Annotated in this window: 112 protein-coding genes, 2 other RNA genes, 1 riboswitch and 1 other annotated feature (2 of these 116 running past the window's edge); of the genes, 87 read left to right on the forward strand and 27 right to left on the reverse strand. The window is 68.6% G+C overall.

Features of this window, described 5'->3' with window-relative positions; genetic code table 11:
- The 14 genes from pheT to BLQ76_RS01115 form a co-directional block, all read left to right on the forward strand.
- Positions 1-959: the final stretch of a phenylalanine--tRNA ligase subunit beta gene (gene pheT / locus BLQ76_RS01050; RefSeq protein WP_090667626.1), read on the forward strand. The gene continues 1465 nt to the left of window position 1, outside the view; the window shows 959 of its 2424 coding nt (coding positions 1466-2424); its start codon lies off the left edge, out of view; the stop codon is at positions 957-959.
- A gap of 29 nt (positions 960-988) precedes the next feature.
- Complete coding sequence (locus BLQ76_RS01055) at positions 989-1975, forward strand: Gfo/Idh/MocA family protein (RefSeq protein WP_090667631.1); 987 nt, start codon at positions 989-991, stop codon at positions 1973-1975.
- Positions 1976-2075: 100 nt separating this feature from the next.
- Positions 2076-3095: a penicillin-insensitive murein endopeptidase gene (mepA, locus tag BLQ76_RS01060; RefSeq protein WP_090669424.1), complete on the forward strand. Its 1020-nt coding sequence runs from the start codon at positions 2076-2078 to the stop codon at positions 3093-3095.
- A 76-nt stretch (positions 3096-3171) separates the two neighbouring features.
- Positions 3172-4200 (forward strand): glucokinase, encoded by a 1029-nt coding sequence (locus BLQ76_RS01065; protein WP_090667634.1) that lies wholly within the window; start codon positions 3172-3174, stop codon positions 4198-4200.
- A gap of 96 nt (positions 4201-4296) precedes the next feature.
- On the forward strand, positions 4297-6114 hold the full coding sequence (locus BLQ76_RS01070) for an ABC transporter ATP-binding protein (RefSeq protein ID WP_090667637.1): 1818 nt from the start codon (positions 4297-4299) through the stop codon (positions 6112-6114).
- Positions 6111-6929 (forward strand): 4-hydroxy-tetrahydrodipicolinate reductase, encoded by an 819-nt coding sequence (gene dapB / locus BLQ76_RS01075; RefSeq protein ID WP_090667639.1) that lies wholly within the window; start codon positions 6111-6113, stop codon positions 6927-6929. Before BLQ76_RS01070 ends, dapB begins: the two co-directional genes overlap by 4 nt.
- A gap of 27 nt (positions 6930-6956) precedes the next feature.
- A complete protein-coding gene (locus BLQ76_RS01080; RefSeq protein ID WP_090667641.1) occupies positions 6957-7589 on the forward strand; it encodes a 2,3-bisphosphoglycerate-dependent phosphoglycerate mutase in 633 nt (210 codons plus the stop codon).
- 49 nt (positions 7590-7638) lie between these two features.
- Positions 7639-7750, forward strand: a riboswitch (TPP riboswitch).
- A 48-nt stretch (positions 7751-7798) separates the two neighbouring features.
- The gene (locus BLQ76_RS01085; protein WP_090669427.1) at positions 7799-8761 is read left to right on the forward strand and encodes an FAD-dependent oxidoreductase; all 963 of its coding nucleotides are present in this window, start codon (positions 7799-7801) and stop codon (positions 8759-8761) included.
- Positions 8758-8955, forward strand: a complete 198-nt coding sequence (gene thiS, locus BLQ76_RS01090) for a sulfur carrier protein ThiS (protein ID WP_090667644.1) — start codon at positions 8758-8760, stop codon at positions 8953-8955. The genes BLQ76_RS01085 and thiS overlap by 4 nt, the downstream gene beginning before the upstream one ends.
- Before the next feature lie 4 nt (positions 8956-8959).
- Positions 8960-9736 carry a thiazole synthase gene (locus BLQ76_RS01095; protein ID WP_090667647.1) on the forward strand — a complete coding sequence of 259 codons (777 nt, stop codon included), beginning with the start codon at positions 8960-8962 and terminating at the stop codon, positions 9734-9736.
- Positions 9737-9744: 8 nt separating this feature from the next.
- On the forward strand, positions 9745-10383 hold the full coding sequence (locus BLQ76_RS01100; RefSeq protein ID WP_090669431.1) for a thiamine phosphate synthase: 639 nt from the start codon (positions 9745-9747) through the stop codon (positions 10381-10383).
- 64 nt (positions 10384-10447) lie between these two features.
- Entirely contained in the window at positions 10448-11164 is a 717-nt protein-coding gene (locus BLQ76_RS01105) for a GntR family transcriptional regulator (protein WP_090667650.1), read from the forward strand.
- Positions 11165-11254: 90 nt separating this feature from the next.
- The gene (locus BLQ76_RS01110; RefSeq protein WP_210184128.1) at positions 11255-12553 is read left to right on the forward strand and encodes a hypothetical protein; all 1299 of its coding nucleotides are present in this window, start codon (positions 11255-11257) and stop codon (positions 12551-12553) included.
- A 3-nt stretch (positions 12554-12556) separates the two neighbouring features.
- Complete coding sequence (locus BLQ76_RS01115; protein ID WP_090667652.1) at positions 12557-13411, forward strand: COG3904 family protein; 855 nt, start codon at positions 12557-12559, stop codon at positions 13409-13411.
- Positions 13412-13415: 4 nt separating this feature from the next.
- Here BLQ76_RS01115 and BLQ76_RS01120 read toward each other — a convergent pair whose 3' ends face one another.
- A complete protein-coding gene (locus BLQ76_RS01120; protein ID WP_090667655.1) occupies positions 13416-14369 on the reverse strand; it encodes an alpha/beta fold hydrolase in 954 nt (317 codons plus the stop codon).
- Positions 14370-14407: 38 nt separating this feature from the next.
- Here BLQ76_RS01120 and BLQ76_RS01125 point away from each other — a divergent pair, with 38 nt between their 5' ends.
- The 6 genes from BLQ76_RS01125 to BLQ76_RS01150 all read left to right on the forward strand — a co-directional run bounded on the left by BLQ76_RS01125 (position 14408) and on the right by BLQ76_RS01150 (position 20540).
- Positions 14408-15445: a ribonuclease T2 family protein gene (locus tag BLQ76_RS01125; protein ID WP_244519430.1), complete on the forward strand. Its 1038-nt coding sequence runs from the start codon at positions 14408-14410 to the stop codon at positions 15443-15445.
- A gap of 114 nt (positions 15446-15559) precedes the next feature.
- A complete protein-coding gene (gene ettA / locus BLQ76_RS01130) occupies positions 15560-17209 on the forward strand; it encodes an energy-dependent translational throttle protein EttA (protein ID WP_090667657.1) in 1650 nt (549 codons plus the stop codon).
- A 135-nt stretch (positions 17210-17344) separates the two neighbouring features.
- A complete protein-coding gene (locus BLQ76_RS01135) occupies positions 17345-18823 on the forward strand; it encodes a sensor histidine kinase (RefSeq protein ID WP_090667661.1) in 1479 nt (492 codons plus the stop codon).
- The gene (locus BLQ76_RS01140) at positions 18798-19223 is read left to right on the forward strand and encodes a response regulator (RefSeq protein WP_244519431.1); all 426 of its coding nucleotides are present in this window, start codon (positions 18798-18800) and stop codon (positions 19221-19223) included. The genes BLQ76_RS01135 and BLQ76_RS01140 overlap by 26 nt, the downstream gene beginning before the upstream one ends.
- 80 nt (positions 19224-19303) lie before the next feature.
- On the forward strand, positions 19304-19954 hold the full coding sequence (locus BLQ76_RS01145) for a DedA family protein (RefSeq protein ID WP_090667666.1): 651 nt from the start codon (positions 19304-19306) through the stop codon (positions 19952-19954).
- Positions 19947-20540, forward strand: a complete 594-nt coding sequence (locus BLQ76_RS01150) for an MOSC domain-containing protein (protein WP_090667669.1) — start codon at positions 19947-19949, stop codon at positions 20538-20540. Before BLQ76_RS01145 ends, BLQ76_RS01150 begins: the two co-directional genes overlap by 8 nt.
- Here the strand turns inward: BLQ76_RS01150 and BLQ76_RS01155 are convergent.
- Both BLQ76_RS01155 and BLQ76_RS01160 read right to left on the reverse strand, forming a co-directional pair.
- Positions 20528-20860 (reverse strand): DUF2293 domain-containing protein, encoded by a 333-nt coding sequence (locus tag BLQ76_RS01155; RefSeq protein ID WP_090667672.1) that lies wholly within the window; start codon positions 20858-20860, stop codon positions 20528-20530. The two genes, BLQ76_RS01150 and BLQ76_RS01155, sit on opposite strands and share 13 nt — an antisense overlap.
- A complete protein-coding gene (locus BLQ76_RS01160) occupies positions 20857-21354 on the reverse strand; it encodes an SAM-dependent methyltransferase (RefSeq protein ID WP_090667674.1) in 498 nt (165 codons plus the stop codon). Before BLQ76_RS01160 ends, BLQ76_RS01155 begins: the two co-directional genes overlap by 4 nt.
- Before the next feature lie 117 nt (positions 21355-21471).
- Here BLQ76_RS01160 and BLQ76_RS01165 point away from each other — a divergent pair, with 117 nt between their 5' ends.
- The 3 genes from BLQ76_RS01165 (at position 21472) to BLQ76_RS01175 (ending at position 25028) form a co-directional block, all read left to right on the forward strand.
- A complete protein-coding gene (locus BLQ76_RS01165; protein ID WP_090667680.1) occupies positions 21472-22473 on the forward strand; it encodes an ArsR/SmtB family transcription factor in 1002 nt (333 codons plus the stop codon).
- A 6-nt stretch (positions 22474-22479) separates the two neighbouring features.
- Positions 22480-23373, forward strand: coding sequence for a methylenetetrahydrofolate reductase [NAD(P)H] (metF, locus tag BLQ76_RS01170; RefSeq protein ID WP_090667684.1), 894 nt, complete (start codon positions 22480-22482; stop codon positions 23371-23373).
- Between the two features lie 434 nt (positions 23374-23807).
- Positions 23808-25028: an alanine racemase gene (locus BLQ76_RS01175; protein WP_090669441.1), complete on the forward strand. Its 1221-nt coding sequence runs from the start codon at positions 23808-23810 to the stop codon at positions 25026-25028.
- Positions 25029-25087: 59 nt separating this feature from the next.
- Here BLQ76_RS01175 and BLQ76_RS01180 read toward each other — a convergent pair whose 3' ends face one another.
- The 3 genes from BLQ76_RS01180 to BLQ76_RS01190 all read right to left on the reverse strand — a co-directional run bounded on the left by BLQ76_RS01180 (position 25088) and on the right by BLQ76_RS01190 (position 27036).
- On the reverse strand, positions 25088-25510 hold the full coding sequence (locus BLQ76_RS01180; protein WP_090669444.1) for a DUF4112 domain-containing protein: 423 nt from the start codon (positions 25508-25510) through the stop codon (positions 25088-25090).
- Between the two features lie 85 nt (positions 25511-25595).
- Positions 25596-26645, reverse strand: coding sequence for an aldo/keto reductase (locus BLQ76_RS01185; RefSeq protein ID WP_090667687.1), 1050 nt, complete (start codon positions 26643-26645; stop codon positions 25596-25598).
- A gap of 31 nt (positions 26646-26676) precedes the next feature.
- On the reverse strand, positions 26677-27036 hold the full coding sequence (locus BLQ76_RS01190) for a winged helix-turn-helix transcriptional regulator (protein ID WP_244519432.1): 360 nt from the start codon (positions 27034-27036) through the stop codon (positions 26677-26679).
- Between the two features lie 98 nt (positions 27037-27134).
- On the opposite strand from BLQ76_RS01190, the gene BLQ76_RS01195 reads away from it, so the two are divergent.
- Positions 27135-27746, forward strand: a complete 612-nt coding sequence (locus tag BLQ76_RS01195) for an NAD(P)-dependent oxidoreductase (protein ID WP_090669447.1) — start codon at positions 27135-27137, stop codon at positions 27744-27746.
- On the opposite strand, the gene BLQ76_RS01200 is transcribed toward BLQ76_RS01195, so the two are convergent.
- Together BLQ76_RS01200 and BLQ76_RS01205 are read right to left on the reverse strand one after the other, a co-directional pair.
- A complete protein-coding gene (locus tag BLQ76_RS01200) occupies positions 27743-28942 on the reverse strand; it encodes a lytic murein transglycosylase (RefSeq protein ID WP_090667692.1) in 1200 nt (399 codons plus the stop codon). The two genes, BLQ76_RS01195 and BLQ76_RS01200, sit on opposite strands and share 4 nt — an antisense overlap.
- An 80-nt stretch (positions 28943-29022) precedes the next feature.
- Positions 29023-29826, reverse strand: coding sequence for a glycoside hydrolase family 25 protein (locus BLQ76_RS01205; protein ID WP_090669450.1), 804 nt, complete (start codon positions 29824-29826; stop codon positions 29023-29025).
- Between the two features lie 225 nt (positions 29827-30051).
- Here BLQ76_RS01205 and BLQ76_RS01210 point away from each other — a divergent pair, with 225 nt between their 5' ends.
- From BLQ76_RS01210 to ftsW, 14 genes are all read left to right on the forward strand, one after another.
- Positions 30052-30276: a hypothetical protein gene (locus tag BLQ76_RS01210; RefSeq protein ID WP_090667695.1), complete on the forward strand. Its 225-nt coding sequence runs from the start codon at positions 30052-30054 to the stop codon at positions 30274-30276.
- A gap of 149 nt (positions 30277-30425) precedes the next feature.
- Complete coding sequence (locus tag BLQ76_RS01215) at positions 30426-31154, forward strand: J domain-containing protein (protein WP_090667698.1); 729 nt, start codon at positions 30426-30428, stop codon at positions 31152-31154.
- On the forward strand, positions 31121-31924 hold the full coding sequence (locus tag BLQ76_RS01220; protein ID WP_090667700.1) for a peptidoglycan recognition protein family protein: 804 nt from the start codon (positions 31121-31123) through the stop codon (positions 31922-31924). The genes BLQ76_RS01215 and BLQ76_RS01220 overlap by 34 nt, the downstream gene beginning before the upstream one ends.
- 206 nt (positions 31925-32130) lie before the next feature.
- Positions 32131-32709, forward strand: coding sequence for a lytic transglycosylase domain-containing protein (locus tag BLQ76_RS01225; RefSeq protein ID WP_090667703.1), 579 nt, complete (start codon positions 32131-32133; stop codon positions 32707-32709).
- Between the two features lie 47 nt (positions 32710-32756).
- Positions 32757-33157: RNase P RNA component class A (gene rnpB, locus BLQ76_RS01230), an RNA gene on the forward strand.
- A gap of 487 nt (positions 33158-33644) precedes the next feature.
- Positions 33645-34124, forward strand: coding sequence for a division/cell wall cluster transcriptional repressor MraZ (mraZ, locus tag BLQ76_RS01235; RefSeq protein WP_244519433.1), 480 nt, complete (start codon positions 33645-33647; stop codon positions 34122-34124).
- Positions 34124-35155, forward strand: a complete 1032-nt coding sequence (rsmH, locus tag BLQ76_RS01240) for a 16S rRNA (cytosine(1402)-N(4))-methyltransferase RsmH (RefSeq protein WP_170842465.1) — start codon at positions 34124-34126, stop codon at positions 35153-35155. Before mraZ ends, rsmH begins: the two co-directional genes overlap by 1 nt.
- A 7-nt stretch (positions 35156-35162) precedes the next feature.
- Positions 35163-35519: a cell division protein FtsL gene (ftsL, locus tag BLQ76_RS01245; RefSeq protein ID WP_090667709.1), complete on the forward strand. Its 357-nt coding sequence runs from the start codon at positions 35163-35165 to the stop codon at positions 35517-35519.
- On the forward strand, positions 35516-37255 hold the full coding sequence (locus tag BLQ76_RS01250; protein WP_090667712.1) for a peptidoglycan D,D-transpeptidase FtsI family protein: 1740 nt from the start codon (positions 35516-35518) through the stop codon (positions 37253-37255). The genes ftsL and BLQ76_RS01250 overlap by 4 nt, the downstream gene beginning before the upstream one ends.
- A 138-nt stretch (positions 37256-37393) precedes the next feature.
- On the forward strand, positions 37394-38845 hold the full coding sequence (locus BLQ76_RS01255) for a UDP-N-acetylmuramoyl-L-alanyl-D-glutamate--2,6-diaminopimelate ligase (RefSeq protein WP_090669458.1): 1452 nt from the start codon (positions 37394-37396) through the stop codon (positions 38843-38845).
- The gene (locus tag BLQ76_RS01260; RefSeq protein ID WP_090667715.1) at positions 38842-40311 is read left to right on the forward strand and encodes a UDP-N-acetylmuramoylalanyl-D-glutamyl-2,6-diaminopimelate--D-alanyl-D-alanine ligase; all 1470 of its coding nucleotides are present in this window, start codon (positions 38842-38844) and stop codon (positions 40309-40311) included. Before BLQ76_RS01255 ends, BLQ76_RS01260 begins: the two co-directional genes overlap by 4 nt.
- Before the next feature lie 7 nt (positions 40312-40318).
- A complete protein-coding gene (gene mraY / locus BLQ76_RS01265; RefSeq protein WP_090667718.1) occupies positions 40319-41401 on the forward strand; it encodes a phospho-N-acetylmuramoyl-pentapeptide-transferase in 1083 nt (360 codons plus the stop codon).
- 13 nt (positions 41402-41414) lie between these two features.
- Positions 41415-42809, forward strand: coding sequence for a UDP-N-acetylmuramoyl-L-alanine--D-glutamate ligase (gene murD, locus BLQ76_RS01270; protein WP_090667722.1), 1395 nt, complete (start codon positions 41415-41417; stop codon positions 42807-42809).
- A 5-nt stretch (positions 42810-42814) separates the two neighbouring features.
- Complete coding sequence (gene ftsW / locus BLQ76_RS01275) at positions 42815-43972, forward strand: putative lipid II flippase FtsW (RefSeq protein ID WP_090669461.1); 1158 nt, start codon at positions 42815-42817, stop codon at positions 43970-43972.
- A gap of 49 nt (positions 43973-44021) precedes the next feature.
- On the opposite strand, the gene BLQ76_RS01280 is transcribed toward ftsW, so the two are convergent.
- Positions 44022-45338 carry a hypothetical protein gene (locus BLQ76_RS01280; RefSeq protein ID WP_139183891.1) on the reverse strand — a complete coding sequence of 439 codons (1317 nt, stop codon included), beginning with the start codon at positions 45336-45338 and terminating at the stop codon, positions 44022-44024.
- A 44-nt stretch (positions 45339-45382) separates the two neighbouring features.
- Positions 45383-45841 carry a type III secretion system chaperone gene (locus BLQ76_RS01285; RefSeq protein ID WP_090667727.1) on the reverse strand — a complete coding sequence of 153 codons (459 nt, stop codon included), beginning with the start codon at positions 45839-45841 and terminating at the stop codon, positions 45383-45385.
- A gap of 147 nt (positions 45842-45988) precedes the next feature.
- Between BLQ76_RS01285 and murG the strand changes: the two genes are divergently transcribed.
- The 16 genes from murG (at position 45989) to BLQ76_RS01365 (ending at position 64666) form a co-directional block, all read left to right on the forward strand.
- The gene (murG, locus tag BLQ76_RS01290; RefSeq protein ID WP_090667731.1) at positions 45989-47089 is read left to right on the forward strand and encodes an undecaprenyldiphospho-muramoylpentapeptide beta-N-acetylglucosaminyltransferase; all 1101 of its coding nucleotides are present in this window, start codon (positions 45989-45991) and stop codon (positions 47087-47089) included.
- 13 nt (positions 47090-47102) lie between these two features.
- Positions 47103-48515: a UDP-N-acetylmuramate--L-alanine ligase gene (gene murC, locus BLQ76_RS01295; protein WP_090667734.1), complete on the forward strand. Its 1413-nt coding sequence runs from the start codon at positions 47103-47105 to the stop codon at positions 48513-48515.
- Between the two features lies 1 nt (position 48516).
- Positions 48517-49467, forward strand: coding sequence for a UDP-N-acetylmuramate dehydrogenase (gene murB / locus BLQ76_RS01300; RefSeq protein WP_090667737.1), 951 nt, complete (start codon positions 48517-48519; stop codon positions 49465-49467).
- Positions 49464-50372, forward strand: a complete 909-nt coding sequence (locus BLQ76_RS01305) for a cation diffusion facilitator family transporter (protein ID WP_244519434.1) — start codon at positions 49464-49466, stop codon at positions 50370-50372. The genes murB and BLQ76_RS01305 overlap by 4 nt, the downstream gene beginning before the upstream one ends.
- A 133-nt stretch (positions 50373-50505) precedes the next feature.
- Complete coding sequence (locus BLQ76_RS01310; protein ID WP_090667743.1) at positions 50506-51429, forward strand: D-alanine--D-alanine ligase; 924 nt, start codon at positions 50506-50508, stop codon at positions 51427-51429.
- Positions 51417-52331 (forward strand): cell division protein FtsQ/DivIB, encoded by a 915-nt coding sequence (locus BLQ76_RS01315; protein ID WP_090667745.1) that lies wholly within the window; start codon positions 51417-51419, stop codon positions 52329-52331. The genes BLQ76_RS01310 and BLQ76_RS01315 overlap by 13 nt, the downstream gene beginning before the upstream one ends.
- Positions 52328-53656, forward strand: coding sequence for a cell division protein FtsA (gene ftsA, locus BLQ76_RS01320; protein ID WP_090667748.1), 1329 nt, complete (start codon positions 52328-52330; stop codon positions 53654-53656). The genes BLQ76_RS01315 and ftsA overlap by 4 nt, the downstream gene beginning before the upstream one ends.
- Before the next feature lie 119 nt (positions 53657-53775).
- Entirely contained in the window at positions 53776-55350 is a 1575-nt protein-coding gene (ftsZ, locus tag BLQ76_RS01325) for a cell division protein FtsZ (protein WP_090667752.1), read from the forward strand.
- 330 nt (positions 55351-55680) lie between these two features.
- Positions 55681-56646, forward strand: a complete 966-nt coding sequence (gene lpxC / locus BLQ76_RS01330) for a UDP-3-O-acyl-N-acetylglucosamine deacetylase (RefSeq protein WP_090667755.1) — start codon at positions 55681-55683, stop codon at positions 56644-56646.
- A gap of 154 nt (positions 56647-56800) precedes the next feature.
- Positions 56801-57742 carry an outer membrane protein assembly factor BamD gene (locus BLQ76_RS01335; RefSeq protein ID WP_090667757.1) on the forward strand — a complete coding sequence of 314 codons (942 nt, stop codon included), beginning with the start codon at positions 56801-56803 and terminating at the stop codon, positions 57740-57742.
- Between the two features lie 144 nt (positions 57743-57886).
- Positions 57887-59557, forward strand: a complete 1671-nt coding sequence (gene recN, locus BLQ76_RS01340) for a DNA repair protein RecN (protein WP_090667759.1) — start codon at positions 57887-57889, stop codon at positions 59555-59557.
- A 39-nt stretch (positions 59558-59596) separates the two neighbouring features.
- Positions 59597-62149, forward strand: a complete 2553-nt coding sequence (gene ligA / locus BLQ76_RS01345) for an NAD-dependent DNA ligase LigA (protein ID WP_090667762.1) — start codon at positions 59597-59599, stop codon at positions 62147-62149.
- 29 nt (positions 62150-62178) lie between these two features.
- Positions 62179-63051 (forward strand): 3'-5' exonuclease, encoded by an 873-nt coding sequence (locus tag BLQ76_RS01350; RefSeq protein WP_170842416.1) that lies wholly within the window; start codon positions 62179-62181, stop codon positions 63049-63051.
- A 72-nt stretch (positions 63052-63123) separates the two neighbouring features.
- Complete coding sequence (locus tag BLQ76_RS01355) at positions 63124-63639, forward strand: YbjN domain-containing protein (RefSeq protein WP_090667768.1); 516 nt, start codon at positions 63124-63126, stop codon at positions 63637-63639.
- A gap of 35 nt (positions 63640-63674) precedes the next feature.
- Positions 63675-64364, forward strand: a complete 690-nt coding sequence (locus tag BLQ76_RS01360) for an AzlC family ABC transporter permease (protein WP_090667771.1) — start codon at positions 63675-63677, stop codon at positions 64362-64364.
- Entirely contained in the window at positions 64361-64666 is a 306-nt protein-coding gene (locus BLQ76_RS01365) for an AzlD domain-containing protein (protein WP_090667773.1), read from the forward strand. Before BLQ76_RS01360 ends, BLQ76_RS01365 begins: the two co-directional genes overlap by 4 nt.
- A gap of 65 nt (positions 64667-64731) precedes the next feature.
- On the opposite strand, the gene BLQ76_RS01370 is transcribed toward BLQ76_RS01365, so the two are convergent.
- Positions 64732-65694 carry a Tim44 domain-containing protein gene (locus BLQ76_RS01370; protein WP_090667776.1) on the reverse strand — a complete coding sequence of 321 codons (963 nt, stop codon included), beginning with the start codon at positions 65692-65694 and terminating at the stop codon, positions 64732-64734.
- 195 nt (positions 65695-65889) lie between these two features.
- On the opposite strand from BLQ76_RS01370, the gene BLQ76_RS01375 reads away from it, so the two are divergent.
- The 3 genes from BLQ76_RS01375 to BLQ76_RS01385 are packed head-to-tail and all read left to right on the forward strand — an operon-like array spanning position 65890 to position 68629.
- Entirely contained in the window at positions 65890-67083 is a 1194-nt protein-coding gene (locus BLQ76_RS01375; RefSeq protein WP_090667779.1) for an MFS transporter, read from the forward strand.
- Positions 67084-67139: 56 nt separating this feature from the next.
- Positions 67140-67772, forward strand: coding sequence for an SCO family protein (locus BLQ76_RS01380; protein ID WP_280140042.1), 633 nt, complete (start codon positions 67140-67142; stop codon positions 67770-67772).
- Positions 67769-68629 carry a 50S ribosomal protein L11 methyltransferase gene (locus BLQ76_RS01385; protein WP_090667782.1) on the forward strand — a complete coding sequence of 287 codons (861 nt, stop codon included), beginning with the start codon at positions 67769-67771 and terminating at the stop codon, positions 68627-68629. The genes BLQ76_RS01380 and BLQ76_RS01385 overlap by 4 nt, the downstream gene beginning before the upstream one ends.
- 45 nt (positions 68630-68674) lie before the next feature.
- Here the strand turns inward: BLQ76_RS01385 and BLQ76_RS01390 are convergent, their stop codons facing one another.
- A complete protein-coding gene (locus tag BLQ76_RS01390) occupies positions 68675-68884 on the reverse strand; it encodes a hypothetical protein (RefSeq protein WP_090667785.1) in 210 nt (69 codons plus the stop codon).
- A 192-nt stretch (positions 68885-69076) separates the two neighbouring features.
- Complete coding sequence (locus tag BLQ76_RS01395) at positions 69077-69556, reverse strand: MerR family transcriptional regulator (RefSeq protein ID WP_090667788.1); 480 nt, start codon at positions 69554-69556, stop codon at positions 69077-69079.
- Positions 69557-69840: 284 nt separating this feature from the next.
- Between BLQ76_RS01395 and BLQ76_RS01400 the strand changes: the two genes are divergently transcribed.
- From BLQ76_RS01400 to BLQ76_RS01415, 4 genes are all read left to right on the forward strand, one after another.
- Positions 69841-73713: a peptidoglycan-binding protein gene (locus tag BLQ76_RS01400; RefSeq protein WP_139183892.1), complete on the forward strand. Its 3873-nt coding sequence runs from the start codon at positions 69841-69843 to the stop codon at positions 73711-73713.
- Between the two features lie 91 nt (positions 73714-73804).
- Positions 73805-74731 carry a sulfite exporter TauE/SafE family protein gene (locus tag BLQ76_RS01405; protein WP_090667794.1) on the forward strand — a complete coding sequence of 309 codons (927 nt, stop codon included), beginning with the start codon at positions 73805-73807 and terminating at the stop codon, positions 74729-74731.
- 32 nt (positions 74732-74763) lie between these two features.
- Positions 74764-75546 carry a TIGR02186 family protein gene (locus BLQ76_RS01410; RefSeq protein WP_425285132.1) on the forward strand — a complete coding sequence of 261 codons (783 nt, stop codon included), beginning with the start codon at positions 74764-74766 and terminating at the stop codon, positions 75544-75546.
- A gap of 3 nt (positions 75547-75549) precedes the next feature.
- The gene (locus BLQ76_RS01415; protein ID WP_090667799.1) at positions 75550-76044 is read left to right on the forward strand and encodes a DUF3429 domain-containing protein; all 495 of its coding nucleotides are present in this window, start codon (positions 75550-75552) and stop codon (positions 76042-76044) included.
- 6 nt (positions 76045-76050) lie between these two features.
- Here the strand turns inward: BLQ76_RS01415 and pdeM are convergent, their stop codons facing one another.
- Positions 76051-76770, reverse strand: a complete 720-nt coding sequence (gene pdeM, locus BLQ76_RS01420) for a ligase-associated DNA damage response endonuclease PdeM (RefSeq protein ID WP_090667802.1) — start codon at positions 76768-76770, stop codon at positions 76051-76053.
- A 117-nt stretch (positions 76771-76887) separates the two neighbouring features.
- Positions 76888-76942, forward strand: a sequence feature (sul1 is cis-regulatory element that is thought to sense ions involved in sulfur or methionine metabolism; They are found in Alphaproteobacteria).
- A gap of 77 nt (positions 76943-77019) precedes the next feature.
- On the opposite strand from pdeM, the gene BLQ76_RS01425 reads away from it, so the two are divergent.
- The gene (locus tag BLQ76_RS01425) at positions 77020-78519 is read left to right on the forward strand and encodes a SulP family inorganic anion transporter (protein WP_090667805.1); all 1500 of its coding nucleotides are present in this window, start codon (positions 77020-77022) and stop codon (positions 78517-78519) included.
- A 50-nt stretch (positions 78520-78569) separates the two neighbouring features.
- Complete coding sequence (locus BLQ76_RS01430) at positions 78570-79730, forward strand: HPP family protein (protein ID WP_425285127.1); 1161 nt, start codon at positions 78570-78572, stop codon at positions 79728-79730.
- A gap of 4 nt (positions 79731-79734) precedes the next feature.
- Here BLQ76_RS01430 and BLQ76_RS01435 read toward each other — a convergent pair whose 3' ends face one another.
- From BLQ76_RS01435 to BLQ76_RS01445, 3 genes are read right to left on the reverse strand one after another with little or no spacing between them, the layout of a single operon-like run.
- The gene (locus BLQ76_RS01435; protein WP_090667807.1) at positions 79735-82296 is read right to left on the reverse strand and encodes a ligase-associated DNA damage response DEXH box helicase; all 2562 of its coding nucleotides are present in this window, start codon (positions 82294-82296) and stop codon (positions 79735-79737) included.
- Between the two features lie 38 nt (positions 82297-82334).
- Positions 82335-82976, reverse strand: coding sequence for a YitT family protein (locus BLQ76_RS01440; protein WP_090669470.1), 642 nt, complete (start codon positions 82974-82976; stop codon positions 82335-82337).
- 44 nt (positions 82977-83020) lie between these two features.
- Positions 83021-83938, reverse strand: a complete 918-nt coding sequence (locus tag BLQ76_RS01445; protein ID WP_090667810.1) for a methyltransferase domain-containing protein — start codon at positions 83936-83938, stop codon at positions 83021-83023.
- 102 nt (positions 83939-84040) lie between these two features.
- Between BLQ76_RS01445 and BLQ76_RS01450 the strand changes: the two genes are divergently transcribed.
- Positions 84041-85072 (forward strand): ligase-associated DNA damage response exonuclease, encoded by a 1032-nt coding sequence (locus BLQ76_RS01450; RefSeq protein WP_090667814.1) that lies wholly within the window; start codon positions 84041-84043, stop codon positions 85070-85072.
- On the opposite strand, the gene BLQ76_RS01455 is transcribed toward BLQ76_RS01450, so the two are convergent.
- The 4 genes from BLQ76_RS01455 to gap all read right to left on the reverse strand — a co-directional run bounded on the left by BLQ76_RS01455 (position 85069) and on the right by gap (position 90245).
- Complete coding sequence (locus BLQ76_RS01455) at positions 85069-85800, reverse strand: SGNH/GDSL hydrolase family protein (protein WP_090667817.1); 732 nt, start codon at positions 85798-85800, stop codon at positions 85069-85071. The two genes, BLQ76_RS01450 and BLQ76_RS01455, sit on opposite strands and share 4 nt — an antisense overlap.
- Positions 85801-85908: 108 nt before the next feature.
- A complete protein-coding gene (locus tag BLQ76_RS01460; protein WP_170842417.1) occupies positions 85909-87798 on the reverse strand; it encodes an autotransporter domain-containing protein in 1890 nt (629 codons plus the stop codon).
- Positions 87799-87943: 145 nt separating this feature from the next.
- The gene (locus BLQ76_RS01465) at positions 87944-89137 is read right to left on the reverse strand and encodes a phosphoglycerate kinase (RefSeq protein ID WP_090667823.1); all 1194 of its coding nucleotides are present in this window, start codon (positions 89135-89137) and stop codon (positions 87944-87946) included.
- Between the two features lie 94 nt (positions 89138-89231).
- Positions 89232-90245 carry a type I glyceraldehyde-3-phosphate dehydrogenase gene (gene gap, locus BLQ76_RS01470; protein WP_090667825.1) on the reverse strand — a complete coding sequence of 338 codons (1014 nt, stop codon included), beginning with the start codon at positions 90243-90245 and terminating at the stop codon, positions 89232-89234.
- Between the two features lie 326 nt (positions 90246-90571).
- Here gap and BLQ76_RS01475 point away from each other — a divergent pair, with 326 nt between their 5' ends.
- From BLQ76_RS01475 to BLQ76_RS01495, 5 genes are all read left to right on the forward strand, one after another.
- Complete coding sequence (locus tag BLQ76_RS01475) at positions 90572-90847, forward strand: DUF4164 domain-containing protein (protein ID WP_090667828.1); 276 nt, start codon at positions 90572-90574, stop codon at positions 90845-90847.
- A gap of 24 nt (positions 90848-90871) precedes the next feature.
- The gene (locus BLQ76_RS01480) at positions 90872-91237 is read left to right on the forward strand and encodes a cell division protein ZapA (protein WP_090667831.1); all 366 of its coding nucleotides are present in this window, start codon (positions 90872-90874) and stop codon (positions 91235-91237) included.
- 158 nt (positions 91238-91395) lie between these two features.
- Positions 91396-92187, forward strand: a complete 792-nt coding sequence (locus tag BLQ76_RS01485) for an SDR family NAD(P)-dependent oxidoreductase (protein ID WP_090667834.1) — start codon at positions 91396-91398, stop codon at positions 92185-92187.
- Between the two features lie 42 nt (positions 92188-92229).
- Positions 92230-92389: non-coding RNA, 6S RNA (gene ssrS, locus BLQ76_RS01490), on the forward strand.
- 39 nt (positions 92390-92428) lie between these two features.
- Entirely contained in the window at positions 92429-93025 is a 597-nt protein-coding gene (locus tag BLQ76_RS01495; protein ID WP_090667837.1) for a 5-formyltetrahydrofolate cyclo-ligase, read from the forward strand.
- On the opposite strand, the gene BLQ76_RS01500 is transcribed toward BLQ76_RS01495, so the two are convergent.
- Complete coding sequence (locus tag BLQ76_RS01500) at positions 92973-93518, reverse strand: CAP domain-containing protein (protein WP_170842418.1); 546 nt, start codon at positions 93516-93518, stop codon at positions 92973-92975. The genes BLQ76_RS01495 and BLQ76_RS01500 overlap by 53 nt on opposite strands.
- Positions 93519-93611: 93 nt before the next feature.
- Between BLQ76_RS01500 and BLQ76_RS01505 the strand changes: the two genes are divergently transcribed.
- The 3 genes from BLQ76_RS01505 to BLQ76_RS21895 all read left to right on the forward strand — a co-directional run bounded on the left by BLQ76_RS01505 (position 93612) and on the right by BLQ76_RS21895 (position 95454).
- Positions 93612-94241, forward strand: a complete 630-nt coding sequence (locus BLQ76_RS01505; protein WP_090667843.1) for a glutathione S-transferase family protein — start codon at positions 93612-93614, stop codon at positions 94239-94241.
- Positions 94242-94300: 59 nt separating this feature from the next.
- The gene (locus BLQ76_RS01510) at positions 94301-95125 is read left to right on the forward strand and encodes a TIGR00282 family metallophosphoesterase (protein WP_090667844.1); all 825 of its coding nucleotides are present in this window, start codon (positions 94301-94303) and stop codon (positions 95123-95125) included.
- Positions 95126-95244: 119 nt separating this feature from the next.
- Positions 95245-95454, forward strand: a complete 210-nt coding sequence (locus BLQ76_RS21895; RefSeq protein ID WP_090667847.1) for a hypothetical protein — start codon at positions 95245-95247, stop codon at positions 95452-95454.
- Here BLQ76_RS21895 and BLQ76_RS01520 read toward each other — a convergent pair.
- A complete protein-coding gene (locus BLQ76_RS01520) occupies positions 95451-96254 on the reverse strand; it encodes an MBL fold metallo-hydrolase (RefSeq protein ID WP_090667850.1) in 804 nt (267 codons plus the stop codon). The genes BLQ76_RS21895 and BLQ76_RS01520 overlap by 4 nt on opposite strands.
- 194 nt (positions 96255-96448) lie before the next feature.
- Here BLQ76_RS01520 and BLQ76_RS01525 point away from each other — a divergent pair, with 194 nt between their 5' ends.
- Entirely contained in the window at positions 96449-97198 is a 750-nt protein-coding gene (locus tag BLQ76_RS01525) for a YebC/PmpR family DNA-binding transcriptional regulator (protein ID WP_090667856.1), read from the forward strand.
- A 15-nt stretch (positions 97199-97213) separates the two neighbouring features.
- Here BLQ76_RS01525 and BLQ76_RS01530 read toward each other — a convergent pair whose 3' ends face one another.
- The 3 genes from BLQ76_RS01530 to BLQ76_RS01540 are packed head-to-tail and all read right to left on the reverse strand — an operon-like array spanning position 97214 to position 99696.
- A complete protein-coding gene (locus BLQ76_RS01530) occupies positions 97214-97765 on the reverse strand; it encodes a TadE/TadG family type IV pilus assembly protein (protein ID WP_090667860.1) in 552 nt (183 codons plus the stop codon).
- Positions 97762-98286, reverse strand: coding sequence for a TadE/TadG family type IV pilus assembly protein (locus BLQ76_RS01535; RefSeq protein WP_090667863.1), 525 nt, complete (start codon positions 98284-98286; stop codon positions 97762-97764). Before BLQ76_RS01535 ends, BLQ76_RS01530 begins: the two co-directional genes overlap by 4 nt.
- 3 nt (positions 98287-98289) lie before the next feature.
- Entirely contained in the window at positions 98290-99696 is a 1407-nt protein-coding gene (locus tag BLQ76_RS01540) for a TadE/TadG family type IV pilus assembly protein (protein WP_090667866.1), read from the reverse strand.
- Between the two features lie 199 nt (positions 99697-99895).
- Here BLQ76_RS01540 and ruvC point away from each other — a divergent pair, with 199 nt between their 5' ends.
- The 5 genes from ruvC to ruvB are packed head-to-tail and all read left to right on the forward strand — an operon-like array spanning position 99896 to position 102826.
- Positions 99896-100414, forward strand: coding sequence for a crossover junction endodeoxyribonuclease RuvC (gene ruvC, locus BLQ76_RS01545; RefSeq protein WP_090667869.1), 519 nt, complete (start codon positions 99896-99898; stop codon positions 100412-100414).
- A gap of 60 nt (positions 100415-100474) precedes the next feature.
- Positions 100475-100735 (forward strand): AbrB/MazE/SpoVT family DNA-binding domain-containing protein, encoded by a 261-nt coding sequence (locus tag BLQ76_RS01550; RefSeq protein WP_210285756.1) that lies wholly within the window; start codon positions 100475-100477, stop codon positions 100733-100735.
- A complete protein-coding gene (locus BLQ76_RS01555) occupies positions 100716-101135 on the forward strand; it encodes a type II toxin-antitoxin system VapC family toxin (protein WP_090667872.1) in 420 nt (139 codons plus the stop codon). The genes BLQ76_RS01550 and BLQ76_RS01555 overlap by 20 nt, the downstream gene beginning before the upstream one ends.
- Positions 101132-101749, forward strand: a complete 618-nt coding sequence (gene ruvA / locus BLQ76_RS01560; protein WP_090667875.1) for a Holliday junction branch migration protein RuvA — start codon at positions 101132-101134, stop codon at positions 101747-101749. The genes BLQ76_RS01555 and ruvA overlap by 4 nt, the downstream gene beginning before the upstream one ends.
- 30 nt (positions 101750-101779) lie before the next feature.
- Positions 101780-102826 (forward strand): Holliday junction branch migration DNA helicase RuvB, encoded by a 1047-nt coding sequence (ruvB, locus tag BLQ76_RS01565; RefSeq protein WP_090667881.1) that lies wholly within the window; start codon positions 101780-101782, stop codon positions 102824-102826.
- Here ruvB and BLQ76_RS01570 read toward each other — a convergent pair.
- Positions 102823-103413, reverse strand: coding sequence for a phosphatase PAP2 family protein (locus BLQ76_RS01570; RefSeq protein ID WP_170842419.1), 591 nt, complete (start codon positions 103411-103413; stop codon positions 102823-102825). The genes ruvB and BLQ76_RS01570 overlap by 4 nt on opposite strands.
- Positions 103414-103522: 109 nt before the next feature.
- On the opposite strand from BLQ76_RS01570, the gene ybgC reads away from it, so the two are divergent.
- From ybgC to ftsH, 9 genes are all read left to right on the forward strand, one after another.
- A complete protein-coding gene (ybgC, locus tag BLQ76_RS01575) occupies positions 103523-103969 on the forward strand; it encodes a tol-pal system-associated acyl-CoA thioesterase (protein ID WP_090667886.1) in 447 nt (148 codons plus the stop codon).
- Positions 103970-104190: 221 nt separating this feature from the next.
- A complete protein-coding gene (gene tolQ / locus BLQ76_RS01580) occupies positions 104191-104913 on the forward strand; it encodes a protein TolQ (RefSeq protein ID WP_090667888.1) in 723 nt (240 codons plus the stop codon).
- A 40-nt stretch (positions 104914-104953) separates the two neighbouring features.
- Positions 104954-105409, forward strand: a complete 456-nt coding sequence (gene tolR, locus BLQ76_RS01585; RefSeq protein WP_090667890.1) for a protein TolR — start codon at positions 104954-104956, stop codon at positions 105407-105409.
- Between the two features lie 10 nt (positions 105410-105419).
- Complete coding sequence (locus BLQ76_RS01590; protein ID WP_090667893.1) at positions 105420-106541, forward strand: hypothetical protein; 1122 nt, start codon at positions 105420-105422, stop codon at positions 106539-106541.
- Positions 106542-106661: 120 nt separating this feature from the next.
- The gene (tolB, locus tag BLQ76_RS01595; RefSeq protein WP_090667896.1) at positions 106662-107960 is read left to right on the forward strand and encodes a Tol-Pal system beta propeller repeat protein TolB; all 1299 of its coding nucleotides are present in this window, start codon (positions 106662-106664) and stop codon (positions 107958-107960) included.
- A gap of 88 nt (positions 107961-108048) precedes the next feature.
- Positions 108049-108597 (forward strand): peptidoglycan-associated lipoprotein Pal, encoded by a 549-nt coding sequence (gene pal, locus BLQ76_RS01600; protein WP_090667899.1) that lies wholly within the window; start codon positions 108049-108051, stop codon positions 108595-108597.
- Between the two features lie 226 nt (positions 108598-108823).
- A complete protein-coding gene (gene ybgF / locus BLQ76_RS01605) occupies positions 108824-109813 on the forward strand; it encodes a tol-pal system protein YbgF (protein WP_090667902.1) in 990 nt (329 codons plus the stop codon).
- Between the two features lie 107 nt (positions 109814-109920).
- Complete coding sequence (tilS, locus tag BLQ76_RS01610) at positions 109921-111123, forward strand: tRNA lysidine(34) synthetase TilS (RefSeq protein WP_170842420.1); 1203 nt, start codon at positions 109921-109923, stop codon at positions 111121-111123.
- An 83-nt stretch (positions 111124-111206) separates the two neighbouring features.
- Positions 111207-111278, forward strand: the beginning of a protein-coding gene (gene ftsH / locus BLQ76_RS01615) for an ATP-dependent zinc metalloprotease FtsH (protein WP_090667909.1). Its footprint extends 1866 nt past the window's final position; only the first 72 of its 1938 coding nucleotides appear in the window; the start codon lies at positions 111207-111209; the stop codon falls past the right edge of the window.

The following is a 111278-nucleotide window of genomic DNA, read 5'->3' on the forward strand; positions in this document are numbered from 1 at the left end:
ACCAGCGGGTCCTGACCAACGCGCAGGTGCGCGACCGCACCGTGCGCCGGGCACTCGCCACGCGCGGCATGCTGGAGGCCGTAACCTACAGCTTCGTGTCGCGCGAGGCGGCGGAGGCCTTCGGCGGCGGCGAGGCCAGCTTGCGCCTCGACAACCCGATCGCAGCGGACCTTTCGGACATGCGCCCCTCGCTCCTGCCGAACCTCGTGTCGGCGGCGGCACGCAACGCGCGCGCCGGCTACCCCGACACGGCGCTCTTCGAGGTGGCCGCCGTCTACCGCTCCGACAAGCCCGAAGGGCAGCGGCGCGTGGCCGGCGGCGTGCGCCGGGGCACGGCCAAGCTGACCGGCGGCGGACGCGACTGGAGCGGCGCGGCGCCCAATGTCGGCGTGTTCGACGCCAAGGCCGACGCGCTTGCCGCGCTGGAGGCGGCCGGCGTGCCGGTGGAGCGCCTGCAGTTCGAGACGCCTGCAAGCGCCTGGTATCATCCCGGCCGCTCCGCCCGCGTGAAGCTGGGACCCAAGACCGTTCTGGCCGAGTTCGGCGAGCTGCATCCGAGCGTCCTCAAGCGTCTCGGCACGACCGGCACGTTCGCCGCCTTCGAGGTCTTTCTCGACGAGGCGCCCGAGGCCAAGCGCAAGGCGACGCGCACCAAGCCGGTCCTGCAGCTGTCGCCCTTCCAGCCGGTGCGGCGCGACTTCGCCTTCGCGGTTCCGCGCGACGTCGAGGCGCTGCGCGTCGTGCGCGCTGCGGAGGGTGCGGATCGCAAGCTGATCGGCGACGTCCGCGTCTTCGACGTGTTCGAGGGCGGAGCGCTGGGCGAGGGCGCCAAGTCCGTCGCGATCGAGGTCACGCTCCTGCCGCAGGACCGCACCTTGACCGACGAGGATCTGGACGCCGTCTCGGGCAAGATCGTCGCCGCGGTCGCCAAGGCGACCGGCGCGACGCTGCGCGCCTGAGGTCTGGAACGACAAAGGGAGGGAAGACCATGCTGCGCTGGGGTATCATGAGCGGGGCGAAGATCGCCCGCGAGCAGGTCATTCCTGCCGTTCTGAAGGCAGAAGGCTGCCGCCTGGAGGCGATCGCTAGCCGCGACCGCTCGCGCGCCGAGACGCTGGCGCTCCATTTCGGCGCGCCGCATGCCTTCGGCTCCTACGAGGCGATGCTGGAGAGCCCGGAGGTGGACGCCGTCTACATTCCGCTGCCGACCTCGCAGCATGTGGAGTGGACGCTCAAGGCGATCGAGGCCGGCAAGCACGTGCTGGTCGAGAAGCCTCTGGCGCTTCACGCCGACCAGATCCAGCCGCTGATCGAGGCGCGCGACCAGCACGGCGTTCAGGTCGCCGAGGCCTTCATGGTGCGCTACCACCCGCAGTGGCTCCTCGTGCGTCGCTTGATCGAGGAGGGCCGCATCGGTCGCCTGCGACACGTGCAGGGCGCCTTCAGCTACCACAACGTCGACCCCGCCAACATGCGAAACCAGGTCGAGCTCGGCGGCGGCGCCTTGCCGGACATCGGCGTCTACCCGGTGGTGACGACACGGCTTTCGACCGGACTCGAGCCCGTCAGCGCCCGGGCGCGCATCGAGCGCGACGCCCGGTTCGGTACCGATATCTTCTCGGAATGCGAGGTCGACTTCGGCGCGTTCCGCCTGAGCTTCTACCTTTCCACCCAGCTCGCCGCGCGCCAGACCATGGTATTCCATGGCACCGACGGTTTCATTGAGGTCGACGGCGCCTTCAACGCCGGCCTCTATGCCCAGGCGGCCGTCCACTGGCACGACCAGAATCACGGCCATGCCGAGTCCTGGCGCTTTGGCGCCGCCGACCAGTACCGGCTGCAGGCCGAGGCCTTCGCGCGCGTGGTCGCCGGTTCCGACGAGCGGTTGTTCAGCCTGGAGGAGTCGGTGCTCAACCAGCGCGTGATCGACGCGCTCTATGCCTCCGACCGCAACAAGGCCGACGCGCCGGTCTGATCCACCGCGCAAGCTCCAAGCTATCCGCCCGCCTTAGTTTCGCCCGGGGCGCCGCCGACAGGTGGCGCTGCGACGCGTGGAGAGTGGGATCATGGGGCAGATGGCGAAACATGGGCGCTCTGCGGCTCTGCTGGCGGCTCTCTTCCTGACCGGTACCGGTACGACGCTCGCCCAGACACCGGCCAAGGAACTCTTCGGCGCGGAGGCCCGCCCCTCGGAGGGACCACCGGCCGCGATCGGGTTCTATTCGCGCGGCTGCCTGCAGGGCGGCATGGCCATGCCGGCCGACGGTCCGACCTGGCAGGTCATGAAGCCGTCGCGCAACCGGGCCTTCGCCCATCCCGCCATGATCGCATTGCTTCAACGCATCTCGCGCGACGCGGCGGCCGAGGCCGGTTGGCGTGGCCTCCTGTTCGGCGACATGGCTCAGCCGCGCGGTGGCCCGATGCGCGACGGCCATGCCTCGCACCAGATCGGCCTCGACGCCGACATCTACCTGACCGAGATGCCGAACCGACGCCTGTCGAACGCGGAGCGCGATTCGATGCCGCTGCCGTCCGTGATCGATCCGAAAACGCGCCATCTCGACGAGCGCCGCTGGCGCCCGCAGATGGCGGCGCTCATCAAGACGGCGGCCGAGGAGCCGCAGGTGGAGCGCATCTTCGTTCACCCCGGCATCAAGGAGAAGCTGTGCAAGGTGGCGGGACGCGACCGGGCCTGGCTCAACAAGGTGCGGCCCATGTACGGCCACGACTACCATTTCCATGTCCGCATGAAGTGCCTGCCCGGCTCCAAGAGCTGCGAGCCGCAGGAGTCGACCGGCAAGGGCGACGGCTGCGACAAGCTCGACTGGTGGTTCGACGTCGCCCTGCAGCCGCCGCCACCGAACGCCAAACCCTACAAGAAGCCGCCGCCGATCTTCATGACCGCGCTGCCGAAGGCGTGCGCAGCAGTTCTGAAGGAGCCGGACGCGCCGGGCGCGACGGTATCGGCCGCCGCCCGTCCCGTGGCGTCGCCGCCGGCCGCAGCCTATGCGGCGCCCGAGCCCGTTGCCGCGCCGCCAACCGCTGCCGCCCCCTCCGGCGGCATGCCGATGCCCCGTTTTCGCCCGGGCGGCTGAGCGCGGCTTTTGCCGCCGCCCTTCGAATGCTAGGGGGAGGGCGCAGACGGCTTCAAACGATTGAAACGGGTGACGTATGACCGCCACGCACGAGAGCGCCGACGCCTTGAAGTTCCCGATTCTGATCGGGGACATCGGCGGCACCAACGCCCGCTTCGCGATTCTGGTGGACGCCTTCGCTGAGCCCAAGACCTTTCCGGTCGTCCAGACCGCCGACTTCAAGAACATCGATGACGCGATCCAGGACAGCGTCCTCGACAAGACGTCGCTTCAGCCGCGCTCGGCCGTTCTGGCCGTCGCCGGTCCGATTGACGGCGACGAGATCGACCTCACCAACTGCCCCTGGGTGGTGCGCCCGCGCGACCTGATCCGCGATCTCGGCTTCGAGGAGGTCATCGTTCTCAACGACTTCGAGGCGCAGGCGCTGGCCGTCTCCGCCTTGCCGGAGACGGGACGCACGCAGATCGGCGGCGGCACCGTGCGCGAGGGCGCGAGCCGCGTCGTCGTGGGGCCCGGCACCGGCCTCGGCGTGGCCGGCCTCGTGCGCGCGCGCAAGATGTGGATCCCGGTGGCGGGCGAGGGCGGCCACATCGACCTCGGACCCCGCACCGATCGCGACCGCGCGCTCTGGCCTCACCTCGACACGATCGAGGGGCGCGTGTCGGCCGAGCAGGTCCTGTGCGGACGCGGCCTCGTGAACCTTTACCGTGCAATCTGCCGGACGGACGGTGTGGAAGCGAGCCACGTCACGCCGGCCGAGGTGAGCGACGCGGCGCTGCGCAACGAGGATGCGCGGGCATCCGAGGCTGTCCATCTGTTCGCAACCTATCTCGGCCGCGTCGCCGGCGATCTGGCGTTGATCTTCATGGCGCGCGGCGGCGTCTACATCGCGGGCGGCATCTTCGGTCGCCTCGTGCCGATGCTGCGTCCGGCCGAGATTCGCGCCGCCTTCGAGGACAAGGCGCCCCACGCGGAACTCCTCCGCGACATCCCTCTGTTCGCGATCACGCTGCCGCTGGCGGCCCTGGCGGGCCTGGCCACCTTCGCCCGTTCGCCGCGCTTCTACGGTCTCGAGACGACCGGTCGGCGCTGGACGCGCGTCTGATCACGGCCACGGCGGTAGGCAGAAACCGGCTTTGCGGCTATAGAGCCGCCGCGAGCCGCGTTTGTGTGACGGCCGACATCATCTGAACGGGCCGGCTTGAAGAAGACCCTGTCGCTCTCCGCCCCGGAGGAACGGGGCCAGGCCTGGCGCGTCCTGCGCCGCGTGATTGCCGAGAACGGGCGGGCCCACCTGCGCGGATACGCGGTGGCGGTGGTCTGTCTCGTCCTCGTGGCGCTGTCCACGGCGTTTCTGGCCTGGATCATGCGCGACGTGATCGACCAGATCTTCGTGGCGGGCAACCGGGCCGTCCTGTTCTCGCTTCCGGTCGCTGTGTTCCTGTCGTTCCTCGTTCGCGGCTTTGCGACCTACGGGCAGGGCGTCATCCTCGCCCGGATCGGCAACGACGTCGTCGCCCGCTACCAGCGTCGCCTCTTCGAGCATCTGACGAGCCTGTCGGTCGGATACTTCAACCGCACCCGGTCTGCCCAGCTCGCCGCCCGCATCAACCAGAACGTCTCGGGCGTGCGCGACACGCTGAACCTCACGGTCACCTCGATCGCGCGCGATCTCCTGACGCTGATCTTCCTGGTCTTCGCGATGATCTGGCAGGACTGGGTGCTGTCGCTGATCGCGCTCACCGCCGGGCCACCGATCGCCATCATGATCGCGCGCCTGTCGCGCAAGCTGCGCAAGGCGACACGCCAGTCGGTGGATCTGAATGCCCGCGTGCTCGGCGCCATGCAGGAAACCGTCCAGGGCATTCACGTGGTGAAGGCCTTCACCATGGAGGCGGGTCTCCAGGACCGGACCGAGACGCTGATCCGCGCCGCCGAGGAGCGCTCCAACCGGATCGCCACGATCACGGAACGCTCCGGCCCCGTCACCGAGACCGTCGCAGGCCTGGCCGTCGCGGCCGTGATCGCCTGGTCGGGCTATCGCGCGATCGTCTACGGCACCTCGCCCGGCGCGATGTTCGCCTTCATCACGGCGCTGCTCCTCGCCTACGATCCCGCCCGCCGCCTCGCTCGGCTTCAGGTTCAGCTCGAGCGCGCGCTGGTGAACGCGCAGATGATCTACGAGATTCTCGACGAGACGCCGGAGCAGGCCGATCGGTCGGGCACCGTGCCGCTTCGCGTCGCAAACGGCGAGGTGCGGTTCGAGGATGTGCGCTTCGGCTACCATCCCGGCGAGCCCGTTCTGCGCGGGCTGTCCTTTACCGCCCCCGCGGGGCGCACCACGGCGCTGGTCGGCGCGTCGGGCGGCGGCAAGACCACCGTTCTGGCGCTTCTCGAGCGCTTCTACGACCCCGAGGCCGGCCGCATCCTGATCGATGGGCAGGATATCGCGGGAGTCCAGCAATCGTCGCTGCGGCGGCAGATCTCCTACGTGCCGCAGCATCCGACCCTGTTCGAGGGCACGATCCGCGACAACATCCGCTTCGGCCGGCCGGAGGCGAGCGACGCCGAGGTCGAGGACGCCGCCCGCCGGGCCCAGGCCGAGGAGTTCATCTTGGCGGCGCCGCTCGGCTACGACACGCCGGTCGGCGAGAACGGGCTGACCCTGTCGGGCGGTCAGCGTCAGCGCCTGTCGATCGCTCGTGCGCTGCTGCGCGATGCCCCGATCCTCGTGCTCGACGAGGCGACCTCGGCACTCGACTCGCGCTCCGAGGCGCTGGTGCAGCGCGCGCTCGACGAGGCGATGCGCGAGCGAACCGTGATCGTCGTGGCCCATCGCCTGTCGACCGTGCGCCACGCCGAGCAGATCCTCGTCGTGGATCGGGGTCGGATCGCCGAGCACGGCTCGCACGACGAACTCATGGCGCGGCCGGGCGGCCTCTACGCCCGCCTCAACGCCATGCGGCCCGACACGGTCGAGGACGACGAGGCGCAAGAGGCGAGGGCAAGGGTATCATGAGCGAAGACCTGCGGCTGGCGATCCTGGGAGCGGGCGGGCGCATGGGGCGCACGCTCCTTCACCTCGCCGGCGAGACGCCGGGCCTGCGCGTCGCGGCGGCCCTGGAGCGCGAGGGGTCCGAACTCGCCGGCACGGACGCCGCCGGGCTCGGCGGGCCGCCGGGGCTTCGTGTCGAGACCGATGCCGGCGCGGCGCTCGAGCGCGTGGACGCCGTGATCGACTTCACCGCGCCCGCCGCCAGCGTCGCGATCGCTGCGCTGGCGGCGCGTCGCGGCCTCGTTCACGTGATCGGCACGACCGGCTGCACGCCGGGCGACGACGCACGGATCGTCGAGGCGGCTGCGGGCGCGCGCATCGTGAAGTCCGGGAACATGAGCCTTGGCGTGAACCTTCTCGCGGTGCTGCTGGAAGAGGCGGCAAGAGCCCTGCCGGCCGAGCTCTTCGACATCGAGATCCTGGAAATGCACCACCGTCACAAGGTCGATGCGCCATCCGGCACGGCGCTGCTTCTGGGGCAGGCCGCGGCGCAGGGGCGTGGCGTCGACCTGGACGGGACCAGCGTGCGCGTGCGCGACGGGCACACCGGTGCGCGGCCGCAAGGCGCCATCGGCTTTGCCACGCTGCGCGGCGGCTCGGTGGTCGGCGAGCACGCGGCGATCCTGGCTGGCGAGGGCGAGCGTATCGAGCTGACGCACCGCGCCGAGGACCGGGCCATCTTCGCGCGCGGCGCCCTGCGCGCGGCGACCTGGGCCGCCTCGCAGCCGCCCGGCCTCTACTCCATGCGCGACGTCCTCGGCCTCGCGCGTCCCGCCTGACCATCCAACGGAGGAAGCCAGACCCCTATGTCCTCGACCTCGAACCGAACCCTCGTTCTCGTGCGCCACGGCCAGAGCGAGTGGAACCTCAAGAACCTCTTCACGGGTTGGCGCGATCCGGGCCTGACGGAGCAGGGTGTCGCCGAGGCGAACGCGGCCGGCGATCGCCTGAAGGCGGCCGGCCTCCATTTTGACATTGCCTTCACCAGCGTTCTGAGCCGCGCCCAGCGCACGCTGGACCTGATCCTCGACCGCACCGGGCAGACCGGGCTCGAGACGATCCGCGACCAGGCCCTGAACGAGCGCGACTATGGCGATCTATCGGGCCTCAATAAGGACGACGCCCGCGCCAAGTGGGGTGAGGAGCAGGTGCATGTCTGGCGCCGCTCCTATGACGTGCCCCCGCCGGGCGGCGAGTCGCTCAAGGACACCGGCGCCCGCGTCTGGCCCTACTACATTCACACGATCCAGCCGCGCGTCCTGGCCGGCGGCACCGTGATTGTCGCGGCCCATGGCAACTCGCTGCGCGCGTTGATCATGGCGCTTGACGGCCTGACGGGCGAGGAGATCGTCAGCCGCGAGCTCGCGACCGGCGTTCCCATCGTCTACCGGCTGAACGCCGACTCGACGGTCGCCTCGAAGGACGTTCTGGACGCCTGAGGCCGGACCGGCGCGTCGGTTGACACCGGCGCGCCATGGCTTACGCTTGCAGCCAACCAAGGGGAGTTCCGGCAGGGAACTGAGAGGCCGCCAGATGGGCGCGGCGACCCTTCGAACCTGATCCAGCTCAGACTGGCGTAGGGATGGCGCTGCATGACCGACGATCCGAACCCCACCTGTTTGGCGCTGAACCGCTGGAGCGCCGCATGATGCCCGTCGCAATCTTGGGTGCGGGCGTTGCGGGTCTCACCACGGCCGTCCGCCTCGCGGAGGCGGGGCGCGAGGTCGTGATCCACGAGGCGACGCCTCGGCTGGGCCTGCGCGCCGCCTCCTGGCTGGCGGGTGGGATGCTGGCGCCCCGTTGCGAGGCGGAGACCGCCGGAGATGCGATCGTCGCACCGGGGCTCGAAGGCATCGGCTGGTGGCGTCGGCAGACGCATGTCGACCAGCGCGGCACCCTGGTTCTCGCCGCGCCCCGCGACGGCGCCGAGCTTCGGCGCTTTGCCAGTCGCACCAGCGGCCACGAGACGCTGGACGCCGAGGCGATCGCCGACCTCGAACCGGACCTCGACGGCCGCTTCTCGCGTGCCCTGTTCTTTCCCGAGGAAGCCCATCTCGACCCGCGCCGGGCGCTCGGCGATCTGGCACGGCGCCTGGAGGAGCTGAAAGCGACGATCCTCTACGGCTCCGACGCCGAGCCCGCCGCCTTTCGCGGCGAGATCGTCGTGGACTGCCGGGGCCGGGCGGCAGAGGCCCGGCGTCTGCGGGGCGTGCGCGGCGAGATGCTGCTCGTGCGCTGTCCGGATGTCGCGCTGACGCGCCCCGTACGTCTACTGCATCCGCGCTGGCCGATCTACGTCGTGCCGCGCGGGGACGGCCTCTTCATGGTGGGCGCAACCACCGTTGAGAGCGAGAACGACGGACCGGTGACGGTGCGCTCGACGTTGGAACTCCTGTCCGCCGTGACGACGCTCCATCCCGCCTTCGCGGAAGGGGAGATCCTTGAAACCGGCGCCGCGCGCCGTCCGGCGCTGCCCGATAACCTTCCGACCGCGACGCGTCGGGGCTCGGTCGTCACCTTCGCTGGCCTCTACCGCCACGGCTTCCTTCTCTCGCCGCACGTCTCCGCCGAGGCCGCGCGGCTCGCTCTCGAAGCGTCGGAGTTCGCATGATCCTTCTTGTCAACGGCGAGCCGCGCGAGGTCGCGGCCTGCGATCTCGACGCCTTGGTCGCCGAACTGGAACTCGAGCCGTCCGGCGTCGCCACCGCGCTCAATCGCGAGTTCGTGCCGCGCGGCGAACGCGGCGCGACACTGCTGCGAGCGCACGACGCGGTGGAGATCCTCTCACCCATGCAGGGCGGCTGACGCCATGCGGCTCTACGATCGCACCTACGCGTCGCGCTTGATGCTCGGCACCGCGCTTTATCCCTCGCCGGCGATCATGCGCGAGGCGGTGCGCGCTTCGGGCTCGGCCTTGGTCACGGTATCGCTGCGGCGCGAGCAGAGCGCCGGTGCCGGCACGGGGGCGCCCGGCTTCTGGTCCGAGATCCGCGATCTCGGTGTCGAGTTCCTGCCCAATACCGCGGGCTGCCATACGGCGCGCGAGGCTGTGACGACGGCGCGTATGGCGCGCGAGCTGCTCGGCACGAACCTCGTAAAGCTCGAGGTCATCGCGGACGACGACACGCTCGCGCCCGACGTTTTCGGCCTGGTCGAGGCGGCGCGCACGCTAGTCGACGACGGCTTCGACGTCCTACCCTACACGACCGAGGATCTGGGGACGGCCGAGCGTCTGCTCGAGGCCGGCTGCCGTGTTCTCATGCCTTGGGGCGCGCCGATCGGCTCGGGCCTCGGCCTCAACAACCGCTACGGCTTGCGCTCGCTGCGCGAGCGCCTGCCGGACGTCCCGATGATCGTGGATGCGGGCCTCGGGCGCCCCAGCCATGCGGCGGACGCGATGGAGCTGGGCTTCGACGGGGTGCTTCTCAACACGGCCGTGGCCAGCGCGGGCGATCCGGTTCGCATGGCCGCAGCCTTCCGGCAGGCTGTAGAAGCCGGGCGCGCGGCCTTCGAGGCCGGCGCGATGGAGCCGCGCGACATGGCCGCGCCGTCCAGCCCGCTCCTCGGGCGGGCGGCACTGGCATGACCCCACCGCTGCAGCTCGACCCGTTCTATCTTATCCTCGACGATGCGGACTGGATCGAGCGGCTGGTGCCGCTCGGCGTGCGTCTCGTGCAGCTGCGCGCCAAGGGCATGCAAGAGAGCCGACTGCGCCTCGAGATCCGCCGATCGCTCACCGTCTGCCGGGCGCATGGCTGCGCGCTGGTCGTCAACGACCATTGGCGTCTGGCGATCGAGGAGGGAGCGGACATCGTGCATCTCGGCCAGGAGGACCTGGCGGCAGCGGATGTCGGCGCGATACGGCGGGCGGATCTGCGCTTGGGCGTCTCGACGCACGACCGGCGCGAGTTGGAAATGGCGCTGCGTGTGGAGCCCGATTACGTCGCGCTCGGACCGATATGGCCGACCATCCTGAAGGCGATGCCCTGGGCGCCGCAGACGCCCGAAAGGCTGCGCGAGTGGCGCACGCGGATCGGCGACCTGCCGTTGGTGGCGATCGGCGGACTCAACCCTGACGAGCGTCTTCGCGCGGTTCTCGAGAACGGCGCCGACAGCGCGGCGGTGGTCACCGACATCACGCGAAATCCCGATCCCGAGGCGCGGACACGTGAATGGATCCGTGCTACGGCTGCCCAGCGCGTACGACCTGAGGAAGAACTTCGTACGATGTAACACTCATGGGTTGCATTGATTGTACAACCATGAGTATGGTGGCGCGTCTTTCAAAGGATGTGTCATGTCGCTCGCCAAGCCGTTCAATACCCGTCCGCTCTACCAGCAGGTCGCCGACGAGTTCATCGCGCGCATCGTGTCGCGCGCCTGGGCGCCCGGCCAGTCGATCGAGAACGAGGCCGAGATCGCCCGTTCGCTTGGCATCAGTCTGGGCACGGTGCGCAAGGCCTTCGACATCCTGACCGAGCACAAGCTCCTGGAGCGCCAGCAGGGCAAGGGTACGGTGGTCACCGACTTCACCACCGGCAAGATGCGCTCGCGCTTCTCCAACGTCGTAGACCGCAGCGGCGAACGCGTCTCGGGAGAGGTCGAGATCGGCGGCGTCCACCTTGCCGTGGCACCTGCGGACGCGGCCGACCTTCTGCAGGTCAATGCCCGGACGCCGGTTCTCCAGTTCGAGCGCCGCCGCACCCATTTCGGCCGGATGTTCATGACGGAGGAGGTCTACCTGCGCGTGGACGCCAGCGCGCGCGACCTGTCTCAGGACGCGCTGGAACAACTCGCCTTCGCGCGCTGGACGGGCCACGATCTCGCCACCCACAAGCGCGAGAGCGTGACCGCCGAGGCGGCGACCGCGGCCGACAAGCGCAACTTCAAGATCAAGGAGGACACGTCCATCCTCAAGCTGCGCCGACTGATCTGCTCCTATCAGGACCGCCCGCTGGAACTGCGTTTCGCGCGGGTCCATCTCGGCTCGGACCTCGTCTACGCGTCGGCCTGAGGCACGTCCTAGCGCAGCCTTAATGTTTGCTTAATCCTCGGGCTTCGGGCGACCCTCGTTCCGATTCGCGCCCCGAGGATCTTAAGCGTCATGGCCGCATCGCATTCCTACACGCTGCGCGGCCAAGTCGCCCGGCTGGAACTGACCACCCGGATGACGCTCGCCATCCTCGCGACCGCGAGCGGCGTCTTCACCTACCTGGGCGTTCGCGAGCTTCTGGACGGCGACGCGTCCACCGTGTTCTTCGGTGCGATCATCTACTCGGTCTCCGTTTCCGTCGGCATCTATGCCTTCTGGAGCTACCTCATGCGGATCATGCCGCATGTGCGCCGCCCGGCCGGACGGCGGATGCTCTACCTCGCGATGGCGCTGGGCGCCGGCATGATCATGGCGATGAGCGCCTGGCTGAACGCGGCGGCGCTGGCGGGAGCGGCGGCGCTCGAGCAGCACATGTCGGTCACCACCGAGGAATATCAGGGCAAGCTCAACCAGGCGCACGAGAACGCGCTCGCCGCCCAGAGCCTTCTGCCCGACATCCAGCTGGCCTCGCAGCGCTTCGCGCGTCTCGCGGACGAGGAGCGCTCCTCGGGCGCGCTGACCGGTACCTCCGGTTCGGGCACCGTGGTTCAGCTTCTGCAGCAGATGTCGAGCCAGCTCGGCAGCCTGCAGACCGAGATCGAGGGTTCGCGCGAGGCCGTGCGCGATCTTTTCGAGGACGGCGGCAAGCGCTTGGCCGAGATGCGTCGCATCGTGGCGACCGATGGCAGCGTGAAGGCGCGCGGCACCGAATACGCGGCCCAGGCGACAGAACTCGCCGGCATCATCGGCTCGCTGCAGCAGACCTCGGTCGCCCCGTCCGTGCGCCGGGCGGCGGAAGACCTCGGGCGCACCTTCATCGCGCCCGCCGCCGACGGCTCGGATGCCGCGCTTCAGGGGCGTCAGACTGCGGTGGTGGAGCAGGTCGGGGCGGCGGTCCGCCAGCAAAGCCAGGTCCTGGCGCAGGCGGCCGATGCTATCCTCGACCGTCCCTATGTCGAGCCCGTGCGCTTCGTCCCGCTTTCGGCGCCGGAAGCGGTGGTGATGTATGCGCGCGACTTCCTGCCGTCCTGGGCGGGCGCCATCTCGATCGACCTGATGCCCGCCGTCCTCGTCTTCATCCTGTGCATCGTCCAGGACCAGATCCGGCGCGAGGAAGGGGAGGACGAGGCGGAGTTCGGCGACATGAGCGCCCTCGACATGATGCGGGCGCTGCGCCTTCAGCAGCGTCTGGCCGCCGTGGATGGCGGTATCCAGGCGTCGCCGCCGCGCGAGGGGCCGGCGCTGGTTCCGGACGACGATGTCGTGCAGCAAAACGAGCCGTCCTTCGCGCCCGTGCGCCAGTCCCGCTAGGCGATGAGCGACGTCCATGCCTCGCCGGGGCGGCTCGAACGGTGGCTGCTCGCGATCCCAGACGGCGCGGTGCTGCGCCTGATCTTCTTCGGCCTGCTGACGCTGGGTGCCACGATCCTATGGCAGGATTTCCAGGCCGGGCTCGAGGCAGGGCGCGACGCGGCCCGCACCGAGCGCACGCAACCCATGCCGCTCGCCCCCGCACGGCCAGGGGATCAGCTTCGACCCTATCTGCCACGCGCGCTGCCGGTTGCGCCCGATCGCGGCGTGCCCCGCATCCCCGGCTTCAGCGAGCCGTTGGACGGCGGCGCGCTCGCCGCATCCATGCGCTTCGAACGCGTGGCGGACGGTGAGCTGGCCGCCGTCGGACGGATCGATCCTGGCACGGCGGAACGGCTTCGGGCGGCGCTGAAGGGAGCGGGCGGTGAGGGCGTCACTCGTCTCGTTCTCCACTCGCCGGGTGGCTCCGTCGAGGACGCGCTTGCGATGGCGCGTCTTCTACGGGAGCGCGGTCTCGAAACGCGCGTGCCGGCCGACGGCTACTGCGCTTCGGCCTGCCCGCTGGTCTTCGCCGGTGGAACAGCGCGTGCCGCGGGCGAAGGCGCCTGGATCGGCGTCCATCAGGTCTACGCGGCGGACCCGTCAGCCGCCCTGCGCGATATCGACCGCTCGATCGGCGATATCCAGACCACCACCGCCCGCTGCCAGCAGCTGCTGGTGGATATGGGTGTCGATCCCCGCGTCTGGATCCATGCGATGGAAACGCCGGCGGCCGAACTCTATGTCCTGACGCCGGACGAGCTGCGTGAGTTCAAGCTGGTCTGGGACGAGAGCCAAGCCGAGCGGGAAGCCGGTTGACCGGCTAGTCGGCGGAAACGGACGCGAGAAAGGCGTGGAGTGCGGCGATCGCCCGTCCTCGCATCGGTTCGGTCTCGTTCAGCGTTTCGTGCCGCGCGCCCCGCACGATCAAGGTCTCGACCCGGCGCGAGCCCGCATGCCGCAGCCGCTCCGCGAGGCGCTCGACCGCCGCGCCTCCGCGCGTTGCAGGGTCCTCCGATCCGCCGAGACAATGGATGGGCAGCTCGCGCGGCAGGTCCGCGAGGTTGGTCTCGCGCGAGGCGGCTCGGATGAGTTCGATCACGTCCTCGGCCATCGACACGGTCGGCGTCCAGCCGCAAAGCGGATCGGCGATATAGCGGTCGACGACGGTTGCATCGTGGGTCAGCCAATCGACCGGCGTGCGGGCGCCCGGAACGCTTTTGGCCCAGCTTTCGAAGGTCGCGCGTGCGAAAACCGCACTGGCGACGTCGGATCCCTTCAACGCGCGCTCGGTGCGTAGGGCCAGCCGCCCGGCGGCCACCGACGGTCCGGTGTCGAAGTTGCTGTTCCAAACGAGGAGGCCCGCCAGACCGGATCCGAAGGTGCGCGCGAAGTTCAGCGCCACGAGTCCGCCCATCGAGTGACCGAGCACGACGATCGGGATGCCGGGATGGTCGGCTTCGGCGCGCAAGCGCACGGCCTGCGTGTCGCGAACGATCTTGGAGGCGCCGTGCCGGGACGCGAACCGTCGAAGCGGCGCATCCTGCGCCGTGGTCGAGCCGTGACCGCGCTGGTCGTGCGCATAGGACGCGACGCCGTGCGCCGCGAGTTCCTCCATGACGCGGGCATAGCGCCCGGCATGTTCCGCCAGCCCGTGCAGGATCAAGAGCACGAGGCGCGGCCGGCCGGCGGGACGCGATCGGTAGAGGCGCAGCGCGGCGCCGGTGAGGCTGTCGAGAACGGATGCGTCGGGCAAGGCTGGTCGGTCGTGGCTCATGGGGCTAGTTCATGCAGCAGTGTAACGACGAGGTCGGCATGCGACACGCACAAACATTAGGTCTGATGCTTGCCTTCGGCTCGGCCTGGATGCTCGGGCCCGGACTTGTGTCGGCTCGGGCACAGGTTCCCATGAGCGGCAGCTTCACGGCGGAAGCCTCGTGCTTCGCGACGCCCTCGATCCGCTCCGACGACAATCCCGGCCGCGTCGTCACGGTACCGGGTACGAGCTATGTGCTTCTGGGACGCAACAACGATCCGGGCAGCCATTACCTGATCCGTGTGCCCGGAGCCGCGCCGGAGCGGCGTTGGGTCGCCTTCGGTTGCGGCCGCGTGGGCGAAGTCTCGCAAAGTGCCGAGCGGCCCGCCGCGCCCGCTGCCGCTCCCGCGTCGCCCACCGCGACCGCTGGCCGCCCAACCTCCGGCTACGCGCAGGACTTCGTGCTCGCGGCCAGCTGGCAGCCGGCCTTTTGCGAAACGCGGCGGCGCGTGCGCGAGTGCCGCGACGGCGCGGCGGACGCCGACGGCTTCACGCTTCACGGCGTCTGGCCGCAACCGCGCGATCTCGCCTATTGCGGGGTGGCGGCGCGCGAGAAGGGACTGGCCGAGAGCCGCCGCTGGCTGGACCTGCCGGAGCTGCCGCTTGGCGCTGAAACGCGGCAGAGGCTGGCCGCCGTCATGCCGGGGGTCGCCTCCGGTCTCGACCGATACCAATGGGCCAAGCATGGGTCGTGCTGGGGCGGGGCGCCGGATCGCTTCTTCGCGCGCTCCGCCGGGCTTATCCAGGCGCTGAACGCCTCGCCGGTGCGCGACCTCGTCCTGTCGCGCGTGGGCGGAACGCTCAGCGCCAACGAGATCCGCGCTGCCTTCGACCGGGCCTTCGGGCCGGGCGCAGGCGACCGGGTGCTCGTGGACTGTTCCGGCGGTCGTGGGCAGGAGGCGCGGATCCAGGAGATTCGCATCACGCTGCGCGGCGACCTTTCCGCCGACGCCTCGCTCGCCGAACTGATCGCCAAGGCGCCGACGCAGCCGCGCGGCTGCCGCGAAGGGATCGTCGATCCGCCCGGCTTCGGCTGAAACGGGCTCGAACGCACGCGGGGGCGCCGTCCAAGGGCGTTGCTCCCGGCGCTCCCATGCCTTACCTGTGCGCCACCTTTCCTTCTCGTCCGCAAGTTTGGAGACGCGCGCTCGATGGCACGCCAGTTCATCTACCATATGGCCGGCCTCACCAAGGCCTACGGCACCAAGAAGGTGCTGGAGAACATCCACCTGTCCTTCTACCCGAGCGCCAAGATCGGCATCCTCGGACCCAACGGCGCCGGCAAGTCGACGCTGCTCAAGATCATGGCCGGCACCGACAAGGAGTTCACCGGCGAGGCCTGGGCCGCCGAGGGCGCGACGGTCGGATACCTGCCGCAGGAGCCCAAGCTCGACGAGTCCAAGACCGTGTTCGAGAACGTGATGGAGGGCGTCGCCGACAAGCAGGCGATCCTCGATCGCTACAACGAACTTATGATGAACTACTCCGACGAGACCGCCGACGAGGGCGCCAAGCTCCAGGACGTCATCGACTCGCAGAACCTCTGGGACCTCGAGAGCCAGGTCGAGATGGCCATGGACGCGCTGCGCTGCCCGCCGGGCGATGCCGCGGTGGGGCCTCTCTCGGGTGGTGAGAAGCGCCGCGTGGCGCTGTGCAAGCTGCTCCTGTCCAAGCCCGACATCCTGCTTCTCGACGAGCCCACCAACCACCTCGACGCCGAGACCATCTCGTGGCTCGAGAAGCACCTGCGCGAATACGAGGGCGCGGTGCTGATGATCACCCACGATCGCTACTTCCTCGACAACGTGACGGGCTGGATCCTCGAGCTCGATCGCGGCCGCGGCGTGCCGTATGAGGGCAACTACTCGACTTATCTCGAGAAGAAGGCCAAGCGCATGCAGCAGGAGGGGCGCGAGGAGGACTCCCGCATGCGCGCCCTCTCGCGCGAGCGCGAGTGGATGCTGCAGGGCGCCAAGGCCCGCCAGACGAAGTCCAAGGCGCGCATCAAGGCCTACCACGAGCTCGTCGAGCTGGCCGAGAACCGCAAGCCCGCTGACGGCAAGATCGTCATCCCGACCGGTGAGCGCCTCGGCCAGAAGGTGATCGAGGTCGAGAACATCTCGAAGAGCTACGGCGACCGCGTCCTGATCGACGGCCTGTCGTTCAAGCTGCCGCCAGGCGGCATTGTGGGCGTGATCGGACCGAACGGCGCGGGCAAGTCGACCCTCTTCAAGATGCTCACCGGTCAGGAGAAGCCCGACGCCGGTGCCATCACGATCGGCGAGACCGTCGATCTCGGTTATGTCGACCAGAGCCGCGACCATCTCGACCCCTCCAAGAACGTCTGGGAGGAGGTGACCGGCGCCGTCGATATCATGAAGCTCGGCAAGTACGAGATGAACAGCCGCGCCTATGTCGGCAACTTCAACTTCAAGGGTCCCGACCAGCAGCAGAAGGTCGGAACCCTGTCGGGCGGCCAGCGCAACCGCGTCCACCTCGCCAAGATGCTGAAGTCCGGCTCGAACGTCATTCTCCTGGACGAGCCGACCAACGATCTCGACACCGAAACGCTCGCCGCGCTGGAGGACGCGCTGGAGGAGTACGCGGGCTGCGCCGTCGTGATCAGCCACGATCGCATGTTCCTCGATCGCCTGGCCACGCACATCCTGGCCTTCGAGGGCGACAGCCACGTCGAGTGGTTCGAGGGCAACTTCGAGGACTACGAGCAGGACAAGATCCGGCGGCTCGGTCCCGAGAGCGTGAACCCCAAGCGCCCCACCTACAAGCGCCTGACGCGCTGACGTCATCTTTCCGAAACATGCCCTGCGCCTATCATCCTGGCGCAGGGCGGCATGGGCAGGAGAAAATGCCGTTCCATCAGAGGGATCGATCGCCGCGATCCCGTGTTTGGGCAACAGCGATGCGACGGCAGGCATATGGAACGGATCGGCTTCCACCAGTTGTTCTCGGCTCTTCCGAGCCCTCACATGGTGCTGGACCGCAATCTTTGTTTTTCGGCCGCAAACCCGGCCTACCTCGATGCCACGAACCGTAGTTTCGAGGACCTCGACGGGCGCTTCCTGTTCGACGTGTTCCCCAACGACGGCGAGGGGCGGGAGGTTCTTCTCCGCTCGCTGAAGCGCGTTCTGGACACCGGCGAGCCGGACACGATCGCCTACATCGAATACGAGATCCCGAGGCCCGAGCGGCTTGGGGGCGGCATGGAGCGCCGGTACTGGACCGCCGTTCACACGCCCTTGCGCGACGCGCGCGGCGAGGTTCAGTTCATCCTGCAGAACACGGTGGACATCACGGAGCTGGCGCGCCTGCGAGCCGCCGCCTCGGATCCGTTCGGCGACTCGTTCGGCGCGGCCGTGGAACTCGTCCAGCGGGCGAGGGAGGCCGAACATGAAAACCGGACGCGCGCGGATCCTCTCGACGCCTTTCGTCGCCTCTTCGACGAGGCGCCCGGCATCATCGCTCTGCTTCAGGGGCCGGACCACACGTTCACCTACGCCAACCAGGCGTATCGCCGCTTCGTGGGAGACCGCCACCTCGTCGGGCTGGCCATTCGTGACGCCCTGCCGGAGGTCGTGGAGCAGGGCTTTCCGGATCTTCTCGACCACGTGTTCGCGACCGGCGAGCCGATGCTGGGCTTCGGCGCCCGCGTTCTGATCGGCGATCCTGCCAGGGGCGCCACGAACGAGACCTATCTCGACTTCTCCTACACCGCGATCCGCGACTCGGCCGGCGACATCTCCGGCATCCTCGTGCAGGGCTACGATCGCTCCGACAGCGTGCGCGCCAACCAGCGCCAGCGTCTCCTTCTCGACGAGCTGAACCACCGCGTGAAGAACACGCTCTCGACCGTTCAGTCGCTCGCCCGTCGCTCCTTCTCGTCGACGGGCGACCCGCAGGCCGCGCGCCGCGTGTTCGAGGCCCGCATCCTCGCCCTGTCGAACGCCCACAACCTTCTCAGCGAGCACCATTGGGAGTCGGCCGAACTCGCGACGATCCTGCAGCTCGAAATCGAGGCCTTCGGCAGCGACCGGGTGCGCGCGGAAGGCGAGGGCATCCGGCTCAATCCCAAGGCGACGATCGCGCTCGCCATGGTGTTTCACGAGCTCGCGTCGAACGCGCTCAAATACGGTGCGCTGGCGGGGCCGGACGGACGGGTCACCGTCTCGTGGGAGCGTGATGGCGACGAGGTTCGTCTGGAATGGCGCGAGGAGAACCTGCAGGCGTCGATCGATTCGATCGCGTCGGGCTTCGGCACGCGCATGCTGAAGCGCATCGTCGAAGGCGAACTCCTCGGCCGGCTGTCGGTTGACTTCCCCCCACGCGGCCTAGCTTGGTCAATGGTCGTGCCATGCCATGAGATCGAGGACCTTGGGACCCAACTCCGACAGCACTGATCGGTCCCGCCTCGCCGGACTGCGCGTCTTCGCGGTGGAAGACGAGAGCATCGTCGCGATGCAGCTCGAGGATATCCTCTGCGACCTCGGCTGCGATCTCGTGGACCTCGCGATGCGTCTGCAGAAGGCTCTCGATCGGCTGGCCGAGGAGCCCGTGATCGAAGCCGCCGTTCTCGACGTCAACATCGCCGGCGAGAAGGTCTATCCGGTCGCAGAGCGGCTGCGGGAGCGGGGCGTGCCGATCGTCTTCGCCACCGGATACGGACGCGGTGGCCTCCAGCCGGAATGGCAGGACTGCGAGGTCATCCAGAAACCCTACACCGAGGCGCAGATCGCCGATGCCCTCGTGCGCGCGCTCGACGCTGCCCCGATTCACGACCGAGTGAACGCACAGGGTTAACCGGCTCGTGGGTGGGCGATTGCGCGCACCCCGTGCTAACAAGCCGCAACCCCCGGGATCCCCACGGAGCTGACTATCGCATGGACACCTTCGTTCAGAGCCTGATGCAGAACCTCGGCGTGTTCGGCATCGCGCTTCTCATGTTCCTGGAGAACATCTTCCCGCCCATCCCGTCGGAGCTGATCATGCCGCTGGCGGGCTATCAGGCGGCCTCCGGCGAACACTCGCTGGTGGCGGTGATCCTGGCGGGCACCGCGGGCGCCCTGGTTGGCATTCTGCCCTGGTACTACCTCGGCCGCGCCTTCGGCGAGAAGCGCATCGTGGCGCTGGCGGACCGTTTCGGCCGCTGGCTGACGATGACCGCCGAAGACGTCGAGGCGGCCGATCGGTGGTTCCGGCGCTACGGGATCTGGGCGGTCTTCCTGGGACGCCTCGTGCCCACCGTGCGCACGTTGATCTCGGTTCCGGCCGGCCTGTCGCGCATGCCTCTGCCGACCTTCCTGCTTTTTTCCGCCCTCGGCACGCTGATCTGGACCACGGGCCTGACCATGGCCGGTTATCTTCTTGCATCGCAGTACGAGCGCGTGAACGACTATGTCGGTCCGGTCTCGAACATCGTAATCGCGGCGGTCGTGGTGCTCTACCTCTACCGCGTCATCACCTTTAAACCGCGTCCTCGCAGCCGGCCGATCGACCTGCAGTCCGACGAGATGGGCGACCACCGTGCCTGACGTCGCGATCCGCCGCGTCGGCGCACGACGCATCGAGGCCCGTGTCGCGGGCCTCTTCCGGACCGAGGCCAACGGCTTCGAGACGGTCAGCATCGAGTCCCTCAACCTTGGCTTCGATGGGATCGCCGGGGATCGGCACGGCGGCCCGACGCGTCGCACCGGCGGGCGCGAGCCCTGGTATCCGCGCGGCACCGAGATCCGCAACGAGCGTCAGGTGTCGATCCTGTGTCCCGACGAGCTGGCCGGCGTCGCCGACGCCATGCGCCTGCCCGAGCTCCGCCCGGAATGGATCGGCGGCAACCTGCTTCTGGCAGGCGTGCCTCATCTCTCCTGGCTGCCGGCCCGCACGCTGATGATGTTCGAGAACGGGGCCTCGCTGAAGGTCGAGGGCGACAACGCACCCTGTCGTCAGTCCGGCCGGTCGGTCGCGGCGCGCTTTTCGGGACGCGACGACATCGAGACCGGTTTCGTGCAGGCGGCGCGCCGGCGACGCGGGCTGGTCGCCTGGGTCGAGAAGCCGGGCGCCCTGCGCCTCGGCGAGCGCGTCGACATCCGGCTGCCGGAGCAGTGGATCTACGAGGGCTGATCCTCGTCGTCCGCCGCCTCGTCCTCGGTGGAAACGAGGTGGCGCGTCGCTCCCCAATGGTCCAGCGTCTCGTTCACGGCTTCCACGACGAAGAATCGCGCCTCGTCGCGGCTGTAACCCTCGTCGCGCAGTTCGTCATAGTCCGTGTGCTGGTGGCGCACGTGGGCCAGCGTTGCGAGCCATACCGCGCTGGCCGGCGACAGGTCGCGCATGTGCCGTGCGTTGGCCGCCTCGCGGATCGCCTCGGCATCGAGGAAGGGTACGCGCGGCAGGAGAAGCGTCAGGTTCTCCGCCACGAGGCGCTGGCGCCGCGTCGTCACGAGAGGTCGTCCGGTGCGTGGTCGACGCTCGGCAGGTAGGGCTTGATGTCGAGAAGCGGCGTGCCGTCCAGGACATCGAGCGCGTCGAGAACGAGCGTGCCGCTATCTCCATCGATCGAGACGAGCCGCACCAGGTGCAGTCCGATCGGGTTCGGCCGAACGGGCGAGCGCAGCGAGAACGTGCCGCGCGCCACAGTGGCATGACGCGGCATCTGCAGCGCCAGATCGCGGCGCGCTTGGCTAAGCCATGTCAGCAGCCAAGCGTATCCGCCCGGCGCCAGACCGTCGAGGGCCGGACGAAAGGGCAGGTCGATCCGGGCCCGGAACGAGCCGTCCTGTGAGCGCTCGCGCGCCTCGCGCATGTTGCGCGGGCAGCTACCGCGCTCGCGCCACGGGCTCTCCAGATGACCGATGAACGCCAGTCGCGCGTCGTCCCGGTCGCCGGGATCGACCGCGAAGGGAACCTCGCCCTCCCGCACGCCCGAACGGGTCATGACCGGATCCGACGCCGGGACCATGGGAGGCAACCTTGAGAAGCCCCTTGCCCAACGCATGCCAAACACATAAACATATCTTTATATGATTTTGGCGCGAACCGGGAGGCGCACCACGTGGCGGCCACCTTCGCCCGAACCGTCGATATCCTCAAGGCCGTCGCCGAGCCGACGCGCTTGCGCCTGCTCCTCCTGCTGGCCCGACAGGAGCTGACGGTTTCCGACCTCACCACCATCCTGCGCCAGTCGCAGCCGCGCGTCTCGCGCCACCTAAAGCTTCTGACCGAGGCCGGTCTGGTTCATCGACACCAGGAAGGCGCCTTCGCCTTCTTCCGCCTGGGTGACGAGGCATCGGTGCACGATCTGCTCGCCACGCTCGGGCGTGGGCTCGACGATCCCGAAGGACTGCTGGCCGGCGACACGGAACGGCTCGGCGCGGTGCGACAGCGACGCGCCGAGCGGGCCGCCGTTTATTTCGCGCAGAACGCCGCAGAGTGGGATCGCATGCGCTCCTTCTCCGTACCCGACGCGGTGGTGGAGCGGGAATTGGCGGATCTTCTTGGAGAGGGACCTCTCGGGTCGGTGCTCGATGTTGGCACGGGGACGGGACGGCTCCTGGAGCTTCTGGCCCCCCGCGCGGATCGGGCGGTCGGCATCGACGCCTCGCGCGAGATGCTGCAGATCGCGCGCGCCAAGCTCGATGCTGCCGGCCTCGCGCAGGCCAGCGTTCGGCAGGGCGATGCCTACCGCTTGCCGGTTCCGCGCGCGAGCTTCGACCTCGTGACGATCCATCAGGTGCTGCATTACCTCGACGATCCCGCGGCCGCGGTTCGCGAGGCGGCCGGCGTGCTCAAGCCCGGCGGACGCCTGGCGATCGTCGACTTCGCGCCGCACGAGCAGGAATTCCTGCGCGACCATGCGCATCAGCGCCTCGGCTTCTCGGCCGAGACGCTGGCGGGCTTTCTCAGGGCAGCCGGCCTCAGGCAGACGCGCCTGCGCGAGTTGCCGCCCGCCAATGGCCGCGCCGATCATCTCACCGTTCTTCTGGTTCTGGCGGAGCGCGACGTCGCGATGTCGCAGCCGAACCTCGTCCCGCTGGCCGCTGCACAGGAGCTTTGACCTCGGATGCCCCAATCCAAGACCGCCCGCCAGGCCATCCGCGTCTCGTTCGAGTTCTTCCCGCCCAAGACGCCGGCGATGGAGGAGGGCTTGTGGAACGCGATCACGCGGCTGGCTCCGTTAAGGCCCGACTTCGTCTCGGTGACCTATGGCGCGGGCGGCTCGACGCGCGAGCGAACCCACCAGACCGTCGCGCGCCTGCTCCGCGAGACCGATCTCAAGCCCGCCGCGCACCTGACCTGCGTCGATGCCTCGCGCGCGGAGGTGGACGAGGTCGTGCGCCAGTATCGCGATACCGGCGTTCGCCATTTCGTGGCCCTGCGCGGCGACGGGCAGGGAGGGGCGGGCTCGGCCTACCAGGCGCATCCCGATGGCTATCGCAACGGCGCGGAGTTGACCGCCGGCATCAAGCGTATCGACCCATCGATCGAAGTCTCGGTCTCCGCGTATCCGGAGAAGCACCCCGAGAGTCCCGATGTCGCGACCGATATCGAGATGCTGCGGCGCAAGGTCGATGCGGGCGCGACCCGTGCCATCACCCAGTTCTTCTTCGACAACGACCAGTACGAGCGCTACGCCGAGCGCGTGCGGGCGGCCGGCATCTTCGTGCCCATCGTGCCGGGCATCGTTCCGATCCACGATTTCACCAAGATCAGCCGCTTCTCGGCGCAGACCGGCGCCTCGATTCCCACCTGGCTCGCACGCCGTTTCGAGGGACTCGAGAACGACGCGCAGACGCGTTCGCACGTCGCGGCCGCTGTCTGCGCCGAACAGGTCCTCGATCTCGCTGACCGGGGCGTGGGCGACTTCCACTTCTACACGATGAACCGCGCCGACCTGGTCTATTCGATCTGCCACATTCTCGGCCTTCGCGAAGACTCGACAGCCGTCGCGGCCTGAAACATGAAAGGGCCGGAGCATCGCCGCTCCGGCCCTTTCGAGGTTCGTTCCGCGTTGACGATGCCGCTGCCGATCCCGTCAGGGAACGACGCCCACCACCATGGCGCCCACGAAGGCGAACGCGGCGCAGGCCATCATGAAATTCATCGAACGCATCAGATGCATTTCCGCCTCCCGCTCACGAGATGTTTCGAAGTTTAACCAAGCCTAAAACTTCGTAAAGCCGCATTCGTTGCGGCAGCGCGGTCGCAAGCCGCAGTTTTTTCAAAATTCCTCATTGGGCGTCACGACTTGGCCCCGTCGCATGGCAGTCGAGAAAAATCGCGGATCGGTGCCGATCGTCATATCGGTTGCGCCTGCAGGCCCTAGATGCGAGGTCGCATTCGATTCGCCGCTGCCCGGACCGGGCGGCCGTCTCCGACAGGGACATGCCGTTGCAGACCTTCTCCACCGCGCGCGAGGCCGCGCTCGCGCTTCGGCCGGATGTTCCGGTCTATTGCTTCCGTCCGCAGGTTTTGCGTGAGGATCTGGATCGCTTCCGCCGTGCCTTTCCCGGCACCACGGCCTATGCGGTCAAGACGAACGGCGAGCCGCAGGTTCTGGAAGCTCTGGCGAAGGCCGGCGTCGACGCCTTCGACGTAGCCTCGCCGGCCGAGTTCGAGGCGGTGCGCCGCGTCGCGCCCAAGGCCGAAATGCTTTACATGCATCCGATCAAGGCCCAGTCCGATATCCGACTGGCGCTCGAGACCTACGGCATCCGCACCCTGTCGCTCGATCACGAGGACGAGGTGGCCAAGATCCTGCGCATCGTGCGCGCGCTCGACCTCGATCCGGGTTCGATCACAATCTTCGTGCGCCTCCAGACCAAGGGGCACGCGGCCTACGAACTGTCCAAGAAGTTCGGCGCCGCGCCCGCCCACGCGGTCGAACTTCTCCAGCGCTGCCACCGGATCGGGTTCAAGGTCGGCATCTGCTTCCACGTCGGCTCGCAGATCGAGGACAACGAGACCTACGAGCGCGCGCTCGCCTCCGCCGACTGGGTGCGCAACCGGGCCGACGTGCCGTTGGCTGGGCTCGATGTCGGCGGCGGCTTTCCCGCCGAGTACGGGCACGATCCGCGCAAGCGCAAGCCCGTCATGCCGAGCCTCGAGAACCTCATGGCGAAGCTGCGCGAGGACGTCGCCGAGTACGGCTTCGACCATCTGCCGCTCGTGGCCGAACCCGGCCGCGTCGTGGTGGCGCGCGCGTTCTCGCTGATCGTGCGCGTCCTTCTGCGAAAAGGACGCCGACTCTATATCAATGACGGCATCTGGGCTTCGCTCTCGGACTCGTGGACCGGCAAGATCACGCTGCCCGCCCGCTTCATTCCCGATCCCGCCCGCCAATCGCGCAACGGCGATCCGTCGTCGATTCAAGCCTTCCGCGTGTGCGGAGCGACCTGCGACTCCGTCGACATCCTGTCGCGGCCCTTCTGGCTGCCGGAAACCGTGGACACGGGCGACTGGATCGAGATCGGCCATATCGGCGCCTACTCGCTCTCCTTGCGCACGCGCTTCAACGGCTTCTATCCCGATACGTTCGTGGAGGTGACGACGCCCTTCGACTTCGGCGAGGCGGCGGAAGGGTATGCGAGCCTCGAAACCATGGCCGACTGACGCAAAAAAAGCCCGGCGCCTCGCGGCTCCGGGCCTCGGTCCATTCCGGGGCGCAACGCTCAGCGGCGGGGCGTTACGTCCTTGATGTCGCGGCGCTCCAGATCGAAGTGGTCGAGGATGATCTGGATGTTGCGCTTGTGCGACTTGAAGTAGACGTCGAACAGGTCGCCCGCGAGCGGCACGGCACCGACTGCGGCGTCCACGCCGAGGTTGGCGATCATGCGTGCGAGCTTGCGCTTGGGCAGGCCGAGCCGTCGCGCCTCGTTGACGATGTAGAGGCCGATCAGGGCCGCGCCCGCGTCGCCGACGCCCGGCACCAAACCGATCACCGCATCGGCGCCGAAGCGGATGTCGGTGCCCGGCACGCGGATCGCCGTATCCATTACGCGCGCGAGCGAGTTCAGGCGGGCGATGCGGCGCAGACGCGTCGCCTCGTCGAGAAAGGGGGCATCGAAGCCGTTGGCAAAGGCGGCTGCAACCATGGTCGCGGTCTCCATCGAAATGGGCGGCGCACCGGCCGCCCTGTCTCGTAAATGGTGATCGCCATTGCCGGGTTGAAGACCCGTCTCAATCCTTGGTGCGGTCGAGGATCAGATCGGCCGGGCCGAAGCGCCCGCTCGCCGTGTTGCCCTGGTGCCAGTAGGGGTAGATCACCGGCGGGCGGCTGACAGTGTCGAGCGCCGTGCGTTCCTCGTCGGTCAGCCTGAGGTCGGCTGCCGCGAGGTTGTCTCGGAACTGCGTCTCGGTGCGGCCGCCGATCACAAGCGTCGCGACGGCCGGGCGTCCGAGGAGCCAGGCCAGTGCCACCTGCGCGGCCGAGACGCCGCGCGCCTCGCCGATCCGAACCAGCTCGTCCACGATGCGCCACAGCCGGTCCTCGTCCCGGATCGGCGGCTCGGTCCAGCCGGCGAGCTGGCGCGAGCCCTCGGCGGTCTGGTTGCGACGGTGCTTGCCCGACAGGAGGCCGCCGGCGAGCGGGCTCCAGGCCATGACGCCAACGCCTTGGTCGAGCGCGACCGGCAGAAGCTCGTATTCCGCCTCGCGCGCCTCCAGCGTGTAGTGGATCTGCTGCGTGACGAAGCGCGTCAGGTTGTGGCGCTCCGAGATGCCAAGCGCCTTCATGAGGTGCCAGGCCGAGAAGTTCGAGCAGCCGACGTAGCGCACCTTGCCGTGCTGCACGAGCGTGTCGAGCGCCGCCATCGTCTCATCCAGCGGCGTCTGCCCGTCCCACTGGTGCACGAGATAGACGTCGATCCGGTCGGTGCGCAGGCGCTTCAGGCTCGCCTCGCACTCGCGGATGATGTGAAGACGCGACAGGCCCTGCTCGTTCGGGCCGGACCCCATCGGGAAGCGGACCTTCGAGGCGATCAGGACATCGCCCGGCCGCTTGCCGCCGAGCACCTCGCCGACGATCTCCTCCGACCGCCCGCCCGAATAGACGTTGGCGGTATCGATGAGGTTCACGCCCTGGTCGATGCAGAGATCCACCAGCCGCCGTGCGTCGTCGACCTCGACCGCTCCGGTGGCGCCGAAGTTGCCGCGCCCTCCGAAGGTCATGGTTCCCATGGTGAGCGTCGAGACCTTCAGTCCCGAGCGTCCGAGCGAGCGATATTCCATGCGGGCGTCCTCCCTATGCCCGCGCGAACCCCTACCGTGCGTCGAAGCGCGACTGGGCGGCGAGCACCGCACCGATATGCCTTTGTGCCCAGGTCGTCAGCCCCTCGATTTCGGTCGCGAGCGTCAACCCGAGCGGCGTGATGGAATAGGTGACGCTGACCGGCGTCGTCGGAAGGACCTCGCGCTCGACGAGGCCGTCGCGCTCCAGGCCCTTTAGGGTCTGCGACAGCATCTTCTGCGAGATGCCGCCGACGAGGCGTCGCAGCTCGTTGAAGCGACGCGGACCCTTGGCGAGCAGCGTCAGGAGAAGCGTCGTCCACTTGTCCGCGATGCGGTCGAGCACGAGCCGCGTCGGGCAGGCGGGATCGTAGACGTTGGGCGTCAGGTCCATCGGTTTCCTCGCGGTGACCACGTGCGCGTCCGGTGCCTTCTTTTCAGACAAGTTCCCGAATGGCATCAGGTATCTGTCAGTTACCACAGGGAAGACGAATCATGAAGGTGGCATTGATCGGCGCCTCGGGGCAGGCGGGCTCGCGCATCCTGCGAGAGCTTTCGAGTCGGGGGCACGAGACCACGGCGATCGCGCGCAACCCCGAGCGCATCGATGCGGGGCCCGGCGTCACGGCCGTGCGAGGCGACGTCGCCGAGGGCGAGGCGCTGGCAGCGATCCTGCGCGGACACGACGCGGTGGTGAGCTCGGTGCACTTTCTCGCCTTCGATCCCGAGACGCTGGTCGCGGCGGTCCGGGCGAGCGAGGTGAAGCGCTATCTCGTGGTCGGCGGGGCGGGAAGCCTGGAGGTCGCGTCCGGCCAACGCCTTCTCGACGCGCCGGACTTTCCGGACGCCTACAAGGCGGAGGCGACGGCGGGCGCCGCCTATCTCGACCGGCTTCGAGCGCTGGACGACCTCGACTGGACTTTCTTCTCGCCCGCCGCGATGTTCGTGCCCGGCGAGCGTACGGGCAGGTTCCGGCTGGGGCAGGACATGTTGATCGCGAACGACGAGGGATCCTCGATCTCGTTCGAGGACTATGCGGTCGCGCTGGTGGACGAGCTGGAGCAGCCCCGCCACGTGCGGGGCCGCTTCACGATAGGCTACTAGTTCAAAGCGGCCAGGAGGCGCGCGGTCGGCCAGCCGTCGGCGGGCAGGCCGCGCTTCATCTGCTCCTCGCGCACGGCGGCGCGTGTGTTGGCGCCCAGAATGCCGTCGATCTTGCCGACGTCGTAGCCCATCGCGGCGAGGCGCTGCTGCAGCGCCTTCATCTGGTCGCCGTCCAGACCGGGCTGCGGATTGCCGAGATCGGCCGCCGGCTCGCCCGCCAGGCGCGTGCCGAAGTAGGCGGCCGTCAGCGAGTACACGAGCGAGTTGTTCCAGGTGAGGTAGATGTCGAAGTTCGGGAAGGCCAGGAAGGCCGGCCCACCCGCGCCCTGCGGAAGGATGATCGAGGCCATCATGCCGTCGCTCTCCAGCGGCGATCCGTCGGCCTTCGTGACGCCGAGCTTGGCGAACTCCGAACGGGGCTCCTTCTGGACCAGTGCGGCGCGATCGTAGGGGAAGTTGGCTGGGATGCGGACCGACTCCAGCCAGGGCTCGCCGCGCCGGTATCCCATGGACTGGATGAACTTGCCGGTGGTCATCAAGACGTCCGGAACGTCGGTGAGGAGGTTGACTTGGCCGTTGCCGTCCTGGTCCGTGCCGTAGGCGAGATAGTCCTCGGGCAGGATCTGGGTCTGGCCGAGCTCGCCCGCCCAGGCACCGCGCATCTGGTCGGGGCGCAGGTAGCCGCGATCGACGAGCTCGATCGCGCCGATGAGATGCGGGCGGAAGATCTCGGGACGACGGCAGTCGTGGGCCAGCGTCGCCAACGCCGAGAGCGTGTCGAAGTCGCCGAGCACGGCACCGTAGTCGGTCTCGAGTCCCCAGAACGAGGCAATCACGGGACCCGGCACGCCGGTCTGGCGTTCGACCTCGGCGAAGGTCGAGGCGTATTTGCGCAGGTTCGCCTGTCCACGCGCGAGTCGGTCCTTGTTGACCATGCGGCCCTGGAACTGCGTCCAGGCCTGCTGGAAGACGCCTTGGCCCCGGTCGCGCGCGAGCACCTTCGGGTCGGGTCGCACGTCGGCCAAGGCCCGCTCGATGCCCGCTTCCGACAAGCCCTTCGCCCGCGCCTCGGCCCTGACGCCCTGCAGAAAGGCCCCGAAATCGCCGCCGCACTGAGCGCTCTGCGCCAGGGCCCCTCCGGTTGTGGCGAGGAGGGCGGCGGCCAGGATCGCGAGGCGTCGCGGGGCGTGGAACATCGGGATCGAATCCTTCGGGTCTTGGGAAAGCGGTTCGGCTGGCAAAGCCGCAAACTGCGGCGCGAGCGTGACCTGCCGTATCAGCTCGACGGGCGATGAGCCGCGAGCCAGGCGCGCCAGTCCTCGCGCGTGCCGGAGAAGGCGTTGCGGTCCACCGGACCGTCGACACCCGGTACCGTGCCGGTCGCGGTCCATTGCCAGAAGCGGAAGTCGCGATCGGGATAGTTCGCGGTCGGGTGATCCTTCACGCCGCGAAGCCAGAACTGGTGCTTCGGGAAGGTTCCGACGAGGCGTTCGCGGTGGATGTCGATCGGCGCGTAGATGATGGGGCGCACGCCGTAATGCCGCTCCACGGCGTCGAGGAAGGCGGTCATCTCGCGCACCACCTCGTCGCGTGGCGGACGCCGCGTGCAGGTCGGCGAGTCTGGGTTCCATTCGACATCGAGGACGGGCGGCAGCGCCTGCGGGTCGCGCGGCACGTTGGCAATGAACCAGGCGGCCTGCTCGACCCCGGGCCGGCACCAGTAGTAGAAATGGTAGGCTCCACGCGGCACCCCGGCGGCGGCCGCCGCCTTCCAGTTGCGCAAGAAGGCCGCATCGACGCGGTCGCCACCCTCGGTCGACTTCAGAAACGCGAAGGCGACGCCGCCACGGCGCGCGGCATCCCAATCGATCTCGCCCTGATACTTCGACACGTCGATCCCGTGTACCGGGTAATGCTCGGGCGCGGAGCCCTTGATGCCGGTGAGGCCGAGCTCCGCAGGGTCGAGCGATGCGGAGCGGCAGGCACTTAGCGCCGCCAGCGCCGACAGGGCTGCGGCCAGCACCCAGCGACGGGCCCGGATCGGAGCCGATCGGCTGCGGTTGTCGCCGGCGTGGTTCATGGTCTGGAACGGCTCCTGATCGGCGCGGCGCATGGGTGACGGGACGCGCGGCTTCGGCGCGCACGTTCGCGGCGCCGGCTGTCGCGAGGCTGACGCGCCCGGCGTCTGAACCATTCCATGCTCTGCATCGGGACAAAAGAATGCGTGATCTGATGCGGGAGAACCAATTGGCCGCACCTGCGTTGGAGACCCTGAAGGTACATCGTCGCAAAAGGATCGACATTCATGAAGACCCTCACGCTCGCCGCTGGCGTCGCCGCCCTTCTGGCTCTGTCGGCCTGCTCCGACAACAGCTCCACGACGCCGTCCACCACGTCGAGCTCGACGACCACGGCCCCGGCCACGACGGGCGCCGGCACGACCCCCGGCGCGACCACGACCACGACGCCGGCCACCGGCGGCACGATGGCGCCGGCGACCGGTGGCTCGTCCACGACCACGACGAACTGATCGATCTCGATCTCGAGATGACACGGCGGCCGGCTCTTGGAGCCGGCCGTTTGCATGTGCGAAATCAGCCGGCCATGGGCCGTCTTTTCGTGTGCGCGGCAACGCGATAGAAAAGGCGCCGGGATTCGCCCGGTCCTTGGACGGACGGCATGTCGATCTTCTCCACCCTCGGTCAACTCCTGAGGGATCTCGCGCAACAGGGCGGCTCGGTGGTCGAGGCCTTGGTGGAGCGCGTTCGTACGGCTTTCTCGGGCGACCGCGAGACGCGGCGTCGCGTGGCGTTCTCGGTGGCCATGATCGCGCTGTCTGCCAAGATGGCGCGGGCCGACGGCGTCGTCACGCCCGCCGAAATCAGCGCCTTCCGCCGCATCTTCCTGATCCCGCCCGACGAGATCCAGAACGTCTTCCGTCTCTACTCCATCGCCCAGCAGGATACCGCCGGCTTCGAAATCTACGCCTCGCGCATGCGCGCGCTCTGCGAAGAGCCGCCGGCCGAGGGCGAAGAGGGCTGCGCGCTTCTGGTCGACGTGCTCGACGGCCTGTTCCACATCGCGGGTGCCGACGGGGTCGTGCACGAGCGCGAACTGGCGTTTCTGGCGGAGGTGGCCGAGCGCTTCGGTCTCACCGCCGTCCAGTTCGAGCGGATCCGTGCCCGGCATGTCGATGGAGGCGAGGCGGGGGCCTACGCCGTCCTCGGCGTCGATCCGAGCGCAAGCCACGACGAGATGCGTCGGCGCTACCTTCATCTCGTGCGCGAGAACCATCCCGACCGCCTCGCAGCGCGCGGCGTGCCGGCCGAGTTCATGGCGATCGCCACCGAGCGCATGAAGGCGATCAATGCCGCATGGGCGATGGTCGGGCGCGTGGCCGTCTCGTGACATCGAGGGAGACCGCCGAGGTCTGGCCGGCCGACAGCGCGCTGGTCTCGCGCGTGGAGCCCTCGCCCAATCACAACGAGAGGGCAGGCGGTATCGCACCGGACATGCTCGTCCTGCACTATACGGGGATGCGCGACGGCGCCTCGGCGCTCGCGCGGCTGCGCGATCCGACGGCCGCCGTCTCGTCCCATTATCTGGTCGAGGAAGACGGTTCTCTGATCCAGATGGTGCCGGAAGCGCGCCGCGCGTGGCACGCCGGCGTTTCGCGCTGGCAGGGCCAGAGCGACCTCAACTCGCGGTCGATTGGGATCGAGATCGTCAACCCCGGCCATGAGCATGGCTATCGGCCGTTTCCGCCGCAACAGATCGCGACGGTTGTGAAATTGTGCCGAGAATGTGTCGAACGCTGGTCGATCGTGGGCGATCGTGTCGTGGGGCACTCGGATATTGCGCCTTCGCGCAAGGAGGATCCGGGCGAATTCTTTCCGTGGGATCAACTCTCGGCGGCAGGCGTCGGTCATCTCGTGACACCCGTGGAAATACGTAGTGGCCGGTTTCTCACGCGTGGTGATGTCGGCCCCCCCGTGGCCGCGTGGCAGCAGATGTTAGCCAGCTACGGATATGATTGCGAGGCGACCGGAACCTTCGACGATGCAACGCATTTTGCTACCCTGGCTTTCCAGCGTCACCACCGACCGCGCAAGTTGGACGGGTGCGCCGATACGTCGACGGTCGCCACGCTTCACCAGCTTCTCCTAACTAGGCCGTAGCTGACGAGAGGCTGAACGGCCGCGAATCATCGCGCCGTGTTTGTATCACTCTGAAATATTCTGTTACCAGATCGTCACATTGACGGTCCGGTTCGTCCGCATAACCGAGCCTGTCACCGCCGCTGAGCATCGCGGCAGAGAGGGGACGGTTCGCACGCCGGGTTTTGGGGCGGGGCGGGGCCGACGATCCGTAATACAGGACCGAAATGACGAAACTGCCTGCCATGGCTTGCGCCGTGACGCTTTCGCTTGCCCATTTTTCCGCTGCCTTTGCCGATTCCGCTTCGTCCACCTCCACGGCGCCGCTCAAGCCCGCCGACATCCAGACGCCCCAGGCTGCCGCAACGGCGGCCGCCGAACCCACCGACTCCACGCTCGCGGCTCGTCCCTTTGCCGACATCATCGAGCGTGAAGCTCGTGCCAACGGCGTTTCCGTCCAACTCGCCCACGCCATCGTCTCGGTGGAAAGCCGCTACCGTGTCGACGTGACCGGCCGGGCCGGCGAGATCGGCCTCATGCAAATCAAGCCGGCGACGGCGCGTGACATGGGCTTCGAGGGCGATGCGACCGATCTCTACAATCCGATCGTCAACATCCGATACGGCATGAAGTATCTCGCAGGCGCCGAGCGCCGCGGTGGCGGTACGCTGTGCGGCACGATCCTGAAGTACAATGCCGGCCACTACTCGCGTCGCATGAACCCGACCTCGGCGCGCTACTGCGAGAAGGTGAAGCTCGTGCTCGCCAGCCTCGACTCGGACCGCTCCCGCGACTCGGGCATCTGAGCGGTCGCGGCTTGACACGCCGCGCCCCGGTGTCCCTTAAGGGGCCGCCAGTCGGCTGGGCGACCGCTGCCGCAAGGGCCGAAAGGCCGCGGGGGAGGAAAGTCCGGGCTCCACGGAGAAACGGTGCCGGGTAACGCCCGGCGGGGGCGACCCCAGGGACAGTGCCACAGAGAACAGACCGCCTTCATGATCTCCGGATCGCGGGAAGGTAAGGGTGAAACGGTGGGGTAAGAGCCCACCGCGCGACCGGCAACGGAAGCGGCACGGTAAACCCCACCGGGAGCAAAACCGAATAGGAACGACGCGGCGGGCAACCGTCAGCCCTCTCCGGGCCGGTCGTTCGGGTGGGTTGCTTGAGGCGGCGCGCGAGCGTCGTCCCAGAGGAATGGTCGCCCAAGGCAGCTTCCGAGCTGCCGGACAGAACCCGGCTTACAGGCCGACTGGCATTTTCCAACGCAAGACTTTCCGATCGTGCGCCATCGACACCGGCAGGCTCGACATGGGGCTGGCCGGTGTCGATGACGCACGTCATGGGATCGCGCCCCACAGCGACGCTATGGCGTTGTGGCGCGGCGGCAAGTGGCGGCGTTGGGGTCTCCTGCCAAGCGGTGCGGGGATGCCACGCTGGGCGCTGTCCTGGGTCGCGGCGAAAAGCTGTAACCAACTGTTCTAGAACAATGTTTTTGTTTCGTTCCTGCTTGGTGTAGCTGGTCTCGTACCAGGTTCGGGACCGCTGTTCCCATTGACCCCCATGGGGTCCCATGTTATCCCAAATCCCACGGTTCGACCCCTTCCAGTCGGCCCGGTTCCATCGTGTCGAGACTGTGCGGCGGGTTTGTATGAGCCCGCCTCGGGGCAGGCGTGTGCCTGCTTCCCGGAATCGGCGAGCGTGCGGAGCCGGCGTCCGGTGGATGCGCGATCGAACGCCTCGCCGGATGGAAACGGGTCTGTCGCGGATGCGCTTCCTGTCCAATTGGATCAACAACGTGGACGCGAAGGGGCGAGTCTCCGTGCCGGCACCTTTTCGTCAGATCCTCGCCTCGCGCGGCGACCGCGAGCTCTACGCCTTGCAGGCGATCGGCCAGCCGGCGATCGATGTCGGCGGGATGAATCTCCTAGAGCGCTACGAGGCTCGCATGGCGCAGGAGGACCCGTTCGGCGAGGACTACGCCGACATGTCGCTCTTCGCCTATGGGGACGGCGCCTTCCTGAAGCTCGACGGCGAGGGGCGCATGGGCGTCACGGACTTCGTGCGCGCCCATACCGGCATCGAGGATCGCGTCGCCTTCGTCGGGCGCTCGCACTTCTTTCAGCTCTGGGAGCCGGCCGCCTTCGAGGCCCATCGGGCCGAGGCGCGCGCCCGGCTTCTGGCCAAGCGCTCGTCGCGCGACGAGCGCGAGAGATCACCGGAATGATGACGGATCTCGGCGGGACCGAGGATCCCGCCGATGGCGGACCGGTTCGTCACATTCCGGTGCTTCTCGCGCCGGTCACGGCTTCGCTGGACCTTCCTCCCGGAAGCCTGATCGTCGACGGCACGTTTGGCGCGGGCGGCTATTCGGCCGCCCTTCTTCGTCGCGGATATCGCGTGCTCGGCATCGACCGCGATCCGAGCGCCATCGCCGGAGCGCGTGCCCTTCTCGACGAGCATCCGGCGCTGACGCTGCGCGAGGGGCGCTTCGGCGACCTGGAAGCGCTTCTGCGACAGGACGGCGTCGAGACCGTCGACGGCATCGTCCTCGATATTGGCGTGTCGTCGATGCAGATCGACGAGGCGGAGCGCGGCTTCTCGTTCCAGAAGGACGGGCCGCTCGACATGCGCATGAGCGGCTCGGGCCCGACCGCGGCCGACGTCGTCAACCGTCTCAAGGTTGGTGACCTCGCGCGCATCCTGAACTTCCTGGGCGAGGAGCGGCAGGCGGGCCGTATCGCGCGCGCGATCGAGGCGCGCCGCACGGAACGGCCCTTCGAGCGCACGCTCGATCTGGCGGGTCTCGTCGCGCGCACCATCGGGCGCAACCCGAAGGACCGGATCGATCCCGCGACCCGGACCTTCCAGGCGTTGCGGATCTTCGTCAACGACGAGCTCGGCGAACTCGTGCGCGCGCTTCTGGCCGCCGAGCGGATGCTGCGGCCGGGCGGTCGCTTGTCGGTCGTCACCTTCCATTCGCTGGAGGATCGCATCGTCAAGCGCTTCCTGCGCGACCGCTCAGAGGCGGCGTCAGGTTCGCGCCATTTACCCGATGTTCAGCATAAGGCCCCAACATTCGAGTCGCGCAATCGGCCGGTCGTGGGCGAGGAGGGCGAGATCGCCCTCAACCCGCGCGCTCGATCGGCCAAGCTGCGATCCGCCACCCGAACCCAAGCGCCCGCGCGCGAGGGGCGGGAGGCCCATGCCTTCGCGGATCTGCCCGACCTGGCCGATCTGCCCGCCGCCGGAGCTTGATCTATCCATGTTGAAGACGCTCGACGTTCTTCTGATCGTGTTGATGCTCGGCGCCGCCGCCTGGACGTTCGGCAACAAGTACCAGGTCGAGACGCTGGAAAGCCAAGTCATGGCGCTGGACCGCAAGATCGCGCTCGAACGCGAGACGATCCAGCTCCTGGAGGCCGACTGGAGCCTCCTGAACCAGCCGCGTCGCATGGAACAGCTTGCGGAAGCCTTCACGGCCGATCTGCAGCTCGTGCCGATCGCGCCCGAGCAGATCGTCCGGCCGGACGAGCTGCCCTCGGCGCCTCTCCCGCCGGAGCCCGAGAAGGACGCGAAGTCGCGCACCCTTGCCGACGCCTCGAAGGTGCGCGCGCGATGATCGGCTCGCTTCTCCGGCGCTCGCCGCTGCGCGGCCTTCTCGCTTCTTCCACTGCAGCCCCAGGGAGCGCACCGACGCGCCGGTCGCTTCGTCCGCGCCGCGCCGAGCCACCGCGCAATCGTCCGCGCTTCCTGATCGCGGTCGGTCTCTTCTGCGCAATCTACGGCGTGATCGGCGCCCGGCTGGTCGTGTGGGGCGCCATCTCCAACCCGGTCGACCTCTTCCAGACGTCCGGGATCGGCGGACCGATCACGCGGCCCGACCTCGTGGACCGCAACGGCGAGGTTCTGGCGACCGACATCAAGACAGCCTCGCTGTTTGCCGAGCCGCGCCGCATCGTCGATGCCGACGAGGCGACCGAGGCGCTGATGACGGTCCTGCCAGATCTCAACCCCAAGGTCGTGCATGCCCGGCTGTCCTCGAAGTCGGGTTTCGCCTGGCTGCGGCGCGAGCTGACGCCGCGCCAGCAGCAGGAGATCCTGGCCCTCGGCATCCCCGGTATCGGCTTTCGCACCGAGAAGAAGCGCTTCTACCCCGGCGGTCCGACCGCTGCCCACGTGATGGGGGCCGTGAACGTCGACAATCAGGGCATCGCCGGAATGGAGAAGTATGTCGACGACTCGGGCTTCCGCGCCCTGCAGTCGACCGGCTTCGCGTCGAACGGCGATCTCGAGCCGGTCAAGCTGTCGCTCGACCTGCGCGTGCAGCATATCGTGCGCGACGAGCTCGTCGCAGCCATGGCGAAGTACAAGGCGGTCGCCGCCGGCGGGCTCGTGATGGACGTGGAGACGGGCGAGATCATCGCCATGGCCTCCTATCCGGACTACGACCCGAACTCGCCCGGCGACGCGCTCAAGAAGGAAAACCTCAACCGCATCTCGGCCGGCACGTTCGAGATGGGCTCGACCTTCAAGATCTTCACCACCGCCATGGCGCTGGACTCCGGCAAGGTGAAGGTGACCGACATCTTCTCCACGACGCCCTTCCGCGTCGCCGGCTTCACGATCAAGGAGTTCCATGGCAAGGGACGCCCGCTCTCCGTGCCCGAGATCTTCGAGTACTCCTCCAACGTCGGCTCGGCGCGCGAAGCCGATCTCGTCGGCATCGACGGGCACAAGGAGTTCCTGACGCGCATGGGCCTTCTGTCGAAGGTCAAGACCGAACTGCCCGAGGTCGCCATGCCGACGCAGCCCAAGGTCTGGAAGAAGATCAACTCGATGACGATCGCCTTTGGTCACGGCGTGTCGACGACGCCGCTTCAGACCGCGGTGGCGGCCGCCGCGATCGCCAATGGCGGGTGGTACATCCCGCCGACCTTCCTGCCTCGCACCAAGGAACAGGCCGACGCCATGAAGGTGCGCGTCGTGTCCCAGCAGACCTCCGACGAGATGCGCGGCATCTTCCGCCTGAACGGCGAGCAGGGTTCGGGCAAGAGCGCCAACCCGCCGGGCTACCACGTGGGCGGCAAGACCGGCACGGCCGAGAAGGTGGTGAACGGGCGATACTCGAAGGACTCGCGCTTCAACGCCTATGTCGGCGCCTTCCCGATCGAGAAGCCGCGATACCTCGTGCTCACGATCATCGACGAACCCAAGAAGGAAGAGGGCAAGTATGCCGCGACCGCCGGCTACAACGCCGCGCCCATGGTCGGCAACATCGTGCGGCGCGCTGCGACCTTCCTGAACGTAAAGCCGGACTTCGGCGACACGGGTCGCCAGCTGCTCGTATCCTACTGACACCGATCGGCAGGTGACAGAGGCAGCGCCGCCTCGGGCGCGCCCGCCGATTCGAAAAGGCTTCTATCGGCCGCCGACTTGTCTTAAGCCGACCGCCGACCCCGGCTGCGGCCGCGAACGGATACGGGAATGCCGTTGATGAAACTCTCCGACCTCGCCGCCGACATCGCACGGGGCGACGACCTCGCGAGCGTCGAGATAGGAGGCCTGACCGCCGACTCCCGCCACGTGAAGCCGGGCGATCTCTTCGCGGCCCTGCCCGGTACGAAGGGAGACGGCGCCAGCTTCGTCGCGGAAGCCCGCAGCAAGGGCGCCTCGGCCGTTCTTCTCCCGATCGACGCGGCCGACCCCGGGGCGAGCGGCCCGACGCTTCGCGCTCCGGACGCGCGCCGGGCGCTCGCGCTGATGGCGGCTCGCTTCTACGGAGCGCAGCCCGACCATGTGGTGGCGGTGACCGGCACCAGCGGCAAGACATCGATCGCCGCCTTCACCCGCCAGATCTGGACGGCGCTCGGCCTCAAGGCGGCCTCGATCGGCACGACCGGCGTCGTGTCGCCGACCCGCGACGACTACGGCACGCTGACGACGCCGGACCCGGTGGCGCTCGCCAAGCTCATGCGGGAACTGGCCGACGAGGGCGTGACCCATGCCGCGATGGAGGCATCGAGCCACGGTCTCGAGCAGCGTCGCCTCGACGGCGTGCGGCTGCGCGCGGCCGGCTTCAGCAACCTTGGCCGCGACCACATGGACTACCACGCGACCGTGGAGGAGTATTTCGCGGCCAAGATGCGCTTGTTCGATACGCTTCTGCCGAAGGGGTCGCCGGCGGTGATCTTCGCGGACGATCGCTGGTCGGGCGCGGCGGTCGAGGCGGCCCAGCGCGCCGGGATGGCCGTGATGACGGTCGGGCGCGAGGGCGGCTTCCTGCGCTTGAAGCGCCTCGAGCACGAGCGCAACCGCCAGATCGCGGAGATCGACGCGGCCGGCAAGCTTCATCGCATCGTGCTGCCGCTCGCGGGCGAGTTCCAGATGTCGAACGCGCTGGTGGCCGCCGGGCTCGCGGTGGCGGGCGGCGTCAACGTCGACGACGTTCTCCCCGCACTGGAAACGCTGCAGGGCGCGCCGGGGCGGCTCGATCTCGCGGCGACGACGGCGGCGGGCGCGCCGGTCTTCGTGGACTATGCCCACAAGCCCGAAGCGCTGGAAAACGTCCTCGAAGCGGTCCGCCCTTTCACGACAGGCCGGGTGATCGCGGTGATCGGCTGCGGCGGAGACCGTGATCGCGGCAAGCGTCCGATCATGGGCGCGATCGCCGAGCGGCTCGCCGACGTCGTGATCGTCACCGACGACAACCCCCGCTCCGAGGAGCCCGCCTCGATCCGGGCCGCGATCCTCGAGGCCGCACCCAAGGCCGAGGAGATCGCCGATCGGCGCGAGGCGATCCGCCATGCTGTCGCGATCGCGCGGACCGGCGACACGGTGGTGGTGGCCGGCAAGGGGCATGAGAACGGCCAGACCGTCGGCACGACGACGCTGCCCTTCAGCGACCACGACGAGGTGCGGCGCGCCGTGGCGGAGGCCGCACGATGACCGAGCCGTTGTGGACCGGCGCCGCGATCGCCGAGGCCACCGGCGGACGGCCGGTCGGTGCCATGCCCCCCTCGATCGGCGGCGTGTCGATCGACACGCGATCGCTCGAAGCGGGCGACGTCTTCTTCGCGATCCGGGGCGACCGGGTCGACGGGCACCAGTTCCTACGACCCGCGATCGCCGCCGGCGCCGCGTTGCTCGTCGTCTCCAAGGAGAAGCTGCCGGCGCTGGGTGCGCTGCCCGTGCCCCTTCTCGTGGTGGACGACGTTCTCAAGGCCATGGAACGGCTGGCGATCGCCGCCCGCGCCCGCGCGCAGGCCCGCATCGTTGCGGTGACCGGAAGCGTGGGAAAGACCACCACCAAGGAGGCGCTGCGCCATGCGCTCGGCGCCGAGGGCTCGGTGCACGCCTCGGCGGCGTCGTTCAACAATCATTGGGGTGTTCCGCTCTCGCTCGCGCGGCTTCCCGCCGATACGCGCTTTGCGGTGTTCGAGATCGGCATGAACCATCCCGACGAGATCCGGCCGTTGGTGAAGCTCGTGCGTCCGCACGTGGCGATCGTCACGCTAATCGCCCCTGCTCACCTCGGACACTTCGAGAACCTTCGCGCGATCACACGGGCCAAGGGCGAGATCTTCGAGGGACTGACCGCCGGCGGAACGGCCGTGATCAATGCCGACGATCCGGAAAGCGCCGCCTTGTCGCAGATCGCGCGCGCGGCCGGCGTCACCCGCATCACGACCTTCGGCGAGGCGCCGGGCGCCGACTATCGCCTGACGGGCTACGCTCCGCTCGACGAAGGATCGCACGCCACCGCCCTGATCGACGGGACCGCGGTCGAGTTCCAGTTGCCGTCGGGCGGTCGCCATCTCGTTCAGAACACGCTGGCGGTTCTCGGTGCGTCCGATCTCCTGGGCGCCGACGTTTCGCTGGCGGCCGCCGCCTTGTCCTCCTGGCGGGCGGGCACCGGGCGTGGTGCGCGCCATTCGCTGGCGATCGGCTCCGGCCAACTGACTCTGATCGATGAGAGCTACAACGCCAATCCCGCTTCGATGCGGGCTGCGCTCGGTCTCCTGGGCTCGACCCGGCCGGGCACTGGCGGCCGGCGCATCGCGCTGCTCGGCGACATGCTGGAGCTGGGGTCCTTCTCGCGCGACCTTCACGAGGCGCTCGCCGAGCCCGTCATGGAGGCGGGTTGCGACCTCGCGCTCCTTGCCGGTGCGGAGATGCGCACGCTCTACCTCGCCCTGCGCGAGCGCGGGGTCGAGGCGCAGTGGTTCGCGACCGCCGGGGAGCTTGAGGAAAGCTTGAGCGGTCATCTTCGGCCCGGCGACGTCGTCATGGCCAAGGCGTCCAAGAGCATCGGCTTCAGTCGCCTCGTGGAGTCCCTCGTCGCTCGTCTCGGCTCGCCTGCCGCGACGTCCGACGCGTCGCCCCGCCCCAACAGCATGGCTCAGGACGCTTGAACGACCGATGCTCAGCTACCTTGCCGCGCTCGCCGCAGACGTTCAGGTCCTCAACGTCTTTCGCTACATCACCTTCCGCACCGGCGGAGCGCTGATCACGTCCTTCATTACGGTGTTCCTGTTCGGACCCGCGATCATCGCGAACCTGCGCGTGCGCCAGGGGCGGGGACAGCCGATCCGCGCCGACGGGCCGCAGACCCATTTCAAGAAGGCCGGCACCCCGACGATGGGCGGGCTGATGATCCTGTCGGGTCTTCTTGTTTCGACCCTTCTGTGGGCGGACCTCACCAACCTCTATGTCTGGACCGTCCTGCTCGTGACCGTCGGCTTCGGCGGCATCGGCTTCTATGACGACTACCTGAAGGTCACGAAACAAAGCCATCTCGGCTTCTCGGGCAAGGCGCGGCTCGCGATCGAGTTCGCCATCGCGCTTCTGGCCGGCGTCCTGATCATCCTGGCCCAGACCGGCACGTTCGCGACCTCGCTGTCGATCCCCTTCTTCAAGCAGCTCCTGATCGACCTCGGCTGGTTCTATGCGGCCTTCGCCGCCGTCGTGATCGTCGGCGCGGGCAATGCGGTGAACCTCACCGACGGCCTCGACGGTCTCGCCATCATGCCGATCATGATCGCGGCCGCCGCCTTCGGTCTCATCGCCTATCTCGCGGGCAATACGAACTTCGCGAACTACCTGCAGATCCACTACGTCGTCGGCACGGGCGAGCTGTCGGTGATCTGCGGCGCGTTGATCGGGGCGGGACTGGGCTTTCTCTGGTTCAACGCGCCGCCCGCCGCGATCTTCATGGGCGACACCGGGTCGCTGGCGCTGGGCGGTCTGGTGGGAACCGTGGCCGTCGCCACCAAGCACGAACTGGTGCTCGCCGTGATCGGCGGTCTCTTCGTGATCGAGGCGCTGTCCGTGATCATTCAGGTCGCTTCGTTCAAGCTGACCGGCAAGCGCGTGTTCCTGATGGCGCCGATCCACCACCATTTCGAGAAGCTCGGCTGGACCGAAAGCCAGGTCGTGGTGCGCTTCTGGATCATCGCGCTTCTGCTGGCCTTTGTCGGCCTGTCGACGCTGAAGCTGCGCTGAAGGGCGAACGGTCATGATCGCAGCCGAGACCTTCCGCGGGCAGCCGGTCGCCCTGTTCGGGCTCGGCGGGTCGGGTCTGGCGACCGCGCGGGCGCTGCAGGCGGGCGGCGCACGGCTGACGGCGTTCGACGATAACCCGCGCTCGGTCGAGACGGCAACGGGCGAGGGGATCCCGACCGGCGATCTCCATGCGCTCGACTGGACGCGCATCGCCGCGCTCGTTCTGTCGCCCGGCGTGCCGCTGACACATCCCAAGCCCCATTGGGCGGCCGAACTCGCCAGCGCCCACGGCGTTCCGGTGATCGGCGACATCGAGATATTCGCCCGCGAGCGCGAGCGCTTGTGCCGCGACGCGCCGTTCATCGCCATCACCGGCACCAACGGCAAGAGCACCACCACCGCACTGATCGCCCATGCCTTGCGCCATTCGGGTCGCGACACGCAGCTCGGCGGCAATATCGGCGTGCCGGTCCTGACGCTGGATCCGCCGGCACCGGATCGCTTCTACGTGGTGGAGTGCTCGTCCTACCAGATCGACCTCGCGCCCTCGATCGCCCCGACCGTCGGCCTCCTCCTGAACCTGTCGCCGGACCATCTCGACCGGCACGGGACGATGGAGAACTACGCGGCCATCAAGGCTCGCCTTCTAAAGGACGCGGGCACGGCGGTGATCGGCGTTGACGACGAATGGTGCGCCCGCATCGCCGATTGGCACGAGGGCGAGGGGCGCCCGCTCGTTCGGATCTCGCGTTCGCGCGAGCTGGCGGACGGCGTCTTCTTCCGCGACGGCGTGCTTCAGGTCGCAAGAGGCGGCGAGATCGAACGGCGCATTTCGCTCGGCGGTATCGGGTCGCTGCGCGGCGCGCACAACGGGCAGAACGCTGCGGCGGCCGTTGCGACGTTGCGCGCGCTCGGCTTGTCGTTCCCGGAGATCGAGGCAGGCCTGCGGTCCTTCCCGGGCCTTGCCCATCGCATGGAAGAGGTCGCGCGCGTCGGCTCCGTCCTCTTCGTCAACGACTCCAAGGCGACCAATGCCGATGCCGCCGCACCGGCGCTCGGCAGCTTCCCGCGCATCCATTGGATCGCTGGCGGCCTGCCCAAGGAGGGCGGGATCGCCTCGCTCGAATCGCTGTTTCCGCGGGTCGCCAAGGCGTATCTGATCGGCGAAGCGGCACCCGCCTTTGCCGCTACGCTTGGTGAACGAATTCCTTACGAAATCTCGGGTAGTCTCCAGGTCGCGGTCGAGAACGCCGCGCGCGAGGCGGGAACGAGCGGACGGGAAGAAATCGTCCTCCTGTCGCCGGCCTGCGCCTCGTTCGACCAGTTCCGGAATTTCGAGGTGCGAGGCGACACGTTCCGCCAGTTGGTGAACGCGTTGCCCGGCGCCGAGCCGATCACGAGGACATGAGCGCCATGGCCGCCAGTCGCGCCAAGAAGGGCCTTCTCACCGACTGGTGGTTGTCGATCGACCGCTGGTTCCTGGCGGCCTTCCTGATCCTCATGCTGGGCGGCATGGTCCTCAGCTTCGCCGCCAGCCCGCCGGTCGCCGAGAAGATCGGGCTGGAGCCGTTTCACTTCGTGAAGCGGCACGCCCTGTTCCTCGTGCCATCGATCGCCGCGATGCTGGCGACGTCCCTGCTCACGCCGCGCGGCATCCGGCGCATGTCGATCATCATGCTGGCGGGCGCGCTGGTCCTTATGGTCGCGGCGCTGTTCTTCGGCATGGAGGTGAAGGGTGCGCGTCGCTGGATCGGTGCGGGCCCCCTGACGATCCAGCCGTCCGAATTCATGAAGCCGGCCTTTGTCGTGGTCTGCGCCTGGCTGTTTGCCGAGCGCTCGCGCCGCACCGACATTCCCGGCAACCTCTTCTCGATCATGCTGCTCGGCACGGTCGTGGCGCTGCTCGTCGCGCAGCCCGACCTCGGCCAAACCATCCTGACCACGGCGGTCTGGGGCGGCCTGTTCTTCATGGCCGGTCTGCCTTGGCTGTGGATCGTGATGCTGGGCGGCCTCGGCGGCGCGGGCATCCTCGGCGCGTATGTCGTCTTCCCGCACGTCGCCTCGCGCTTCGACCGCTTCCTCACGGGCGAGGGCGACACGTTCCAGACCGACACGGCGCGCGAGGCGATCCTGCGGGGCGGCTGGTTCGGGCAGGGACCGGGCGAGGGCATCGTGAAGCGCCTTCTCCCCGACAGCCACACCGACTTCGCCTATTCCGTGATCGCCGAGGAGTTCGGCATCATCTCCTGCATGGCGCTGACGGCGATCTTCGCCTTCATCGTGATCCGGGGCTTGAACGTCGCCTTCGCACAGCGCGACACGTTCAACCGCCTCGCGATCACCGGTCTCGTGATGCTGTTCGGCCTTCAGTCGATCATCAACATGGCGGTGAACCTCCACCTCATGCCCGCCAAGGGCATGACGCTGCCCTTCATCTCGTATGGCGGCTCGTCGATGCTCGCGGTCGCGATCACCGCCGGCTTCGTGCTGGCCCTCACCCGCCACCGCGCCGACAACGTCTCCCAGACCGACCGGCTGATGGAGCGGACGCTGGCGGCGCAGGCGGTGTGAGGCTGCTACCTACGAGGGTCTCCCATGGGTCTCAGCAGCACCGTCTACGTCAGGCGGCGTTAAGTTCGGCAGTCCGATCGGCAATTTTCTGCTCAAGTGCTTGGTACTCCGCAAGCATCGGCGCTCCTTCGAGCGCGGCTTGAGATACGGCCGCCGGATCTGCGCGCGCGGCCGCGAACGCAAAGAATTTTTCAAGCGCTGGATCCCATCGATCGTTCAAATGTGCCGCAGCTTCCGCAACCTCAGGACTTGCATCCTTACCCTCGCTACCGATGCGAAAACCGTTGACGACCGATATCATTCCCTTGTTGTTCTCTTGGATCGTGCGCTTCTGATCCTGTGTCAGGGTCGTGTCCAGTACCGACAGGTTCGTGAGCGCCGGCATCTGCGTTCGAAGACCTAGCGCATCGCGCCCACACTGCATCTTAAGATTATGAGATGTGTCGGGATCGGTGATACCGCTGTCTTCGATCGCTTTCCAGTTTGTGCCCAACTGGTTGCAGAGGTTTTGGTCAAGCCTATTTGCGGCTGCCTCGATGCTGTCTAAGTCACTTGGGTCTCCGATAAACGCTATGAGCGCATCATCCATTGTCGCGATACTAGCCTTCGCCAGATCGGTCAGCGATTTGCCATCCTTGAGCGCGCTTCCGATGCCATTATGCTGCGCAGGCTTTCCGTCCACGCCATAAGCCGCCGCGCTGATGCCTACCGTCTTATCCTTGAGGATTTTGGCGATATTAGTGGTGGTCTGTTGGACTTCAGGACTTTGCTTGGCAATGAAGGCCGAGACCTTCGATGCGGAGTTGTCAGAGCGGAGGAAAGTGTTGACGCAGCGCGATTTAGTTTCTTCGCTGGCGCCGGCTTTCGCTTCTGAAGCCTTGAACCGAACGTTGGCGTATGAGCAGGCGCCACGCTCCGCCGGTGTCATCTTGCTGACATCGATACCATTGTTGAACGTCTTGTAGATGCCGGTCTTGCGGAGAGCAATTATCTGCGGGTCCGAGTGAGGCTGCGGTTTTGCCGGTTTCGTTGAAGCGTCAGATACGTTGGTCTGAGACTGCTGTGCAGCAGGAGGATTGGCCTGCGGCGCTCGCGAGACTAGTCCCTTAAGAGCGTGCAGCCCCGCATTGGCCAAGCCTGCGATTTCTTTCCCTACTTCGCTGACGAAGGCTTTGATCTTCTCGCCGACTCCGCTGGAATGAGGTGGAGTCTGCGCGGTCGCCCGGTGGGAAATCACGGTGTTCGGCTCAAGGCCCAACAGCTTCGCAGCCTTGGGCGGCGCCACTACCGCATCGAGCAGTTTTCCGGCCTTTGGGCTGATCGTCGTTGTCGGAACATTGACTGGGGAATTGTTGATCTTGCTCACGGACGACTCTCGGTTTTTGGTTTCGGAAGGGCTTGGGTCCGACCTCAGGCGCGGATCATGAAGCTCGGCTCGTCGCCGCCAACCGGCATCCCGGCGTTTACACCTGCTGACGAACTGAGAGAGTGAGGCGAATTCCAGAACGTCGCGTGACGGATGAAGTCGGCAAGATGGCGCTCTAGGCCTCGCTCGCTCAGATCCTCCACTGAAAGACGCACGCACAGGACGACGCCGCTGCGGTCCGGCGTCAACGCGAGGCGAGACGCTCCGGTGCCCTCGCCCAAATGGTTGGCGATCAGAAGCGATGCGAGCAGTGAGGGGTCGCGCGTGTCAACGTTCGAGCGAAGCGCGGTCCAAATCTCAAACGTCGTGGTGTCGTGCTTGTGAATGTTGATCAGAAGGTCGCCGTCAATCGCGAGCGTCAGGTTGCCGTCAGCGTCGAACTGCAGATCCTCAAGGCCCAACGCGGTTCCCAAAACCTCAATGGTTTGATGGACGTCGTGCATGTCGTGGCTTCCCTGCGCTTGCGGTGATGGCGTGCTGCCGCGCTGTCTTCTATAAGCTGCCGACCTCCGGGCCTGTGATCAACGGCACAGAGGCGACTGGTTGATCGACCGCGTCGATGAAGGTTCGCGCGTGGCTCCGGAGGCTTTATGACGGCTCCCATCCTTCTCTGCGCCGGCGGCACCGGCGGGCATCTCTTCCCCGCCGAGGCGCTGGCGCACGAGCTGAAGTCGCGCGGCCGCGAGGTGCATCTCGTCACCGACGAGCGGGCCGACCGCTACGCGTCGAGCTTTCCGGCCGAAGCGGTGCACATCGTGCCGTCCGCGACCTTCGGCTCGCGCAACCCGCTCGCCGTCCTGCGCTCCGGGCTGAAGCTCTGGCGCGGCTATCGCCAATCGATCGCCTTGATGAAGCGGCTGAAGCCCGCCGCGGTCGTCGGCTTCGGCGGTTATCCGACGATCCCGCCCATGATGGGTGCGGTGCAGGCCGGCGAGGCGACGCTGATCCACGAGCAGAACGCCGTGATGGGCCGCGCGAACCGGTTCCTGGCGAGTCGGGTGCGCGCGATCGCCGCCGGCATCGCGCAGAACGGGGCCGACGCCGCGCACGCCGCCAAGACCACGCTCACCGGCAATCCGGTCCGGCCCGCCGTTCTGGAAGCGGCCAAGGTTCCGTATGCGCCAAGCGCGGCGGGCGAGCCGTTCCATCTCGTGGTGTTCGGCGGCAGCCAGGGGGCGAGCGTCTTCGCCGCCGTCCTGCCGGACGCCGTGCGTCGGCTCTCGCCGGAGCTGCGCGCTCGCTTGCGCGTGACCCAGCAGGCCCGCGCCGAGGACGAGGCTGCGGTCTCCGAATTCTACGATCGCGAGGGCATTCCGGCCGAGGTCGCGCCGTTCTTCCGCGACATGGCGGAGCGTCTGGCCAAGGCGCATCTCGTGGTCAGCCGTTCGGGCGCCTCCACGGTCTCGGAGCTGGCCGTCGTCGGCCGCCCGTCCGTCCTCGTGCCCTATCCCTTCGCGCTCGATCACGACCAGGCCGCGAACGCCGCGCGACTGGAAGCGTCGGGCGCGACCACCGTCGTGCGGCAGAGCGAGTTCACCGGCGAGCGGCTTGCGGACCTCGTGCGGGAGGTCGCCGACGATCCGGCCCGCGCCACGGCGATGGCCGCCGCGGCGCGCGCGCAAGGCCTGCCCGACGCGGCGCGGTTGCTTGCCGACCTCGTGGAAGCTATGCCGGGCCGCCAAACCGCTTGAAGGATCAGCTCCCATGAAGATGCCGCCCAATATCGGCCCGGTGCATTTCATCGGCATCGGCGGCATCGGCATGAGCGGCATCGCCGAGGTGCTCGTCAACCTCGGCTACACCGTGCAGGGCTCGGACGCCTCCGAGAATGCCAACGTCCAGCGCCTGCGCGAGAAGGGCGTGACGGTCCACGTCGGCCATGCGGCGGAGAACCTGGGCCGGGCCGAGGTCGTGGTGGTCTCGACCGCCATCAAGCGCTCGAACCCCGAGCTGGCCGCTGCGCGCGAGCGGCTGCTGCCGATCGTGCGCCGCGCCGAGATGCTGGCCGAGCTGATGCGTTTTCGCCAGGCGATCGCCATCGGCGGCACGCACGGCAAGACCACGACGACCTCGATGGTGGCGGCGCTGCTGGATGCCGGCGGCTTCGATCCGACCGTGGTCAACGGCGGCATCATCAACGCCTACGGCACCAACGCGCGCATGGGGGCGGGCGACTGGATGGTCGTGGAGGCCGACGAAAGCGACGGCACCTTCCTGAAGCTGCCGGCCGACGTCGCCGTGGTCACCAACATCGACCCGGAGCATCTCGATCACTACGGCACGTTCGACAAGGTGCGCTCGGCCTTCCGGGCCTTTGTCGAGAACGTGCCCTTCTATGGCTTCGCGGTGATGTGCCTGGACCACCCCGAGGTGCAGACGCTGGTGGCCGAGATCGAGGACCGGCGCATCATCACCTATGGCGAGAACCTGCAGGCCGACGCGCGCTTCTCGAACGTGAAGCCGGAAGGGGCGCGCTCGACCTTCGACGTGACCATCCGCGACCGTGTCTCGGGCGAGACCACCGAGATCGCGGGCCTGTCGCTCCCGATGCCCGGCCGCCACAACGTGTCCAACGCGACCGCCGCGATCGCGGTCGCGCATCGCATCGGCATCTCGGAGGAGGGGATCCGGCGCGGCATCGGCTCGTTCGGCGGCGTGAAGCGTCGGTTCACCCATACGGGCCAAGCCCTCGGCGTCGACGTCTATGACGACTACGGCCATCATCCGGTGGAGATCCGCGCCGTTTTGTCGGCTGCGCGCTCGGCCGCCGGAGGCCGGGTCATCGCCGTCGTCCAGCCGCACCGCTACACGCGCCTCCAGTCGCTCTTCTCGGATTTTGCGGCCTGCTTCAACGATGCCGACACGGTGATCCTCGCGCCGGTCTATGCGGCCGGCGAGGAGCCGATCGAGTTCGTGAACTCCGAGATGCTGGTGGAGCGCCTGAAGCTCGGCGGCCACCGCGACGCGCGCCTCATCGACGGGCCGGACGAGCTCGCCCCCCTCGTGCATCGCGTGGCCAGAAGCGGTGACATGGTCGTGTGCCTCGGGGCCGGCTCGATCACGCAATGGGCCTACGCGCTCCCGCGCCAGCTGGACGCTCTGGGTCCGCTCGCCTGACATGGAGGCCGATCTTCTCGCGCACCTGAGCGACCCCGCGCGGGGACTGCGTGGGAAGCTGACACCCAACGCGGACCTGGCCAAGGTCACCTGGTTCCGCACGGGCGGGCCGGCGGATCTCCTGTTTCAACCGGCCGACGAGGAGGATCTGGCGCGCTTTCTGGCGCTTCTGCCGGAGGAGGTGCCGCTGACCGTGGTCGGCATCGGCTCGAACCTCCTCGTGCGCGACGGCGGCGTCGAGGGCGTGGTCGTCCGGCTCGCCACCAAGGGCTTCGGCGAGGTCGCGGCGTTTGGCGGGGAACGCATCCAGGCCGGCGCTGCGGCGTCCGACAAGCGGTTGGCGGCGGTCGCGCTGGAGGCGGGTCTCGGCGGCTTCCACTTCCTGCACGGCATTCCCGGTTCGGTCGGCGGTGCCATCCGCATGAACGGCGGCGCCAACGGGGTCGAGACCGCGGACCGGCTGGTCGAAGCGCGCGCGCTGGACCGCTCGGGCGCGGTCCATACGCTGTCCCGCGCCGAGATGGGTTTCACCTATCGTCATGCGGAGGCTCCCGAGGAGCTGATCTTCGTGTCGGCCCTGTTCGAGGGGCCGCAGACCGATCCCGCGGCGATCCGGCAGGCCATGGCCGAGGTCGAGCACCATCGCGAGACCACGCAGCCGGTGCGCGAGAAGACCGGCGGCTCGACCTTCAAGAACCCGCCCGGCACGTCCGCCTGGCGCGAGGTGGATCGTGCGGGATGTCGCGGCTTTGCGGTCGGCGACGCCGAGATGTCGGCCATGCACTGCAACTTCATGATCAATCGCGGCACGGCGACGGGCCATGATCTGGAGGCGCTCGGCGAAGAGGTGCGACGGCGCGTCTTCCAGTCGAGCGGTATCCTTCTCGAATGGGAGATCCGCCGCATCGGGCGTTTCGTCCCCGGTCGCGAGGTCGAAGGCTTCCGGCCGTGACAACCATCGACCGCGCGGCATCCGAGCAGCGCGTCCTGCGGCGCTCCATCGCCGCGACCATCCTGATCGGCGCCTTCGGCGTCGTCTTCGGCATCCTGTCGGGGTCGCTCTCGATCGCCTTCGACGGCATGTTCTCGATGGTCGATGCCTCGATGACGGCATTGGCCCTTCTGGTGGCGCGACTGATCGCGGGCCGCCCGAGTCGCCGCTTCCAGATGGGCTTCTGGCACATCGAACCGATGGTGCTCGCCTTCAACGGCGGTCTGCTGACGCTTCTTTCGGTCTACGCTTTCGTGAACGCGGTGGAGGCCCTGCTGTCGGGCGGGCGCGAGCTCGTCTTCGACTGGGCGATCGGCTACGCCGTGATCGTGGTGGCGATCTGCGCCGCGATGTTCGTCTACGGGCGGCGGCGCAACCGCGAGATCGGTTCGGAGTTCCTGGCGCTGGACGTGAAGGGTTGGGCCATGTCCGGCCTGATCACGGCGGCTCTGCTGGCCGCCTTCGCGATCGCCGCTCTTCTGCAGAGCGGGCCGCTGGTGGCGTGGACGCCCTATGTCGATCCCGCTGTTCTGGCCGTGCTGACGTTGGTCTTGATCCCGGTGCCGCTGCGCACGGTCCTGTCGGCGATAAAGGACATCGCCCTCGTGGCGCCCCCCGAACTGGACCGGCGCGTCGCCGAGGTCGCGCGCGGAATCGTCGCCCGCCACGGCTTTCTGGACGCGCGCACCTACGTCGCCAAGAGCGGGCGCTCCGAGGTGATCGAGATGCACTTCATCCTGCCGCCCGATCACCCCTCCCAGTCGATCCGCGACTACGATGCCATCCGCACCGAGATCGGCGCCGCCGTCGGCGGCCGTCCCGACGATCGCTGGCTGACGATCGCCTTCACGGCCGACCCGCGCTAGGCCGATTGAGTTAACGGGCGGTTCGGGAACGCCGTTACGATTTTCTTGCCGGCGCGCGATACGGTTAACCACTGCTTAACCATCGAACCCGCATGAATGGTCTTCGCTGAACAGGAGCGGGACCGCGGGTTCGATGAGTGTGCATGTCGCAGTGCTGCTGGGCGGGTTGTCCTCGGAAAGGCCGGTGAGCCTGTCCTCCGGCAACGCCTGCGCCGACGCGCTGGAGGCCGAGGGTTTCCGGGTCACGCGCGTCGATGTCGGCCGCGACATCGCCGGCGTTCTGTCCGAACTCAAGCCCGACGTCGCGTTCAACGCGCTGCATGGACCGTTCGGCGAAGACGGGACGATCCAGGGCGTGCTGGAGTTCCTGGAGATCCCCTATACCCATTCCGGCGTGCTGGCCTCGGCGCTCGCCATGAACAAGGTGAAGGCGAAGCTCGTCGCCAAGGCCGCGGGCGTTCCCGTGCTCGACACGCGCGTCGTGGCGCGTCGCGAGGCGGCCCGCGCCCACGTCATCCCGACGCCCTACGTCGTGAAGCCGATCGCGGAGGGCTCGTCCTTCGGCGTCCTGATCGTGCGCCAGGATCAGGCGCACCCGCCGCAGCAGCTCCATGCGAGCGACTGGACCTTCGGCGAGGAGGTCATGGTCGAGCGCTTCGTGCCCGGCCGCGAGCTGACCTGCGCCGTGATGGGCGACGTGGCGCTGCCGGTCTGCGAGATCACGACGGAAGGCCACGCCTTCTACGACTACGATTCGAAGTACCTGCCCGGCGGCTCGCGGCACGTCATCCCGGCCGAGATCCCGGCAGCGGTCGTCAAGCGCGTGCAGGAGGCCTCGCTGGCCGCCCACAAGGCGATCGGCTGCCGCGGCGTGACGCGCTCCGACTTCCGCTTCGACGACCGGGGCGGGGAGCGCGGCGAACTCGTCTGGCTGGAGATCAACACGCAGCCGGGCATGACGCCGACCTCGCTCGTGCCCGACATCGCGCGCGCCAGCGGCCATTCGTTCGGCGAACTTCTGGCCTGGATGGTGAGGGACGCCTCATGCCGTCGCTGACCTCGCGCCCCGCGCTGCCCATGCCCGACTGGAGCCGCGTCAGCCCGGTGGTGCTGCGCCTCCATCGCTTCGGGCGCCGGATCGTCGGTCGCATCCGCCATGCACGCGCCGAGAACCTGCCGCGCTTCGGCGCGGTCGTGATCGGCGTGATCGGGGCGACCGGTCTGTATGGCATGGCGCTCGGGGGCCACACGATCACGGTGATCGACGCGATCGCCGATCCGCTCGGCCTGTCGATCGAGACGATCGACGTGCAGGGCTACTCCGAGACCAGCGAGATCGACATCCTCCAGACCCTCTGGATGTCGGGATCCCATTCCTTGCCGTCGCTCGATGTCGACGCCGCGCGCAAGGCGATTGAGGCCATGCCCTGGGTCGAGAGCGCCAGCGTCGAGAAGCAGTATCCTGACACCGTCCGCGTGCGCCTCGTCGAGCGCAAGCCCTTCGCGCTGTGGCAGCGCGACAAGGATCTCTGGATCGTTGATCGCGACGGACGCGAGATCGTGCCCTACGCCACCACGCGCTTCACCGAGCTTCCCTTCGTGGTGGGGCCGGGCGCAGCGCGCGAGGCGACCGACATCTTGGACAAGATGGCCCTGGTACCGGAGCTTGGCACAAGGATCAGGTCGTATGTGAGGGTGGGCGACCGCCGCTGGGACCTGCGTCTCGACAACGGTGTCGTGGTGCGCCTGCCGGAACTGGAGCCCATCGAGGCCGCAGCCCGGCTCATGCGGCTCGACCGCGAGGAGCATGTCCTGTCGCGCGACATCGCGGCCGTGGACCTGCGGCTCGAGGACCGGATCGTGGTGAAGCTGACGCCCGCCGCCAAGGAACGGCGCGACAAGGCGCTCAAGGAGCGGGACAAGCTGGTGAAGCAGGCAAGAAAGGAGAAGCCGGTATGACGATCTTCTCCCGGAAGGGCGACGAGCTGCCGCGGCTGAAGAAGCCCTCGGACCGGCGTGTGCGCACGATCTCGGTGCTGGACATCGGCTCGTCCAAGGTGACGTGCCTGATCGCCCGGCTGAAGCCGCGCCCCGAAAGCGAGGTCCTGCCGGGTCGCACGCACGTGGTCGAGGTGGTCGGCATCGGTCACCAGCGTTCGCGTGGCGTCAAGAGCGGTGTGGTCGTGGATCTCGACGCCGCCGAGGCCTCGATCCGGCACTGCGTCGACGCGGCCGAGCGCATGGCGGGCCTGACGATCGAATCGTTGATCGTGTCGGTGACGGCCGGCCGCCTGAAGAGCCTTCGCGGCTCCGCGCGGCTCGCCATCGAGAGCGGCGAGGTGACCGCCGAGGATCTGGCCGAGGCGCTGGCCGCCGCGGGTCGCACGCCGCTGCGCGAGGGGCGCCTCGCGCTCCACCGCGTGCCGTTCGACCTCAGCCTCGACGGCGAGACAGGTCTCGAGAACCCCGTCGGCATGACCGGGTCCGAGCTGGGCGCGGATCTTCACATCCTCTCGGCCGAGGAAACGCCGCTTCGCAACCTCGAGACCGCGATCAACCGGGCGCATCTGGTGGTCGAGGCCTTTGTCGCGACGCCCTATGCCAGCGGCCTGTCGACGCTTGTCGACGACGAGGCCCTGATGGGGTCGGCCTGCATCGACATGGGCGCCGGTTCCACGACGATCTCGATCTTCCAGAACGGCCACTTCGCCTATGCCGACGCGGTGGCGCTGGGCGGACACCACATCACGATGGACTTGGCGCGCGGTCTGTCGATCCGGCCGGAGCAGGCCGAGCGGCTCAAGGTCATGCACGGCAACGCCCTGCCGGGCTTCGAGGCCGACAGCGAGACCGTGGCCGTCGCCCCGCTCGGCGACGACAGCGGCGAACAGCCGATCAATGTTTCGCGCAACCTTGTGGCGCGTATCATCCGTCCGCGCGTCGAGGAGACGCTGGAACTCATCCGGGACCGGCTCAACGCCTCCAATCTCGGGCACGTCATCGGCAAGCGCGTCGTCCTCACCGGCGGCGCGAGCCAGCTCTCGGGCCTCAACGAGGCGGCGCGGCTCATCCTGCACCGCAACGTCCGGCTCGGCCGGCCGCTCGGCGTCGCGGGCCTTTCGGCCAGCAACAAGAGCCCTGCCTTCGCCACCGCCGTCGGCCTCCTGATCTATCCCCAGGTGGCGGCCGTCGAGCACGTTCCCGACCAGTCCCGGCTGGACTTCGCCTTTGACCGACGCACGCGCGTCGGACGCTTCGGCTCCTGGCTGCGGCGCAGTTTCTGACCCCATCGCGGCGGGTTCGCCCGCCGCCCACCCGACGCTGCGCGCCGCGCACGCGTGAACCTTAAGACCCAAGGCCGGCGCGGCGAGACGGCCACCAGCTTTTCGAGGAAACATCAGAGATGAGCATCACCTTGCAGAGGCCCGACATCACCGAACTGAAGCCCCGCATCACGGTGTTCGGCGTAGGCGGCGGCGGCTGCAACGCCGTCAACAACATGATCAACGCGGGCCTCGAGGGCGTCGAGTTCGTGATCGCCAACACCGACGCGCAGGCGCTCCGCTCCTCGCGCGCCGAGCGCATCATCCAGATGGGCGTGGCCGTCACCGAGGGTCTCGGCGCCGGCTCGCAGCCCGAGGTCGGCCGCGCGGCGGCCGAAGAGTCGCTCGACGAGATTTGCGACCACCTCCTCGGCTCGCACATGTGCTTCGTCACCGCCGGCATGGGCGGCGGCACGGGCACGGGCGCTGCTCCCGTCGTGGCGCGCGCGGCCCGCGAGAAGGGCATCCTGACCGTCGGCGTCGTCACCAAGCCCTTCCACTTCGAGGGCCAGCGCCGCCTGCGCATCGCCGAGCAGGGCATCGAGGAGCTGCAGAAGAACGTCGACACGCTGATCGTCATCCCGAACCAGAACCTGTTCCGGATCGCGAACGACAAGACGACCTTCGCCGACGCCTTCGGCATGGCCGACCAGGTGCTCTACTCCGGCGTCGCCTGCATCACCGACCTGATGGTCAAGGAAGGCCTGATCAACCTCGACTTCGCCGACGTCCGCTCGGTGATGCGCGAGATGGGCAAGGCCATGATGGGCACGGGCGAGGCGTCCGGCGAGGGCCGCGCCATGGCCGCCGCCGAGGCCGCGATCGCCAACCCGCTCCTCGACGAGACGTCGATGAAGGGCGCCAAGGGCCTTCTCATCTCGATCACCGGCGGCCGCGACCTCACCCTCTTCGAGGTGGACGAGGCGGCGACCCGCATCCGCGAGGAGGTCGACCAGGACGCCAACATCATCCTGGGCGCGACCTTCGACGAGAGCCTGGAAGGCGTGATCCGCGTGTCGGTGGTCGCCACCGGCATCGATAAGTCGGCCATGGAGGTCTACAACCGCAACGCCGCCGCCGCGCCGGTGGCCGCGCAGGCGGCTCAGCCTGCGCCGGTCGCCGCGCCGGCCCCGGCCCTGCGCGCCGCAGCGCCCCAGCCCGCCGCCCAGCAGGCGCCGGTCCAGCCCGCGGCACCGGCCTACGAGCCGGCTCCCGCGGTCGCGACCGGCGACATCGAGGACGACTTCACGCTCGCCCTCGAGGCCGAGATCGCCCAGGTTGCCCCCCGCGCGCCGGCACCCCGCCAGCCCGTGCAGCAGCCGGCCCAGGCCCGTATGCCTCGCGTCGAAGACTTCCCGCCGGTGGTTCAGGCCGAGATCGAGCGTCGCTCGGGTGGGACCGAAGCCGCGTCCAGCGACGGCGGCCCGATGGGTCTGCTGCGCCGCCTGACGACCGGGCTCTCGCGCCGCGAGGAAGACGAGGGGATCCTGTCGGACCCGGTTCGCCCGGCCGCGCGCCCGGCTGCCCGTCAGCCGGAGCACAATCCCTACGCGCCGCGTCGCCAGGCTGCCGATTCCGCGGCCCGCCCGCCGCGCGCGGCCGGCGAGGAGGACCAGCTGGAAATCCCCGCCTTCCTGCGTCGCCAGTCGAACTGAGCGCCGCAGCGAGGCTGGAGCGAACCTCTCCAGCTTCACAACATCGTCGCAAAGCCAAAGTGGCCCGCTCCCTCCGGAGCGGGCCGCTTTCGTTCAAGCTTTTGAATTCACTGCAATAAATCTTTGATTAAGCGCGTTCGTGGTAACAGTGAGTAAGAAAGCGTGATTTGGACACAATCGAGGCCGGCCATAGTTTTGCATTCGAAGAAACGATCGTCTCGCGTTCCGTTCTCGGTCGAGCGGGGAGGGGATCGGACGGGAATGCTGGAACTCTGGAAGACCCTCGTGAGTCTCGAGACACCGGCTGAGTAGAGTGAAGGAACGAGCCGCGTGGTCAACCAGCAGCACACGATCGGGGCGCCGATCATCTTCACGGGTGTCGGCGTCCATGGCGGCGCCCCCGTGGAGATGACGCTGCATCCGGCCGAGCCCGACACCGGCATCGTCTTCCACGTCTTCGAGGCCTCGGGCCTCATTCATGAGATCGCGGCCGTGTCGGCCAATGTCTCGTCGACCGACCTTTCCACGATCGTGGGCGATCGTAAAGGGGCGCATGTCGCCACGATCGAGCACATCATGGCCGCGCTCTACGCGATGGACGTCGACAACGTCATCGTCCAGATCGACGGCAACGAGGTCCCCATTCTCGGCGGCGGCTCGGCCGAGTTCGTGCGCGGCATCGAGGGCGCCGGTCTCGTGATGCAGCGCGCGCGTCGCCGCTTCCTGCGCGTTCTCAAGCCCGTCCGCGTCGAGCTGAACGGCGGCTGGGCGGAGTATCGTCCCTATGAGGGAACGCGCTTCGAGGTCGAGATCGACTTCGCCAGCCGCGCGATCGGCCGCCAGTGCTTCGCCGCGGATCTGTCGGCGACCCTGTTCCGGGACGAGTTGGCCGAGGCGCGTACCTTCGGCTTTATGAAGGACGTCGAGAAGCTCTGGGCGTCCGGGCATGCGTTGGGTTCGTCGCTCGACAACTCCGTGGTGATCGGCGACGACGAACGCGTCATCAACCCCGCGGGTCTGCGCTTCGCCGACGAGTTCGTGCGTCACAAGACGCTGGACGCCGTGGGCGACCAGGCTCTCGCCGGCTCCCGCATCCTGGGATGCTACCGGTCCTACCGCGGCGGACACCGCTTGAACGCCCTGGCTCTGGCCGCGCTCACCGCCGATCCGTCCGCCTTCGAGCTGGTGGAGCTGCCCGCTCGCTGGCCCGAAACACTGCGCCGTTCCAGCGCGCGTGCGGCCGCCGTGCCGTCGCTGGGCGCCGCCGCACCCGCCTTCGGCCCGCAGATCCTCTGACGACGCCACGGACGAACCGCTCCGTCGTGAGCCGTCCCACGCCTTAAAAAAGGCTGGTTGAACGATCTTGAAGCGGTGTAGGGAAGCGTTAACGGCTGCCGGTTCCGGAATCGCCGTCCGCTTTCCGGGGGAAGCCTTGAGGGGAATACATCCGATGGCACACTCGCCGCTTTGGGCGCGCCGTCCGGCCGCCGCGCTGGCTCTTCTGGCCGCCGTCTCGACGCTGTCGCTGACCGGCTGCATGTCGAGCAAGGATACCGACATCGACGCCTTGGCGCTGGCGTCCCAGACCGAGCCGGCGGACGTTCTCTACAACCAGGGTCTCGCCAATCTCGAGGGCGGCCGTCTGGGCGAGGCAGCCAAGAAGTTCGAGGCCATCGACAAGCAGCACCCCTATTCCGAATACGCCCGCAAGGCGCTGATCATGCGCGCCTTCGCCTCCTACCGCTCGGGCGACTACGACGAGGCGGAGGGATCGGCCAAGCGTTACCTCGCGCTCTACCCCGGTTCCGAGGACGCGGCCTACGCGCAGTACATCATCGGCCTGTCCTACTATCGGCAGATGCCCGACATCACGCGCGACCAGACCGACACCGCCAAGGCCGTCCAGGCCATGCAGGAGGTCGTGGATCGCTATCCGAACTCGGAATACGCCGAGGACGCGCGCACCAAGATCCGCGTCGGCTCCGACCAGCTCGCCGGCAAGGAGATGCAGGTCGGGCGCTACTACCTCGAGCGCCGCGAGTACATCGCCGCGATCAACCGCTTCAAGAGCGTGGTCGACGTGTTCCCGAAGACGCGCCACGTGGAAGAGGCGTTGGCGCGTCTGACCGAGGCGTACTACGCGATGGGTCTGACGCAGGAGGCGCAGGCCGCCGCCTCCGTGCTCGGCCAGAACTTCCCCGACTCGCCGTGGTACAAGGACTCCTACGCTCTCCTGCAGACGCAGGGGCTGCAGCCGAGTGCCGGTCGCGGAGGCGGAGCCGGTTCCTGGTTCTCGAATGCCGCGCGCCGCCTGACGGGCGCGAGCGAGCCGGTGACCACGGCGGATACGGCACCCAGCGCCATCGAGTCGCGTCCGCCGCGCGGCGCCTGAGCGAAGCGCCCCTTCTGTTTTCAAAGGGCCGGCCCCCGCGCCGGCCCTTTGCATGTCCGGCGGTCTTTTGGCGAACCGATCCGCAGCCTATCTCTGCGCTTCGCCGTTGATGTTTCGTTCCACCCGGTCTAGCGCTGTTTCGGCATGCTTGTTCACCTTTCGATCCGCGACATCGTCCTCATCGACCGGCTCGACCTCACCCTGAACGAGGGGTTGTCGGTGCTGACCGGCGAAACCGGAGCCGGCAAGTCCATCCTGCTCGACGCGCTCTCGCTGGCGCTCGGCGGGCGTGGCGACGGCGGTCTGGTGCGCCACGGCGCGCGGCAGGGCGAGGTGACGGCGGTCTTCGACCTACCGGCCGAACACGCCGCCCGAAAGCTTCTGACGCTGAACGGCTTCGAGGACGATGGCGATCTGATCCTGCGCCGGGTCCAGAGCGCGGACGGGCGAACCCGCGTCTTCGTCAACGACCGCCCTGCCTCGGTCGCGCTGATGCGCGAGATCGGCACGAACCTCGTCGAGATCCACGGCCAGCACGACGACCGGGCGCTGGTCGACCCGCAGGCACACCGCCAGCTTCTCGACGCCTATGCGGGCCTGTCGGGTGAGGCCTTGGCGGTGGCGGAGAACTTCATGGCGTGGCGGCGGCTTGAGGGCGATCTCGCTCGGCTGCGAGCCCGCGTCGAGGCCGCCGCGCGTGAGGCCGACTATCTGCGCGCCAGCGCCGAGGAGTTGACCACGCTGAACCCGCAGGAGGGCGAGGAGGAGGAACTCGCCGAAAGCCGCCAGCGCATGATGCGCTCCGAGAAGATCGCGAGCGACGTCAACGACGCGCACGAGGAGCTGAGCGGCCCGTCGTCGCCGATCCCCGGTCTGGCCAGTCTCCTGCGCCGGCTCGACCGCAAGCGCGACGAGCTGCCGGGGCTGCTGGATGAGCCGCTGTCGCGCCTCGACGGGGCGCTCGATGCGCTGTCGGAGGCGCAGATGGGCCTGGAACGCGCGCTGCGCACGCTGGAGTTCGATCCGCGCGCGCTGGAAAGCTGCGAGGAGCGCCTGTTCGCCTTGCGCGCGGCCAGTCGCAAGTACGGCGTGCCCGTCACCGAACTGCCTGCTCTTGCGGTGCGCATGACGGCCGACCTTGCCGAACTCGATGCCGGCGAGGAACGCCTGGCCGCGTTGACCGCGGAGGTCACCGCCGCGCGCGACGGCTTCGACGCGCTGGCGCGCTCGTTGTCGGCCAAGCGTCACGCCGCCTCCGGCCAGCTCGCGGCCGCGGTGATGGCGGAACTGCCCGACATGAAGCTCGAGCGCGCGGCCTTTATCGTCGAGATGACGAGCGATCCCGAAAGCCGGACCGCCGCCGGTATCGACACGACCGAGTTCTTCGTGCGCACCAATCCCGGCACGCGCGCCGGGCCGATGATGAAGGTCGCGTCGGGCGGTGAGCTGTCGCGCTTCCTGCTCGCCCTAAAGGTGGCCCTTGCCGACAAGGGCTCGGCGCCGACGCTCGTGTTCGACGAGATCGACACCGGTGTCGGCGGCGCGGTGGCCGATGCGATCGGGCGTCGCCTCGCCCGTCTGGCCGGCCGCGTCCAGGTCCTGTCCGTCACGCACGCGCCGCAGGTGGCGGCACGGGCGACGACCCATCTCCTGATCTCGAAGGCCGAGGTCGAGCCGGGCGAGGAGCGTCTGGCGACGCGTGTCGCGACCATCGACATTTCCGCCCGCCGCGAGGAGATCGCCCGCATGTTGGCGGGCGAGAGCATCACCGACGAGGCGCGCGCCGCCGCCGCCCGCCTGATCGGCGCCGTCTGAGCCACAGCCCTTCCGCCGACCCGAACCGAGACGACCGCCATGCCTGATGCTTCCGCCGTCGACGCCTTGACCGAGACCGAGGCCGCCGCCGAGCTGGAACGCCTCGCGAGCGAGATCGCCGAGCATGATCGGCGCTACCACGAGAGCGACGCGCCGACGATCTCGGATGCCGACTACGACGCGCTGCGTCGGCGCAACAGCGAGATCGAGCGACGCTTTCCCCAGATGGTTCGGCCCGACTCCCCGTCGGTCCGGGTCGGCTCCGCCCCGTCCGCACGCTTTGCCAAGATCACCCACGCGCTGCCGATGCTCTCGCTCGACAACGCATTCTCCGACGAGGACGTCGCCGACTTCGCGCGGCGCGTCCGCCGCTTCCTGGGGCTCGGGGTCGACGATCCGCTGGCGATCACCGCCGAGCCGAAGATCGACGGGCTGTCCCTGTCGTTGCGCTACGAGGACGGTCACCTCGTATCGGCGGCCACGCGCGGCGACGGGGCGGTGGGCGAGGACGTCACCCGCAACGCCCTGACCATCCCCGACATCCCGCATCGCCTGTCGGGCTTCCGCCCGGCGGTCTTCGAGGTGCGCGGCGAGGTCTACATGCGGCACGACGACTTCGCGGCGCTCAACCGGCGGCTCGCGACGGCCGGCGCGCTCGCGGCTTCCGGCGACGAGGACGGCGAGGGCGAGGAGACCGCGCCAGCAGCCGGGCCGAAGGTTCGCCAGTTCGCCAACCCGCGCAACGCGGCCGCCGGCTCGCTGCGGCAGAAGGATCCCGAGGTCACCCGCTCGCGTCCCCTGCGCTTCTTCGCCTATGCCTGGGGCGAGGCCAGCGAGGTGCCGGGCACGACGCAGACCGAGGTGGTCGAGGCGCTCGGCCGCATGGGGTTCGCCACCAACCTTCAGCCCCCGGAAGGGGGCGGCGAGTCGCTGATGCAGCGCCTGACCGGCGTCGAAGGGCTGCTGGAACACTACCGCATGATCGAGGCGCGGCGTGCCTCGCTCGGCTACGACATCGACGGCGTCGTCTATAAGGTCGACGACCTCGACCAGCAACGCGAGCTCGGCTTCGTCTCGCGCGCGCCGCGCTGGGCGATCGCGCACAAGTTTTCCGCCGAGCGCGCCTCCACCGTGGTCGAGGATATCGTCATCAACGTCGGGCGCACCGGCAAGCTCGCGCCGCTGGCCAAGCTTCGCCCGGTGACGGTGGGCGGCGTCGTGGTCTCCAACGCGACGCTTCACAACGAGGACTATGTCGCCGGCCGCGACGCGGACGGCGGGCCGATCCGGGGCGGGCGCGACATCCGGATCGGCGACACGGTCGTGATCCAGCGGGCCGGCGACGTCATCCCGCAGGTGCTCGATGTCGAGATCGACAAGCGCCCGCCAAGTGCCGAGCCCTTCCGCTATCCCGACCACTGTCCGATCTGCGGCTCAAGGGCGGAGCGCGAGATCAACCCACGCACGGGTCGGCTCGACTCGGTGCGCCGTTGCACGGCGGGCCTCACCTGTCCGGCGCAGGCCAAGGAGGGGCTCAAGCACTTCGTGTCCCGCAACGCCTTCGATATCGACGGCCTCGGCGAGACGCTGATCGAGGCGCTGTTCGACGCAGGGCTGGTCCACCAGCCGGCCGACATCTTCCGGCTCGAACTCGGACCCTTGCGCGATCTCCTGGCCGCCCGTGCCCTGCAGCAGCGGCAGGAGCGCGAGGCGGCCGAGGATGCGGCGCTGCGCGCTGCCGGCAGGGAGCCGAAGGCGCGCGGAAAGCCCAAGACCTACGACTACACGAAGTCGGCCGAGAACATCCTGGCCGGTATCGCGGCGCGGCGCGAGGTGGCGCTGGAGCGCTTCGTCTTCGCGCTCGGCATCCCCGAGATCGGCGAAAGCTCGTCCAAGGCGCTGGCGCGGCATTTCGAGACCGTGCCGGCTCTGCTGGCCGGCATGGAGCAGGCGTCTGGCGAGCAGCCGGGCGAGGATTGGGCCGAGCTCAGCGCGCTTCAGTCGATCGGCGGCGGTACGTTCGAGCGCATGATGGCGGTCCCGCAGGAGCGACTGGCCGATCCCGACTGGGATCCCTACCGCGACGCCGACCTCGCGCTGCGCGCCAACCAGCGGGTGATCCTGCGCGAGCGTTACGGGGAAGGGGCCGCGCCATTGCGCGAGGCGCTCGGCCGAGCAAGGCTGCAGGCGCCGGGCGCGCTGTTTCTGGACCTCACGCGCGACAGCGACATCGGGACCGTCGCCACGCTCTCGCTCCTCCACTTCTTCGCCGAGCAGCACAACCGCGATGCGGTCCAGGCGCTGATCGATGCGGGCGTGACGACCACCAATGCGCGCGCCGCCCCGCCGCCGGCCGACTCGCCGTTCCGTGGCAAGACCGTCGTCTTCACAGGTACGCTGGAGCGCATGACGCGCTCCGAGGCGAAGAGCCGCGCGGAAAGCCTCGGGGCGAAGGTCTCGGGATCGGTGAGCAAGAAGACCGATCTCGTGGTCGCCGGGCCGGGTGCGGGCTCGAAGCTCGACGAGGCGAAACGTCACGGCGTGCGGGTCGTCAGCGAGGCGGAATGGCTGGACATGGCCGGAGCGGAGTGATTCTCTCCCGGCTTGCCGAAAGGACACCGATGACCGTCGTCGCGATCGACTTCGAGACCGCCAACAGCGATCCAGCCAGCCCTTGCGCCCTTGGCCTCGCCTTCGTGGAAGGGACCGAGATCACGCGCCGGCTCTACACGCTGGTGCGCCCGCCCGAGCTCGCCTTCGACCCCGGCAACATCCGGGTTCACGGCATCCGCTCGCAGGACGTCGTGGACGCGCCGGAGTTTCCCGAGATCTGGCGCGAAATAGAGTGCGAGTTGTCGGGCGCGCTCCTGGTCGCGCACAACGCCTCGTTCGACATGCGCGTTCTGGGCGCGACGCTCGGCCACTACGGCCTCGCCATTCCGCCCATGCGCTCCTTCTGCACCGTGTCCATGTCGCGCCGCCTGTGGCCCGAGATGGCGAGCCGGAAGTTGTCGGCGCTCGCCCACCATTTCGACATCGCCTTCACGCACCATCATGCCGGCGAGGACGCCTATGCCTGCGCGGCGATCGCGTTGGAGGGCGTTCGCGAGGCGGGGCGCAACACGATCGGCGACCTGGCCGAGGAGATGGGTCTCGTCCGACCCGTGGCCGCGCGGCCGGCTCGCGCCAGCGGGGGCATCGCGGCGCGCGCGATGCGGGCGCGAACGGTTCGCGCATCGGCATCCGAGGGTACGCTGCGCTTCCTGATGCGCGGCTCCAAGGGCACGGCCTACGACATGTCTCTGCGCGCCTCCTCGCGCGCGATGCCGATCCTGCAATGCTCATGTCCCGGCTCGCGCTTCCGGCCTGATTGCCGGCACGTGCGCATGGTGATCGCGGGCGACCATTCCGAGCTGATGGCGCGCAGCGAGGAGGAGCGGCAGGCTTTGTCGCAACTCCTGTCGGCCGCATTTCGGGCGCAGGTTGCAGCCTGAAGTCCGTTCCCACGCGAAGCGTGCCTGTGTAAGACAGCCGGAACCTTCATCTGCCGCGACGGGAGTTCTGGCATGGCCTTCTCGATGTGCCGTTGGCTGCCGCTCGTCGCGATCCTCGTGACGTCGTCCGCGCCGGCTCTGGCTGCCGCTCCCGCTCTTGTGGACGGCACGGATCCGGCCGTCGTGATGGAGCTGATGCGCGGATACGGCTCGGCGCGGCCCGACAAGGGGCAGGACGGCAATCCGATGATCCGCGGGCGGATCGACGGCAACGGCTTCAGCGCCTTCTTCTACGATTGCGACGGCGACGGCGCGAACTGCGGCTCGATCGGCCTTTCGGCATATTTCGACCGGACCGACGTGTCGCTCGACGCGATCAACGGGTGGAACCGGGCGAATCGCTTCGGCCGCGTGTACCTGCGCGACGACGGAAAGCCGGTGATCGAGATGGATATCGAACTGGCGGGCGGCATCACCGCGGACAACTTCGAGGCCGCGATGGATCGCTGGTCGGCGATCCTTCAGGATTTCGACAACAACGTCGTCAACGCCGAGCGCCAGCCCGAAGCAGGGGACGTGACGCCCTGACGGGCTCGTTGCCCGTCGACGCACGACCGCATGTCATGAACCGTTCCGATGCCACCCTTGCGGCACGCCAGTGCGCTCCGCTTCTCGTCGCCCTCGTGCCCTTCGGCTTCGTCTACGGTGCGATCGCCGTGGATGGCGGCCTGACGCTCGCACAGACGCTGGGCTTTTCGCTGGCGACCTATGCGGGGGCGAGCCAGTTCCTCGCGATCCAGATGGTGGGGCTCGGCTCGCCGCTCTGGGCGGTCCTCCTGGCAGTGCTCGCGGTCAACGCCCGCCACCTTCTGTATTCGGCCTCGATCGGACGGCACCTTGGCGCGTTCACGCCGCTGGAAAGGGCGCTCGCCTTCTTCCTCCTGGTCGATCCGGCGTTTGCCGCCGGCGAGGCGCGCGCCAGCGAGGCGTCGCTGTCGCGGACCTACTACTTCACCTTCGCGATCCTTCTCTACATCGGCTGGGCCGGTGCGACCCTGATCGGCGCGCTGGCCGGCAGCCTGATCGAGGATCCGCGACGCTGGGGGCTCGACTTCGCCCTGCCGGTCTATTTTCTGGCGCAGACGATGGCCTTTCGAAAGCGAGCGCAGTTTGCCCTGACGCTGTTCGTCGGCGCGACGACGGCGCTCGTCGCCTATGTGACCCTCGGCTCGCCCTGGCATGTCACGCTCGCCGGTATCGCCGGCATGGTTGCCGCGGCGATCCGACGTCCGGCCGGTGAGGGCGCGGCGTGACGACCTACCCGATCTGGACGCTGATCTTCGTCTCCGCCGCTCTGACCTACGCGACGCGGGTCGGCGGCTACCTCATCCTGCGCTCGCTCGGCCGCGTTCCACCTCGCCTCGATGCCGCGCTCAATGCCGTTCCGCCGGCGGTTCTGATCGCGCTGGTCGTGCCGGCCGTCGTGGAAGGCGGGATCGGCGAGCGGCTGATCCTCTTTCTGTGCCTGTTCCTGTCGTTGCGCTTGTCGCTTCTGGCGACCGTGACGATCGGCGTCGTCCTGGTCATAGCGGCACGAGCCGCTGGCATCCCGTGACGGCAACGAAAGGGCCGCGGCAGAGGTCTGCCGCGGCCCTTTCGAGAGCGTGATGGTGGGAACGGTCAGGACTGGATGGCCGAGAGCTTCCAGCTGTCGCCGCGCTCGCGCACGAAGGTCCAGATCTCGGTCGACTCCACGGGTCGGTTCTCGACGCCATCGACGATCGCGCCGGTGCGGCGGTCACGCGTCGTCTCGCGCATGCCGTAGCGCATGGCCACCGTCGCATACTCGCGGTTGCCCTCGCGCCAGCTTTCCGCAACGTCGCCCTGCAGCAATGTCACGTCGCTCGCCTCGGTGCGGATGCCGCGCGCCTCGTTCTGGGCCATCTCTTCGGCGAGATAGCTCGCGACCTCGGGCGTCGCGATCCGATCCAGGGCGTCGTGGTCCTCGCGGCTGAACGCGGCCTGAAGCGCCACGAGGCGTTGCTCGAACACGTCGAGGTCGGCAGGCTTCACGCCGACCGCATCCGTGCCCGGACGCCCGACCGCCGCACCGCCGCCGCCCGCGCCACGCAGGGGCTGGGCGCCGTGCATCGTTTCGGCCTCGCGGCGCATCGGGTTCATGCCGGCCATGGCGGGCTGCTGCGCGTCCTTGCGACGGCGGAAGAAGCGGATGGCGAGCATCACGACCAGCGCGATCAGGAGACCCTGGACCAGAAGACCGAGGAACCCGGCGAAGCCGCCGAAACCCGCGCCCATCAGAAGCCCGAACAGGCCGCCGATCAGGAGACCGCGCATCAGCGTGCCGCCGAGCCCCGAGCCGAAGCGGCTCGCGCGAGCGCCTGCCGCGCCGGCAGCGGCGCCGGCGGCCGGAGCCGCTGCCTGACCCGGCGTCGTCATCGAACGCTGCACCGGCGCGGCGGCCGGAGCGGTGTTGGTGGCGGGAGCCGACTGGTAGGTCCGCGTGCCTCGGCTACCGAACGACCCGCCGCGGCGAGCCTCGGCGTAGTCGACGGCCATGCTGGAGAAGATCAGCGTCAGGGCTGTCAGGCCCACGGCAAAGCGAGCGAAGGGGCGACGGGTCATGAACTCAAGCATCCTCGAGGGCGGTGTAGCCACGATATAGGTTGGCCGTACGGTCTTTTTGAATGAGCGCGGACGCTTCGTCCCCGCACGTCGCGTTCACGATTGCGCCATCACCCCGCTGGCATCGGCCGCCCCCGATCCGTTTGCACCGCACAACCGAGCGGCCTATACCGCGCGGGAAGAAGGACCCGCTCCATGTCCCCGATCGTGTCGGAACCTGCCATCGTCCGCCTGTCGCACGGCGCGGCGCTCGCCATGGCCATCACGAGTGGCCTCCTGGCCGCCAACCTCTACTACGCCCAGCCGGTGGTGGCTTTGATCGGCCAGGATCTCGGCATGCCGCCGGCGCTGGAAAGCCTGATCGTGACCGCCGCGCAGATCGGCTACGCGCTCGGCCTCGTTCTTCTGGTGCCGCTGGGCGACGTCGTGGAGAACCGTCGGCTGATCCTGGCGAGCATGGGCGCCTGTATCCTGGGCCTGGTCGGGCTCGCGCTGGCGCCTGCCGCTGGCTGGCTCTTCGTGGCGACGCTTCTCGTGGGGCTGACCTCGGTCGGTGCGCAGATGATCGTCCCGCTGGCCGCTCACTTCGCCGCACCGAGCGAGCGGGGCCGGATCGTCGGCAATATCATGACCGGGCTTCTGGGCGGCATTCTCCTGGCGCGCCCGCTGTCGAGCTTCGTCGCCGGGCTGGTCGGCTGGCGCGCGATCTTCTGGATCTCGGCCGCGCTGCTGCTGGTTCTGGCGGCGATCGGCAGCCGCGTTTTTCCGGAGCGTCGTCCCGGGCACCGGCAGAGTTACGGCGCACTGATCGCCTCGCTGGCCGGCCTCCTGCGGATGCAGCCGGTCCTGCGGCGTCGCGCCATCATTCACGCCGCGCTTTTTGCGAGCTTCGCGCTGTTCTGGACCGGCGCGCCGCTTCTTCTTCTCGGCGAGCCGTTCCATCTGTCGCCGCAGGCGATCGCGGTGTTTGCGCTGAGCGGGGCGCTGGGCGTCCTGGCCGCGCCGGTCGCCGGGCGCCTGGCGGATCGCGGCCACACCCGCGCGGGAACCGTCGGCGCGTTGCTTCTGGCGGCCGCAGCCATGGCGTTGGCCTTGGTCGCATCCCATTCCCTCGCTGCGCTCGTGATCGCCGGTATCCTCCTCGACCTCGGCGTTCAGGCCAACCTCGTGATCGGCCAACGCGAGATCTTCCTGCTCGACGGCACGATCCGGAACCGCCTCAACGCGGTCTTCATGTCGACCTTCTTTCTCGGCGGAGCGTTGGGCTCGGCGCTGACCAGCCCGTTGATCGAGGCGTTCGGCTGGCATGCGGTGGCGCTGCTTGGCGCCCTGTTCCCGCTCGCCGCGCTCGCCTACTTCCTGTTCGGCGAGCGACGCCGCGCCCGCTAGTCGTCCGTCGCACCCGGCGCTAAGACGGGCGCGACACGCAGAAGGACATCGATGCCATGCCTGCCACGCCTCCGCCCGTCCCGACGCCGCGTCGCCGGATGCCGGTCCTCCGCATGGGGCTCTGGCTGCTGGTCGCGGCCGTTCTGGCGCTGCTGGTTCTCGTCTGGGCCTTCGGACGCATGGAAACGGCGAACGTCGCGGACGCGGCGGCCTACGGAACGCCGTTCCAGCTCGTCGACCAGAACAACCAGCCGGTCAGCGAGGCGGTCCTGCGCGGGCGCCCGACCGCGTTGTTCTTCGGCTTTACGCATTGCCCGGACGTATGCCCGACCACGCTCTACGAGATGGCCGGATACCAGAAGGCATTGAAGGCGGAAGGCAAGGATCTCGGTGTCGTCTTCGTGTCGGTCGATCCCGAGCGCGACACACCCGACATCCTGCGGACCTATGTCGGGGCTCTGTCGCCCGACATCACCGCCGTCACCGGCGATCCGGCGAAGGTCGCGGAGATGGTGAAGGGGTTCGGCATTCACGCCGCCAAGGTCGCGCAGGGCGACGACTACACGATGGACCATACGGCCTCGGTGATCCTCCTGGATCGCGATGGGCGTTTCGTCGGAACGATCGCCTATGGCGAGGACCCGAAGGCCGCTCGCGCCAAGCTCGAGCGCCTGACGGAGCGGACATGACTCAGGTCCGCTTTCACGCCGAAGGAAGCCGCGCCAGCGTGACGCCCGTCTTCGACCGGCTCGACGCGCGTTTCGGCGAGGAGGGCGCTCCGGTCTCCATGGTGGAACTCGACGAAGCCGCCGACCGGCACGAGGTCTCCGTCTACTTCGAGGATGGCGACGAGGTCGATGCGGACGCCGTGCACGCCGCGTTCGCGCCGCTCAGCCCCGCACGGGAGGACCTGCCGGACATCGACTGGATGGCGAGCGTCTTGGCGGATCTGAAACCCGTACGCGCGGGCCGCTTCCTCGTGCACGGCGCCCATGACCGACATCAGGTCCGGCCGCACGATCTGGCGATCGAGATCGAGGCGGGACAGGCCTTCGGGACCGGCCATCACGAGACAACCGCGGGCTGCCTGGAGATGGCGGGCCGGTTGATCGCCCGTCGTCGGCCCCGGCGCGTTCTGGACCTCGGCACCGGCAGTGCGGTTCTGGCGATCGGCGTCGCGAAGCTGGCCCGCATCGCCGTGACGGCGACCGATATCGATCCTGTGGCGGTCCGTGTCGCGGCGGCGAACGCTCGGCTCAACGGCGTTCACACGCTGGTGCGCACCAGCGTCGCGACGGGCTTGGAGGGAGGGGAGATCCGGGAGCGGGCTCCGTTCGACCTGATCCTGGCCAATATCCTGGCGGGTCCGCTGATGCGCATGGCGCCGCAGATGGCGGCGGTGCTGACGCCGGGTGGGGACCTAGTCCTGTCGGGCATTCTGGCGCGCCAGCGCCGAGCGGTTCTGGCGGCCTATCGCGGGCAGGGGATCTACCACCGCGCGACGCTGTGGCGGGGCGACTGGGTGACGCTTCACCTGTCGCGCTGACGGCGCCCGCGCAGAGCGCGGGCGTTTCCGGTCGAGGCCGCTGCCTCAGAAGCGCTGGGGCGCCGAGGCCTCGAAGCGCGAACTTGCGAGCGTGCTGGCGAGATTGACCGACTCGATGTCGAGCATCATCAGCCGACCCGTGCCATGCATCGAGCGAGCCGACGGACGCGACCGGTCGCCGGTCACGGGACGGCGCACCGGAGCGCGCAGGTGAGAGGAGACGTAGCCGAAACGTTCGGTGCGGGCGGACAACATGGAATTCTCGGGCCTTTCGGGATTTTCACAGCTCCCGAGCCAAATATGATGCACTGCAGCAGGATCAGCTACCCATCCCGCTGCATAGGTTGTCTTCGCCCCATGCACGGCAATCGAGCTGTATTGTTCATGATTTCTTCATGAACACGCAGGGCGTCGGGCCGAGCCCGACCCCGCATGACCGGCCGACCGTCAGGCCGAGCCGCGCCCTTCGCGTTCGCGAACGAAGTTCATCGTCACATCCATCGCGTGGAGCGACTGCTGGATTTCTCGCTCCTGCTCCTGAAGGATCTTGCGCTGCTCCTCCATGCGCGACAGCGCGAACTCGATCTGCTTCCGTTCGCCGTTCGGCTGATAGTAGATCTCGATGATCTGCTTGGCCTCGGTCAACGAAAAGCCGAGGATCTTGCAGATCAGGACGAGACGCAGCCGCATGCGGTCGCGCCGCGAGTAGAGACGCGTCGTACCGCGCCGCTCCGGCGACAGAAGGCCGCGATCCTCATAGAAACGAAGCGTCCGCAGCGTGACGCCGAACTCTCGTGCCAGGTCGCCGATGCGATAGGTCTCGCGCTCGTCGACCCCTTCGGTCCCGATCGAGAGGCCGAGCAGCTGCTCGATCCCGACGCGGTTCTCCTCCTCGTCTGCGCGTTCGGCGTCGTTCGATTCTGTCATGTCATGCCACGCATTGACGCAGGCTGCGCCATTCGAGGGTTTCGCGGACGTCGCCCGGCCGAGCGAATCCGTCGCAATAGGAAACAATTTGGGTCGACTTCTCAAGTCCGGACAAACCGAGGGGTGGTTCGTCAATCCAGCTTCAATCCCGCTTGTCTTTCTATTCCGTTACCGAAATCCACCGACACGACCTGTCGGCATGGAGAACGGCGGCGAGACGGACAGCTCGGCCACCGGACAACACACGACGTCAGGGGCGGGCAATGTCGCGACAGGATGCGCAGGTGCAGAAGCGAACAGGGGACGCCGGACAGGGAACCGAGAATTCCTTCGCCTCGCTCAGCAAGACGTTGGAAGATCTGGAAGCGCGCCTGACGCGCTTGTCGAGCTCGCCGAGCCGCCGCGCTGCCGAACCGGCTGCCGCCGGGCCCGTGCGGGCGGCGGTGCCTACCGCCGATGTCGCGCTCCCGACCCAAGCCGAGTTCACGCTGGAAACGCCGGCGCCCACGCCCAGCGACCGCCTTCGCGCGATGACGCAGGCCCGCCGCTCCCGCAGCGCGCTGTCCACGGAAGCCTCGCCTCTCGCCATGGAGCGCCAGCGCCTGGCGGCCGCGCTCCAGGAGCCGGCCAAAGCGGCCGAGCCGGCGCGACGCGTCCGGACCTCGGCGCAGGCCGCCGAGGAGATGCGCCTTCAGAACGAGACGCTCGCGCTGGTTCGCGATCTGGCGGGCGAGGTCGGCCAGTTGCGCTCGGAGGTCGGCTCCCAGCCGGCCGCGCTGGATAGCCGCTTCGAGGAACTGCGCACGTCCTTCGTGGAACTGAAGCGCATGATCGGTGCTCGCGAGGGGGCCGACCGCATCGGGGCCGAGATCTACGAGATCATGGAGGCGCTGACCGAACTCACCGCGGGCACAGCGGACCAGGGCTCGCTCGACGCCCTGCGTGCCGAGGTCGATCAGATTTCCGGCCTTGTCGGCCAGATGGCACGCGAAGAGTCCCTGGAGGCGGTGCAGCGTCGTTGGGACGAGTTCGAGTCGCGCATCGGCGACCGGATCGAGCTCGACAACCAGGCCAAGCGTGATCTGCGGGTCGAGCTGGAGCGTCTGCGCGGCTCGCTTCGCTCGCTCGCCACCGAGGAGCAGATCCTCGCCGTCCAGCAGCGCTGGGACGAGTTCGAGTCGCGCTATCTCGAGACGGCCCGTGTCCAGACCGAGGAGACGCTGACGCGCTTCCTGCGCGACGAGCTCGGCACACTGCGCGACAAGCTCGACGACGTCGTCGCGCAGACCGGCGAGGCGGCCATCGCCGCCCGCATCGAGGCCGCCTCGGAGCGGACCCGCGAGGCGCTGGAAGCCAGCGTCGAGCGCCTGTCGGATCGGATGGGCGAGATCGAGCTGACGCTCGCAAGCCTGCCCGAACTGCTGCAGGTCGACCGCATGGAAGCGCGTATCCAGGCGCTTGCCGAGGGCGTGGAAGCGTTGACGCGCGAGGTCCGCGACCCCGATCTCGATCGCTTCGCGATCGTCGAGGAGCGGTTGGACGATATCTCGGCGGCGCTTCTGGTCGCCACCACGACCGAGCGTCGCGTCGAGATCGACATGGCGCCGGTGGAGCGCATCGAGGCTCGCGTCGCCGAACTCACCGCGCGGGTCGACAGCTTCGTCGAGGCCGGCCACGCCGACATCCTGTCCACGCAGATCGCGGTTCTCACCGAGCGCATCGAGGGCATGGGCGCCCGTCCCGCCAGCGACGAGGAGATCGTGCGGCGCATCGACCGCCTGTCGGAGCGCGTCGAGACCCTGTTCCGCTCCGTCGCTCCGCCGATCGATACGGCGCTGTGGGAGGAGCGGCTCGCCACCATGGCCGCGCGCCTCGAAGAAACGGCGGCTGGTCACGGAATGGATGCCGAGGCGGTCCGTGCGCTCGAGGTGCAGATCCAGCGCCTCGCCGAACTTCTGGGCGACTCGGCGCTTCTGTCGGGGTCCGACGGCGAGATGTCGCGCCGCCTGGATGCGGTGGAGCAGCAGCTCGGCGAAAGCCGCGAGGCGGTCCTGATCGCCGCGCGTACCGCCGCCGAGGAGGCCGTTCGCCGCATGCAGGAGGAGGGGCTCCGTCGGGAGACCGCCTATGTTCAGGAACTCGCCCAGGATCTGCGCAACCTCGAGGCGCTGAGCCGCGACAGCGACGAGCGGACCTTCGGCGTCTTCGATGCGGTCCACTCGACGCTGACCAAGATTGCCGAGCGTCTGACCTCGATCGAGGCCGAGATGCGGGCCGAGGGTGCGCCGCCGGTGCTGCGCGAGGCCACGCGAGCCGAGGCCGACGACGCCCGCCGCATCGAATGGGCGGCCGCTCGCGTCGCGGTCGGCACCGGGGTCGCCGAGGCGAGCGAGCCGAAGGGGTTGCGCGCCGCGATCAACCGGCGCCTTGCACGCCGCACGCCGCCGGCCGTCCGTCCGGCCGAGGTCGAACCACGCGTCGAGCCCGAGGTCGTCTCCGCCGCAGCGCCCGCGCCGGTCGAGACCGCCGAGACGCTTCCGCCGCCCGCCGAACTCGATGCGCCTGCGCTTGACACCACCGACATGGTGATGCGCGAGGCCAATCGCCCGCTCGAGCCCGGTTCGGGAACGCCTGATATCGCCGCGCTTCTGGAGCGGGTGCGCCTGCAGCAACGGGGCCTCGAGCCGGCGAGCCCGGAGCCGGCCGCCAAGGCCGACTTCATCGCCGCGGCCCGCAAGGCGGCCATGGCCGCGGCCGCCGAAGCCGAGGCGCTGCGCGAGCGCGACCGGCAGGAGCCGAGCGACGGCAAGGCCGCTTCGCGCCGCAGCCGCAAGCCGATCCTGATGGCGGTGGGCGCCGTGCTCATGGCGCTGATGGCGATCCCGCTTGGGCAGCGCTATCTCGAGAACAACGCGGCCGCGGTCGCCGAGGCCGTCGACGAGGCGCCGGTCCTGGCGTCCTCCGACGCGAACGAGCTGGGCGCCGCGGGCGGTCCCGCCGACAGCCTGACGGTCGCGAGCGTGCCGCCGCACGAGGAGGTTCCCGCGGCACCGTCTGAGGCGCCGCCCGAGGCGGTGGCCGAGGCCGAAGCTCCCGTAGCGGAGACGGTTCCGCAGGCCGAGGCGGTCGCGCAGGCCGTTCCCGAGGCATCGCCCGTCGAGGACGCCGCCGCAGCGGCGGACGTGTCGGAGCCGGCGGCCGTCGCGGACGTGGCCGCCGCGCCGCCCGCGCCGATGGCGGATGCCGACCTTCTGACGCTGGCCGCACAGCGCTTGCCGGCGACGGCTCAAGGGGCGCTGCCCGCGCTTCCTGCCGGCGTGGATGCGCCCAAGCTCGTCGAAGCGGTTCAGCGCAACGAGCCGATGGCTCTCTTCGAGGTCGGGCTGCGGCTGATGGAAGGGCGCAACGGGCCGGCCAATCCGGCGGGCGCGATCGACTGGTTCGGTCAGTCCGCCGCGCGCGGCTTCGCGCCCGCCCAGTACAGCCTCGGCACGCTCTTCGAGAAGGGCAACGGCGCGACGCGCGATACCGTGGCCGCCAGCCAGTGGTACCGGCTCGCCGCGGACCAGGGCAACGTGCGCGCCATGCACAACCTCGCCGTTCTCTATGCCACCGGCATCGACGGTCGTTCCGATCCGGCGGCCGCCGCGCAATGGTTCGAGAAGGCCGCCGCCCACGGCATGCGCGACAGCCAGTACAATCTCGGCATCCTCTATGCTCGCGGCTCGGGCGTCGATCAGGACCTCGCGCAGTCCTACCGCTGGTTCTCGATCGTCGGCGCGGCCGGCGACAAGGACGCGCAGGACAAGAAGGTCGAGGTCGCCAAGAGTCTGTCGCCCGAGCAGAAGTCGCAGATCGACGCGGAGGTGGCCGCCTGGAAGCCGCTGCCGCGCTCCGAGGAGGCCAACACGGTTCGCGTACCGGCCGATTGGAGCGTCAGCGAGGGTCGGACGGCCTCGGTCGACATGACCCGCGCGATCCGTAACGTGCAGGCCATCCTCGGCAAGCTCGGCTACGATGCCGGCACGCCGGACGGCGTGGTGGGTGCGCGGACCGAGGCGGCGATCCGTCAGTTCCAGTCGAAGTCCGGTCTGGAGGCGACGGGCCGCATCGACGAGCCGCTGATCCGGGCGCTTCTGGAGCGCAAGGACGCCTGATCGGCGCGCAGGATGGTTTGACTTGGGAAAGGGGTTCGGGCCATGTCGGTCCGGGCCCCTTCTTGCATCGCACAACGTCGAGAGTTGCGGCGTGCTGCTCTATCTTCCGATCGCGGAAATCTCGGTCAACGTCTTCGTGATCGTCGCCATGGGTGCGGCGGTCGGCTTCCTGTCGGGCCTGTTCGGGGTCGGCGGCGGCTTCCTGATCACGCCGCTCCTGATCTTCTACAACATTCCGCCCGCCGTGGCGGTCGCGACCGGCGCGAACCAGGTGATCGCCGCGTCCTTCTCGGGCGCGCTCGCGCACTACAAGCGCGGCACGGTGGACCTGAAGCTGGCGGCGGTCCTGATCGCCGGCGGTATCGTCGGGTCGGCGATCGGCGTGTGGATCTACACGCTCCTGCGACGGATCGGGCAGCTCGATCTGGCGGTGTCGATCCTCTACGTCCTGCTGCTCGGGACCGTGGGCGGGCTGATGCTCGCCGAAAGCGTCCAGGCCATGCGCCGCGTGAAGGGCGGCGGCTCGGGCGAGGTGCGCCGGGGCCATCACAACTGGGTTCACCGGCTGCCGCTCAAGCTGCGCTTCAAGCGCTCCAAGCTCTACGTGTCGGCGCTGCCCGTGCTCGGCCTGGGCGCGGCGATCGGCATCCTCGGCTCGGTGATGGGCGTCGGCGGCGGGTTCATCCTCGTTCCCGCGATGATCTACCTTCTGCGCGTTCCGACCAGCGTCGTGATCGGCACCTCGCTCGTCCAGATCATGGCGACCGCCGCGATCACCACCATTCTCCAAGCCGCGACCAACGAGACGGTCGACGTCGTGCTGGCCTTCCTTCTGATGCTGGGAGGCGTCGTCGGTGCACAATTCGGCGCACAGGCGGGCGGCAAGCTGCGCGGTGAGCAGTTGCGCGCGCTTCTGGCGCTTCTCGTGCTGATGGTGGCCGCTCGTCTCCTCGTGGAACTCGCGGTGGTGCCGGGCGACATTTTCTCGATCGCCCTGCCGAACGGGGGCGAGGGGTGAGGGCGGGGCTGGCAGCGATGGCCGCGGTGGCGCTGGCGCTCCTCGCGGGACCGGCGAATGCTCAGCCGGCCGACACCGCGCCGCGCGCCGAGCAGCCGCTGCAAACCGAAACCTTCGAGATCGGCCTGTCCACCGAGACGATCGCCGTGGGCGCGAACTTCGGCGGCGCGCGGCTCGTCGTCTTCGGCGCGCTCGACAATGCCGACCAGCGGCTCCTGCGCCAAGGGCGATACGACATCGCGGTGATCCTGGAAGGGCCGCGCCGCGACCTCGTCGTGCGCGAGAAGAGCCGCGTCTTCGGCATTTGGATCAACAGCCGGTCGGAGCGCTTCCGTGCCGTTCCGCAATCCTATTCTGCGGCCGCGACGCGGCCGCTGCGCGACATCGCATCCGCCGAAACGCTGCGCCAGTTCGGCATCGGCATCGAGAACCTCGCCTTCTCGCCGCTGCGGCCGCCCACCGGGCTCCTGGACGAGCGCGCCGACTTTTCCGGAGCCCTCAGGCGTCTCAAGACGCAAAGCGGCCTGTTCGCGGACGAGGTCGGCACGGTCGAGTTCGTGAGCCCGACGCTGTTTCGCGCCAACCTCGTCCTGCCCGCCGACCTGCCGGTGGGCCGCCACGTCGCACGGGCCTTCCTGTTTCGTGAAGGCGTCTATCTTCGTGAGCGCGACGAGGATGTTTGGGTTCTGAAGACCGGTATCGAGAGCCGTATCTCCGCCTTTGCCGCCGAGAACGGCGTCCTGTACGGCGTGCTCGCGGTATTCGTCGCCATTCTGACCGGCTGGCTCGGCCGGCTGGCCTTCAAACGGGATTAGCAGATGCAAAAGGAAATCGACGACCGGCCGCGCCGCCCGCGCTCCGAACAGATGGTGCGCGCCGCCTGGATCCTCGGCCTGGGCGGCCTCATCCCGTTCGTGGTCGGCACGTTCCTCATCGTCACCAACAACGAGATGGTGGATCCGACCACGCTCTGGGGCGCGGTCTCCGCCTATGCCGCGGTGATCCTGTCGTTTCTCGGCGGCATCCGCTGGGGCGCGGCGCTGAACGAGACGGGGCGGCGCTCGCCCACCACCCTGGCGCTCTCGGTTCTGCCGTCCATCGCCGCCTGGGTGATCGTGCTCCTGCCGGCTCCCTGGAGTTTCGTGGGCTTTGCGGTCGCCTACACGGTTCAGGGCGTCTGGGACGTGACGGCGATCCGGGAGGGGCGCATCGAGACGCCCTGGTTCGCCCAGCTGCGCGTCGTGCTGACCGTCGTCGTCGTTCTTTGCATGATCGCCGTCAGCATCGCCACCAACCAGCCGCTGGCCTTCTGAACGCGCTCAGCGCGGGCTCAGCATCCGGAACGGGATCGGGTAGATCCGCGCCGACCCGATCACCAGCGCGCGGGCGGCCTCGGCGTCGAACAGGCCGCCGAAGGCGCGGTCGAGGACGTTGAGACCGCCTGTCGTCACGCCGAAGCTCGGCATCACCATGCGGGCGCCGTCCGTCGCGAAGCATGCGCCCCGCACCGATCCGCCGCGCCCCGCGACGCGCGCCACCGGGTGAAGGTGGCCTGCGATCTCGCCGGCTCGCGGACCGGCCGTGGGCTCGTGGCGCAGCACGAACGGGCCGATCTCGACCTCCTCGGCCGCTCGGCCGCCCAGACCCTCGGGGGGCAGGGGATCGTGGTTGCCGATGATCCAGATCCAATCGCGCCCCTCGGTCAGGCCGCGCAGCTTGGCACGCAACGGCTCTGGCATGAGGCTCGCGCCGGCGCGATCGTGGAAGCTGTCGCCGAGCGCCACGACGCGGGCCGGGCGATAGCGCGCCAACGCGCCTTCAAGAAGGCCAAGCGTCGCCGAGGTATCGTAGGGCGGCAGGAAGGCACCGCGCCGAGCGAAGGCCGCGCCCTTTTCCAGGTGCAGATCCGAGACGACGAGCAGGTTCTCGTCGGGCGCGAAGACGACGCCGGACGGATCGCAGACGAGGCGTCCTCCGTTCAGAAGCGTCTCCACGCCCTCGCACTCCGCCTGCCTGATCCGCCGCGCCAGACTGTTCATGCCATTCGTTCCCGCCTCTCGTGAACCCTTGGAATCGTCTCGCAAGTCGTTTGGCAAGGCGTCCACAGGTCGCGCCCGCTTGCCTTGACGGTGAAACGCGGCGATAACGCGGTGCACAACGGACCCGGCCCACGCCGGGTGGCTATGCCGGGCGCCGATCCCCCGGCCAATCCAGACGACGCAGCTTCGCAAACGAGCCACCGCCCGACCTCCCGGCGGCGCGTCGTCCAGATCTCGTGTTTTTCGCTCATGTTCACATCCGCCAACTGGCGCGCCGCACCGTTCGGCACGCGAGCCGAATGGTTCGGCAACGTCCGGGGAGACCTTCTCTCCGGCCTCGTGGTCGCGCTGGCTCTTATTCCCGAAGCCATCGCCTTCTCGATCATCGCGGGCGTCGACCCGCAGGTCGGCCTCTACGCCTCCTTTTCGATCGCTGTCCTGATTTCGATCTTCGGCGGGCGGCCCGGCATGATCTCGGCCGCGACCGCCGCGACCGCGGTCCTCATGGTCACGCTGGTTCGCGACCACGGCCTTCAATATCTCTTCGCCGCGACGATCCTAGCCGGCATCATCCAGGTCGCCGCCGGTTTCCTGCGGCTCGGCGATCTCATGCGCTTCGTGTCGCGCTCCGTCATGACGGGCTTCGTCAATGCGCTCGCGATCCTGATCTTCCTCGCGCAGCTGCCCGAGCTGATCGGTGTGCCGTCGATGACCTACGTCCTGCTCGCCGGGGCGCTCGCCATCATCTACCTCCTGCCGCGCGTCACCACTGCCGTGCCGTCGCCGTTGGTCGCGATTGTCGCGATCACCGCCGTCGCGCTGGCCTTCGGCATCGACGTGCGGACGGTCGGCGACATGGGCCAGCTGCCCTCCAGCCTGCCGACCTTCTTCCTGCCCGACGTGCCGCTGAGCTTCGAGACGCTGCGCATCATCGCGCCCTATTCGATCGGCATCGCCATGGTCGGCCTTCTGGAGTCGCTGATGACCGCGCAGGTCGTCGACGACCTGACCGATACCGGCTCCGACAAGAATCGCGAATGCGTCGGTCAGGGCATCGCCAACTTCGTGACCGGCTTCTTCGGCGGCATGGCGGGCTGCGCCATGATCGGCCAGTCCGGCATCAACATCCGATCCGGCGGGCGCGGGCGCCTCAGCTGCTTCTTCGCGGGCGTGATGCTGCTATTCCTGATCGTGGGCTTGAGCGACTGGGTCGCCGTGATCCCGATGCCGGCCCTCGTCGCCGTCATGATCATGGTCTCGATCGGCACGTTCGACTGGGGCTCGATCCGCAGCCTCGTGACCCATCCCCGACGGTCCTCGGTCGTGATGCTGGCGGTGGTGATCATCGTCGTCTGGACCCACAACCTCGCGCTCGGCGTCTTTGCGGGCGTCCTGCTGTCGGGCCTGTTCTTCGCCTCGAAGATCGCGCAGATCTTCGCGGTCACCTCACGGCGCGAGGGCGACACGCGCACCTACACGGTCGAGGGCCAAGTCTTCTTCGCCTCGGCCGGAAAGTTCGTCGACAGCTTCGACACGCGCGAGCCGGTCGCTCACGTCGTGATCGATGTGACCCGCGCCCATATCTGGGATCTCACCGGCGTCGGCGCGCTCGACAAGGTGGCACTACGTTTCCGTAAGGCCGGCGTCGAGACCGAGGTCGTCGGCCTCAACGAGGCGTCGCGGACGATCGTCGACAAGCTCAGCATCCGCAACCGTGCCGACGCGCTGGAGCTGTCGTCCGGGCATTGAGGCGCGCCGGGCGGGCTTGGCGGCCCGCGCGTCGCGGATCATAAGGCGTCATGCCCATGCGCCCCTGGATCCTCGGTCCCGTCCCCATCGCCGTCAGCTGGCGGGAGCGCCTGCGCTCCGCGCTTGGCGCCTCCGTCGGCATTCTCGGAACGGGTCTCGTCTGCACGCTCGCCCTCGGGTCCGCGCCGTCGCTACCCGCGCTGATCGCGCCGATGGGCGCCTCGGCGGTGCTCCTCTTCGCCGTGCCCGCCAGTCCGCTCGCCCAACCGCGTTCGATTCTCGGCGGAAACCTCGTCGCCGCGATCGTCGGCGTGGCCTCGGCACAGCTCGTGCCCGATCCGCTCGCGGCGGCGACGCTGGCGATCGGCGTCTCGATCGCGATCATGATGTCGCTGCAATGCCTCCATCCGCCGAGCGGCGCGATCGCGCTGACGGCGGTGCTCGGCGGCCCCGCGATCCGGGACCTTGGATTCGGTTTCGTGGTCTGGCCGGTGGCTGCGAACTCGCTTCTCCTGCTCCTCGTCGCGGTCGCCTACAACCGTCTGGCCGGGCGCTCCTATCCGCACCGTCCCGCGATCGCAGCGCCCGCGCGCCAGACGCGCGACGTGCCGGCCGAGGGACGCGTCGGCATCACGTCGGCCGATCTCGACGCGGTTCTCTCCGAGTACGACGCGCTCCTCGACATCAGTCGCGGTGATCTGGAGGGCATCCTGCGACAGGCGCAGCTGCGTGCCTTCGGGCGCCATGTCGGCCGCGCGACCTGCGCCACGATCATGTCGCGCGACGTCGTCGCCGTCGCGCCCGACGCCTCGATCCGCGAGGCCTTCGACCTCATCCGTACACATCACATCAAGGCGCTGCCGGTCACCGGCGACGATGCGCGCGTGGTCGGCATCGTCACGCAGACCGATCTGCTCGATAAGGCGGCCTGGGGCGCGAAGGGTCCGAGGCTTGGATTGAGGCACCGTCTGTCGTTGGCCGCGACGCGCGGCCGCGCACCCAACGGCAGCATCGCGGACATCATGACCGCCCCGGTGCGCACCACCACGCCCGACGCGCGACTCGCCGACATCGTGCGCATCATGGCGGGAGCCGGCCTGCATCATCTGCCGGTCGTTGAGTCGGACGGACGGCTGGCCGGCATCGTCTCGCAGTCCGATCTCATCGTGGCGCTGCTCGCCGAGCGCAGTCTGGAGGGTGCGCCCGCCTGAGACCTCAGGTCAGGTAGTTCGAGCGGTAGCGGCTGGCCTCGCCCAGCGCGCGGATGATGAGGTCCTGCTCCATCGCCTCCTGCAGAACGTCGTCGCGCGCCTCGCCGTCGACGCGCTCGCGCCCCGCCTCCAGCATGATCGGAACGGCGAGCGGCGAAATCTCGGCCAGATCGCGGTGCAGGATATGCCGCTTGATGCGGGCGAGAAGGTCCGACACGCGCTTGACGTCGAGAAGGCCGGTCGCCGCGTCCGCCCAGGTCGCGCGCAGGAGGATGTGGTCGGGCTCGTGCTGGCGCAGGACGTCGTAGACAAGGTCCGACGAGACCGTCATCTGCCGCCCGGTCTTCTCGCGCCCGGGATGGTTCTTGGTGACGAGCCCGGCGATCACCGCGCATTGCCGGAAGGTGCGCTTCAGAAGCCAGGAGTCCGCCATCCACGCTTCCAGGTCGTCGCCCAGCATGTCCTCGTCGAAGAGCTCGTCGAGCGAGAGTCGCTTCGTCCCGATCATCTCGCCCATGTCGCCCTTGCCCCAGATCGACAGGGCGTAGTCGGTCGCGACGAAGCCCAAGGGCTTGGCGCGCATGCGCTCCAGGCGGCGCGTCAGCAGCATGCCGAGCGTCTGGTGGGCGAGCCGGCCCTCGAACGGGTAGGCCACCATGAAGAAGCGGTTGCCGTTCGGAAAGGTCTCGATCAGGAGGTCGTTCGGCCCCGGGATGCTCGACTTGCGCGCCTGGATCTCCAGCCAGTCGTGCACCTGGGGCGGCAGGGCGTCCCATTGCTTCGGGTCGGCCAGCATCTCGCGCACGCGCGCTGCGAGAAATGTCGTCAGCGGAAACTTCTGGCCGCCGTAGTAGGGCACCTTCGCCTCGTCGCCTTTAGCCTTGGTGACGAGGCATTCCATCTCGTGGATGCCCTCGAAGCGCAGCACCTGGCCGGAGAACAGGAACGTGTCGCCTGCAGCCAGGGTCTCCAGAAAGTTCTCCTCGATCTTGCCGAGCACCGGTCCGCCGCGGCTCATGCCGGAGCGCGTCTTGGCGCGGATCAAACGCACGAGCAGCGTCTCGGACTCGATGATCGTCCCGGCGTTCATCCGGTAGCCCTGCGCCACGCTCGGATGGGTGATGCGCCAGGTGCCGTCCTCGGTCAGCCGGATCTTGGCGTATCGCTCGTAGACGCGCAGCGCATAGCCGCCGGTCGCCACGAAGTCGACGACCTGGTCGAAGGTCGTGCGGTCCATATCGCGGTAGACGCTGGCGCTCGTCACCTCGGCATAGAGGTCGTCCGCGCGGAAGGGCTCGGCACAGGCCATGCCGAGCACGTGCTGCGCGAGAACGTCGAGGCAGCCCTCGCGCATCGGCGGGGAATCCTGCGCGCCGAGATAGTTGGCGTCGAGCGCCGCCTGGCACTCCATGACCTCGAAGCGGTTGGCCGGCACGAGGATCGCCTTCGAGGGCTCGTCCATGCGGTGATTGGCCCGGCCGATCCGCTGTGCCAGGCGGGAGGCGCCCTTTGGCGCGCCGACATGCACCACAAGATCGACGTCGCCCCAGTCGATGCCGAGGTCCAGCGTCGAGGTTGCCACCACGGCGCGCAGTTCGTTGGCGGCCATGGCAGCTTCGACGCGGCGGCGCTGGGACACGTCGAGCGAACCGTGGTGGAGCGCGATCGGCAGCGTGTCCTCGTTGATGCGCCAGAGCTCCTGGAACAGGAGTTCGGCCTGAGAGCGTGTGTTGACGAAGAGAAGCGTCGTCTTGTGCGCTTGGATCGCCTCGTAGATCTCGGGCATGGCGTAGCGCGCCATGTGACCCTGCCAGGGCACGCGCTCCTTGGACTTCAGGATCGTGATCTCGGGCTTGGCGCCGCCCTCGACCGTCACGAGGTCGGCCTGATGCCGGTGGTCGGGCTCCTGCGCGACCAGCCACTCGCAGAGTTCGGCCGGGTCGGTAACGGTGGCCGAGAGGCCGATCGTGCGAAGGCCCGGCGCGTGCTTACGCAGGCGCGCAAGACCGAGCGCCAGGAGGTGGCCGCGCTTGGATGCGACCAGCGAGTGGAGCTCGTCGAAGATCACGGTCGACAGGTCACCGAAGAAGTCGGCGGCGTCGGCATGGCTGAGGAGGAGCGCCAGCTGCTCGGGCGTCGTCAGAAGGATGTCGGGCGGGCTGGCCTTCTGGCGCTGCCGGCGCGAGGCGGACGTGTCGCCGGTGCGTGCCTCCATCTTGATGCGCAGCCCCATCTCCTCGACGGGCATGGTGAGGTTGCGCTGGATGTCGGTGGCGAGCGCCTTGAGGGGCGAGATGTAGAGCGTATGGACGCCGGGCAGCCGCGTGCCGGGACGGTGCTTCGGTCGCCGCGACAGGTCCACCAGCGAGGGCAGGAAACCGGCCAGCGTCTTGCCCGCGCCGGTCGGCGCGATCAGAAGGGTCGAGCGGCCCGCTTCGGCACGTGCGAGGAGGTCGAGCTGGTGCGGGCGGGGGCTCCAGCCCTTCTTCGCGAACCAGCGCAGGAAGACCTCCGGCAGGGCGAAGGTCTGGTCGGGGCTGAGGTCGGGCGGAAGCGGCGCGGTCACGCCCCTTAAGGTATGGCTCTCCCGTCCTGCGCCAAGAACTAGGCCGCCAGATAGCGGTCCGTGCGGTGGTTGATCGCAAGGAAGAGGTTCAGGACCACCGCGCCGACCACCGAGTAGAGGACGGCGAGCGGCGAAACGGCGGCGAACGCCGTGACGAGCACGAGAAGGTCCACCGCCATCTGCGTCAGCCCCGCCCGCCAGCCGAAGCGGTCCTGAAGATAGACGGCGAGGATGCCGACGCCGCCCGCCGACGAACGGTGGCGGAAGAGGGCAAGCAAGCCGAAGCCGATCATCAGCCCGCCGAGACAGGCGCCGACCAGCGGCTGAACCCGCGCGAAGTCGAGGACGTTGCCGCTGAAGGCGGTGACGAGCGACAGGAGCCCGACCGCGAAGGCCGTCTTCACCGTGAAGGCCCGCCCCATGCGCCCGACCGCCAGCACGTAGAAGGGCAGGTTGAGGCAGAAGAAGACGAGGCCGAAGTTCCAACCGGTGAGGTAGTGGACCACGAAGGCAAGACCCGCCATGCCACCCGTAAGGAAGCCGAGATGGCCCAGGATGGCGATGCCGACCGCCGTCAGCACGACGCCGGCCAGGATGCCGAGCGCATCCTCCCACGGGGAATGGCGGGTGGCTGTCGCCGCCCAGCTGCCGAAGCGATGGGCGCGCCGCGTGGTCGCGATCTCGACGTCCTCGGCCGTGATGGTTCCCGTCTCGCCGCGTGCGTTCAACGCTCGGCCCTCCGTGCCGTGACGATCGCGCCCGCGACGTCGGCGCCGGCATCCTGCCGGATCACGGCGCGCTCGATCGCAACGGTCTCGAACCCGCAGGCGCCCAGAAGCCTCCAGAGATGGTCCGGCTCGTGCGCGTAGCGCAGGCTCGGACGAAGCTTGAACGGCGCGTCGCCGTCTTCCACCTCGACCGAGAAGGCGATCGGTGAACCGAGACGGGCGGCCTCCGCGATGCGACGGAAGGCCGGTTCGAGATCGCCGAGATAGGTCAGAACGTCGGCCGCCGTGACGAGATCGAAGGGTTCCGAAGCGACGGGCTCGAGAATGTCGCCCTCGCGCAGGACGTCGTAGATCTCCTTGCGCCGCGCGCGCTCCAGCATGCGTGGCGAGAGGTCGACGCCCTCCAGCCAGCGTGTGCGCCCGCGCAACCGCTCGCCCATCAACCCCGTGCCGCAGCCAAGGTCCAGCGTGCGGGCAAAGACCTGATCGGGACCGGCTAGTCGATCGATCGCGGCGACAAGCAGATCCGGCACGCGGTATCCCAGCCGGTTCACCAGCGCCTCCTCGAAGCGCGGCGCGTACTGGTCGAACAACCCGGCCACGAAGAGCGGCGAGGGGGCGGCCGGTACGGGTACGGCTCCGAGCGCGGCGAGTTTCAGCTCCGCGCCATAGGGATCGGCCGGATCGGCGTTGAGGATGCCTTGGAAGATGGTTCGGGCCTCGGTCTCGCGGTCCGCCTGCAGCAGGAAGCCCGCGAGCTGCATGCGTCCCGCCGTCCAATCCGGTGCGACCTCCAGCGCCTGGCGCATGAGATCGGCGGCCACCTCGAACTCGCCGCCTTGCGCATAGTCGCGCGCATGGGCGGCTCGCAGGTCGGCGATCGGGTCGCCGGAACGGTGGGGATCGTCTGCCAAGGTGTCACGGTTCCGGTTGGGGCGGCCTCCTATGCGGCGTGTCGTGCCCTTCGCGCAAGGTGCCGCGATGCCGCCCGCTCGTGCGGCCCTATCTCATGCGGCATGGCCCGCTTCGAAGACCTCCTCCGCCCGACCCCGAAGGGGCTGTATTGCCCGCCAGGCGATTTCTACATCGACCCGGTGCGCCCGGTGGACCGAGCGCTCGTCACGCATGGGCATGCCGACCACGCGCGGCCCGGCAACGCCGCGGTGCTCGCGACACCCCGCACCCTGCGCATTATGGCGCTGCGCTACGGCGAGGACTTCGCACAGACGCGTCAGGAGGCGCCCTGGGGCGAGCGGATCGACGTCAACGGCGTCGCCGTCTCCTTCCATCCGGCCGGGCACGTTCTGGGTTCGGCGCAGATCCTGGTGGAGTGGAACGGCATGCGGATCGTGGCGTCGGGCGACTACAAACGCTCGCACGATCCGACCGCCGAGCCTTTCGAGCCCGTGCCCTGCGACGTCTTCATCACCGAGGCGACCTTCGCGCTGCCGGTCTTCCGCCATCCCGACCCGCGCACCGAGATCGCCAAGCTGATCCGCTCGACGCGCCAGTTTCCCGAGCGCGCCCATCTCGTCGGCGCCTATGCGCTCGGCAAGGCGCAGCGCGTCATCCGCATGCTGCGCGAGCAGGGCTACGACGAGCCGATCTACATCCACGGCGCGCTGCGCAAGCTCTGCGACTTCTACGAGGAGGAGGGCATCGACCTCGGCGAACTCCGCCCTGCCACGATCGCGCGCGGCAAGGATGCGGAAGGCGAGGCGAAGGCGAGCTTCGCGGGGGCCGTGGTCGTCGGCCCGCCATCGGCCTTCGCCGACAAGTGGGCGCGGCGCTTTCCCGATCCGGTGGCGTGCTTTGCCAGCGGGTGGATGCGCGTGCGCGGCCGCGCCCGCCAGCGCGGCGTCGAGCTCCCCATCATCCTGTCGGACCACTGCGACTGGGACGAACTGATCGAGACCATCGCCGAAATCTCGCCGCAGGAGGTCTGGGTGACCCACGGGCGCGAGGAGGCGCTGGTGCGCTGGTGTTCGCTCAAGGGTGTTCGCGCCCGTCCACTCCACCTCGTCGGCTACGAGGACGAGGGCGACTAGGCGCCCGCCAGCCGGTCCGGCAGGATGAAGGCCGCGAGATGCCCGGCGGTATAGGCCGCGCCCTCCGCCGAGGCGTGGAAGCCGTCGCGCGAGAAGCCGGCCGGCTCGACGCGCGGCAAGGTGGTGGCCGGCACGATGCCGCGCTCGATGCAGAGCCGACGCCCGAGCCGCTCCAGAAGCGCGGCGCGCAGGGCCAGCACGCGGGCCAGGCCTCGCGGCAGCGCGGGCACGCGCAGCATGTCGACCGGCGGCGACCACACGATGCGCGCCTCGGGCCAGCGGGCGCGAAGCGCGTAGAGAAGGGTTCCGAACGAGCGCTTGAAGCGGCGGGTCGAGTGCCAGTTCTTCACGTCGTTCGTGCCAATCGACAGGAGGATGTGCGTGAACGGCTCCTGACCGAGGTTCGGCACCACGAAGTCGCGCACCTCGGCCGAGGTCGCCGAGTTTGCGCCGCGCGACACCCAGGAGACCGCACGGCCCGACAGGACCGACAGGCGCTCGGCCAAGCGCGCGGCGAGACTGTCGTCCATGGACGAGACGCCGACGCCGGCGGCCGAGGAGTCGCCGAGAACCAGGAGCCGGATCTCGGGCTCGCCGGCCCCCAGATGCCCGTGGCAGGGACCGGGTGGGGGCGGCATGCGCTCGATCCGGCGGCGCAGGCCGAGACCCTGCCAGACATAGACCGGGTAGAGCAGCCACGACTGCACCGCCATCCTCACGCGCGTCATCCTTTCTCAGAGCGCCGAACCGGCGCCTCGAACCGATCGCGTTATAGGGCGAACGCAGATGCGGCAGAAGGGCGGCGCGCGGCCGCGTGCCCCGGCTTGACGCAAACGTCAGAAGCGCAGCTTCAGGCCGACCTCGCCGACATGGCTGACATCGATGTCCGAACTCGTGCCGACCGAGTAGCGTCCCGTCAGCGAGAGACGGTCGCTCAAGCCGGCATCGACGCCGACGCCGGCCACGAAACCGCGTGCCGCCAGATCCTCGAGCTCGGCGGAACGGGCGCGGCTGATGCCGCCCGCGATGCGCGCCGAAACGCGTGCGTCGTCCTCGGTCAGGATGTCCTCGTAGCCGATGCGACCCGTCAGGGCGACCGGACGACCGCCGAGATCGGTGGTGTAGGCGAGGTGCAGATTGGCCGAGCCGAGGAGCGCATTGCGCTGCGTGTCGCCGGTGACGATCTGGGCCGCCGCGCCGGTCTCGGCATAGCCGTCGGCATCAGCGTAGAGGTAGTCGAGGCCGAGCGCGGGCGTCACGGTGAGCGCGCCGGTGCGGAAGCCGTAACCAGCCTCGAGGCCGACGTTGGCCGAGACGCCGTTCGAGTCCGTGCCCCGGTTCACGACGGTGTCGACCAGCGTCCGGCGGTCGAGGTCCTCGTAGTCCTGGTGCGCGACGCCGCCCGACAGCGTGACGTAGGCCGGACCGAAGAGGGCGGTGGCGTAGAGATCGGCTGCAAACGAGCGCGTGTCGTAGGTGAGGCGCGCATCGTCCACCTCACCGGTGGAGGCCGACAGGGCCCCGCCGACGAGAAGCCGGTCGTTCATACGGTGGTCGAGGCCGATCCGCACCGTGCCGTTGTCGAAGCGGTAGTCGTTGCCGCGGTCGCGCTCGAAGCGGCTGCCGCCCAGCGTCACGTACACATCGGAGAAGGGCACGGCGATCGCGGCGTCCGAACCGGTGGCGGGCGGCGGCACCCGGAGCGCCGCCAGGCGGGCGCGCTCGCGCACCGCGTCGTTTGCGGTCATGCGGTCAAGAAGCGCCGTCTCGGTCAGCGACCCGACCGCTGCTGCGCTCGTGCCGACCGAGAGGTAGTCCTCGACCAGCTGCGAGAACAACCGGTGGACGCCGGTCGTCGGATGGACGCTGTCCCAGTACTGGTAGGTGTTCTGGACGCTCGCCGGGGCGGTCGCGCAGGCAGGGGTCTCGACGCAGGCGTCGCGCGTGTTCAGGATGCCGAAGCGCGCGGGGTCGCTGGCGATCAGCGCGCCGAGGCGGCGCACGTCGACGAGCACGACGTCGGTGTTGGGAAGCGTCGCCGCGACCTGGGTGACGCCGGCCTGGAGCGCCGTGTTGAAGGCGTCGGTCGCGAGCGTTCCGACGACTGAACCCTGGAGGGTCGCGGCAAAGCGCGGCGTCGCACCGATGTCTGGCAGGTTTAGAACAACGACGGTCGGCGCGCCGAGGTTGCCGAGACGCGCGAGCGAGGCCGCGATGTCGCCAGCCGAGGCGACGGCTTCCGCGCCGATCGTGGCGGGCGTCGCGCCGGGGACGTTGACCTCCTGGAAGATGTTGTTGGCGCCGCCGTAGAGCGTGACGACGTCGTTGGCGCCGAAGCGCCCGTCCTGCAGCAGGAAGGCGTCGATCTGGGCGGGGATGCCCGGCGGACGCAGGCCGTCGAGCCGGTCGGTGCGCGCGCCGCCGAACGCATAGTTCTGCGACCGTTCCGGATTGATGCGGATGCCGCCGAGCGTGGCGGCGCCGGCCGGCTGCATCGGATCGCCGTTCAGGTATTCCGTGAAGACCGGCCCGTTCGAGAAGCGGCCCGCGAAGTAGGGCGGCGAGGTCGGGGTTCCGGAGATCAGGAACAGGTTGCCGTTGTCGGACAGCGAGTCGCCGAAGCTGATCACCGGTCCGGCGACCTGCGCAAGGGCCGGCATCGCGGTGGCGCCCAGCAGGAGGGCCGCGGTGGCGCTCAGGACGGCTCGGCTCTTCAGGCGGCTCATGCGACGTGTCTCCCCATCGCCGGCCTGTTTTCTGCCGGTCCCGCGCGACCATGCGCGAGGCCTCGCGGAAGGGACAGGGAGAATGCGCGAGTCCCCGAGCGAATGCGGCAGCTCTGTGGCCGAGCTGCCGCAGCGTGAGATCGGGTCAGGCCCGAAGCGCGTCGACACCCGGCAGCGGCTTGCCTTCCATCCATTCCAGGAAGGCGCCGCCTGCGGTGGAGACATAGGTCAGGTCGTCGGCGACGCCCGCCGCATTCAGGGCCGCCACCGTGTCGCCGCCGCCGGCGACCGACACGAGCTGGCCGTCGCGCGTGCGCGCCGCCGCATGGCGCGCCGCCGCCATGGTCGCCGCGTCGAAGGGCGGGATCTCGAAGGCGCCGAGCGGTCCGTTCCAGATGAGGGTCTTGGACTTGTCGATCCATTCCTTGACCTGGCCGGTGCTGGCGGGGCCGACGTCGAGGATCATGCTGTCGGCCGGCACGGCGTCGACCGACACGGTCTGCGTCTCGGGGTTCGCCTTGAACTCGCGTGCGACCACCGCGTCCACCGGCAGGAGCACGATGCAGCCCGCCTTTTCCGCGGCCTGCATGATCGTGCGGGCGGTGTCCGCGAGGTCGTGCTCGCAGAGCGACTTGCCGACGTCCTTGCCGAGCGCGGCGAGGAAGGTGTTCGCCATGCCGCCGCCGATCACGAGGCAGTCGACCTTGGCGACGAGGTTCTGGAGAAGGTCGATCTTGGTCGAGACCTTCGCGCCGCCGACGATCGCGATCACCGGCTTCTCCGGGCGTCCGAGACCCTTCTCCAGCGCCTCCAGCTCGGCCTGCATGGTGCGGCCGGCATAGGCGGGAAGGTGATGGGCCAGACCCTCGGTCGAGGCATGGGCGCGGTGCGCCGCCGAAAAGGCGTCGTTGACGTAGAGGTCGCCGAGCGAGGCAAGCTGCGACACGAAGGTCTCGTCGTTCTGTTCCTCGCCCGCGTGGAAGCGCGTGTTCTCGAGGAGGAGGACGTCGCCGTCCGTCATGTTGGCGACGATGCCCTCGGCCACCGGACCGACGCAGTCCTCGGCAAAGCCCACCGGCTTGCCGAGCTTCTCCGCCAGCGCCTCGCCGATCGGCCGCAGCGACTGCGCGGGGTCGAGCTTGCCCTTCGGGCGACCGAAATGCGCCAGCAGGATGACGCGGCCACCCTTGTCGGCGATCTCGCGGATGGTCGGCAGTACGCGGTCGATGCGCGTGGCATCGGAAACGCGCCCGTCCTGGACCGGCACGTTGAGATCGACGCGGACGAGCACGCGCTTGCCCGAAACGTCGGCGTCGTCGAGGCTCTTGAACGGATTCATGGGACGGGCTCCGAGGGGAGGGCCGCCCCGATGGCGGCCGGGGAACGAGACGGGAAGGGCGGGATGCCGTCGCACCCCACCCTTGCTGCAGGAATTACCGGGCGTTGTGCATCGCCAGCGCGGTGTCCGACATGCGGTTCGAGAAGCCCCACTCGTTGTCGTACCACGAGAGGATGCGCACGAAGTTGCCGCCCAGAACCTTGGTCTGGTCCATGGCGAAGACCGAGGAGTGAGGGTCGTGGTTGAAGTCGTGGGACACGTTCGGGTCGAGCGTGTAGCCGAGGATGCCCTTCAGCGGGCCGTCGGCCGCCGCCTTGATGGCGTTCTGGATCTCTTCCACGGTGGTGTTGCGCTTGGCCGTGAACTTGAAGTCCACGACCGAGACGTTGGGCGTCGGCACGCGGATCGACGAGCCGTCGAGCTTGCCCTTGAGCTGGGGCAGCACGAGGCCGATCGCCTTGGCCGCGCCGGTCGAGGTCGGGATCATCGACAGGGCCGCCGCGCGGGCGCGGTAGAGGTCCTTGTGCATCGTGTCGAGCGTCGGCTGGTCGCCCGTGTAGGAATGGATCGTCGTCATGAAGCCGGTCTCGATGCCGACCGTCTCGTCGAGGATCTTGGCAACCGGCGCGAGGCAGTTCGTCGTGCACGAGGCGTTGGAGACGATCTTGTCGTCCGCCGTTAGCGTGTCGTGGTTGACGCCATAGACGATCGTCTTCTCGTTCTCGGCCTTGGTGAGAGGGCCGGAGATCAGGACCTTCTTGGCGCCCGCCTCGAGGTGGGCGGAGGCCTTGGCCGGGTCGGTGAAGATGCCGGTGCACTCGAAGGCGATGTCGATGCCCATCTCGCCCCAGGGCAGGTTCTTCGGGTCGCGCTCGGCGGTCACGCGCATCGGGCCGCGGCCGACGTCGATCGTGTCGCCCTGCACCGTCACCGTGCCGGGGAAGCGGCCGTGCACCGAGTCATAGCGGATGAGGTGGGCGTTGGTCTCGACCGGGCCGAGGTCGTTGATCGCCACCACCTCGATGTCGGTGCGGCCCGACTCGACGATGGCGCGAAGCACGTTGCGGCCGATCCGGCCAAATCCGTTGATCGCGACGCGAACTGCCATGGGAACTCTCCTAGCGATCCGGTCGGGACGACCGGCACGGGTGGGGTTTAACGCGCTCGGGCAGCGCGCAAAGGGGCGGAAGTCGGGATCGGAACGTCGGGTCGCGGCACGCAAACAGCCCCTCGAAGGTCCGGGAAGCGCATCCGATGGGAGCGGCGCGCCGCGCGGCGGCCCTCGCTTGACCCCAGGAGGCGAGGCTTGTCAACGCCGCCCTGCAAGCCGCCTTTTCCTCCTAGGCCAGTCGCGTTAAAGCGATAGATGAGGATCGCGTCCCAAACCGGGGCGGGGCGCGCTTCCCCGAGGGGACGGCTGGAAGAGGGGACGGCATGACGCGCGACCGCCTGGACGAGGCCACGCTGCGCCTGCAGCGCTCGATCGAGCGACTGGAGCGGGCCGCCGAGGCGCGTGTCGTGCGCCAGGAAGTGGCCGACGGCGCCGAGGAGGAGGTGCAGCGCATGACCGCCGACCGTTCGCGCCTGGCCGCCGAACTCGACACCGCGCTGACGCGTGCCGAACGGCTCGAAGGCGCCAACCGCGAGGTTTCGCGCCGGCTCGTGACCGCGATGGAGGCGATTCGCGACGTCCTCTCCCGACGCGCCTGATCCCGCCGCCAGAAAGTCCGACCCATGCCCCAGATCGTCGTCACCATCGATGCCAAGACCTACCGCATGGCCTGCGCCGAGGGCGAGGAAGCGCATCTCGTCGAGCTGGCTGCCCAGATGGACGGCCGCATCAACGAGCTGCGCGGCTCGTTCGGCGAGATCGGGGACCAGCGCCTGGCGATCATGGCCGGCATCATGGCAAGCGACGAGCTGTCCGATGCCCAGGCGCGCATCGCCGGTCTCGAGGCGGAACTGGCGGAGGCCCGCGAGCGTGAACGCGAGATGTCGCGCGGCGGCGAGGCCGGCGACCGGCGCCTTGCCGAACACCTGAACGGCGTCTCCGACGTTCTCGACGAGATCAGCGCGAAGCTCGAGGACTACCGCCGCTAGCCGGTCGCCCCTCCCGACCGCGCGTCCCGTGCCCGGCGGTTCGGCCCGTTCCGTCGACGGGACGGGATTTCGCCGGTTGACCGGGACGCCCGCCGCGCCACCTGCGACGCATCCGTCGAGGCCGGTGCCGTCCGGCCTTGTATCCGTCGAGGTCCCCCATGGCATCTTCCTCCCGCGCGCTCGTGACCGGGGCTTCGGCCGGCATAGGGCGAAGCTACGCGGAGCATCTGGCGCGGACGGGTTGCGCCCTGGTTCTCGTCGCGCGCCGCCGCGACAGGCTGGACGATCTGGCGGCCGAGCTTCGGGCCGCGCACGGTGTCGAGGTCGAGGTGCTGCCGGCCGATCTCGGCGATCCGGTCGGCGTGGCGGCGGTGGCCGAGCGCCTCGGTGCCTCGCCTCCGGTCGATCTCCTGGTCAACAACGCCGGCTATGCGGCCAGAGGCATGGTCGCCGAACTGGATCCCGCCGCACTCGCCGACATGATTCAGGTCAACGTCGTGGCGCTGGCCCAGCTCTCGCACGCCGCCATGAAGGCCATGCGCGCGGCGGGGCGTGGGCGGATCATCAACGTCTCCTCCGGGACGGTCTTCGCCAATCTTCCGGGCAATGCCGGCTATGGCGCGACCAAGAACTTCGTGACGGCCTTCACGCGCACCCTGCAGGTCGAGGCGGAGGGGACCGGTGTCGAGGTCCAGCTCCTGATCCCGGGCGTGATCGCCACCGATTTTCATACGGTCGCGGGCAACGATCTCTCGCGTTTTCCGCCCGAGCGCGTCATGCAGGCCGACGACCTCGTGGTCGCCTCGCTGCGCGCCCTGGATATGGGCGAGTCCGTGTGCATTCCCTCGCTGCCGGACGTGTCGACCTGGGACCGCTATGGGGAGGCGGAGGCCGCGTGCTGGGCGAACGTCTCGCGCGACAAGCCGGCCGCGCGATACCATGGCGCCTGAGATCACTGGTCAGAGGCCTGCAACTCGCCTATCTTCTGTCTCGGCGGACTGCGCGGCGCGACAGGGACGACTTATTCCCCGGGGCCTTACGCATCCCTGAGGGAGCTGTCCCTGACCCGGCCCCTGGGCCGGGACACACGGCGCCCACCTACTCTGTAGGTTCCCGGGATCGACTGTTTCCATCGGCCGAGGTGGTCCGCCGCTTGCTTTCCCTACTCTATCCTTCTGCCGCCCGGTCCCGATGAGCGACGGCGACATCGATGCCCGCAAACGCGCCCTGCGCGGCAAGGCCATGCGGCGCCGCGACGGGCTGGATCCGAGCGACCGCTCGCTCGACGCGCTGGCGATCACGCGGCACGTCCTGGCGTTCCTGCCGGACGACGGGAGCCCGGTCGCGGCCTATCTCGCGATCCGCTCCGAGGTCGACCCGGCCCTTCTGGTCTCGCTGCTCCGGCAGGCCGGACGATCGGTCGGCGTCCCTGCGATCGACGGCCATGAACTTCGCTTTCGGATCGTGCGCGACGACGGACCGCTGGAGCCGCAGGGCTTCGGCACCCGCGCGCCGGGAAGCGACGTCCCCGAGATCGTGCCATCCGTGATTCTCGTGCCGCTTCTGGCCTTCGATGCCGCGGGCCGCCGGCTCGGCTACGGGCGTGGCTTCTACGATCGCGCGATCGCGCGCGCCCGCGGGAACGGTCGGGTCCTGGCCGTCGGTCTCGCCTTTGCATCCCAGCTCGTGGAACATGTGCCGACCGACGAGCACGACCAGACGCTGGATGCCGTGGTTACGGAAAACGGAGTTCTGGTCCCCACCGCAGCGGTTTCTCCGTCGCGCTAGCGATCACCCGCATCGAGGGTGCCGCGAGGATCTGCGTCCAGTATCGCGTGCCGCCGTCGCCGATCCGGGCGCCGGCAAAGCCGATCTCCGTGACGTTGGGGTTCAGGAGGTTGCGCCGGTGGCCGGGCGAGTTGATCCAGCCCTTCATCGCCGCCGCGTAGTCGGGATAGCCGCGTCCGATGTTCTCGGCGACCGTCCCCCAATGGTAGCCGGCCCGTTCCGCACGACTGGGCAGGGCACCGGCGACCGCATGGTCCATCCGGTCGGCGCGCGCCATGGCCTCGCTCTGGCGGGACGCGGCAAGATCGAGTTGCGCGTTCGTGCGCAGGGGCTTGAGGCCGTTCGCCTCCCGAAACGCGTTCACGGCGCGCAGGCCCTCGTCGCGCTCGATCGGAAGCGTTTGCACGAAGTTCGCCGGTGCCTTCGCATCGAAGGACAGGCAGCCCGCGAGTGCGAGCAGGGGCAGGACAGCGAGGACAGCAAGGCGCGGCACGTGAGATCGGTCTTTCGGCGGGTCGAGCGCTCGAAGCCGAGGCGTCGGTGCCCTAGCTCCCCGCCCGACCATGCATGGGAAGGATACGCTGCGATGATCGAACTCTTCACCTGGACGACGCCCAACGGCGAGAAGCCGATCATCATGCTCGAGGAATGCGAGCTCCCCTACGAGCTGCGCCTCCTCGACATCTCGACCGGCAAACAGAAGGAATCGGACTTTCTTGCGATCAATCCGAACGGGCGCATCCCGGCGATCCGGGACACGGAGACCGGACAGCGCGTGTTCGAAAGCGGTGCGATCCTGATCCATCTCGCCGAGAAAAGCGGTCGCCTTCTCGCCAAAACCGGGCCCGACCAGGCGGAAGCCCTGTCCTGGACCTTCTTCCAGGCCGGCGGAACGGGACCGATGATCGGCCAGGTGCACTACTTCCGCAACGCCAAGGAACGCTCGGACTTCGCGATCCGGCGCTTCGAGACCGAGTCGCGCCGGCTGCTCGGCGTGCTCGACGCGCATCTCAAGGACCGGGAATGGCTCGCCGGCGACTACTCGATCGCCGACGTCATGAACTGGAGCTGGGCGGTATCAGGGCTGAAGGGACTGGAAGCGCGCGGCGACTTTCCGAACCTGTCCGCCTGGGCCGACAGGGTGGGCGCACGTCCCGCGGTGCGCCGCGCGCTCGACAAGCTCCAGAGCGCGAAGTCGGCCCTGCCCGCGTCCTGACGGGACGTGCCTGAATCGCCCGGATATGCTGAAGACGGGCGAGACGAAAAGGAGAGAGCGTGCGCTTCCTGTTTTTGGGCGACATGGTGGGCAGGTCGGGCCGAACCGCCGTGGCGGAGCGGTTGCCAAGCCTCGTCGAGGATTGGCGGCTCGACTTCGTGGTAGTGAACGGAGAGAACGCGGCCGGCGGCTTCGGCATCACCGAGGAGATCCTGGAGCGCACGCTCGAAGCGGGTGCCGACGTCGTGACGACCGGCAACCATGCGTTCGACCAGCGGGAAGCGCTGGCCTTCGCGCCCCGGCAGGAACGCTTCCTGAGACCGGCCAACTATCCGCCCGGGACGCCGGGACGCGGTTCCGGCCTGTTCGAGTCGCGCTCGGGCGCGCGCGTTCTTGTCGCCAACGTCATGGGTCGCGCCTTCATGCATCCCGAGCTGGACGACCCGTTTCGGGCGGCGGAAAGCATCATCTCCTCATGCCCCTTGGGCGAACAGGCCGACGCCATCGTCCTCGACTTCCACGCCGAGGCGACGAGCGAGAAGCAGAGCATGGGTCACTTCCTCGACGGGCGCGTGTCGGTCGTCGTCGGGACCCATACGCACGTGCCGACCGCCGATCACCAGATCCTCGCGAACGGTACGGCCTACCAATCCGATGCCGGCATGTGCGGCGACTACGACTCGTCGCTCGGCATGGACAAGGAGGAGCCGCTGAACCGCTTCCTCACCCGCGTGCCGCGCGGACGCTTCGAGGCGGCCGAGGGCCCGGCGACGATCTGTGGGCTGGCGGTGGAGATCTCCGACCGCACGGGCCTTGCCGAGCGTGTGGCGGCCGTGCGCCTGGGTCCGAGGCTCTCCGAGAGCGTCCCCGACTTCTGGCTCTGAACTCCTCGAACCGCCTTATTCGCACGGCAGCGTCCCCGCGCGGCGGACGGGCAAACGGGGACGTCATGACGGATCGGACAACTCCTCGCGCAGATGGCGGCCGCCGAGCCGAGGCGGCGATGCGGCATCTCCTGTGCGCGCTGGTCGCCCTCGTGTCCTTCGCGGTCTCGTCGCCGATGCCGCTGCGTCTGCCGCATGCTCAGGCCGCGGACCTGCGACGATCCTCGCTCATCCAACTGGACGATGACGAGGACCGCGAGATGCTGCTGGCATCGCTGGATGAGCTCGAGGGCGAGGACGACGACGACCCGGAGGAGCCGAGCCGCTAGACGCCCTGCAGGATGATCACGGTCGGCTGGCGCGGAAGCGTGCGCGCGGACAACTCGATCGAGCGTTCCGCCCGCCGTTCCACCGCGAAGTCCGGGATCTGCTCCAGGAACCGCTCGATTGGCGTGCGAAAGCGGTGCATCGGCAGGACGACCGAGGAGTGAAGGCGTTCGGCGATCTCGCCCATGCCCCGCTGGCTCATGGTCCACGATCCGTCGACCGGCACCATCAGGACGTCGAGCCGTCCGATCGCCGCGTAGTCCTCGTCGGTGAGCATGTGATGGAGGTGGCCGAGATGCCCGATGCAGAGGCCCGCCACCTCGACCACGAAGATCGAGTTTCCGTCCGCCTCGAAGGTTCCATAGCGGTTGATGTCGGTCGGCACGTTGCGCACCAGGACATCGCCCACGGTCACGTTATGCTTGGCCGCGCCCCCGGCCGGGTTCCAGCCGCGCAGGACCGTTCCGATCGCGGGGTCGGGGTAGTCCGTGTAATGCGTGCCGTGCGCCTTGTTCATGGTCACGATGTCGGGAAGCGGACCCGGCCCGGCGTGGCCCGCATAGTCGGTCGCGAGACGGATTCCCTCCGGGCTCTCCACGACATAGGTCGCATGGGCGGCATAGGTGATGCGCACCGTGTCGCCGACCCGCGCCTGCGCCGCGCGCTGCGGCGGCGCGGCGCCGAGTTGGGCGAACCGGACGCCCGGAAGCCGGTCGGCGATCGCCAGACACGAGGAGACCCCCTCCTGCGCGAGGACCGGCGAGCCGGCGAGAACCGCAAGGGCGGCGAGAACGAGGCGCATCGGCGAGACCTTTCGGCATCGGAACCGGCATGAAGCCCGGAGCCGTCAGCCTTTCACGGACCGCGCGCCCGGCAAAGTCACCTTCCCGGGAGGCACGGACCCCTCCCGCCCTCCGCCCGCGTTGCTGGACGCGGCGGGGCCGGCCGCTTTATACAGCCCCACCTCACGAACCCACCCGAACGAGAAGGTGTCCGATGGCCGGTCATTCCCAATTCAAGAACATCATGCATCGCAAGGGCCGCCAGGACGCGGTCCGCTCCAAGATGTTCTCCAAGCTCGCGCGCGAGATCACCGTCGCCGCCAAGACCGGCATGGCCGATCCCGAGATGAACCCGCGCCTGCGGCTGGCGATCAACAACGCCAAGGCGCAGTCCATGCCCAAGGACAACATCCAGCGCGCCATCAACAAGGCGATCGGCGGCGATACGGAGAACTATGACGAGGTGCGCTACGAGGGGTACGGCCCCGGCGGCGTGGCCGTGATCGTCGAGGCGCTCACCGACAACCGCAATCGCACGGCGTCCAACGTCCGCTCCTACTTCACCAAGGCCGGCGGAGCGCTGGGCGAAACCAACTCGGTCTCGTTTCTGTGGGACCGGGTCGGCGAGATCGTCTATCCCGCCAAGGCGGGGGACGCCGACACGGTGATGGAGGCCGCGATCGAGGCGGGTGCCGACGACGTCCAGTCCGACGAGGACGGTCACCGCATCATCACCGCGTTCGGCGACCTGAACGACGTCGCCGCGGCGCTGGAAAAGAGCCTCGGCGAGGCCGAGAGCGTCAAGATCATCTGGCGGCCGCAGACCGGCGCCCCGGTGGACGAGGACAAGGCCCAGTCGGTGCTGCGCCTCATCGCCAACCTCGAGGACGACGACGACGTGCAGAACGTCTACGCCAACTTCGAGGTCGACGAAGAGGTCATGGCCAAGCTCTCGGCGGCCTGACACGCCGCGGTCGCCTCAGCACGGAGCGGCGGCGACCGACTCGTTCTTGATAGGTCCGCCCGAGCGCGAGCGGATCGCCGAAAAGTTGGCCAGGGTCATCGCGGGCAGGCCCACGGAGGCGAAGAGCGGTGTCGCGAGCACCGTCGACTCGACGAAGAGGATCGTGTCGCCGTCAGCCACCAACGGCATCTTCGCGGTCGGTATCGTGGCGTCGATCATCTTGACGAGCGGCGAGGGCGCGTCCGACCAGCAGACCGTGAACTTCGTCCCCAGCCGTTTGATGCTGGTGACCCGAAACGTCGTGTCGCTGGCGGGATGACGCGTCATGGCGACGAAGATCGAACGGTTGGTGCTGATCTTGCTGGTCGAGGTCGTGTCTTCACGCGACAGGATGTCGGCCGTCGTGAACGTCGCCTTCTCCGCGATGTGCGAGGCGCGGTAGAGTTCGAACAGCGTCACCGCGCCCAGAAGAAGCGTGACCAGCAAGGGCCCGATGATCGCGAACTCGATGGCCGCGACGCCGCGCTCGTCGGTCCGGTATGCGTGAGCCGCGGGAGCGATCCTCATTTGTTTTTCTCGGGCTCCTTCTTGAACGCCGAGCTTGCGACGAGCCAGTAGCCGCCGAGCGCGTCCTTCGGCAGCGCCAGGGCAACGCCGATGAGCGGCGTGAGGGGGTCGGCGACCAGGCACGCCCGCACGAACAGCGTCGCCTGTTCGGTGCCGGTGGTATAGGCGCCGCTCTGGGCGACCGTGCTACCGCGATCGATGCATTTGGCTCCGGTCGACGGAATATCGGTCGCGGAGCTGACGGTCGTCATCTCCACCAGCATGGCGCTGGCACACGCGTGCACGACAAGCGTCATGTTGGCGCAGATCGCCGCCTTCATCGCGGCCTGGTCCGGCTTGGCGCCGATGCGGACCTGACGAACGGCGATGTCGAGCGCGCGATCGAGGGCGGTCGACCGCACCATGATCCACCCGGTCTCGATGGTCGAGAAGACGAGCGCGAAGAATAGGGGGGCGATCATCGCGAACTCGATCGCCGACACGCCGCTTCGATCCCGACCGAACCTGCGCAGGACACCCATGGTCTACTTCGTGATCCGGAGTTGCTGCATCTGAGCCGCGATCGACTGGAAGGCCGCCGACATGTCGAGGCCATCGACCTTGTAGGCGTAGGCCGGCTTCGAAGCGCAGGCGGCGATGTTGGCGGCGATCTCCGCGGAAACCTTGAAGGCGATCGTGAAGATCGTGATGCCCTCCTGCTTCGTGTAGTCGCAGACCTTCTTGTAGAAGCCCTTGGCTTCGGCCTCGGTGAAGGCGTTGAAGCGGCCAACATAGTCGTTCGTCGTTGTCGCGTAGGCCTTCTTGTTGGCGTCGTTCCCGCTGATGTTTCGGGTCGTGACACTCCACCGCGAGTCCGGATTGACGTTTGCGTCCGTGGGTCTGGGCTGGAAGCCGATCTGGCCATCCGTCATCAGGACGATGAACTTCAGCGTATCCTTGTCGTTGAAGTCCGCTGGGCGGGCCGAAAAGCTGGCTGGGATCGGCGCGTAGCCCTTGGTGCGGATGGACTGGAGCGTCGAGCGCATCGACGGGTTGAGCAGGAGTTCCGCCCATTTCATTCCGTATGCCGTCCCGGTCCCATCATAGGGTTGCAAGGCATCCATCCTCGCCTTCAGCGTCGCGAGGTCGTTCGTCATGTAACTGATGGTGGGCAGCGTCGGACACCACCAGGGCTGCTTACCGGACGCGCTGATGTTGTAGTAGCTGAAATGCGGTGCCTGATCGCGATCGTAGAAGCTCGGCGTCCCGGACGAGAAGTCGCCGGATGTCATCTCGACGCACCAGCTACTGTTGTGCTGTTTACGCCCGTAAGGCAGCAGGCGGTTGTTATAAGCGGCGCTCGTGATGTACTCGAACACATCCTTGCCGACGTTCACCTGACCGGCGAAGGGGATGATGTTCACCGAGGTGGTCGGGCGCGAATCCTCCTTCAGAACGACATCCAGGAAGCTCTTCGCCGCCGGTCGCAGCTGCGTCATGCCGCCGTTGTCCAGCATGGATCCCGAGATATCGAGAACGAGCGAGAGCTCGACGTTGCTGCGCGACTCTTCGGCGGTCGACGACGCGTTGATCGTGAGATCGTCGATATCGGCGAGCTTCAGGAAGGTCGTCTCGTAGGCGATCGACGCCGAGGCCGTGATTACGCGCTTGTTGAGCGTCTTCTGCTCCGCCACGGTGAGCGTGGCCGTGTCGCCGTTCGGCACGCTCTTCAGAAACGAGCGTACGACCGCCGTCGGATCTGCGGTCTGGTTCAGCGAAGCCGCCGCAAGGACGCCGCGGTCGAGCGCGTCCTGCAAGGCGATCCGCCCCCGTTCGTGCACCACGAGATCCACGGCGCCGCCCGAGATGAGCACGAGGACCGGCAGGAGCAGCGCGGTCACGATGGGGATGCTGGCGCGATGATCGCGCAGGAAACGGGAGGACGGCCGCATGACGCCTTCGCGCAGGAGGTGAGCGACTATCTTGCGCGCGATGTCCTACAATTTCCTGACTGAATTCAGGACGATCGGCGACATCGCCGGATGCGTCGCGTCTGGCCATCTCGCAACCATGTCCACGGTCCGTTTTCTGTTCGTTCACGCTTCGTCTTCTAACACGGTCACCCATGCGTTAAGGACGAACGGAGAAGGCATGTATCAGGAGCGCGTCATTCGCATCATCGGCATCGATCCGGGGCTGCGGCGAACCGGATGGGGCGTCGTCGAGACCGTCGGCAACTCCCTGCGCTTCGTGGCGTCCGGCACCGTCACCTCGGAAGGCGACGACGATCTCGCGTATCGCCTGCGGCAGCTGCACGACGGACTGCAGACCATCATGAGCGACTATCGCCCCCACGAGGCGGCCGTCGAGCAGACCTTCGTCAACAAGGATGCGGTCGCGACCCTGAAGCTCGGACAGGCGCGGGGCATCGCCATGCTGGTTCCCGCGCTGGCCGGACTGCCCGTTGCCGAATACGCGCCGAACGCCGTGAAGAAGGCGGTGATCGGCGTCGGCCACGGCGAGAAGCAGCAGATCCATATGATGGTGAAGGTCCTGATGCCCAAGGCGACCTTCAATACGAGCGATGCCGCGGACGCGCTCGCCATCGCCATCTGCCACGCCCATCACCGGCAGTCCGCGCAGGCACGCGCGGCCTTCGCCGGCCTCTAGATGTTCTGGACTTGTTCCTGGTGGGGTGATAGGTAATACCGGTCGGTATTACGGAGTTTCATGGTGCGGTTGACCGAGAAGAGTCAGGTGACCATTCCCAAGGCCATCCGCGAGCGTCTGGGGATCGGGCCGGGCAGCGACGTGGACTTCGTGGAGGATTGCGGTGTGGTCCGCCTCGTGAAGCTCGATGGTGCCGAGCGCAAGCGCAGCGCCGTCGAGGAATGGTTGCGCACGACCTCGGGCAGCGGCAACGGCCGGATGCGGACCGACGAGATCATGGATGAGACGCGCGGACCCTTCGATGACCTCGATCCTCGTTGACGCGAACGTCTTGATCGACATCGTCCAGCCCGTTCCCGACCGCTTCTCGGTTTGGGGCGCGGCACGCTTGAACGAGTTGGCGCCCCACGCGCCCTTCGTCGTCAACGTCGAGGTCGCCGCCGAGCTCAGCTTTCAGTTCGACGCGGCGATGAAGCTCGAGCAAGCTTTGCCGACCCAGCTTTGGTTGCGCGAACCGGTGCCCTTCGAGGCCGCCTTCCTGGCCGGGCAGGCTCATCGCCGCTACCGCGAGCGCGGTGGGCGTCGCGAGCGCACCTTGCCGGACTTCCTGATCGGGGCTCATGCGCAGGTCGCGGGCCACCGTCTCCTGACGCGCGACGGCGCACGATACCGCACATACTTTCCAGACCTCGACATCATCTGCCCGGAGACGCATCCTTGATCGGCAAGCTGAAGGGAACCGTGGACGAGGTCGGCGAGGACCACGTCGTTCTCGACGTGCACGGCGTCGGCTATCTCGCCTTCTGCGGCGCCAGAACGCTGCAGAACCTGCGCCCCGGCGAAGCCGCCGTCCTGTTCATCGAGACCTATGTGCGCGAGGACATGATCCGCCTCTACGGCTTTGCGACCGAGGCCGAGCGCGCGTGGTTCCGCCTGCTCCTCGTCGTCCAGCACGTCGGCACCAAGGTCGCGCTGAACGTCGTGGGCACGCTGTCGCCGGGCGATCTGGCGAGTGCCATCGCGCTGCAGGACAAGGCATCGATCGCGCGCGCGCCGGGCGTCGGGCCGAAGGTCGCCGCGCGCATCGTGGCCGAGCTGAAGGACAAGGCGCCCGCCTATTCCGGAGCCGCCTCGGCGGAGAGCTTCACGCTTCACCGCGACATCGGGGAGGGCGTCGCAACGGCGCCCGTCACGGATGCGGTGTCGGCGCTCGTCAATCTCGGCTATTCCCGCGACCAGGCGGCCAACGCGGTCGCCGTCGCGCTGCGCGAAGCCGGCGAGGACGCGCCCGCCACGCTTCTGATCCGGTCAGGGCTCAAGGTCCTCAGCCGTTGATCTCCTGTCTGAAGGTAAGGCCCTAAGTCCATGAGCCAGCCCACACGCCTCCTGACGCCTGAGAAGCGGGGCGAGGACGTCGACGCCTCACTGCGCCCGCAACGGCTCGACGAGTTCGTCGGCCAGGCCGCCGCGCGGGCCAACCTGAAGGTCTTCATCGAGGCCGCGAAGACACGCGGCGAAGCCCTTGATCACGTTCTCTTCGTGGGGCCGCCGGGCCTCGGCAAGACGACGCTGGCGCAGATCATGGCGAAAGAACTGGGCGTCAACTTCCGCTCGACCTCGGGTCCCGTGATCGCGAAGGCCGGCGACTTGGCCGCCCTCCTGACCAACCTCGAAGAGCGCGACGTCCTGTTTATCGACGAGATTCATCGCCTGTCACCGGCGGTGGAGGAGATTCTCTATCCCGCGATGGAGGACTTCCAGCTCGACCTCATCATCGGCGAGGGACCGGCGGCGCGCTCCGTGAAGATCGACCTGTCGCGCTTCACGCTGGTCGCGGCGACCACCCGCATCGGGCTCCTGACGACACCGCTGCGCGATCGCTTCGGCATCCCGGTTCGATTGAACTTCTACACGGTCCCCGAGCTCGAACACATCGTGAAGCGTGGAGCGCGGCTCATGGACCTGCCCATGGGCGATGACGGTGCCAGCGAGATCGCGCGTCGGGCGCGGGGAACGCCGCGCATCGCGGGCCGGCTGCTGCGCCGGGTGCGCGACTTCGCGACCATGGCCGATGCACCGATCGTCGATCGCCGCATCGCGGACGAGGCGCTGACGCGCCTGGAAGTGGATTCTCTCGGCCTCGACCAGCTCGACCGGCGCTACCTCGACCTGATCGCGCTGAACTTCGGCGGCGGGCCGGTCGGTATCGAGACGATCGCGGCCGCCTTGTCCGAGCCGCGCGATGCGATCGAGGACATCGTCGAGCCGTATCTGCTGCAACAGGGCTTCATTCAGCGGACGCCGCGCGGGCGCATGATGACCGCGCACGCCTTCAAGCATATCGGCATGGCGGTCCCGGGCGGCTGGCAGGGCGCGCAGGCGACCCTGTTCGAGGACGGCGAGGCGGATTAGCGCCGCCGCAGGGCGCCGGCCAGAAGCGCGCCGACGCCCAGCGACAGGCCGGCGCCCGCCAACCCGATCGCGGTGCCCGCGGCGAGATCCGATGGGTAATGCTTGGCGCGCGGCAGCTGCACGAGCGAGGCGGCGGCCGCGAGCGCCAGCGCCGGCACGGCCATCGCCGGATGCCGCAGGGCGACAACGGTCGCCACCGCCACCGCGCCGGCGGTATGACCGGACGGGAAGGACCGCTCCCGTGGGTGCCGCGTCTCGCCCGTCTCCCGCTCGTAGCGCCCCTCGTCCAGAACGACGTAGGGGCGCACACGCCGGACGCGGTTCTTGATCCAACCCTTCGCCTGCGTCGCGATCGCGTGAGCAAGCAGCATCTGCAGGCCGGTCGCCAGAATGTCGCGACGGCCACCGGCCAACCCGACGAGCGCCGTCGACGCGCAGAGCGCGGCGAGCTGCGGCTGGTCGGCCAGCTCGCTCATCCATCCGGCCCAGCGAACGAGAGGGCGATGGCGCTGTCGTCCGGCCGCCTCCGCCAGTTCGATATCCTGCTGTTCCAGGTCGGGGAGCGAGGGGTCGTGCGGATGCGTCATGGTCCGCCAAAGTCGCGTCGCGGCCAAGTGTTCCGAACCCGCGAGCACGGTTTCGCGATCGGGCCGAGGCTCTTCCGTCCCGAGCCTCGTCCGCGCTAGGACGCGCCCCATGATCGAGCAACTGTCCGGCCGCCTCACCGAGTTCGGCCACGTTCTTCCCGTGCGCGTCTACTTCGAGGACACCGACTTCTCGGGCGTCGTCTATCACGCGCGCTACCTGCACTTCCTGGAGCGCGGTCGCACCGACTACCTGCGCCTTCACGGGATCGGGCATCGCGAGCTCATGGACGGGGCGTTCGGCGAGCCCATGGCCTTCGCCGTCCGTCGCATGGAGATCGACTTCCTGCGACCGGCCCGGATCGATGACGTTCTGGAGGTTGAGACGCGAACCGCAACGCTGGGCGGAGCGAGGGTGGTGCTTGACCAGCGCATCCTGCGGAACGGCGAGATCCTGATCGAGGCGCGCGTGAAGGTTGCCGTCATCTCGCCGGAGGGGAAGCCGCGCCGCATGCCGAAGCGGGTCGCCGAGCGCCTCGGCGCGCCGGCGGAGGACTGAAATCGTCGCCGCGCGACGACTTTGGCGCCCTGCGCAAACCTTTCGTTAACCCTAACGGTGCTTCATACGAATCACCGGAAGTCCTTGTCGCGCCATTCTTTTACCGGAATGTCCGTGGAAAGGCGCGTCTGGACGGGGCGTCCTCCGCTTGCAGCGGAAGGACGGGAAGAGGCGGGGCCGGGTTCCCGCCGTGACCGCTTGATCGAGGGACACCGACAGACATGAACGACGTCGCCCAGACCGCGCTCGCCGCCACCTCGCACGGCAGCGACATGTCGCTGATGGGGCTTTTCTGGCAGGCGGGCTTCGTCGTCAAGTTCGTGATGCTCGGCCTTCTCGCCGCGTCCGTCTGGACCTGGGCGATCATCTTCGACAAGGCTGCCCGCTACGGCCGCTTCCGCCGCCAGCTCAACCAGTTCGAGAACACGTTCTGGAGCGGGCAGTCGCTGGAAGAGCTCTACCACACGCTGTCGGACCGCAAGACGTCGGGCATGGGCGCGCTGTTCGTCGCCGCGATGCGCGAGTGGAAGAAGAGCTTCGAGAAGGGCGCCCGCTCGCCGATCGGCCTGCAGACGCGCATCGAGAAGGCCATGGATGTCACCATGGCGCGCGAGATGGAGGGCCTGGAGTCCCGTCTCGGCTTCCTGGCGACCGTCGGCTCGGCCGCGCCCTTTATCGGCCTGTTCGGCACGGTGGTCGGCATCATGACGTCGTTCCAATCGATCGCGGCCTCGGAGCAGACGAGCCTTGCGGTCGTTGCTCCCGGTATCGCCGAGGCGCTGCTGGCCACCGCGATCGGTCTCGTCGCGGCCATTCCCGCGGTGATCGCCTACAACAAGCTGTCGGCCGACGCCGGCAAGCTCGGCGGTCGCCTCGAGGCCTTCGCCGACGAATTCTCCGCCATCCTGTCGCGCCAGATCGACGAGAAGATCCCGGCCCGCTGAGGCGCCGGGACGAAGAGACGCGGTCGAGGGGGCCACACACATGGGTATGTCGACGGGTTCGGCAGCTTCGGGCGGCGGGTCGCGCCGGCGGCGCGGCAAGCGCCGCCAGCCGATGGCCGAGATCAACATGACGCCGATGGTCGACGTCATGCTGGTGCTGCTGATCATCTTCATGGTGGCGGCGCCGCTGATGACGGTGGGCGTCCCGCTGGAGCTGCCCGAAACGCAGGCCAAGGCGCTGAGCGCCAAGAAGCAGCCCATCACGATCTCGGTCCAGCAGGACGGCTCGGTCTTCCTTCAGGAGACCCCGGTCGACGAGGCGACCATCGTCGAGCAGCTCAAGGCCATCGCGGAAGCAGGCTACGAGGAGCGCATCTTCGTGCGCGCCGACCAGAGCGCCGGCTACGGCACGGTGATGCGCGTCATGGCGCGCATCTCGGCTGCCGGCTATCGCAACATCGGCCTCGTGACCGCCCAGGAAACGGCGAAGAGCTGACGGCCGTCCCATGAGATCCGCCTCCGTCGCCTCCACCGTTCTCCATGCCGCGGTCCTGACCTGGGGCCTGTGGACGTTCGGCCAGCCCGAGCCGCTCGACATGGGCGGCGAGGCGCTGCCGGTTTCGCTCGTGCCGATCGAGGAGTTCAGCCAGGCGACGCTCGGCGCGGAGGATGCGCCGCTGGCCGAGACCTCGGCTCCGACGCCGACCAAGACGCCCGAGAAGCTGCCGATGCCCGCCGAGAACGTCGGCGACAACGAGACCGATCTGCCGACGCCGCCCGCGCCCAAGCCCTCGCCGCGCGAGAGCGTGCAGACGGCTGCCGCGGAGGCGCCGCCTCCGCCCCCGCCGCCGACCCCCACGGCCGCGCCGACGCCGCCCGAGCCGGCGCCCGCTCCCGAGCCGACGCCCGAGCCGCCCGTCGAGACGGCCAAGGCCGAACCGACGCCGGAACCCGCGCCGGCCGAGGAGACCGCTCCGATCGACGAGCTGTCCGAGATCATCGCCAAGGCGCCGCCGGTGCCCGAGCCGCCGCGCAACGTGCCGCGCCCCCAGGCCAAGCCGAAGCCGCCCGAGCCCGTGAAGGTCGCCGAGGCCAAGCCCGCCGAGCCCGCCAAGCCGACGCCGCCCGCCAAGACGACCGAGACCTCGCGCGAGAAGCCGACCGACAAGCCGAAGGACGCCAAGAAGCCGGCCACGCAGACGTCGGAGGACAAGTTCGACGCCGACGCCATCGCCGCGCTTCTGAACAAGCAGGAGTCGTCGGGCGGCGGTGCCAAGCGCTCGACCCAGCAGGCATCGCTCGGGCGCGACAAGGCGACCGGTGGCACGCTCAGCCAGAGCGAGATGGACGCGCTGCGCGGTCAGATCTCCAAGTGCTGGAACCCGCCGGCCGGCAATACCGACGCGGGCGGGTTCCGCGTGAAGATCTCCATGCAGCTTTCGCCGAACGGCGAGGTCGAGGGCATGCCGCAGATCGTGCAGGGCGGCGGCTCCACGGGCGCCGAGCGTGCGGCGGGCGAGGCGGCGGTGCGCGCGGTCCGTCGCTGCGCGCCGTATTCGCTGCCGGCCGAGAAGTACGACACCTGGGCCGAGGTCACCGTCAACTTCGATCCGAGCCAGATGTTCTGATTCCTGCCCCGCCGGCGGCCTCGCGCCGCCGCATTCTTCTGATCACCATGCCCTCCGACGGACGCCCCGCCGGGGCCGGCCTTCCGGCCTCGCGCGTCCCCGGCCGAACGGGAACCCACCATGACCAAGCTTTCCGCCCTCGTTCTGGCGCTTGCCGCCGCCGTTGCCCTGCCGGGTGTCTCGCCCGTGCGAGCCGCCGTCGAGATCGACGTGACGCAAGGCAACGTCCAGCCGCTGCCGATCGCGTTGCCCGCCTTCCAGTCGCGCGATGGCCTCGGTGCCAAGCTCATGGAGGTGGTGACGGCCGACCTGAAGCGCTCGGGCCTGTTCGCGCCGGTGAACCCGGCCGCCTTCATTCAGAAGGACCTCAGCCCTGACCAGACGCCGCGCTTTCAGGACTGGACCGTGATCAACGCGCAGGCCCTCGTGTCGGGCCGCGTGTCGCCCGAAGCCGACGGGCGCCTGCGCGTCGAGTTCCGCCTGTGGGACACGTTCGCCGGCCAGCAGCTCGACGGACAGCAGTTCTACGCCAGCCCCGACAACTGGCGCCGCATCGCCCACATCATCGCCGACGCGATCTACGAGCGCCTGACCGGCGAGAAGGGCTACTTCGACACGCGCGTCGTGTTCGTGGACGAGACCGGCACGAAGGACAAGCGCCGCAAGCGCCTGGCCATCATGGACCAGGACGGGGCGAACGTGCGCTACCTCAGCCAGGGCAACGACCTCGTGCTGACGCCCCGCTTCTCGCCGAACCGGCAGGAGATCACCTACATGTCGTTCGGCCAGGGCGAGCCGCGCGTCTACCTCCTGCAACTCGAGACCGGGCAGCGCGAGGTGGTCGGCAACTTCCCCGGCATGACGTTCGCGCCGCGCTTCTCGCCGGACGGGTCGAAGGTGGTCATGAGCCTCCAGCAGGAGGGCAACGCCAACCTCTACGCCATGGACCTGCGCTCGCGCGCCACGACGCGCCTGACCTCGACCTCGGCGATCGACACGTCGCCCTCGTACTCGCCGGACGGCTCCAAGATCGTCTTCGAGAGCGATCGGGGCGGGCGACCGCAGATCTACGTCATGGGCGCCGACGGCTCGGGCCAGACCCGCATCTCCTTCGGCCAGGGCAGCTACAACACGCCCGTCTGGAGCCCGCGCGGCGACCTCATCGCCTTCACCAAGCAGTCGGGCGGTCAGTTCCAGATCGGCGTCATGCGGCCCGATGGATCGGGGGAGCGCATCCTGACCTCGTCGTTCCACGCCGAGGGTCCGACCTGGGCGCCCAACGGCCGCGTCATCATGTTCTTCCGCGATCAGGGCGGCGGACCGCAGCTCTATTCGATCGACCTGACGGGCCGCAACGAGCAGCGTGTCGGCACGCCGAACTTCGGCTCCGATCCGGCCTGGTCGCCGTCGCTCGAATAGCGGTCCCGCTGTCCGCGTTTAGGGGCCGTTAACTCCGAACATGGTAAACGGGACCCATCGAAATTCCATCGAATGCAAGGAGACGGCCATGCGCCGCATCGTGACTGGGGCCCACGGCCGGATCGCGCTCGCACTTGTTGCGGCGCTCTCGCTCTCGGCCTGCGCCAAGAAGAATAACGCGCTGCCCGACAACGCGGCAGGCCTCGGCCTCGGCGGGGCCGGCGGCATGGGCGGCGCCGGCGGCATGGGCGGCGCGGGCTCGGCGGCGCCGGGCACCACCCAGGACTTCACCGTCAACGTCGGCGACCGCATCTTCTTCGACACGGACTCGACCTCGATCCGCGCCGATGCGCAACAGACGCTCGCCCGCCAGGCCCAGTGGCTGAACCAGTACCCGCGCTACCAGATCGTGGTGGAGGGTCATGCCGACGAGCGCGGAACGCGCGAGTACAACCTCGCGCTTGGCGCCCGCCGGGCCGCCGCGACCCGCGACTACCTCGCGTCGCAGGGCGTGTCGTCGAACCGCATGCGCACCATCTCCTACGGCAAGGAGCGTCCGGTCGCCGTGTGCGACGACATTTCGTGCTGGTCGCAGAACCGCCGCGCGGTCACGGTGCTTTCCGGCGCCGGCTCCTGATCGGGCACCGGATACCGCACTGCGGCTTTTCGGTCACACAGATGCAGGTGAAGCGGCCCTTCGGGGCCGTTTTGCGTTTGTCGGTTGCCGCATGTGTTACGTCGGTCAAACTTTGGACGCCTTCGGTCCGTCCCTCTCCAACCCGACGCTTGCGACCGCAGCCGCCGCCGGGGAAGGGGTTTGGCCGGGACGCGGCGCCCTTGGCTCCCGAAGGTCGTATCCGCGCATGGCCCAGTCCCGACTTCTGCTTCCGATCCTTGCCGTGGCTCTTGGTGCCACCGCCGCGCCGACGCATGCCATTGAACTGCCGTTCGGCTTCGGCGGGTCCGATCGCGCGGCCACGCAGCCGGCGCAGGCGGCGCCCGCGGTCCGCATGGCGCAGGCCGGCGACGGCGGGGTTCGGCTCTCCCAGGTCGAGGAAGAGATGCGGCGCCTGACCGGAAAGGTCGAGGAGCTGAGCTTCCTGGTGCTTCAGTTGCAGGAGCAGCTTCGCAAGACGCAGGAAGACAACGAGTTCCGCTTCCAGGATCTGGAGAAGGGTTCGGGCGGCAGCGGCACGAACGCGTCCGCTCCCCAGCGCAAGACCGAGCTGACGCCGCCGGTCGCGCCCGCGACGCCCGAGACGACCGCGCCGGCGACCTCGTCGCGCGTCGCCTCGGTCGCCACGCCGAGCGCCAACGATGCCACGTCGCCGCGTGCCGCGGCACCCGCTGCCGCTCCGCAGACCGACGAGATCGGCGCGCTTCTGAACGGCGCCGCCGTGTCGCAGCCGTTGCCCTCGACCGAGCCCAGCGTGCCGCCGTCCGACAAGGTCGCCTCGATCCGCACCGAGGGACCGGTCGAACTCTACAGCCTCGGCTACAACTACATGCTGGCCGGCGACTACCATCTCGCCGAGACCACCTTCCGCCAGTACACCCAGACCTATCCCAGCTCGTCGGATGCGCCGGACGCGCAGTACTGGCTGGGCGAGGCGCTCTACGCGCAGGCCAAGTATCGCGACGCCGCGGAGGTCTTCCTGAACGCCCAGAAGGCGCATCCCCAAGCCCCCAAGGCGCCGGAGATGATGCTGAAGCTCGGCATGTCGCTCGCCCGCCTCGACAATCGCGAGACGGCCTGCGTCACCTACGGCGAGGTGTCGCGTCGCTATCCCGCGATGAGCGCCAACGTGAAGCGCAAGCTGCAGGCCGAGGAGAAGTCGGCCAGCTGCTCCTGAGGCACGCAAGGGCGGCGCCGACGCTTCCGCCCCTGACCGATGACATCCGGCGCAGCCTGGAGCGGACGGATGCGTCGCGCCGCCTGAAGCCCGGCCTGCTCGTCGCGGTGTCGGGCGGACCCGACTCGCTCGCCCTTCTGATCGCCGCGTCGCAACTGGCCGGTGATCGTCCGGTTCGAGCCGCGACCGTCGATCATGCGCTGCGACCTGGGTCGGATCGCGAGGCGGCGAGGGTGGCGGACTGGTGCTCCGAACTCGCGATTCCCCATCGAACGCTTGTCTGGCGCCATCCGGACCGGCCGCTCCGCAATCTCCAGGCGGAAGCGCGCGCCGCCCGATACGCGCTCCTGGCCGCCGAGGCGCGTCGCTGCGGCGCCGGCGTCGTTCTGACCGCCCACCACCGCCATGACCAGGCCGAGACGCATCTCCTTCTGCGGGCTCGCGGCGCGCGAGGCGGGGCGCTGGCGGCGATGCGCGTCTGGCGCGATCTGGAGCCGGGCGTCGTTGTGGTGCGCCCCTTTCTCGGTCGCGTTCCGGCCGATCTCGCGCTTTGGCCCGCCGACGCCGGTTGGCAACCGATCCTGGACCCGAGCAATCTCGACGGGCGGTTCGCGCGCGTCCGCCTGCGCAGCGCGATGTCGGACGACGAGCGCGCGGCGGCTCTCGCTGCCGCCGCCGACGCCGCCCGCCTGCGCGAGGCCGACGACCGGAACCTTGCGGATCAACTCGGTACGCTCTCCGAGGCGGGACGTCTGAACGTCGACCTCGACGCCTCGATCGGAATGCCGGACGACTGGCACGGTCTCGGCGACCGCGTTCTCGCGCGCGCCATCACCGTGGCTGGAGGCGCGTTGCATTCGCCGTCGCCCGACGCGCTCGACCGCCTTCGACACGCAGTGGCGCAGCAGGGTCGGGCCACGCTGAACGGCTGTGTCGCAGACGTCCGGCGCGGCCGGCTCCGCTTGTCGCGCGAGTTCGGACGCACGGGACTGCCGCAAGCGGTTGCGGGCGACGACGGATTGGCGATCTTCGATCGGCGTTTTGTGGTCGGACCGCTTCCCGGGCAGAGTGTCGTGGAAGGCGATGGCGCGAATGTGAAGGCCCGCACGCATCCCGCCGTCCGCGACCCAATGGGCGAACTGCGGCCGTTGCGGCTGGCCGCCGGACCGTTGCCGCGCGGATCCGCGCCGGAAGCGGCCTGCTGTGCGGGCTGGCGCCTCTGGGCCGACCTTCCGGGACCCATGCCGGTGGGGTTAACCCCACAGCCCCAAATTGCCGCAAACGGGACCTTGGCTGTTGGCAAGGTTTGAGCGGCCACCTATCTTCACGCCTGATGTCGTGGCGTCACCGCACGTCTCGTGCGTGAAGCCCCGGCGCTATCCCAGGACGGATAATGAACCAGAATTTCCGGAACTTCGCCCTTTGGGCGATCATCGCGCTTCTTCTGATCGCGCTCTTCCAGCTG

It is taken from the genome of Aureimonas jatrophae, assembly GCF_900104035.1.
Classification (GTDB): Bacteria; Pseudomonadota; Alphaproteobacteria; order Rhizobiales; family Rhizobiaceae; genus Aureimonas; species Aureimonas jatrophae.

What these genes read in the sequence shown, in the direction of transcription:
- murC (WP_090667734.1), top strand. Translation starts at nt 47,103, where the DNA reads ATGAAGATGCCGCCCAATATCGGCCCGGTGCATTTCATCGGCATCGGC.
- mepA (WP_090669424.1), top strand. Translation starts at nt 2,076, where the DNA reads ATGGCGAAACATGGGCGCTCTGCGGCTCTGCTGGCGGCTCTCTTCCTG.
- mraY (WP_090667718.1), top strand. Translation starts at nt 40,319, where the DNA reads ATGCTCAGCTACCTTGCCGCGCTCGCCGCAGACGTTCAGGTCCTCAAC.
- pal (WP_090667899.1), top strand. Translation starts at nt 108,049, where the DNA reads ATGCGCCGCATCGTGACTGGGGCCCACGGCCGGATCGCGCTCGCACTT.
- rsmH (WP_170842465.1), top strand. Translation starts at nt 34,124, where the DNA reads ATGACGGATCTCGGCGGGACCGAGGATCCCGCCGATGGCGGACCGGTT.
- BLQ76_RS01485 (WP_090667834.1), top strand. Translation starts at nt 91,396, where the DNA reads ATGGCATCTTCCTCCCGCGCGCTCGTGACCGGGGCTTCGGCCGGCATA.
- ettA (WP_090667657.1), top strand. Translation starts at nt 15,560, where the DNA reads ATGGCACGCCAGTTCATCTACCATATGGCCGGCCTCACCAAGGCCTAC.
- tolQ (WP_090667888.1), top strand. Translation starts at nt 104,191, where the DNA reads ATGAACGACGTCGCCCAGACCGCGCTCGCCGCCACCTCGCACGGCAGC.
- pdeM (WP_090667802.1), bottom strand. Translation starts at nt 76,770, where the DNA reads ATGAACAGTCTGGCGCGGCGGATCAGGCAGGCGGAGTGCGAGGGCGTG.
- BLQ76_RS01530 (WP_090667860.1), bottom strand. Translation starts at nt 97,765, where the DNA reads ATGAGGATCGCTCCCGCGGCTCACGCATACCGGACCGACGAGCGCGGC.
- BLQ76_RS01220 (WP_090667700.1), top strand. Translation starts at nt 31,121, where the DNA reads ATGGGCGATGGTCGGGCGCGTGGCCGTCTCGTGACATCGAGGGAGACC.
- BLQ76_RS01285 (WP_090667727.1), bottom strand. Translation starts at nt 45,841, where the DNA reads ATGCACGACGTCCATCAAACCATTGAGGTTTTGGGAACCGCGTTGGGC.
- BLQ76_RS01105 (WP_090667650.1), top strand. Translation starts at nt 10,448, where the DNA reads ATGTCGCTCGCCAAGCCGTTCAATACCCGTCCGCTCTACCAGCAGGTC.
- BLQ76_RS01250 (WP_090667712.1), top strand. Translation starts at nt 35,516, where the DNA reads ATGATCGGCTCGCTTCTCCGGCGCTCGCCGCTGCGCGGCCTTCTCGCT.
- BLQ76_RS01225 (WP_090667703.1), top strand. Translation starts at nt 32,131, where the DNA reads ATGACGAAACTGCCTGCCATGGCTTGCGCCGTGACGCTTTCGCTTGCC.
- BLQ76_RS01535 (WP_090667863.1), bottom strand. Translation starts at nt 98,286, where the DNA reads ATGGGTGTCCTGCGCAGGTTCGGTCGGGATCGAAGCGGCGTGTCGGCG.
- BLQ76_RS01110 (WP_210184128.1), top strand. Translation starts at nt 11,255, where the DNA reads ATGGCCGCATCGCATTCCTACACGCTGCGCGGCCAAGTCGCCCGGCTG.
- BLQ76_RS01505 (WP_090667843.1), top strand. Translation starts at nt 93,612, where the DNA reads ATGATCGAACTCTTCACCTGGACGACGCCCAACGGCGAGAAGCCGATC.
- BLQ76_RS01395 (WP_090667788.1), bottom strand. Translation starts at nt 69,556, where the DNA reads ATGACAGAATCGAACGACGCCGAACGCGCAGACGAGGAGGAGAACCGC.
- BLQ76_RS01480 (WP_090667831.1), top strand. Translation starts at nt 90,872, where the DNA reads ATGCCCCAGATCGTCGTCACCATCGATGCCAAGACCTACCGCATGGCC.
- BLQ76_RS01430 (WP_425285127.1), top strand. Translation starts at nt 78,570, where the DNA reads ATGCCCATGCGCCCCTGGATCCTCGGTCCCGTCCCCATCGCCGTCAGC.
- BLQ76_RS01450 (WP_090667814.1), top strand. Translation starts at nt 84,041, where the DNA reads ATGGCCCGCTTCGAAGACCTCCTCCGCCCGACCCCGAAGGGGCTGTAT.
- BLQ76_RS01570 (WP_170842419.1), bottom strand. Translation starts at nt 103,413, where the DNA reads ATGACGCATCCGCACGACCCCTCGCTCCCCGACCTGGAACAGCAGGAT.
- ybgC (WP_090667886.1), top strand. Translation starts at nt 103,523, where the DNA reads ATGATCGAGCAACTGTCCGGCCGCCTCACCGAGTTCGGCCACGTTCTT.
- mraZ (WP_244519433.1), top strand. Translation starts at nt 33,645, where the DNA reads ATGGAAACGGGTCTGTCGCGGATGCGCTTCCTGTCCAATTGGATCAAC.
- BLQ76_RS01200 (WP_090667692.1), bottom strand. Translation starts at nt 28,942, where the DNA reads ATGTTCCACGCCCCGCGACGCCTCGCGATCCTGGCCGCCGCCCTCCTC.
- BLQ76_RS01375 (WP_090667779.1), top strand. Translation starts at nt 65,890, where the DNA reads ATGTCCCCGATCGTGTCGGAACCTGCCATCGTCCGCCTGTCGCACGGC.
- BLQ76_RS01205 (WP_090669450.1), bottom strand. Translation starts at nt 29,826, where the DNA reads ATGAACCACGCCGGCGACAACCGCAGCCGATCGGCTCCGATCCGGGCC.
- BLQ76_RS01525 (WP_090667856.1), top strand. Translation starts at nt 96,449, where the DNA reads ATGGCCGGTCATTCCCAATTCAAGAACATCATGCATCGCAAGGGCCGC.
- BLQ76_RS01495 (WP_090667837.1), top strand. Translation starts at nt 92,429, where the DNA reads ATGAGCGACGGCGACATCGATGCCCGCAAACGCGCCCTGCGCGGCAAG.
- BLQ76_RS01190 (WP_244519432.1), bottom strand. Translation starts at nt 27,036, where the DNA reads ATGGACCTGACGCCCAACGTCTACGATCCCGCCTGCCCGACGCGGCTC.
- BLQ76_RS01455 (WP_090667817.1), bottom strand. Translation starts at nt 85,800, where the DNA reads ATGACGCGCGTGAGGATGGCGGTGCAGTCGTGGCTGCTCTACCCGGTC.
- ftsL (WP_090667709.1), top strand. Translation starts at nt 35,163, where the DNA reads ATGTTGAAGACGCTCGACGTTCTTCTGATCGTGTTGATGCTCGGCGCC.
- BLQ76_RS01465 (WP_090667823.1), bottom strand. Translation starts at nt 89,137, where the DNA reads ATGAATCCGTTCAAGAGCCTCGACGACGCCGACGTTTCGGGCAAGCGC.
- ftsA (WP_090667748.1), top strand. Translation starts at nt 52,328, where the DNA reads ATGACGATCTTCTCCCGGAAGGGCGACGAGCTGCCGCGGCTGAAGAAG.
- BLQ76_RS01475 (WP_090667828.1), top strand. Translation starts at nt 90,572, where the DNA reads ATGACGCGCGACCGCCTGGACGAGGCCACGCTGCGCCTGCAGCGCTCG.
- tolR (WP_090667890.1), top strand. Translation starts at nt 104,954, where the DNA reads ATGGGTATGTCGACGGGTTCGGCAGCTTCGGGCGGCGGGTCGCGCCGG.
- ybgF (WP_090667902.1), top strand. Translation starts at nt 108,824, where the DNA reads ATGGCCCAGTCCCGACTTCTGCTTCCGATCCTTGCCGTGGCTCTTGGT.
- ligA (WP_090667762.1), top strand. Translation starts at nt 59,597, where the DNA reads ATGCCTGATGCTTCCGCCGTCGACGCCTTGACCGAGACCGAGGCCGCC.
- BLQ76_RS01550 (WP_210285756.1), top strand. Translation starts at nt 100,475, where the DNA reads ATGGTGCGGTTGACCGAGAAGAGTCAGGTGACCATTCCCAAGGCCATC.
- BLQ76_RS01355 (WP_090667768.1), top strand. Translation starts at nt 63,124, where the DNA reads ATGGCCTTCTCGATGTGCCGTTGGCTGCCGCTCGTCGCGATCCTCGTG.
- BLQ76_RS01555 (WP_090667872.1), top strand. Translation starts at nt 100,716, where the DNA reads ATGACCTCGATCCTCGTTGACGCGAACGTCTTGATCGACATCGTCCAG.
- BLQ76_RS01125 (WP_244519430.1), top strand. Translation starts at nt 14,408, where the DNA reads ATGCGACACGCACAAACATTAGGTCTGATGCTTGCCTTCGGCTCGGCC.
- BLQ76_RS01540 (WP_090667866.1), bottom strand. Translation starts at nt 99,696, where the DNA reads ATGCGGCCGTCCTCCCGTTTCCTGCGCGATCATCGCGCCAGCATCCCC.
- BLQ76_RS01380 (WP_280140042.1), top strand. Translation starts at nt 67,140, where the DNA reads ATGCCTGCCACGCCTCCGCCCGTCCCGACGCCGCGTCGCCGGATGCCG.
- BLQ76_RS01145 (WP_090667666.1), top strand. Translation starts at nt 19,304, where the DNA reads ATGGACACCTTCGTTCAGAGCCTGATGCAGAACCTCGGCGTGTTCGGC.
- BLQ76_RS01350 (WP_170842416.1), top strand. Translation starts at nt 62,179, where the DNA reads ATGACCGTCGTCGCGATCGACTTCGAGACCGCCAACAGCGATCCAGCC.
- BLQ76_RS01055 (WP_090667631.1), top strand. Translation starts at nt 989, where the DNA reads ATGCTGCGCTGGGGTATCATGAGCGGGGCGAAGATCGCCCGCGAGCAG.
- BLQ76_RS01115 (WP_090667652.1), top strand. Translation starts at nt 12,557, where the DNA reads ATGAGCGACGTCCATGCCTCGCCGGGGCGGCTCGAACGGTGGCTGCTC.
- BLQ76_RS01180 (WP_090669444.1), bottom strand. Translation starts at nt 25,510, where the DNA reads ATGGTTGCAGCCGCCTTTGCCAACGGCTTCGATGCCCCCTTTCTCGAC.
- BLQ76_RS01080 (WP_090667641.1), top strand. Translation starts at nt 6,957, where the DNA reads ATGTCCTCGACCTCGAACCGAACCCTCGTTCTCGTGCGCCACGGCCAG.
- murD (WP_090667722.1), top strand. Translation starts at nt 41,415, where the DNA reads ATGATCGCAGCCGAGACCTTCCGCGGGCAGCCGGTCGCCCTGTTCGGG.
- BLQ76_RS01590 (WP_090667893.1), top strand. Translation starts at nt 105,420, where the DNA reads ATGAGATCCGCCTCCGTCGCCTCCACCGTTCTCCATGCCGCGGTCCTG.
- BLQ76_RS21895 (WP_090667847.1), top strand. Translation starts at nt 95,245, where the DNA reads ATGCGGCATCTCCTGTGCGCGCTGGTCGCCCTCGTGTCCTTCGCGGTC.
- BLQ76_RS01120 (WP_090667655.1), bottom strand. Translation starts at nt 14,369, where the DNA reads ATGAGCCACGACCGACCAGCCTTGCCCGACGCATCCGTTCTCGACAGC.
- BLQ76_RS01210 (WP_090667695.1), top strand. Translation starts at nt 30,052, where the DNA reads ATGAAGACCCTCACGCTCGCCGCTGGCGTCGCCGCCCTTCTGGCTCTG.
- BLQ76_RS01385 (WP_090667782.1), top strand. Translation starts at nt 67,769, where the DNA reads ATGACTCAGGTCCGCTTTCACGCCGAAGGAAGCCGCGCCAGCGTGACG.
- BLQ76_RS01160 (WP_090667674.1), bottom strand. Translation starts at nt 21,354, where the DNA reads ATGACCCGTTCGGGCGTGCGGGAGGGCGAGGTTCCCTTCGCGGTCGAT.
- BLQ76_RS01390 (WP_090667785.1), bottom strand. Translation starts at nt 68,884, where the DNA reads ATGTTGTCCGCCCGCACCGAACGTTTCGGCTACGTCTCCTCTCACCTG.
- BLQ76_RS01425 (WP_090667805.1), top strand. Translation starts at nt 77,020, where the DNA reads ATGTTCACATCCGCCAACTGGCGCGCCGCACCGTTCGGCACGCGAGCC.
- BLQ76_RS01335 (WP_090667757.1), top strand. Translation starts at nt 56,801, where the DNA reads ATGGCACACTCGCCGCTTTGGGCGCGCCGTCCGGCCGCCGCGCTGGCT.
- murB (WP_090667737.1), top strand. Translation starts at nt 48,517, where the DNA reads ATGGAGGCCGATCTTCTCGCGCACCTGAGCGACCCCGCGCGGGGACTG.
- gap (WP_090667825.1), bottom strand. Translation starts at nt 90,245, where the DNA reads ATGGCAGTTCGCGTCGCGATCAACGGATTTGGCCGGATCGGCCGCAAC.
- thiS (WP_090667644.1), top strand. Translation starts at nt 8,758, where the DNA reads ATGATCCTTCTTGTCAACGGCGAGCCGCGCGAGGTCGCGGCCTGCGAT.
- BLQ76_RS01315 (WP_090667745.1), top strand. Translation starts at nt 51,417, where the DNA reads ATGCCGTCGCTGACCTCGCGCCCCGCGCTGCCCATGCCCGACTGGAGC.
- BLQ76_RS01135 (WP_090667661.1), top strand. Translation starts at nt 17,345, where the DNA reads ATGGAACGGATCGGCTTCCACCAGTTGTTCTCGGCTCTTCCGAGCCCT.
- ruvB (WP_090667881.1), top strand. Translation starts at nt 101,780, where the DNA reads ATGAGCCAGCCCACACGCCTCCTGACGCCTGAGAAGCGGGGCGAGGAC.
- metF (WP_090667684.1), top strand. Translation starts at nt 22,480, where the DNA reads ATGCCCCAATCCAAGACCGCCCGCCAGGCCATCCGCGTCTCGTTCGAG.
- BLQ76_RS01215 (WP_090667698.1), top strand. Translation starts at nt 30,426, where the DNA reads ATGTCGATCTTCTCCACCCTCGGTCAACTCCTGAGGGATCTCGCGCAA.
- ruvC (WP_090667869.1), top strand. Translation starts at nt 99,896, where the DNA reads ATGTATCAGGAGCGCGTCATTCGCATCATCGGCATCGATCCGGGGCTG.
- BLQ76_RS01085 (WP_090669427.1), top strand. Translation starts at nt 7,799, where the DNA reads ATGCCCGTCGCAATCTTGGGTGCGGGCGTTGCGGGTCTCACCACGGCC.
- recN (WP_090667759.1), top strand. Translation starts at nt 57,887, where the DNA reads ATGCTTGTTCACCTTTCGATCCGCGACATCGTCCTCATCGACCGGCTC.
- dapB (WP_090667639.1), top strand. Translation starts at nt 6,111, where the DNA reads ATGAGCGAAGACCTGCGGCTGGCGATCCTGGGAGCGGGCGGGCGCATG.
- murG (WP_090667731.1), top strand. Translation starts at nt 45,989, where the DNA reads ATGACGGCTCCCATCCTTCTCTGCGCCGGCGGCACCGGCGGGCATCTC.
- BLQ76_RS01260 (WP_090667715.1), top strand. Translation starts at nt 38,842, where the DNA reads ATGACCGAGCCGTTGTGGACCGGCGCCGCGATCGCCGAGGCCACCGGC.
- BLQ76_RS01310 (WP_090667743.1), top strand. Translation starts at nt 50,506, where the DNA reads ATGAGTGTGCATGTCGCAGTGCTGCTGGGCGGGTTGTCCTCGGAAAGG.
- BLQ76_RS01460 (WP_170842417.1), bottom strand. Translation starts at nt 87,798, where the DNA reads ATGAGCCGCCTGAAGAGCCGAGCCGTCCTGAGCGCCACCGCGGCCCTC.
- BLQ76_RS01520 (WP_090667850.1), bottom strand. Translation starts at nt 96,254, where the DNA reads ATGCGCCTCGTTCTCGCCGCCCTTGCGGTTCTCGCCGGCTCGCCGGTC.
- BLQ76_RS01095 (WP_090667647.1), top strand. Translation starts at nt 8,960, where the DNA reads ATGCGGCTCTACGATCGCACCTACGCGTCGCGCTTGATGCTCGGCACC.
- BLQ76_RS01065 (WP_090667634.1), top strand. Translation starts at nt 3,172, where the DNA reads ATGACCGCCACGCACGAGAGCGCCGACGCCTTGAAGTTCCCGATTCTG.
- ftsZ (WP_090667752.1), top strand. Translation starts at nt 53,776, where the DNA reads ATGAGCATCACCTTGCAGAGGCCCGACATCACCGAACTGAAGCCCCGC.
- tolB (WP_090667896.1), top strand. Translation starts at nt 106,662, where the DNA reads ATGACCAAGCTTTCCGCCCTCGTTCTGGCGCTTGCCGCCGCCGTTGCC.
- BLQ76_RS01185 (WP_090667687.1), bottom strand. Translation starts at nt 26,645, where the DNA reads ATGGAATATCGCTCGCTCGGACGCTCGGGACTGAAGGTCTCGACGCTC.
- BLQ76_RS01255 (WP_090669458.1), top strand. Translation starts at nt 37,394, where the DNA reads ATGAAACTCTCCGACCTCGCCGCCGACATCGCACGGGGCGACGACCTC.
- BLQ76_RS01415 (WP_090667799.1), top strand. Translation starts at nt 75,550, where the DNA reads ATGCAAAAGGAAATCGACGACCGGCCGCGCCGCCCGCGCTCCGAACAG.
- BLQ76_RS01360 (WP_090667771.1), top strand. Translation starts at nt 63,675, where the DNA reads ATGAACCGTTCCGATGCCACCCTTGCGGCACGCCAGTGCGCTCCGCTT.
- BLQ76_RS01370 (WP_090667776.1), bottom strand. Translation starts at nt 65,694, where the DNA reads ATGACCCGTCGCCCCTTCGCTCGCTTTGCCGTGGGCCTGACAGCCCTG.
- ftsW (WP_090669461.1), top strand. Translation starts at nt 42,815, where the DNA reads ATGGCCGCCAGTCGCGCCAAGAAGGGCCTTCTCACCGACTGGTGGTTG.